The organism is Gramella sp. MT6 (genome assembly GCF_019357415.1).
Lineage (GTDB): Bacteria > Bacteroidota > Bacteroidia > Flavobacteriales > Flavobacteriaceae > Christiangramia.
In genome coordinates this window covers 1933358-2048700 of record NZ_CP048410.1, presented here as the reverse complement: position 1 = coordinate 2048700, position 115343 = coordinate 1933358, and the positions used below count along the sequence as shown (strand labels likewise).

General features: G+C 37.7%; 98 protein-coding genes and 1 other RNA gene (2 of these 99 running past the window's edge). 59 read left to right on the top strand and 40 right to left on the bottom strand.

The features are described 5' to 3' along the window. The 3 genes in view from G3I01_RS09170 to G3I01_RS09160 are tightly spaced (at most 8 nt apart) and all read right to left on the bottom strand, a layout consistent with a single transcriptional unit that may run on beyond the window. Positions 1-350: the 5' end (the start) of a MoxR family ATPase gene (locus G3I01_RS09170; protein ID WP_219547169.1), read on the bottom strand. The gene continues 601 nt to the left of window position 1, outside the view; 350 of the gene's 951 nt are visible here — the first part of the coding sequence; its start codon is at positions 348-350; its stop codon lies beyond the left edge, outside the window. A gap of 8 nt (positions 351-358) precedes the next feature. Then, positions 359-1807, bottom strand: a complete 1449-nt coding sequence (locus tag G3I01_RS09165; protein WP_219547167.1) for a peptidylprolyl isomerase — start codon at positions 1805-1807, stop codon at positions 359-361. Further along, a complete protein-coding gene (locus G3I01_RS09160; protein WP_257710559.1) occupies positions 1770-2630 on the bottom strand; it encodes a peptidyl-prolyl cis-trans isomerase in 861 nt (286 codons plus the stop codon). Before G3I01_RS09160 ends, G3I01_RS09165 begins: the two co-directional genes overlap by 38 nt. 196 nt (positions 2631-2826) lie before the next feature. Between G3I01_RS09160 and G3I01_RS09155 the strand changes: the two genes are divergently transcribed. Next, positions 2827-3279: an SRPBCC family protein gene (locus G3I01_RS09155; protein ID WP_219547163.1), complete on the top strand. Its 453-nt coding sequence runs from the start codon at positions 2827-2829 to the stop codon at positions 3277-3279. 69 nt (positions 3280-3348) lie between these two features. Then, positions 3349-3882, top strand: a complete 534-nt coding sequence (locus G3I01_RS09150; protein ID WP_219547161.1) for an OmpH family outer membrane protein — start codon at positions 3349-3351, stop codon at positions 3880-3882. A 70-nt stretch (positions 3883-3952) separates the two neighbouring features. On the opposite strand, the gene guaB is transcribed toward G3I01_RS09150, so the two are convergent. Continuing rightward, positions 3953-5425 carry an IMP dehydrogenase gene (gene guaB, locus G3I01_RS09145; protein ID WP_219547159.1) on the bottom strand — a complete coding sequence of 491 codons (1473 nt, stop codon included), beginning with the start codon at positions 5423-5425 and terminating at the stop codon, positions 3953-3955. 229 nt (positions 5426-5654) lie between these two features. Here guaB and G3I01_RS09140 point away from each other — a divergent pair, with 229 nt between their 5' ends. Next, positions 5655-5897 carry a hypothetical protein gene (locus G3I01_RS09140; RefSeq protein ID WP_219547157.1) on the top strand — a complete coding sequence of 81 codons (243 nt, stop codon included), beginning with the start codon at positions 5655-5657 and terminating at the stop codon, positions 5895-5897. 1 nt (position 5898) lies between these two features. Here the strand turns inward: G3I01_RS09140 and G3I01_RS09135 are convergent, their stop codons facing one another. The 8 genes from G3I01_RS09135 to G3I01_RS09100 all read right to left on the bottom strand — a co-directional run bounded on the left by G3I01_RS09135 (position 5899) and on the right by G3I01_RS09100 (position 18066). Further along, positions 5899-8364: a TonB-dependent receptor gene (locus G3I01_RS09135; protein WP_219552798.1), complete on the bottom strand. Its 2466-nt coding sequence runs from the start codon at positions 8362-8364 to the stop codon at positions 5899-5901. Next, positions 8345-9709, bottom strand: coding sequence for an HTTM domain-containing protein (locus G3I01_RS09130; protein ID WP_219547155.1), 1365 nt, complete (start codon positions 9707-9709; stop codon positions 8345-8347). Before G3I01_RS09130 ends, G3I01_RS09135 begins: the two co-directional genes overlap by 20 nt. 10 nt (positions 9710-9719) lie before the next feature. After that, positions 9720-10823 (bottom strand): imelysin family protein, encoded by a 1104-nt coding sequence (locus G3I01_RS09125; protein ID WP_219547153.1) that lies wholly within the window; start codon positions 10821-10823, stop codon positions 9720-9722. Positions 10824-10877: 54 nt separating this feature from the next. Then, positions 10878-12086 carry a DUF4856 domain-containing protein gene (locus G3I01_RS09120; protein WP_219547152.1) on the bottom strand — a complete coding sequence of 403 codons (1209 nt, stop codon included), beginning with the start codon at positions 12084-12086 and terminating at the stop codon, positions 10878-10880. A 316-nt stretch (positions 12087-12402) separates the two neighbouring features. Then, positions 12403-13266 carry a hydroxymethylglutaryl-CoA lyase gene (locus tag G3I01_RS09115; RefSeq protein ID WP_219547151.1) on the bottom strand — a complete coding sequence of 288 codons (864 nt, stop codon included), beginning with the start codon at positions 13264-13266 and terminating at the stop codon, positions 12403-12405. Positions 13267-13375: 109 nt separating this feature from the next. Next, positions 13376-13990: a LysE family translocator gene (locus G3I01_RS09110; protein ID WP_219547150.1), complete on the bottom strand. Its 615-nt coding sequence runs from the start codon at positions 13988-13990 to the stop codon at positions 13376-13378. Positions 13991-13993: 3 nt separating this feature from the next. Next, positions 13994-15016: a quinone-dependent dihydroorotate dehydrogenase gene (locus G3I01_RS09105; RefSeq protein ID WP_219547149.1), complete on the bottom strand. Its 1023-nt coding sequence runs from the start codon at positions 15014-15016 to the stop codon at positions 13994-13996. A 176-nt stretch (positions 15017-15192) separates the two neighbouring features. After that, the gene (locus tag G3I01_RS09100) at positions 15193-18066 is read right to left on the bottom strand and encodes a TonB-dependent receptor (protein ID WP_219547148.1); all 2874 of its coding nucleotides are present in this window, start codon (positions 18064-18066) and stop codon (positions 15193-15195) included. 288 nt (positions 18067-18354) lie between these two features. Here G3I01_RS09100 and pepT point away from each other — a divergent pair, with 288 nt between their 5' ends. Continuing rightward, the gene (pepT, locus tag G3I01_RS09095; protein WP_219547146.1) at positions 18355-19596 is read left to right on the top strand and encodes a peptidase T; all 1242 of its coding nucleotides are present in this window, start codon (positions 18355-18357) and stop codon (positions 19594-19596) included. 17 nt (positions 19597-19613) lie between these two features. Continuing rightward, positions 19614-20207, top strand: a complete 594-nt coding sequence (locus G3I01_RS09090) for a DUF1801 domain-containing protein (RefSeq protein WP_219547144.1) — start codon at positions 19614-19616, stop codon at positions 20205-20207. Between the two features lie 53 nt (positions 20208-20260). Here G3I01_RS09090 and yajC read toward each other — a convergent pair whose 3' ends face one another. From yajC to G3I01_RS09070, 4 genes are all read right to left on the bottom strand, one after another. Beyond that, a complete protein-coding gene (yajC, locus tag G3I01_RS09085; protein WP_108172524.1) occupies positions 20261-20554 on the bottom strand; it encodes a preprotein translocase subunit YajC in 294 nt (97 codons plus the stop codon). An 8-nt stretch (positions 20555-20562) separates the two neighbouring features. Then, on the bottom strand, positions 20563-21021 hold the full coding sequence (locus G3I01_RS09080) for a DUF1573 domain-containing protein (protein ID WP_219547142.1): 459 nt from the start codon (positions 21019-21021) through the stop codon (positions 20563-20565). Positions 21022-21074: 53 nt separating this feature from the next. After that, a complete protein-coding gene (gene nusB / locus G3I01_RS09075) occupies positions 21075-22019 on the bottom strand; it encodes a transcription antitermination factor NusB (protein WP_219547140.1) in 945 nt (314 codons plus the stop codon). 83 nt (positions 22020-22102) lie between these two features. Continuing rightward, a complete protein-coding gene (locus tag G3I01_RS09070; RefSeq protein ID WP_219547138.1) occupies positions 22103-23206 on the bottom strand; it encodes a Glu/Leu/Phe/Val dehydrogenase in 1104 nt (367 codons plus the stop codon). A 133-nt stretch (positions 23207-23339) separates the two neighbouring features. On the opposite strand from G3I01_RS09070, the gene G3I01_RS09065 reads away from it, so the two are divergent. The 5 genes from G3I01_RS09065 (at position 23340) to G3I01_RS09045 (ending at position 30818) form a co-directional block, all read left to right on the top strand. Then, positions 23340-25097 carry an ABC transporter ATP-binding protein gene (locus G3I01_RS09065; RefSeq protein ID WP_219547137.1) on the top strand — a complete coding sequence of 586 codons (1758 nt, stop codon included), beginning with the start codon at positions 23340-23342 and terminating at the stop codon, positions 25095-25097. 75 nt (positions 25098-25172) lie between these two features. After that, positions 25173-25559 (top strand): PUR family DNA/RNA-binding protein, encoded by a 387-nt coding sequence (locus G3I01_RS09060; protein ID WP_219547135.1) that lies wholly within the window; start codon positions 25173-25175, stop codon positions 25557-25559. Positions 25560-25638: 79 nt separating this feature from the next. Beyond that, positions 25639-28155 (top strand): M14 family zinc carboxypeptidase, encoded by a 2517-nt coding sequence (locus G3I01_RS09055; RefSeq protein ID WP_219547134.1) that lies wholly within the window; start codon positions 25639-25641, stop codon positions 28153-28155. A 148-nt stretch (positions 28156-28303) separates the two neighbouring features. Beyond that, positions 28304-30094: a potassium transporter TrkG gene (locus tag G3I01_RS09050; protein WP_219547133.1), complete on the top strand. Its 1791-nt coding sequence runs from the start codon at positions 28304-28306 to the stop codon at positions 30092-30094. Between the two features lie 10 nt (positions 30095-30104). Beyond that, positions 30105-30818, top strand: a complete 714-nt coding sequence (locus G3I01_RS09045; protein WP_219547132.1) for a TrkA family potassium uptake protein — start codon at positions 30105-30107, stop codon at positions 30816-30818. Here the strand turns inward: G3I01_RS09045 and G3I01_RS09040 are convergent. After that, positions 30815-31153, bottom strand: coding sequence for a tRNA-binding protein (locus G3I01_RS09040; protein WP_219547130.1), 339 nt, complete (start codon positions 31151-31153; stop codon positions 30815-30817). The two genes, G3I01_RS09045 and G3I01_RS09040, sit on opposite strands and share 4 nt — an antisense overlap. A gap of 65 nt (positions 31154-31218) precedes the next feature. On the opposite strand from G3I01_RS09040, the gene G3I01_RS09035 reads away from it, so the two are divergent. Together G3I01_RS09035 and G3I01_RS09030 are read left to right on the top strand one after the other, a co-directional pair. Continuing rightward, on the top strand, positions 31219-31776 hold the full coding sequence (locus G3I01_RS09035; protein ID WP_219547128.1) for a thioredoxin family protein: 558 nt from the start codon (positions 31219-31221) through the stop codon (positions 31774-31776). 100 nt (positions 31777-31876) lie between these two features. Beyond that, the gene (locus G3I01_RS09030; protein WP_219547126.1) at positions 31877-32521 is read left to right on the top strand and encodes a peroxiredoxin; all 645 of its coding nucleotides are present in this window, start codon (positions 31877-31879) and stop codon (positions 32519-32521) included. 24 nt (positions 32522-32545) lie between these two features. On the opposite strand, the gene G3I01_RS09025 is transcribed toward G3I01_RS09030, so the two are convergent. The 3 genes from G3I01_RS09025 to G3I01_RS09015 form a co-directional block, all read right to left on the bottom strand. After that, a complete protein-coding gene (locus G3I01_RS09025; protein WP_219547124.1) occupies positions 32546-33091 on the bottom strand; it encodes a YfiT family bacillithiol transferase in 546 nt (181 codons plus the stop codon). Between the two features lie 135 nt (positions 33092-33226). After that, positions 33227-34159, bottom strand: coding sequence for a peptidylprolyl isomerase (locus tag G3I01_RS09020; protein ID WP_219547122.1), 933 nt, complete (start codon positions 34157-34159; stop codon positions 33227-33229). A gap of 35 nt (positions 34160-34194) precedes the next feature. Then, entirely contained in the window at positions 34195-35826 is a 1632-nt protein-coding gene (locus tag G3I01_RS09015; protein WP_219547120.1) for an amidohydrolase, read from the bottom strand. Between the two features lie 148 nt (positions 35827-35974). Here G3I01_RS09015 and G3I01_RS09010 point away from each other — a divergent pair, with 148 nt between their 5' ends. Continuing rightward, positions 35975-37375 (top strand): amidohydrolase family protein, encoded by a 1401-nt coding sequence (locus tag G3I01_RS09010; RefSeq protein ID WP_219547118.1) that lies wholly within the window; start codon positions 35975-35977, stop codon positions 37373-37375. 149 nt (positions 37376-37524) lie between these two features. Here the strand turns inward: G3I01_RS09010 and G3I01_RS09005 are convergent, their stop codons facing one another. Together G3I01_RS09005 and G3I01_RS09000 are read right to left on the bottom strand one after the other, a co-directional pair. Then, a complete protein-coding gene (locus G3I01_RS09005) occupies positions 37525-39249 on the bottom strand; it encodes a TonB-dependent receptor (RefSeq protein WP_219547116.1) in 1725 nt (574 codons plus the stop codon). 26 nt (positions 39250-39275) lie between these two features. After that, positions 39276-42296, bottom strand: a complete 3021-nt coding sequence (locus tag G3I01_RS09000) for a tetratricopeptide repeat protein (RefSeq protein ID WP_219547114.1) — start codon at positions 42294-42296, stop codon at positions 39276-39278. A 247-nt stretch (positions 42297-42543) separates the two neighbouring features. On the opposite strand from G3I01_RS09000, the gene G3I01_RS08995 reads away from it, so the two are divergent. Next, positions 42544-43227, top strand: a complete 684-nt coding sequence (locus tag G3I01_RS08995; RefSeq protein ID WP_219547113.1) for an ATP-binding cassette domain-containing protein — start codon at positions 42544-42546, stop codon at positions 43225-43227. Between the two features lie 145 nt (positions 43228-43372). Beyond that, positions 43373-44119 carry a polyphosphate--glucose phosphotransferase gene (gene ppgK / locus G3I01_RS08990; RefSeq protein WP_219547112.1) on the top strand — a complete coding sequence of 249 codons (747 nt, stop codon included), beginning with the start codon at positions 43373-43375 and terminating at the stop codon, positions 44117-44119. Positions 44120-44125: 6 nt separating this feature from the next. Here the strand turns inward: ppgK and G3I01_RS08985 are convergent, their stop codons facing one another. Both G3I01_RS08985 and typA read right to left on the bottom strand, forming a co-directional pair. Beyond that, entirely contained in the window at positions 44126-44371 is a 246-nt protein-coding gene (locus G3I01_RS08985) for a uroporphyrinogen decarboxylase (protein WP_219547111.1), read from the bottom strand. Positions 44372-44437: 66 nt separating this feature from the next. Then, entirely contained in the window at positions 44438-46240 is a 1803-nt protein-coding gene (gene typA / locus G3I01_RS08980; protein WP_219547109.1) for a translational GTPase TypA, read from the bottom strand. A gap of 357 nt (positions 46241-46597) precedes the next feature. On the opposite strand from typA, the gene G3I01_RS08975 reads away from it, so the two are divergent. Further along, positions 46598-47146: a CHRD domain-containing protein gene (locus tag G3I01_RS08975; RefSeq protein WP_219547108.1), complete on the top strand. Its 549-nt coding sequence runs from the start codon at positions 46598-46600 to the stop codon at positions 47144-47146. Between the two features lie 50 nt (positions 47147-47196). Here G3I01_RS08975 and G3I01_RS08970 read toward each other — a convergent pair whose 3' ends face one another. Further along, positions 47197-47682: a DinB family protein gene (locus G3I01_RS08970; RefSeq protein WP_219547107.1), complete on the bottom strand. Its 486-nt coding sequence runs from the start codon at positions 47680-47682 to the stop codon at positions 47197-47199. 130 nt (positions 47683-47812) lie between these two features. Between G3I01_RS08970 and kdsA the strand changes: the two genes are divergently transcribed. The 5 genes from kdsA to G3I01_RS08945 all read left to right on the top strand — a co-directional run bounded on the left by kdsA (position 47813) and on the right by G3I01_RS08945 (position 54528). Continuing rightward, entirely contained in the window at positions 47813-48631 is an 819-nt protein-coding gene (gene kdsA / locus G3I01_RS08965; protein ID WP_219547106.1) for a 3-deoxy-8-phosphooctulonate synthase, read from the top strand. Positions 48632-48851: 220 nt separating this feature from the next. Next, entirely contained in the window at positions 48852-49991 is a 1140-nt protein-coding gene (locus tag G3I01_RS08960; RefSeq protein ID WP_257710558.1) for a hypothetical protein, read from the top strand. A gap of 20 nt (positions 49992-50011) precedes the next feature. Further along, positions 50012-51637 (top strand): BCCT family transporter, encoded by a 1626-nt coding sequence (locus tag G3I01_RS08955; RefSeq protein ID WP_219547105.1) that lies wholly within the window; start codon positions 50012-50014, stop codon positions 51635-51637. 2 nt (positions 51638-51639) lie between these two features. Continuing rightward, positions 51640-52494 (top strand): universal stress protein, encoded by an 855-nt coding sequence (locus tag G3I01_RS08950; protein WP_219547104.1) that lies wholly within the window; start codon positions 51640-51642, stop codon positions 52492-52494. A gap of 105 nt (positions 52495-52599) precedes the next feature. Further along, on the top strand, positions 52600-54528 hold the full coding sequence (locus G3I01_RS08945) for a TlpA disulfide reductase family protein (RefSeq protein ID WP_219547102.1): 1929 nt from the start codon (positions 52600-52602) through the stop codon (positions 54526-54528). A gap of 68 nt (positions 54529-54596) precedes the next feature. On the opposite strand, the gene G3I01_RS08940 is transcribed toward G3I01_RS08945, so the two are convergent. Next, the gene (locus tag G3I01_RS08940; RefSeq protein ID WP_219547100.1) at positions 54597-55427 is read right to left on the bottom strand and encodes an endonuclease/exonuclease/phosphatase family protein; all 831 of its coding nucleotides are present in this window, start codon (positions 55425-55427) and stop codon (positions 54597-54599) included. Between the two features lie 118 nt (positions 55428-55545). On the opposite strand from G3I01_RS08940, the gene G3I01_RS08935 reads away from it, so the two are divergent. The 7 genes from G3I01_RS08935 (at position 55546) to G3I01_RS08905 (ending at position 60066) form a co-directional block, all read left to right on the top strand. Further along, positions 55546-56187, top strand: coding sequence for a hypothetical protein (locus tag G3I01_RS08935; RefSeq protein WP_219547098.1), 642 nt, complete (start codon positions 55546-55548; stop codon positions 56185-56187). Beyond that, positions 56187-56504: a transcriptional regulator gene (locus G3I01_RS08930; protein WP_219547096.1), complete on the top strand. Its 318-nt coding sequence runs from the start codon at positions 56187-56189 to the stop codon at positions 56502-56504. Before G3I01_RS08935 ends, G3I01_RS08930 begins: the two co-directional genes overlap by 1 nt. Positions 56505-56578: 74 nt before the next feature. Continuing rightward, entirely contained in the window at positions 56579-56866 is a 288-nt protein-coding gene (locus tag G3I01_RS08925; protein WP_219547093.1) for a hypothetical protein, read from the top strand. A 29-nt stretch (positions 56867-56895) separates the two neighbouring features. Continuing rightward, positions 56896-57660: an oxygenase MpaB family protein gene (locus G3I01_RS08920; protein WP_219547090.1), complete on the top strand. Its 765-nt coding sequence runs from the start codon at positions 56896-56898 to the stop codon at positions 57658-57660. 43 nt (positions 57661-57703) lie between these two features. After that, entirely contained in the window at positions 57704-59083 is a 1380-nt protein-coding gene (creD, locus tag G3I01_RS08915; protein ID WP_219547088.1) for a cell envelope integrity protein CreD, read from the top strand. Positions 59084-59094: 11 nt separating this feature from the next. Continuing rightward, a complete protein-coding gene (locus G3I01_RS08910) occupies positions 59095-59610 on the top strand; it encodes a hypothetical protein (RefSeq protein WP_219547086.1) in 516 nt (171 codons plus the stop codon). A 66-nt stretch (positions 59611-59676) separates the two neighbouring features. After that, a complete protein-coding gene (locus tag G3I01_RS08905) occupies positions 59677-60066 on the top strand; it encodes a DUF2809 domain-containing protein (RefSeq protein WP_257710557.1) in 390 nt (129 codons plus the stop codon). On the opposite strand, the gene G3I01_RS08900 is transcribed toward G3I01_RS08905, so the two are convergent. Next, a complete protein-coding gene (locus G3I01_RS08900; RefSeq protein WP_219547082.1) occupies positions 60045-61253 on the bottom strand; it encodes an NAD(P)-dependent oxidoreductase in 1209 nt (402 codons plus the stop codon). The two genes, G3I01_RS08905 and G3I01_RS08900, sit on opposite strands and share 22 nt — an antisense overlap. 261 nt (positions 61254-61514) lie before the next feature. Between G3I01_RS08900 and ssrA the strand changes: the two genes are divergently transcribed. From ssrA to G3I01_RS08855, 9 genes are all read left to right on the top strand, one after another. After that, positions 61515-61914: a transfer-messenger RNA gene (gene ssrA, locus G3I01_RS08895) on the top strand. Positions 61915-62047: 133 nt separating this feature from the next. Next, entirely contained in the window at positions 62048-62929 is an 882-nt protein-coding gene (locus tag G3I01_RS08890) for a hypothetical protein (protein WP_219547080.1), read from the top strand. Between the two features lie 89 nt (positions 62930-63018). Further along, positions 63019-63306 (top strand): helix-turn-helix domain-containing protein, encoded by a 288-nt coding sequence (locus tag G3I01_RS08885; protein WP_219547078.1) that lies wholly within the window; start codon positions 63019-63021, stop codon positions 63304-63306. Between the two features lie 89 nt (positions 63307-63395). Beyond that, entirely contained in the window at positions 63396-64553 is a 1158-nt protein-coding gene (locus G3I01_RS08880; RefSeq protein WP_219547076.1) for a VapE domain-containing protein, read from the top strand. Positions 64554-64636: 83 nt separating this feature from the next. Beyond that, on the top strand, positions 64637-65536 hold the full coding sequence (locus G3I01_RS08875; RefSeq protein ID WP_219547074.1) for a toprim domain-containing protein: 900 nt from the start codon (positions 64637-64639) through the stop codon (positions 65534-65536). Between the two features lie 109 nt (positions 65537-65645). Then, a complete protein-coding gene (gene mobC / locus G3I01_RS08870; RefSeq protein WP_219547072.1) occupies positions 65646-65981 on the top strand; it encodes a plasmid mobilization relaxosome protein MobC in 336 nt (111 codons plus the stop codon). 2 nt (positions 65982-65983) lie between these two features. Further along, positions 65984-66583: a hypothetical protein gene (locus G3I01_RS08865; RefSeq protein WP_219547070.1), complete on the top strand. Its 600-nt coding sequence runs from the start codon at positions 65984-65986 to the stop codon at positions 66581-66583. Further along, positions 66580-67317: a relaxase/mobilization nuclease domain-containing protein gene (locus tag G3I01_RS08860; protein ID WP_219547068.1), complete on the top strand. Its 738-nt coding sequence runs from the start codon at positions 66580-66582 to the stop codon at positions 67315-67317. The genes G3I01_RS08865 and G3I01_RS08860 overlap by 4 nt, the downstream gene beginning before the upstream one ends. A 249-nt stretch (positions 67318-67566) precedes the next feature. Continuing rightward, the gene (locus tag G3I01_RS08855; protein ID WP_219547066.1) at positions 67567-68088 is read left to right on the top strand and encodes a hypothetical protein; all 522 of its coding nucleotides are present in this window, start codon (positions 67567-67569) and stop codon (positions 68086-68088) included. Positions 68089-68213: 125 nt separating this feature from the next. On the opposite strand, the gene G3I01_RS08850 is transcribed toward G3I01_RS08855, so the two are convergent. From G3I01_RS08850 to G3I01_RS08825, 6 genes are all read right to left on the bottom strand, one after another. Beyond that, entirely contained in the window at positions 68214-69107 is an 894-nt protein-coding gene (locus G3I01_RS08850) for a carbohydrate kinase (protein ID WP_219547064.1), read from the bottom strand. A 92-nt stretch (positions 69108-69199) separates the two neighbouring features. Beyond that, the gene (locus tag G3I01_RS08845) at positions 69200-70942 is read right to left on the bottom strand and encodes a RagB/SusD family nutrient uptake outer membrane protein (protein ID WP_219547062.1); all 1743 of its coding nucleotides are present in this window, start codon (positions 70940-70942) and stop codon (positions 69200-69202) included. A gap of 12 nt (positions 70943-70954) precedes the next feature. Further along, positions 70955-74107, bottom strand: coding sequence for a TonB-dependent receptor (locus G3I01_RS08840; protein ID WP_219547060.1), 3153 nt, complete (start codon positions 74105-74107; stop codon positions 70955-70957). A 10-nt stretch (positions 74108-74117) separates the two neighbouring features. Further along, positions 74118-75716, bottom strand: coding sequence for a glycoside hydrolase family 32 protein (locus tag G3I01_RS08835; RefSeq protein WP_219547058.1), 1599 nt, complete (start codon positions 75714-75716; stop codon positions 74118-74120). Positions 75717-75721: 5 nt separating this feature from the next. Continuing rightward, positions 75722-77065: a sugar porter family MFS transporter gene (locus tag G3I01_RS08830; protein WP_219547057.1), complete on the bottom strand. Its 1344-nt coding sequence runs from the start codon at positions 77063-77065 to the stop codon at positions 75722-75724. 243 nt (positions 77066-77308) lie between these two features. After that, complete coding sequence (locus G3I01_RS08825; RefSeq protein WP_219547054.1) at positions 77309-80032, bottom strand: substrate-binding domain-containing protein; 2724 nt, start codon at positions 80030-80032, stop codon at positions 77309-77311. 454 nt (positions 80033-80486) lie between these two features. Between G3I01_RS08825 and G3I01_RS08820 the strand changes: the two genes are divergently transcribed. From G3I01_RS08820 to G3I01_RS08765, 13 genes are all read left to right on the top strand, one after another. Then, complete coding sequence (locus G3I01_RS08820; protein WP_219547052.1) at positions 80487-80837, top strand: hypothetical protein; 351 nt, start codon at positions 80487-80489, stop codon at positions 80835-80837. A 106-nt stretch (positions 80838-80943) separates the two neighbouring features. Continuing rightward, positions 80944-81075, top strand: coding sequence for a hypothetical protein (locus G3I01_RS17115; protein WP_257710556.1), 132 nt, complete (start codon positions 80944-80946; stop codon positions 81073-81075). A gap of 365 nt (positions 81076-81440) precedes the next feature. Further along, on the top strand, positions 81441-82028 hold the full coding sequence (locus G3I01_RS08815) for a restriction endonuclease subunit S (protein ID WP_219547050.1): 588 nt from the start codon (positions 81441-81443) through the stop codon (positions 82026-82028). A 1-nt stretch (position 82029) separates the two neighbouring features. Next, positions 82030-83544 carry a type I restriction-modification system subunit M gene (locus G3I01_RS08810; protein ID WP_219547048.1) on the top strand — a complete coding sequence of 505 codons (1515 nt, stop codon included), beginning with the start codon at positions 82030-82032 and terminating at the stop codon, positions 83542-83544. Beyond that, complete coding sequence (locus G3I01_RS08805; protein ID WP_219547046.1) at positions 83541-84815, top strand: phospholipase D-like domain-containing protein; 1275 nt, start codon at positions 83541-83543, stop codon at positions 84813-84815. Before G3I01_RS08810 ends, G3I01_RS08805 begins: the two co-directional genes overlap by 4 nt. Further along, the gene (locus tag G3I01_RS08800) at positions 84815-86074 is read left to right on the top strand and encodes a restriction endonuclease subunit S (protein ID WP_219547045.1); all 1260 of its coding nucleotides are present in this window, start codon (positions 84815-84817) and stop codon (positions 86072-86074) included. The genes G3I01_RS08805 and G3I01_RS08800 overlap by 1 nt, the downstream gene beginning before the upstream one ends. Before the next feature lie 4 nt (positions 86075-86078). Continuing rightward, complete coding sequence (locus tag G3I01_RS08795; RefSeq protein WP_219547043.1) at positions 86079-86615, top strand: TIR domain-containing protein; 537 nt, start codon at positions 86079-86081, stop codon at positions 86613-86615. Between the two features lie 2 nt (positions 86616-86617). Continuing rightward, positions 86618-87166 (top strand): toll/interleukin-1 receptor domain-containing protein, encoded by a 549-nt coding sequence (locus G3I01_RS08790; RefSeq protein WP_219547041.1) that lies wholly within the window; start codon positions 86618-86620, stop codon positions 87164-87166. Between the two features lie 10 nt (positions 87167-87176). Then, complete coding sequence (locus G3I01_RS08785) at positions 87177-87962, top strand: TIR domain-containing protein (protein WP_219547039.1); 786 nt, start codon at positions 87177-87179, stop codon at positions 87960-87962. Further along, entirely contained in the window at positions 87959-89137 is a 1179-nt protein-coding gene (locus G3I01_RS08780) for a toll/interleukin-1 receptor domain-containing protein (protein WP_219547037.1), read from the top strand. The genes G3I01_RS08785 and G3I01_RS08780 overlap by 4 nt, the downstream gene beginning before the upstream one ends. After that, entirely contained in the window at positions 89134-90099 is a 966-nt protein-coding gene (locus G3I01_RS08775) for a hypothetical protein (protein ID WP_219547035.1), read from the top strand. Before G3I01_RS08780 ends, G3I01_RS08775 begins: the two co-directional genes overlap by 4 nt. 1 nt (position 90100) lies before the next feature. Beyond that, a complete protein-coding gene (locus G3I01_RS08770) occupies positions 90101-93217 on the top strand; it encodes an HsdR family type I site-specific deoxyribonuclease (protein WP_219547033.1) in 3117 nt (1038 codons plus the stop codon). Further along, entirely contained in the window at positions 93217-93918 is a 702-nt protein-coding gene (locus G3I01_RS08765; RefSeq protein ID WP_219547031.1) for a SprT family zinc-dependent metalloprotease, read from the top strand. The genes G3I01_RS08770 and G3I01_RS08765 overlap by 1 nt, the downstream gene beginning before the upstream one ends. An 8-nt stretch (positions 93919-93926) precedes the next feature. On the opposite strand, the gene G3I01_RS08760 is transcribed toward G3I01_RS08765, so the two are convergent. The 5 genes from G3I01_RS08760 to G3I01_RS08740 all read right to left on the bottom strand — a co-directional run bounded on the left by G3I01_RS08760 (position 93927) and on the right by G3I01_RS08740 (position 98425). Next, complete coding sequence (locus G3I01_RS08760) at positions 93927-94856, bottom strand: HipA domain-containing protein (RefSeq protein ID WP_219547029.1); 930 nt, start codon at positions 94854-94856, stop codon at positions 93927-93929. Beyond that, a complete protein-coding gene (locus tag G3I01_RS08755; RefSeq protein ID WP_219547027.1) occupies positions 94849-95181 on the bottom strand; it encodes a HipA N-terminal domain-containing protein in 333 nt (110 codons plus the stop codon). Before G3I01_RS08755 ends, G3I01_RS08760 begins: the two co-directional genes overlap by 8 nt. After that, on the bottom strand, positions 95168-95389 hold the full coding sequence (locus tag G3I01_RS08750; protein ID WP_219547025.1) for a helix-turn-helix domain-containing protein: 222 nt from the start codon (positions 95387-95389) through the stop codon (positions 95168-95170). Before G3I01_RS08750 ends, G3I01_RS08755 begins: the two co-directional genes overlap by 14 nt. Positions 95390-95530: 141 nt before the next feature. Continuing rightward, positions 95531-96766 (bottom strand): tyrosine-type recombinase/integrase, encoded by a 1236-nt coding sequence (locus G3I01_RS08745; protein WP_219547023.1) that lies wholly within the window; start codon positions 96764-96766, stop codon positions 95531-95533. A 456-nt stretch (positions 96767-97222) separates the two neighbouring features. Next, positions 97223-98425, bottom strand: coding sequence for a proline dehydrogenase family protein (locus G3I01_RS08740; protein ID WP_219547021.1), 1203 nt, complete (start codon positions 98423-98425; stop codon positions 97223-97225). A 748-nt stretch (positions 98426-99173) separates the two neighbouring features. On the opposite strand from G3I01_RS08740, the gene G3I01_RS08735 reads away from it, so the two are divergent. The 3 genes from G3I01_RS08735 (at position 99174) to G3I01_RS08725 (ending at position 103282) form a co-directional block, all read left to right on the top strand. Next, a complete protein-coding gene (locus G3I01_RS08735) occupies positions 99174-100916 on the top strand; it encodes an ATP-binding protein (protein ID WP_219547019.1) in 1743 nt (580 codons plus the stop codon). A gap of 9 nt (positions 100917-100925) precedes the next feature. Then, positions 100926-101591, top strand: coding sequence for a response regulator (locus G3I01_RS08730; protein WP_219547017.1), 666 nt, complete (start codon positions 100926-100928; stop codon positions 101589-101591). 539 nt (positions 101592-102130) lie between these two features. Next, positions 102131-103282: a hypothetical protein gene (locus G3I01_RS08725; protein ID WP_219547015.1), complete on the top strand. Its 1152-nt coding sequence runs from the start codon at positions 102131-102133 to the stop codon at positions 103280-103282. Positions 103283-103309: 27 nt separating this feature from the next. On the opposite strand, the gene G3I01_RS08720 is transcribed toward G3I01_RS08725, so the two are convergent. Further along, the gene (locus tag G3I01_RS08720; RefSeq protein WP_219547013.1) at positions 103310-104788 is read right to left on the bottom strand and encodes a helix-turn-helix transcriptional regulator; all 1479 of its coding nucleotides are present in this window, start codon (positions 104786-104788) and stop codon (positions 103310-103312) included. A gap of 118 nt (positions 104789-104906) precedes the next feature. Here G3I01_RS08720 and aceB point away from each other — a divergent pair, with 118 nt between their 5' ends. From aceB to G3I01_RS08705, 3 genes are all read left to right on the top strand, one after another. Next, on the top strand, positions 104907-106508 hold the full coding sequence (gene aceB, locus G3I01_RS08715) for a malate synthase A (RefSeq protein WP_219547012.1): 1602 nt from the start codon (positions 104907-104909) through the stop codon (positions 106506-106508). A gap of 82 nt (positions 106509-106590) precedes the next feature. Next, positions 106591-108216 carry an isocitrate lyase gene (locus G3I01_RS08710; protein WP_219547010.1) on the top strand — a complete coding sequence of 542 codons (1626 nt, stop codon included), beginning with the start codon at positions 106591-106593 and terminating at the stop codon, positions 108214-108216. 163 nt (positions 108217-108379) lie between these two features. Then, a complete protein-coding gene (locus G3I01_RS08705) occupies positions 108380-109564 on the top strand; it encodes an alanine--glyoxylate aminotransferase family protein (protein ID WP_219547008.1) in 1185 nt (394 codons plus the stop codon). A gap of 277 nt (positions 109565-109841) precedes the next feature. Here G3I01_RS08705 and G3I01_RS08700 read toward each other — a convergent pair whose 3' ends face one another. Next, positions 109842-111683: a PLP-dependent transferase gene (locus G3I01_RS08700; protein ID WP_219547006.1), complete on the bottom strand. Its 1842-nt coding sequence runs from the start codon at positions 111681-111683 to the stop codon at positions 109842-109844. A gap of 274 nt (positions 111684-111957) precedes the next feature. Here G3I01_RS08700 and G3I01_RS08695 point away from each other — a divergent pair, with 274 nt between their 5' ends. From G3I01_RS08695 to G3I01_RS08685, 3 genes are all read left to right on the top strand, one after another. Then, a complete protein-coding gene (locus tag G3I01_RS08695) occupies positions 111958-112731 on the top strand; it encodes a sulfite exporter TauE/SafE family protein (protein WP_219547004.1) in 774 nt (257 codons plus the stop codon). 211 nt (positions 112732-112942) lie between these two features. Continuing rightward, positions 112943-114832: a histidine kinase dimerization/phosphoacceptor domain -containing protein gene (locus G3I01_RS08690; RefSeq protein ID WP_219547002.1), complete on the top strand. Its 1890-nt coding sequence runs from the start codon at positions 112943-112945 to the stop codon at positions 114830-114832. Further along, positions 114832-115343 carry the 5' portion of a response regulator gene (locus G3I01_RS08685; RefSeq protein ID WP_219547000.1) on the top strand. The gene runs 232 nt beyond the window's last position, so only the first 512 of its 744 coding nucleotides appear in the window; its start codon is at positions 114832-114834; its stop codon lies off the right edge, out of view. The genes G3I01_RS08690 and G3I01_RS08685 overlap by 1 nt, the downstream gene beginning before the upstream one ends.

Genomic DNA, 115343 nt, shown 5'->3' with positions numbered 1-115343 from the left:
GGAGTTCTGTTGATCTCGTCTGCCAGAAGGATATTAGTGAAAATAGGGCCTTTAATAAATTTAAATTTCCTGTTCTCATCAAGAATTTCAGAACCAAGAATATCACTTGGCATAAGATCTGGCGTAAATTGAATTCTTTTAAAATTCAAGCCTAAGGCCTGCGCAATGGTATTAACCATTAAGGTTTTAGCCAGACCGGGAACGCCGATAAGTAGAGAATGACCACCGGAGAAAATTGAGAGTAGGATTTGATCTACAACCTCATCCTGACCTACGATAACTTTCGCGATCTCCCTTTTAAGATCGCGATGTTTATCTACCAATTTTTCTACCAGTGCTACATCACTCATATTATGCTTTAATTTTTAACCCAGTCACTGGTATAATCGCAATCGCGAAATTTACCATTAACTTTGATATAGGTATCATTTATCTTTTCCTTCTGCCATTTCTCAATGGCTTCCAACTGCTTGTCTCGAATGGCAAGCTCCTTAATTTTCTGATAGTCTGTAGCATAATCTGCTTCATGCTCAGCTATCTTCTTCGTAACCTTGATTATCTTAAATTGAGGTCTTCCTGTCCTGTCCTTTTGGGTTAGCACAAGAGAAATCTCACCTTCATCAAGATCTTCTACCTGTTTGAATAATTCAGGATCAATTTTAGTGAGCTCAAATCTTGTATCACCAGTTCTGGGGTTAATAAGCTTACCTCCTTCATTCTTGGTTTCCTCTTCATCTGAAGCCTCTCTAGCCGCAGCTTCAAATTCAATATCTCCGGCTACGATCTTACTTCTTAAAGTATCGATCTCTTCTTTAGCCTCCTCTACAGAAGAATTAGTAACATCGGGAATTAAAAGTATATGTCTCAATTCTACCGTTTGACCTCTAATTTTATCGACCTGAATAATATGATAACCAAATTCAGTTTCGAAAGGTTCACTAATCTCACCTTCCTGAAGACTAAAAGCGACATCCTTGAATTCCTTTACAAATGGATCTTTTCTAGTTAGCGTAACTCGACCTCCATCTGAAGCCGTTCCCGGATCCTGAGAATAAAGTACGGCTTTAGTAGAAAAACTAGCTCCGTTCTCTTCAATATCTGCTTTAAATTCATTTAACCTGTCAATGATCTTTTGCTTTTCAGATTCCGGAATTTCTGGTTCTATTACGATTTGCGCAAGTTCCACTTCTGTTCCAAACATAGGCTTCTCCTCCATCTTGTTGTAGTATTGTCTTACTTCTTCTGGAGTTATTTCAATTTCCTCAATGATCTTTTGCTGCATCCTTTGAGTCAGCTGGCTTTGTTTGGTAAGATCAAAGATCTCCTCTCTTAGTTCAGCCTCGCTTTCCTTGTTATAAAATTCCAGGATCTTCTCCATAGATCCAGCCTGTTGAACCAGTCCCTGAAGTCTTTGATCTACGATTCCATTGATCTGAGCATCTGGAATAATAATACTATCCTGGATCGCATGATGAGCATATAGCTTATTCTCCATAAGGGAACCTGCAAGATTACAGTCGGTCACTTCAGAAGTAGACATTCCCTGGCTCTGCATATCCTTATACATTAGATCGATATCACTTTCAAGAATGATATATTCCCCTATTACCGCAGCAATACCATCAACCTTTTTACGCTGACTGCCTTGCTGGGTCACGTCAGCCTTTATAACCTCTGCATCTGGCTGGATGGAAGTACTATCTGTTACGATCACTTCCTGGGCGTAACCAAAAGTAGAAAGCATAACACCGAAGCCTGCTAGAACAGGTTTAATTGAAAATTTCAAATTCATTATTCTTAATTGCATCTTTTGTAATATCTTTTTCTAATTCCTTAATTAACGATTGCTTTCGCTTGTTCAGCAAAATCTCTCGTATGGTTGCCGAGGCATATTCAATAGGCGCCTGCTCATTTCGGCTTAGAACGTCATTTACGTACACAAGATACACATTTAGTGAATCCTGTAATTCCATAAAATTAGATTTCTTAAGCAAGCTTGATCTATCATCCACAGAAAGTGGACCAATTTTATCATAGACAGTTTTTGACTTTACCCAAACAGAATCATTCATCGAATAATTCTTGAACTGTATGGCCATATTTAGAAGATCCTGTTGATCTTCTTCGTTGAACCTGGTGAATTTCTTTTTTATCTCATCGAGATTGTTACTATTCTTGGCGAGATTAATATACCTGAGCTTTATAAGGTCTTCATTAAGAATAAAATTCTGCTTATTCTCCTCATAATATTTTTCTATATCCTCGCGATTTAAAGCAGTATCCAGGGCTCTTGACACCACCGCATCTGTATAGGCATTGGTATAAAGCTCATTCCTGTAATTATTCACAAGTTCATCGAATTCATTTTGCTGGGATTGCGGCAAATTTAATTCTGCCCTGTCTATTAGCAATTGCTGGGTCGCCCAACGGGTAATATAATTAGATACGATCAAGGCACTATCCTCAGGCGATGTATTCTCATTTATCAAAGACTGTATATCGTCTTCAAACAAATAGGATTCATTTACTCGTACCACCACCTTACGATCATCGGTTTGCTGAAAATACTCGCAGCTGACCAGGATCAGGGAAGAAAGAACTAAAATAAATCTGCTAAAATTTTTCCTCAAAATCAATTTTTTTAGCACCTCTCAATTTAAATGCCAGAAGACAAATCAGGCAAGCCTAATATTTCTATCTGCGCAAAAATAAGAATTAGTTAAGGTTCTGCAAGCTAAAGCCATAACGAAAACAACAGATTTAAATTATAAATTTCTGGAATAATAAATTCTACATTATCTTTAAAAGACAATAAATCAGCCAATTATGAAATACCAACAGCAGATCACTATAAATAAGCCCAGAAAAGAAGTGGTTGCCAAGTATTCTGACCCCGATAATTTAAAACACTGGCAACGTGGTTTTATTTTTATGAAGCCCATAAACGGAAATCTTGGAGATGAAGGATCCCAGAACCTTTTGAAATATAATATGGGAAACCGTGAAATAGAAATGACCGAAACCATTATAAAGAATAACCTTCCTGATGAATATAGCGCTACCTATGAAGCCAAAGGAGTTTATAATTACCAGGTCAATAGATTTTCTCCCACTCTGGAAGCTGAAACATTATGGATCACCGATAATGAATTCAAATTTAGTGGATTCATGAAATTATTTGGATGGTTCATGCCTGGCGCCTTCAAAAAACAATCCCGAAAATACATGGAAGATTTTAAAGCTTTCGTGGAAGATGGAAAAAGCGTCAATGACAACTAACCGTTTTTTGAAATAAATTTCTAGACATATTCTAATCAGCCAGTTATATTTGCGAAAAAATAACACAAAATGAAACGAATAAGTTTAGGAATTCTATTGATGTTTATCGCATTCTCATCAAATGCGCAATCTAAGTTCGGTACCATAGATGTTGAATATATACTTTCTCAAATGCCCGAAGCTATTGAAGTAAACAAGGGTCTTGAAACCTATAACCAGGAACTTCAGTCTGAACTAAAGACCAGTATTCAGGAATACGAAACAATGGTTCAGGAATACCAGGAAACTGTTGCTAGCCTTACCGATACGGTAAAAAAAGAAAAGGAAGACAAGATCATTCAATTAGAAAATGACATTAAAGGTTTCCGTCAAAAAGCATCAGTAATGATGCAGATGAAAAGAAACGAATTAAATGGGCCTTTATACGACAGGATAGATGTTGCAATGAAAAAAGTGATCAAGGAAGAAGGTTATACCCAGATATTTCATGCGGGTGCAAACGGACTTGCTTTTTCAAGATCTGAAGATGATATTACTGAGAAAGTGATGAAAGAACTTGGTGTGGAACCAAAACCTGCACAGGAAGGCGCTTCCAGCAACTAGAAATAATTTAGAACTAAATAAAAAAGCCCTGAAATTTATCAGGGCTTTTTTTATTTATTTATGATCTTTTTTATCTGCTGTAATTTGGAGATTCTTTGGTAATGGTTACATCATGCGGATGACTTTCATGCACCCCAGCAGCGGTAATTCTCACGAACCTTCCATTCTCTTTAAGGGTTTCCACATCTTTTGCTCCGCAATAACCCATACCGGCTTTAAGACCACCAACAAACTGGTGAATACTTTCTTCAAGATCTCCTTTGTAAGGAACTCTTCCCACAATACCTTCTGGAACTAATTTTTTGATATCATCTTCAACATCCTGGAAGTAACGATCCTTGGAACCTTTTTCCATAGCTTCCACTGAACCCATTCCACGGTAAGATTTAAATTTACGGCCTTCATAAATGATGGTTTCTCCAGGAGATTCTTTTGTCCCTGCAAGTAATGAACCTAGCATCACACAGTCTGCTCCTGCAGCGATCGCCTTAGGAATATCACCGGTATATCGAATACCTCCATCAGCAATTACCGGAACTCCAGATCCTTTAATTGCCGCGGCTACCTCGAGGACAGCCGAGAATTGAGGAAAACCAACGCCAGCTACCACACGTGTTGTACAAATAGAACCTGGCCCTATTCCTACTTTTACCGCATCGGCTCCAGCTTCTACAAGATATTTTGCAGCTTCACCAGTCGCAATATTTCCAACAACTACTTCAAGATCTGGAAATTTTCTCTTTACTTCTTTCAGAACCAGTACCACTCCTTTAGTATGACCGTGCGCGGTATCAATTATAATCGCATCTACTCCTGCATTAACCAAGGCTTCTGCCCTATCTACAGCATCACCGGTTACTCCAACCGCGGCAGCTACTCTCAATCTCCCGAAAGTATCTTTATTTGCCATTGGTTTTTGGGTAAGTTTAGTGATATCGCGAAAAGTAATAAGTCCAACCAATTTCTGATCCTTATTGATAACCGGCAATTTCTCGATCTTATTTTCCTGAAGTATATCTTCTGCTTCATCCAGGGAAGTACCTTCTGAAACCGTTACCAGGTTTTTCGAGGTCATTACTTCAGAAATAGGACGATTTAGATTTTTTTCAAATCTAAGATCCCTGTTAGTTACAATACCCAGAAGTTTCCCTTCATCGTCTACGATTGGAATTCCTCCAATACTATGTTCCTTCATGGATTCTTTAGCATCACGAACCTTAGCCGTAATAGAAAGAGTTACGGGATCTATGATCATTCCGCTTTCAGCACGCTTCACTTTACGAACTTTTAAAGCCTGCTGCTCTATAGTCATATTCTTGTGAAGTACCCCAATACCGCCTTCCCTGGCCATAGCGATAGCCATGCGGGATTCGGTCACTGTATCCATCGCTGCGGAAACGATAGGCACGTTGATCGGGATATTACGTGTGAATTTGGATTGAATACTTACTTCTCTTGGGAGAACATCTGAATATGCAGGTACTAAAAGTACATCATCGTAGGTAAGTCCGTCGCCAAGTATTTTTGATTCGTGTGCGGTCATTGCAATTAAGGATTTAATTGCATGCAAATATAGGGTTAATAAGTGAGAAAATGAGACTCTTATGTGTTAAGAGAAGATAAACTTCCAGGTGGGCGTTTAAAAAGTATCTTAGGCCCTATTATCCTTGAAACCTGCAGGAAATAAAAACATAAGGAACTGAATACAAGTTATTTATATTGCTTCTTAAATAGTCTGGTCGTAAATTTAATAGTTATTTAAATATTAGACCATGAGCATACGATTAGGAAACAGCTGCATGAATTGCGAAAGGTTCAAGAACAATTTCTGCACAAAGCATGAAACCAATGTAGGCTACCAGCATACCTGCGATAGTTTCAAAATGAAAGCGGCCATCAAGAACGAACCTAATTGTCTTAACTGCAGTCGGTATCATTCACCAACCTGTGCAAATCCCAACAAGGCAGCTCCTGGAATGCTCTGTAACCACTGGGCTCCCCAGGCTTCAGCTTAGATTAAAGTCTTATCTGCAAGGTTGTATACCAGGTTATAGGTTGTGCCGGAATAATCCCGGGACCAGGATATCCTGTGGCCCTTCTGGTAAAATAGGAATTATTCAAAAGGTTATTGATCCCAGCTTCCAACTTGAATTTACCTAAACTGTAGGATGCTGAAAGATCTACGATACCATACGAAGGGACTTCACCCTCTATACCGCGGTTATTTTCTTCCTTATCTTGCGGAGCATTTGTAGCATCTGTATATTGACTTGATAGATAGGTATACTGAAGCCCGGCCAGGAAATTTCTATATCCAAAATTAAGCCCGGTCTTTAAATTTACTTCCGGAATAAATTCCACTTCATTCCCTTCTACATTGACCTGGTCTGACTGTATATATTCAGATTTGGTAAAGGCTGCATTCACAAAGGCATTCAACTGGTAATCCTCTGCCGCTTCAAAAAAGCTATTTCTTAAGTTCCACTCAGCGAAAGTTTCAAGACCATAAATAAAAGCATCTCCAATGTTACCTCTGAATCTTACCAATCTTCCGGTTTCTTCCAGCTCTCCCTGTGCATTTACTCGTTCTTCTGGTCTTAAGACTTCGCCGATCCTGTCATTATATTTCAAAGCAAAGACACTGGCATCGTAAGAAAGAATATTCTTTAGTCGGCCACGAACCCCCAGATCTGAAGTAAACCCTTCTTCATCACTGATATCTGGATCTACCTGGAAACTTGGGTTCACCACCCTGATATCATTAAAGGTTACCGACCTATAATTCTGAGAGAAATTGGCATAAAGCTCATTGGATGCATTCAAATTATAACTACTTCCCACTCCTAAAAGAATAAAACTTCTTTCGAACTTTCGGTCGTCCTGTATAGTTTCATTCAGCAAGGTATTTTCCGCATTATCTTTAATAATATTCTTATAAAAACCATCAGCTTCGGTATTGATATATTCAAACCTGAAACCTGGAGTTATCGAAAAGTTATTGGTGATGTTGAAAATGTTTTCACCGAAAAATGCAAGGTTTCTGTTAGGAAATTCAAATTCAGACTGTCTTTCATAATCTGGAAATTCAGCACTGGCAAATTCAAAATCAGGACCTGAAGCAGCACTTCCCGGTCCCTGTTGTTGCTGATTTGATGCCTGGTAATATTTGCTTCCCAGCAATAATACCGACTCCTCACCAAAAAGATCATATCTGGTCAATACCCTGGCCTCTGCTCCCCAGTTAGAAAAATCATCTACTAAAAGTTCTCTTGGTTCCTCAGGATCATCGGCCTGTGCAACTCTATTCTGCCTGAAACCCAGAGCTTTTCTGGTTGCATTCAAGCCAAATAAATTAAGACTGAAATCTGTTCTATCAGAAAACTGGTGTTTTAGCTTTACCGCAAAAAGATTCCAGTTAACATCGAACCAGTTTCTTGCACGATTACTATAATCTGGATCCTCATAAAACTGGAAATCTGTTAGGCCTCCCGGTTGCTGAGCCAGATAATCCAGAAAAGTATATTCAAAACTAATATTGGTCCTGTCATTAAATTTCCATCCTAAATGAGCAAAGGCATTCTTCGAATCATATTCTGAATTTGGCCTGAAACCCTCGCCTCCTTTATAGTTATAATAGGTGTAGTAACTGAATTTCCCTACAGTTCCACTTAGACTGTTGAAACTGGTAAAAAGATCATATGAACCAATGGTCTGCCTGGAAACAAGTTCAATTTTTTTATTCGGCACAGGCTCCTTAAATCTGAAATTGATTAGACCTCCAAACTGAGTACCGTATTGCAAAGAAGCCGCCCCACGCACTACCTGTATTTCCCTTAAAGCTTCTGGTGGTGGAGTATAGTAACTTTCAGGATAACCCAGAACATCTGCTGATATATCGTAACCATTCTGACGGGTATTGAAGTTCTGTGTTCGGTTTGGGTCAAGACCGCGTCCACCGATATTCAACTGCAAACCGGCATCACCATTATCATAGATATTTAGTCCAACTACCTGGCTATATATCTGCCTCGCATTGTTAGCTGCGAGGTTTCCAGATACTTTATCCATAAGAACTACCTCACTCTTCTTACCTGCATAAATAGCGGTCCCTTCTACTTTTCGTAATTTTCTAAGCGCAAAGATCTGTTCCCTTCTATTCGTGATCATCACTTCATTTAAACTTTCGGAAAGTGGAGAAAGCTGAAAATTAACTTCGGTATTTTGCTCTATAGTAACCTCACGCTCTTCGATCTGATATTCATAGCTAAAAACCGCAAAAACGTAAGTGCCTTGTTTTAAAGAAGAAACTTCATATTCCCCATTTTCATTAGCCAGGGTTAATTTCCCGGTGGTTTTATTCCATACTTCGGCATTTGGAACAGCCTCAACGGTTGCAGAAGATGTTATTTTACCTGTTAATGAATACTGTGCATTCGCGATCACGGTAAAAAAGAAGAGTATACTAAAGACCTTTAATTTCATCATTAAATGGTAAAATGAATGTTTTATGTTTAAAAGAGTCTGCGAAATTAAGCAAATTAACATCGGGACTTATATAGGGTACGCTTTTTCTCCCATTGAGACCTACATAACTTTCTACGTAAACCTCGATATTCTCATGCCCGTCCTTTCTAAAATGCTCTGCCAGGAAATGTGCGTATTCAAGTATAAAATCTGGTTGAAAAGACATTTGTTTTTCCTGAAATGGCGTTAGAAAATCTGAATTATTCACATAGAATCTCTTTCCGGTTTCGCCATCCACTACTTTAAATTCAGCATATCCCGCTTTCTCCATTAACATCACGCGCCAGGAAAACCTGAAGCCTTCTTCTGTCCAGAATAATTCGCCGGGATATAATAAATACCTCCATGGAAAAAGAATCTGAATAATGAAAAATACAGAGACTACAGTAGTCAATATTTTTCGCTCGATCGGTTTGTAGATCAAAGACAGCTCATTATCAAATTTCCCTTTTCTAATACTAAACCAGCTTGAGATCTTTTGAAGTATCTTATGGTGAACTTTAGGACTGAAGAAAATCAAAGCACTCACAATCATGATATAGGGAAACATCCCGATTGGGAATAAAACCCGGGTCATCACGTGAAAAATGATCACCATAATAAAAGCAAAAAACCGGGATCGCTTCCATAATAAAAGGAATGGAATAAACAGGTCATAAAACATTCCGCTCCAGCTAAAAGCGTATGCAACCCATTCCTGCTGCATAAGTTCTCCAAGAAAAGGAATATCATATTTTGAAGGCAGCCAGATCTTTAATGGCATCGCCCTGAATAACCAGTCTGAATTGATCTTAGCCAACCCTGCATAGAAATAGACAATTCCCAATAATAATTTGATGGAATCTATGCACCAGCGAGGGATTTTTTGAAATGACCGCTTTACATTCTGCCATGCATCTATAGAATAATAAACATTGGCAGGAAGAAAAATCATTAAAAAGCTAAGAATACTTATAAAGTAATAATGATTTAGATAAGTAGTCTTATCTATGAGTTCTATATAAGTAAAACTCAGGAAAAAAGTAATGATCGCTATCCGGTATTTATAACCGATCGCTACAAGAAATGCCGAGATCCCACAGATCACAAAAAGTAAATAGGTGAAATCGCCAAGCGGTTTCACCCATTCAAATCCGTAATAACTAAAATGAAATTTCGGAGTTATATATAATTTTTCGATCCATCCATTCAGCCAGAACCTGATAATACTGGCCAACATCATTATTCCAAAACCTATGCGAAAAACAGCCAGCGGAGCCGCTTCGGTATATGAGTTGAAATATTTAGTGATGGATGATCTCATCTACCACCAACTAATCTCCGTCTGAATCTACGTAGTTTATACTAATTGAAAGCGCCTGTACCATATCTAATTTTAGAAGAACCACCTGTTTTTGGAGTTCATCGTAAGCAGCAAGCATAACTGTATTATCGGTTTCAACCTGGCTTTTTAGACTCGCATTCAATTTTGTTGCCTGAGATTTAATGACGTCAAATTGACTATTAATATCACTGGCAAGATCTTCTCTTTCAAGGAATTCAAGATATTGTTTAAAGCTCTTTCCGGTTTGACCTCCACTAAAAGATTTACCATTAAAGAAATCTATGGTGCTTTGAAGCGCTTTCAAATAAAGATCTTTTGACAAGTTTTCTGAATAATATGCTTCGACATTGATAGGAGAAGGAGTTCCTGTGAATACACCTGAAGGATAACCTATTTTCCCCGAGCGTAAGAAAGCCTCGAAATACATGATGTATTTATTAGTCAACTTATCTACTGAACCTGTGCTTGAAGAACTGGTGTTACTTACAAAGGTATCTCTGTAATCTCCCTGCCATGATGAGTTCACCTCAGCAGTGAGTGAATTAATTCTTTTAGAAACATCTAAAAGATAGTTTCTATAGTTTTCAGATGAATATTTAGCAACGATCTCTGCATTGGTATCTCCAATTCCGTTCAGAAGATAATCCAGAGCCGGGAATCCCTGCTCTTTAAAACTTGACGGCAATTCCAGATTATATGACCCGCTTGCGATCTTATTTTCCACTTCAGAAGCTGCCAGAGGATAAGTATTCAGAAAACGACGGAAATTTACCTCTTCAGCTTTACCAAGGTCAAACATTGCAACCGTTTGGAAATCTATGTAAGAGCTCTCAAACTGATTTCTTAAAGCAACCAGATTTTCTTCAGTTGGATCTGCTGTAAAAGCTACCGTAAGATCTTCCAATTGCTGAGTAGAACTTTTAAAATTACTGAAAGCTGGTACGATAATATTATCTGCCCAGTTTTCAAGCATTGCTCCACGATCAAAAGAATTGGTTTCTCCTCCTCCGTCTGTACCTGGCCCGTCATCTTCAGTAGAACAAGCGGTGAAGACGAGGGATGCGATCAATAAAATTTTTGAAATCCTTATCATAGATATAAATATTAAGAGCCGGAGCAGATAAATATCTTACTCCGGCTAATTGTTTTATTCTGCTGCTTCTGCAACACTAAAGTCAAATGCCGCGGCAATTTCTTCAGAAATACTATCCAGTGTTTCAGGAGTTACATCCCAAAATCCGTTTCCTTCTAACAATTGCTCTGTAAACATGTCTACTTTTTCTTTAGACAGGTATGGCATGTTAGTGCCCGGCTTATTTGTAAATCTTAAACTGTAAATGAACCCGAAACCTTCAGATAGATCATGAAAAGCTCCACCAAAATCGTTGGCTGCAAGAGCATTTTTTCCTGCTTGCATATAATAAATTGCTCTTATCCCAATTATTTCAGATATATTCTCTCTAATGATCGCTACCTGTTCATCACGGGTTTGGTAATCACCAGCTACAATGGCCGCACGACCTGTTTTGAAGGCTTCAAAAGTTTCTTCGGCAATACCTGCAAAATCCTCATCTCCCTCAACTCTTCCCATATACTTGAAAAGCAGGTTATCTTCATTATCACCTAAAGCAGAATTTGGATCTTCTGAAGGAATGGAAGGATCTCCATACAAGTATCCGTATGCTTCGTCCCATTTATGCTCCATTGTGGTGTAAACTTTACCTTCTTCAACTATCTTCTGATCATTATTCGTGCGATTATCGCCTTCATCAAGAACAGCGCTAGACAAATAGTTATTTAACATTTGGTCTACCACAAGTCCACCAATTAGACTTTTGGCGAAAGCCTGATTCATTTCAAGACCTTTGGAATCCACATAACGAACCGCATCACCATCGGCGATCTGACCGGCTTGCCCAGCCTCGGCCAATTTATCCTTACTAGAAGCAACTTCGTTCATTTGAACAGTGATCCAGTTATCAAAATCTGCCTTTATTTCAGCGCTCTCCACATTATTTGTAGAGAAGTAAAGCTTAGAAGCTGCTACTTTAGATTTTACACTTTTTGAAGATTCGTTAAGACTTGCATTTGAGAATGGATCATTCTCGTTCGTGAACATATTTAATAATAATTCTTCTGAGGCATTATCAAAATCGGTGAAATTTGATAATAACTCTGAAGTCATTTGCAGTCTGGCTGTTTGACCATCGTAGCTCACGGTAGAACTATTATCTCTTTCGAATGTATAATTTGCGGGAATTTCAATTTCGTTTCCTCCGGGGGTAGGAGTATCATCTGAAGTACATGAAACTAAGGTTAGACCTCCTATCATCGCTGAAAATAACAGCTTTCTCATATTAGCTTATTTAGACTAGTTTAAAATAATTTCCGGCAGCAAATATAAAAACCCGCTTTTGTTGCAGCAAGTTTATTTAGATTAATTTTAAATAACTTTTTCCAATAGTAATATCAAAAGCCATAATTGTTTTTAATAGCGAGGTTCGATAACTGGATAAATCTGGAGAGAAATTCTGGGTAAAATAATACATCTTAAACCCTTGCATAACTGAAACTGAAGTATCTCAAACTTCAAACTTACTAAAGAGACAAAAAGAAAGAAAATCTATAGAACTGATCCTATTTCTGCTTAATTTACACCTTAAACAAGAAAGTTAATGATACGCCTGAAAGATTTTAGAAGCTTCATTATAGGCTGATTCAAAACTGGTCATTTTAATATTCGTATCTGCTTTGGCTGCATTAAAATAGGAAAGCATACGTTCTGAAGGCATATTCCCGGTAAGTTCATCTTTCGCCATAGGGCAACCGCCAAATCCCTGGATAGCTCCGTCAAATCTATGACAACCCGCCTTATACGCAGCATCTATTTTCTCATGCCATTTTGAAGGTGTAGTATGCAAGTGGGCTCCAAATTCAATATTTGGATATTTTGGAATAAGGTTGGAAAACAGGTAGTCTATAATTTCAGGCGTTGAAGTACCTACGGTGTCAGATAAAGAAAGGATCTTCACCCCCATCGCCGAAAGTTTTTCGGTCCACTCCCCTACGATCTCAACATTCCAGGGATCTCCGTATGGATTCCCGAAGCCCATACTTAAATAAGCCACTACTTGCTTATCGGTCTCATGGGCTATATCAAGGATCTCCTGAAGCACCTCAACAGATTCTGCTATGGTCTTATGGGTATTACGCATCTGGAAGTTTTCAGAAATTGAAAACGGATAGCCCAGATAACCTATTTCCTGAAACTTTGAAGCGTCCTCTGCTCCACGGGTATTTGCAACTATTGCAAGAAGTTTACTACTAGTCTTAGAAAGATCAAGCATTGAAAGCACCTCAGCCGTGTCTTTCATTTGAGGAATTGCTTTTGGCGATACAAAGCTTCCAAAATCGATGGTATCAAAACCGCATCTTAGCAAAGACTGAATGTACTGAGCCTTTTTCTCGGTAGGAATAAATTCCCTGATACCCTGCATAGCGTCCCTCGGACATTCGATTAGTTTTACTTTCGCCATATGGCCAAAGATAGCATTTTAGGGAAAATTGAAAAAGAATATAGTTTTATTGATAATATTAAATTTCAATACTGGTTTTTAGAATTCAGACTATAGATTCCTTAGCCGGTCAAAGAAGTATAAGGACCGCAATAACTATAAATATTACCACCTGCATCCATTTTAAAAACCTACCAGATCCCGGATGGGATTTAATATAAACAGATATCTTATTAGCAAGAATAGCAACCAGGCTGAATATTAGCAGTGCCTGCAACATGAAAACAAATCCCAGTATATAGAATTGAAGTATTGTATTCCCATCTGGTTCCCAAAGGAAACCGGGAAAAAAGGCCAGGAAAAAAATTCCCACTTTAGGGTTAAGTACATTCATAATAAATCCCCGCCTGAATAAGCCGATTAAATTTTTATCACGAATTACTTCCGAAGAAAAGGCGATATCGGGATCGCTCTTGTACACCTGCCAGGCCAGGTATAATAGGTATACCGCACCAAGAATCTTTATGAAAAGAAAGATATTATCAGATTGCTTGATAATGGCTGAAACCCCAAAAGCAACCAGGCTGGTATGTATCAATATTCCGCTAACCAGTCCTAAAGCGGTAACTATTCCTTCTCTGGCTCCATTAGCTATAGACCTTACCAAAACATAAATAATATCGGGCCCCGGTGAAAAGGTTAGAAGAATGGAAGCGGTTAAAAAAGGAATTAGCTGCTCTAACATAAATTAAAGCCCTTTTTCCAGTATTTTTTTATTGATTGCCTTGATTAGTGCCGGGCCTTCATATATAAAACCCGTATAAAGCTGCACCAGACTGGCACCGGCTTCAAGCTTTTCTATGGCATCTTCAGCAGTATGGATTCCGCCAACTCCAATTATCGGGAAAGCCTTCCCGCTTTTTTCTGAAAGGAATCTGATCACCTCGGTAGACCTTTTAGTAAGAGGTTTACCACTAAGACCTCCCATTTCATCCTTATTTTCAGATTTAAGACCTTCACGGGAAATAGTGGTATTGGTAGCGATCACCCCGGCGATATTTGTCTCCTTCACGATTTCGATAATATCCAATAATTGCTCATCGGTAAGATCTGGAGCAATCTTCAATAAGATCGGTTTCGGATTTACTTTCTGCTCATTTCTCTGCTGAAGCGTATTTAGAAGATCCTTTAAAGGTTCCTTATCCTGCAGTTCTCTAAGGTTTGGTGTATTTGGCGAACTTACATTCACCACAAAATAGTTTACATGATCAAATAAAGCCTCAAAGCTGTATAAATAATCATCCTTGGCCTTTTCATTCGGCGTGATCTTGTTCTTACCAATATTCCCTCCAATTAGAACATCTTTATTCTTCTTAAGACGCTCAACCATTTCTTCAACCCCGTGATTATTGAAGCCCATTCTATTTATAATAGCGAAATCTTCTTTTAATCTGAAAAGCCGCTGTTTTTCATTTCCAGGTTGTGGCTTTGGAGTAACCGTACCTACCTCGACAAAACCAAATCCAAGAGCTGAAAGTTCATTGAACAACTTAGCATCCTTATCAAAACCAGCGGCAAGGCCTACCGGATTCTTGAATTTTAAACCAAAAACCTCTCGTTCCAGTCTTTTATCTTCCATTCCAAATTTAGATCTCAGGAAAGATAACGCTCCAGGAATTTTACAGAATCTTCTTAAAAAGTTGAAGGTAAAATAGTGAACCTCTTCAGGATCAAATTTAAAAAGTGCAGGCCTAATTAGGGATTTATACATTGCTGTAGGTTTTCGCAAAAGTAATTGAATTTCCTGAAAATTGAAGCCCTGGCGCATTTCAATTCTTAAGTCAGCAAGAAATAAAGAGTCTGTCAAAAAAGCTATTTTCTTCAACCGAATTTGTTTCAGTGGAAGCATTTTAAGCTTTAATGACAGACTCTATTCTATAATTAATATTAATTCAGGTTAATGCTCACCCTGGCAAAAAGGAAACGCCCCGCAATTCCAAATTGCTGTGCTCTTCTCGACCAGTCGAATCTACCATCACTTCGGTTTCCGAATTCCGGTTCTGCTCTATCTGGATAAATATCGAAAATATTATTTGCACCTACAGTTAAGGTTAAGGCATCTGTCGCTTTATATCCAACAGATAGGTCGGTCACAATCTTGGAGCTGAATACCTGCTGATTAGCTAGGATTGTAGAAGCCTCGGTAACTTCCCCAAAATATACGTTTCTCAGGAAAACATTGAAGGCTCCCGCTGAAAGACTATTGGTAAGATTTACTTTAGTCCTCGGCACTGCTTCTTCCAGGTATACCCGGCTATCTTCAGGAAAATAAGTATCTACCAGTCCTGCTCTTTCAAGAACCTCGGAAGCATTAATATCTCCCACCTGCTGGGTCTTGGAAAGTGTAGCCGCAAGATCTGACTTCAAACTCACATTATCATTAAAAATAGCCTGTTGCGTCAACACAATATCCAATCCTTTAGACTCTGTATCTATCGCATTTGCAAAGAATGAAGCTGCAGTTGCATTAGCCTGGGCCAGAAGGTTATCTAATTCAGAACCTGTACCCGGGCCGCTGAACTGCCCGGTATAAACGATACGATCATCTATGGCTACGAAATATCCATCCACCGTAAGAGACAAGTTAGCATCAGGGATCTTAGCAGTAAAACCAAGACTTATACTTTGTGACGTTTCTTCTTTCAACTGCGGAATTCCCAATAGTTGTGCAGGCCTGCTATCATTAGAGAAAGTACCTACTTCCTGTGGATTCCCTTCATTATCAAAGATCGTGGAAGTTGAATTAAAATATAACTGGTGTAAGGAAGGTGCCCTGAAACCAGTGTTTACAGCTCCCCTTATATTGATATCATCGGTTAATTTGAACCTGGAAGAAAACTTGAAATTCAAAGTCGACCCAAAATCAGAATAATCTTCAAATCTCGTAGCAAAGGTTGCCAGAAATCTTTCACTAAAATCCAGTTCCATGTCAAAATAGCCAGCAATACTGCTTCGTTCTCTGGATAATTCATTTTTAGGACTGAATCCCGGGAAAACCTGAGATCCTCCAGGTCTGGCATTTCCGAAGAAATCTGTGGCCGGATCCTGATCTGCCCTGGTCACTACATCTCCGTTTTGAGTGTACTGTTCATAAGAAGCCCGCTCTCCTGCAAATATCTCGTAATTTTCAAACCTGTGCTCTGCTCCAAAAGCCACGTTTAGGCCAAGAAAAACTTCATCAAAAAACTTGCTCACATCCAAGTTGGTGGTATTCTGTAAAAATGAAAACCCACCGGCATCAAAGGATGTTGGACTTGCACGTTGCAAGGAAGCATTTGAAGTATTACTAATAAAGTACTGGAATTCATTCATCCCCCAGGTATTACTAAAATCTATTTCCCAATCACTTATTTGCCCTCTAACTCCAACAGCAATAGATTGATCTTTAATTTTAGAGTTTATTTCAGGTAAAAAACCGTTTATATAAATTGGAGTGTAAGTACGGCTTTGGTTTGGCAACCTATAGAATCCGGCTGAATTACCTCTTCGCGAGCTCATTCCCGCAAAGGAGTATAATTCCGTTCCCTCGTCATCTAAAGGAAGAGACATATTCGTAAAAAACCTACCTCCTCTTAGTGCAGACTGCCCTACACGCATATTGAAATCTGTCCGGTCAAGACCACGGGCATTTAATTCGTCTTCTGTAACATTCAAACCTAAGAGATCCTGTAACGCTTCCCTGTCTGGCGCGTTACTTATGTCGTTCTGAAATTCACTACTGAAGTAAGAAACATCCTGAGCGAAATCCTTGATCTGTTCATCTGATAAAAAAGCAATATCTGCCCCGTTATTGGCAGCGCGATATTCAATAGCATTATAGGCATTAAAGATCTCTCCTTCCCATTCTTTCATCCTGTTATAGTCTTCTCTATAATCAAAATCACCCGCAAAGCTCACGTAGCCCCCTCTTTCTCCAAGGGAAATACCATAACTGGCAGCAACGTTAATGGTTTCACCATCAACTCCGCCGGTTTGCTCATTGGCATTTTTAGAGAAATTTGCGCCCGTAGTGACATTAAAACTTAATTCGTTGGTTTGATCCAGTAATACAATATTGATCACCCCTGCAATGGCATCAGAACCGTATTGGGCTGCCGCACCATCACGTAGAACTTCTATCCGCTTAATAGCTGAAGCCGGGATCGCATTTAGATCTGTTCCCACACTACCTCTACCAAAGGTTCCATTCACATTCACCAAAGATGAATTATGCCTTCTTTTTCCATTTATCAAAACCAGAACCTGATCTGGTCCCAGGCCTCGCAAGGATGCCGGGTCAATATGGTCTGTCCCGTCAGAAATTGTCTGGGTATTTGAGGTAAAGGACGGTGCTACATAATTAAGCATCTGGTTAAGGTTTACCTGCGGTACGGCAACGGTCATTTCCTGCACATCCAGTACATCTATAGGCACCGTGGATTCAACAACGGTCCTGCTACGGCTTCTTGATCCTACCAGAACCACTTCTCCCAGGGCCATACCTGAAACCATGGTTACATTGATCTCCTGGCGATCTATGAGGACCTCCCGCGCATCATACCCCACAAAGGTAAAGACCAGGGTTTGTCCTAATTCAGCCTCCAGGGAATATTTTCCGTCAAAATCTGTACTGGTTCCTCTGTTGGTATCTTTAATTGCGACTGTAACCCCTCCAAGAGGTTCAGAATTTTCATCAAGGACAGTTCCCGTAATGGTTTGCATCTGCGCCTGCCCTATACAACAAAAGAAAAACGATAAAATTAACAAGTAATAATTTTTCATATTTAATCGGTTTGTTTTCTCTAATATACCCTTATTATTTTAGGAATACATAAACATTTGTTTAGTAATCAGTCACTTACACATAAATTAAGTGTTGAAATATGCTAGATTTAACCTATTTCTATTTTAAATTAACCTTGAAATTTGACTTACATTTTTGCAAAGTTTCACTAAAAATGTTATCAGTTTTTAAATAAGTTTAAGGAAAAGAAAAACCTGATAATTTATATTTGCTATACCTAATCGTTCAACAAAAAACAGGGCGGTTTTCTCAAAAAAATTTTAAGAATGATCAATAAGGAAAGGCTTACCAATAAGTTCATCAGTTACGTCAAGATCGATACCCAAAGCGATCCCAAAAGTGAATCAACACCTAGCACCGAGAAGCAATGGAATCTTGCCAACAAACTGGTAGACGAATTAAAGGAAATAGGTCTAGAGGAAGTGACTATAGACGAAAATGCATATGTCATGGCAACCTTACCCGCAAATGTACCACATGAGGTGCCTGTGATAGGTTTCGTTTCTCATTTTGACACTACCCCTGATTTTACTGGGACTAATGTAAACCCCCAGATCATCAAAAATTATGATGGGAAGGATATCGTTCTGAATAAAGAAAAGGACATAATCCTGTCACCAGATTATTTTGAAGACCTGAATGAATACAAAGGTCAGACTCTAATCACTACCGATGGAACTACATTATTGGGTGCAGACGATAAGGCCGGCATCACTGAAATTATGATGGCCATGGAATATTTGGTAGACAACCCGGAAATTCCACATGGGAAAATTCGTGTATGTTTTACTCCAGATGAAGAAATTGGCCGTGGTGCACATAAATTCGATGTAAAGAAATTCGGCGCAGAGTGGGCTTATACAATGGATGGTAGCCAGATCGGCGAACTGGAATATGAAAACTTCAATGCAGCACAGGCTGTTGTAAAAGTTTCAGGAAAAAGTGTTCACCCAGGTTATGCCAAAGACAAAATGGTGAATAGCATGTATATCGCCCAGGATTTCATTAATTCTTTACCAAGAATGGAAACTCCCGAGCACACCGAAGGAAGGCAAGGGTTTTTCCATTTAAGCAGCATACAGGGTGATGTGGAAGAAACCGTACTTGAATATATTATTCGTGATCACGATAAAACCCATTTTGAGGCGCGGAAACAAATGATGCAGGACCTGGTGAGCGACATCTGTTCTCAATATGAAAGGGATTGTATAAGTATCGAGATCAAAGATCAGTATTTTAATATGCGGGAAAAAGTAGAACCCGTAATGCATATAGTAGACCTGGCTAAAAAAGCTATGGAGGAGGTAGATGTAAAACCAATACTTAAGCCAATTAGAGGGGGAACCGATGGCGCCCAATTAAGTTTTATGGGATTGCCTTGTCCGAATATTTTTGCAGGTGGACATAACTTTCATGGTAAATATGAATATGTGCCTGTTGAAAGCATGCAGAAAGCCACTGAGGTTATTGTAAAATTAGCTGAACTTACCGCTAAAAAGTATGAGTAATTTTTAATCTTTAGATCATGCCGGTAAAAAGTGTTGAAGAATATATTTCATGTCACTCCTACTGGGAGGAAGAATTAAGACAGCTTCATGAAATGATACTGACTACAGAGCTGGAGTCCACTATTAAATGGGGAGCACCTGTTTATACATTGGAGGGTAAAAATGTAGTAGGCATTGGCGCATTTAAAAATCACTTAGGACTATGGTTCTTTAATGGTGCTTTATTAATGGAAAATATAGCCATGCTAATAAATGCACAGGAAGGAAAGACCAAGGCCTTAAGACAGATCAAGTTCGAGAAGGGAGATAAAATAAATACGTCGCGCCTTTTGCCCTATATTCAAGAGGCAATTCAAAATCAGAAAGAAGGCATAGAGATCAAACCAGTTAAAGTAAAAACACTGGTTATTCCTCCAGAATTATCTAAAGCGCTTACCATGGATAAAGATCTGGAAAGATGTTTCAATGATCTTACACCTGGAAAACAACGGGAATATGCAGGTCATATTTCTGAAGCAAAGAGAGAAGTCACCCGGCAAAGTCGATTGGAAAAGATCATCCCGATGATCAAGAGCGGCATTGGCTTAAATGATAAGTACAAAAACTGTTAAATAAAAAAAGCAGCTGTTTTCAGCTGCTTTTTTCTTTTCAATAAATTTCTTATTTACTTCTTTTCCTTTACAGGTTCATTGAGTTTCTGACTCATCTCCATTGAAATTGAAGAACGGTCGAAAGTAATTTTTCCTGCTCCGGTTTCAATTATCACCGAATTATTCTTTTCGCTAAAATCAACGATCTTACCGTGCATACCACTTTTGGTAACTATACGATCTCCTTTTTTGAGCTCGGCGGCAAAATTCTTTTCCTGTTTAGCTTTTTTCATTTGTGGGCGTATCATAAAAAAATACACTACCACAAACATTAAAATAATTGGTGCAAACTGTGTTAATTGATCCATATATGCTTTTAGCTAGCGTTTTCGTCAGCTTCTACAAAAGCTTTGATTTTAATTTGTTCTTTTCCTGATTCTGTATTTGCAGATACAGTAACTGTCTTAGTAACCTGGCCATTTCCAGATCCATTAAACTTCACTAACATCTCGCTTGATTCTCCTGGAGCGATAGTTTCATTTTTAGGATAAGTTGGAACGGTACAACCACAAGAACTAGATGCATTAGTGATTACTAATGGCGCATTTCCTGTATTTGTAAATTTAAATACATGCTCTACTGAAGTTCCTTTGGCGATATTACCGAAATCGAATTCAGATTCTTCAAAAGTGATCTCAGGATATTGAGTTTCCTGTGCGTCACGTTCAGCAGAAGCCTCTACGTTCTCAGCTTTTACCTTATCTGAAGCGTTATCTTTACATCCGGTGAACAGCATCGCCCCTACTGCTGCAAACATTAAAATTGTTTTTTTCATGGTGAAGTTATTTTGTTAAATTTCTAATTGATAAAAATAATAAAAATTCTGAACTACATTAGTCCTCTTCCGGTTTTATTTAGCTTATCCTCTGTTTGATATTCCTTGGATAATTTGTCCAGTACACCGTTGATAAAAATGCTACTTTTTGGAGTACTGTATTCCTTCGCAATTTCAAGATATTCATTGATAGTAACCTTTACCGGAATACTGGTAAATTTTAAAAATTCGCAGATAGCCATTTTGATAAGAACCATATCTACTTCAGCGATCCTATCCTTATCCCAGTTTGGTGTTTTACCAAGCATTTCTTCGGCCAGATCATCGTCATTCAAATAGGTTTTTCTAAAAAGTTTGATCGCGAACTCTTTATCTTCCTCATTTTTGAAAAGCTGAGTGATCTTCTTTTCTCTACCAGTAGATTCCTTTAGCTTCTGTAAAAATTTCAGGATGGCCGTATTTACCAGTGGAAGGTCATCCAGCCAGGTCAGCTTTTTATCTTCCAGGTAATCATAAAGCTTGTCGTTAGGAGCTATGATCTCTTTGAAAATATGGATAATGAACTTTTTATCTTCCTTGAAATCCCGGTCACGAGTTTCCATATACTCTTCGTAAGCTGCACTGTTCCTTACCTCGTTCCAGATAATAGCCACATATTCATCGTCCTGTTTCCAATGGTTGATCTTATGCTTTTCCAGGGCATTCTGGAGGCTTTCGTTCTCATTAAGGATCTGGAAGATCTGATTATCCACAAATTTGCGGTTGGGATCTTTCTCTTCGCTGGTAGCTAAATGTTTTTGTTGGGATTTTTCTAAATAGGATTCTGCATGTTCTCTTAATTCGGTGATCAGACTAATTTGAAGCAGAAACAGGTCATACATTTCCTGCATACTCTTGATCAGGAATTTTTCTTCGGTAGCAAGGTTATCATTCTGGCTTTGGCTAAAGGCATATAGCGACTGCATTACTTTAACCCTGATATGTCTTCTTGTCAACATAATTGTAAAAGAACTTTTAGAAAATTAGAAAGGGCGAAAGCATTCACTTTCGCCCTGCAAAAATATCAATAAATTAGAACTGACTAATTTAAATTTTGATTTTTTCTGTCCTCAATTCTTTGTCTTGCTATTTGCAAGGCAGCAAAATGAGTAGTTATATCATCCTTAGACGCTTTCTCAAGAATTCTAAGGGTTGTGTTATATATATTTTCAGTTTTACGCATGATCTCCTGCCTGTCGTAGTTCTCAAGTTCTGCATAAACATTAATGATCCCACCTGCATTTATTAAGAAATCTGGAGCGTATACGATGCCTTTTCTCTGAAGGATCTCTCCATGAGAAACCTCATCTGCCAACTGATTATTAGCAGCTCCTGCAATGATATCCACTTTTAGTCTGTGGATAGTATCATCATTAATAGTTGCACCTAAAGCACACGGCGCATAAATATCTACATCTGCTGAATAAATATCTCTGGCAGTGAAAATATGAGCACCATACTTCTTACTTACTTCTTCCAGACGTTCTTCGTTGATATCGCTAATAAAAACCTCAGCGCCATCACCTGTAAGATACTCAACAAGAGTTTCACCTACATGGCCAATTCCCTGTACCAGTACTTTTTTACCTTCAAGATCATCTGTCCCATACTTGAATTTTGCAGACGCCTTAATCCCCATAAATACTCCGTAAGCGGTAATAGGTGACGGGTTACCAGCTCCACCTTTAGATTCTGAGATCCCGGTCACATAAGGAGTTACCTCTCTTACGATGTCCATATCTGAAGTTTCCATTCCTACATCTTCTGCAGTGATATATTTACCACCAAGAGAATGAACAAATTCACCAAATCTTTTCATAAGCGCCGGAGTCTTGTCTTTCTTGGCATCTCCAATGATCACCGCTTTTCCTCCTCCAAGATTCAAACCGGTAATTGCACTTTTAAAAGTCATACCTCGGGAAAGACGAAGAACATCGTTCACCGCTTCCCATTCACTGGTATAATTCCACATTCTGGTACCTCCCAGGGCAGGTCCTAAAACAGTGTTATGAATACCAATAATTGCCTTTAAACCTGTATCTTTGTCGTTGCAAAAAACGATTTGTTCGTGTTCGTCAAACGACACTTGTCCGAATACCGGAGCAGACTTTTTTAGTTCATTTGCATTTAGAACGTCAACTTGCATAGTTTGTTGATTTTTAAATTTTTCAGATTTTGAATTTGATCAAAAATCCACCGCAAAAATAATAATATTTTAAAAAACAAGGATTTAAAACGTGTTAAATTACAGAATCCTCAATTAAGCCAAAATCCTCTGAATGAAAAACCTTCAGCATCTCAATAAATATTTTTATAAATACAAATGGAAATTATTAATTGGTCTGGTAATCACTATCGCTGCCAGGATCTTTGCCATATATTATATTCCTCTTATTGGTAAAAGTACCATCATCATTGAAAAATATATCAATGGTACCGTGACCGATATTTCTACGGTGAAAAACGAACTTGCATTTAATATTTTGCTTATTGTTGGAACGACTCTTATTTCAGCATTTTTCACCTTTCTAATGCGGCAAACCTTTATTGTAGTTTCCAGGCATATGGAATATGATCTCAAAAATGAAGTTTTCCAACATTATCAGGATCTTTCACTTAATTTCTATAAGAAGAACCGCACCGGGGACCTCATGAACAGGATCAGTGAAGATGTGTCAAAAGTGAGGCTTTACCTGGGTCCTGCGATTATGTATAGTGTAACTACATTTACCTCTACTATCGTGGTTTTGATATTCATGCTTAAAGCCGCTCCCGCGCTTACTCTATATACGGTCATTCCATTGCCTATTCTTTCTTTTGCCATATATAAATTGAGTGTAGCCATCCACCAGCGAAGTACGGTAGTACAGCAGTACCTTTCCCGACTGAATACTTTTACCCAGGAAAGTTTTAGCGGAATTGCCGTGATCAAATCCTATGGAATAGAGCCTCAGACCAATTCCAATTTCACTGAACTTTCAAACGGAAGCCGTGATAAGAATATCGACCTGGTAAAAGTTCAGGCCTTCTTTTTCCCATTGATGGTCTTGCTCATTGGTATTAGTAACATCATTGTTATTTACGTTGGTGGTAGAAAGATCATTTCCGGTGAGATCGAGAATATTGATGTCCTGGTGGAATTCATTTTATATGTAAATATGCTTACCTGGCCGGTGGCATCTATAGGTTGGGTTACTTCACTGGTACAACAGGCCGAAGCTTCCCAGGAAAGGATCAACGAATTTCTTAGTGAGAAGCCAGAGATCACCAATCCAAAATCTGAACCTGATACCGTTAATGGCACCATAGAGTTCAAGAATGTAAGTTTCACCTACGACGATACGAATATTACCGCTTTAAAAAATGTTTCATTCAAGGTAAGTAAAGGGGAAACGCTGGCGATCATAGGTAAAACAGGTTCGGGTAAATCCACGATCCTGGAATTGATAGGTAGATTATATGATATAGACCAGGGAGAGATCCTTATCGATGAGCGTAATATTGAATCTCTGAATCTGGAAAGCCTCAGGGAAAGCATTGGTTATGTGCCACAGGATGCATTCCTGTTCAGCGATAGCATCAGGAATAATATTAAATTCGGAAAGACCGATGCCACAGAAGAAGAGATCATAACTGCTGCTAAAAATGCTTCGGTCCATAAGAATATTATGGGCTTCAGCAAAGGATATGATACTGTTCTTGGCGAAAGAGGGATCACTCTTTCTGGCGGACAAAAGCAACGTGTATCTATCGCCAGGGCCATAATCCACGATCCTGAGATCCTACTCTTTGACGATTGCCTTTCAGCAGTAGATACAGAAACCGAGGAAGAGATCCTGAATAATCTATTCGAGATCACTAAAGACAAAACCACCATCATTGTAAGCCATAGAATTTCTTCAGCCAAGAATGCCGACAAAATTATTATCCTCGAGGACGGGCAAATAGTCCAGAAAGGTACACACCAACAGTTATTGGACAGCCCGGGATATTATAAAGAATTGTACGCAAAACAGCTAAATGAAAAAGAAATGTGAAAATATTTTGTTAGATGTTAAAATTTTTTAGATTTTTGGACTCGACAATAACAAACCATTAAAGAATCTATTTATATGAGCGACAAGGGAATGATGGAGAAAGAAGAAATATTCTCTAAAGTTTTAAGAGCGGGAAGAAGAACTTACTTTTTCGATGTGAGATCAACTCGTGCTGATGATTATTACCTTACAATCACCGAAAGTAAAAAGTTTACGAATGACGACGGTTCGTTCTACTACAAGAAACACAAGATCTACCTTTATAAAGAAGATTTTGATGGATTTAGAGAGATCCTCGAAGAGATGACCAACTTCATCATCAATGAAAAAGGTGAAGAAGTAATTAGTGAACGTCATCAAAAAGATTTCAAGAAAGAATATGATGATGATAACGACAATGAAAATGCTCAAAAATCATCTACTGCTGAGAAATTTACAGACGTAAGTTTCGACGACATATAAGAAACAATTACTATCAGCTATTTTAAACCGTCCCTTTCAGGACGGTTTTTTTTATCTTAGACTTTCCAAAATAATTGCAATGCGATACATTTTTAGCTTTCTATTACTCTTTTCATTTACATGTGCACAGGCTCAACAGGAAGACATCACTTTAGATTATTACCTGCCAGAGAATATAACCTTGAATCCCGATATTCCAACTCCACAGGAAGTAGTTGGTTTCGTTCCAGGTGAATGGCATGTAAGTCATGATCGCTTACTCATGTATATGCATAAACTGGCAGATGCTTCTCCACGTGTACAGATAGAGAACAGAGGATTTACTTATGAAGGCAGGCCATTGGTTTTGCTAACCATATCTTCAGAAGAGAACCTCGCAAATCTAGGGGAGATTAGAAAACAGCATATTTCTTTGGTAGAAAAGAATTCTGAAAATTTGAATATAGATGAAATGCCTGTAGTTCTCAACCAGGGTTTTTCTATTCACGGTAATGAAGCCAGCGGTTCTAATGCGGCATTGCTATATGCCTATTACCTTGCTGCTGCAGAAGGCGACAAAATTGAAGAAACGCTGAAGAACTCTATCATTCTGTTGGACCCGGCTTTTAATCCTGATGGCTTACAAAGATTCGCCTACTGGGCAAATACAAATAAAAGTAAAAATATAAATCCAGATCCTCAGGATAGGGAATATAATGAGGTTTGGCCCGGCGGGCGTACAAACCACTACTGGTTCGATATGAACCGCGACTGGTTACCAGTTCAATTACCAGAGTCACAGGCGAGAATAGAAACTTTTCATAACTGGTACCCAAACATCCTGACAGATCATCACGAGATGGGATCAAATTCCACTTTCTTTTTTCAACCCGGAATTCCTTCGAGAACACATCCACTTACTCCTCAACTGAATCAGGATCTTACCAAGGAGATCGGGACTTATCACGCCGAAGCTCTTGATGAGATAGGTTCCCTGTACTATACCGAGGAGAATTATGATGATTTCTACTACGGAAAGGGATCTACCTTTCCCGACATTAATGGTAGTGTGGGAATCTTATTTGAACAGGGAAGTTCTCGTGGGCACGCGCAGGAAACTGAAAACGGACTCCTCACTTTTCCATTTACCATCAGGAATCAGTTTACCGCAGCACTCTCCACTCTGGAAGCAGCGCAACAAATGAGAAAAGACCTTTTAAATTATCAACGGAAATTCTTTAAAGATTCGCGTAAGACAGCTTCCACTGGAGCTTACGCATTTGGTAGCTCTAAGGATCCGGTTAGCGCCTATAAACTGGCCGAGATCCTGAAAAGACATAAGATCGAAGTACATGAAGTAGAAAAAGATTTCACTCAGGATGGAGAAAACTTTAAGAAAGGTTCCGCCTATATCGTTCCTAAAGATCAAAGACAGCATAAACTTTTAAAGGCGATGTTCGAGAGAAGAACCGAATTCAGGGACAGTCTTTTTTATGATATTTCTGCATGGACTTTTCCTCTCGCTTTTAATCTGGATTTCCTGGAAGATTCATCCATGAAAAATGCCGGTGAAAAAATAGACGATCTTAAAATGCCAGTTCCAGAACCACCTACGGAAAGTGATTATGCCTATTTACTTAACTGGAACAATTATATGGCTCCTAATGCGCTGAACCAGATCCTTGAAAAAGGGCTTCGAGCTAAGGTAGCTATGGAAGATTTCAGAATAAACGGAACAACCTACGGGCATGGTACCATCATGATACCAGTTCAAAATCAAAAATTAGAGAACAGTGAACTTTTTGAATTCCTAAAACAGGTTTCCAGAGATAGCGGAGTTGAAATTTCAGCAATAGAAACCGGGATGACCCTCGGAATAAACCTGGGAAGTAACCAGTTCAGAGGTTTGAAACCTCAAAAGGTCGCGCTTATCGTTGGTGGCTCTATTACTCCGTATGATGCGGGGGAGATCTGGCATTTATTCGATCAGCGATATAATATGAAGATCACCAAACTGGATGTTAGTGACCTTTCGGGGACAGATCTAAGTAAATACACCGATATTATTTTGCCGTCTTCCTGGGGCAGCGGGATAGATAAAGAACATGCCTCTAAATTAAAAAAATGGACTAAAGATGGCGGCACCCTTATCGCATACAGGAATGCAGTAAACTGGATGAAGAAAAATAACTTTATAGAATTTGAAACCAAAAAGAATGAACTAACCGCAAAAGACATAAGTTTTGGAGATCGTGGAGATTTTAAAGGCGCCCAGGGTATTGGAGGGGCTATTTTTGAAGTGAAACTGGATAGAACCCATCCAATTGCCTTTGGCTATGATGACGATAAGATCGCAATGTTCAGGAATACCACGATTTTTATGGAAGCCGATGAACAAAGCTATAACAACCCAATTCAGTATACCGAAAACCCTCTTTTAAGTGGATATATAAGTAAACAAAACCTGGATTCTATTGCCAGCACTGTGCCATTTAAACATAAAAGCCTTGGTAAAGGAGAAGTCATGTTATTTACAGACAATACAAATTTCAGGGCTTTTTGGTATGGGACCAATAAATTATTGATGAATGCCATATTCTTTGGAGAAGAAATGTAGTACCCATAGTTTAGGGAAATTTTAGGAGTCTTGTACGTAAATTGAATAACTTTGTAGAAGACTAAAAGCTTAAATAAAAGTCCGGAAGTCTTTTCCGGACTTTTTAAGTTTTAAATTCATCCTTCTGTATGCTAAAAACTACTTTTCAGTGAAATTTTCAGGATTTAGAAGCTGGCTGAAAAATGAGAGGTTTTTAACTTACCTCAATCGGTTTTCATTCCTTTTAAGCCTAATTACCATTTTGGTCGCCTTGTACGACCTTGGTTTTCGGCATATGCAGAGAGAAGAAGAACAGCTAAACCATTTCTATTTTGGAGCTTTGATAATTGGGGTGGTTGCAATTTTGCTTCGGTATTTTTTATTCAGGGTTCATTTCAGATTAAAAGTCAGGATCTTCGATACGGTATTAGGCGCTCTATTTGGATTTCTTATTATCATAAAAATTGATGGAGTCCTGGAGAGTTTTCCATTCCTGGAATTCATGAATAAGATGGTATATCTCTATCTCGCTGCGCTTATATATTTCATCAGGGAATTCTCTACCGTAGAATTCAACTTTAAAAATCAATACCTTAATCCGGCACAATTATTCATTACCAGTTTCCTACTTATCATACTGGCGGGAACGGCCTTATTAATGCTGCCCAAAGCAACCCATGAAGGGATTAGCCTTTTGGATGCGCTCTTCACCTCTACCAGCGCCGTATGTGTAACAGGATTGATCGTAGTTGACACCGGTTCTTATTTTACCCTGTTCGGGCAGACGATCATCTTATTATTAATGCAGATAGGAGGATTGGGAATTATGACCTTCGCCAGCTATTTCAGTTATTTTTTCAGGGGGCAAACATCATATCAAAACCAATTGATGCTGAAAGATGCTACCAATTCTGAAAAAATAGGTGAAGTATTTAGCGTTCTTAAAAAGATCCTATTCATCACCTTTATCGTGGAATTTCTGGGGGCTTTTTTCATTTACTTCAGTCTTGATAAATCTGAAATTTCCCAAATTGGCGACCGTCTTTTCTTTTCAATATTTCATGCGGTAAGCGGATTCTGCAATGCTGGGTTTTCAACACTACAGAACAGTCTTTATGAACCCGAGTTCAGGTTCAATTATACTTTACACATCATAATAGCCCTGCTTTTTATTCTGGGAGGAATTGGTTTCCCTATAGTGCTCAATATTTATAAATATATTAAATACGCTATCACCAACCTGTTCCTGAAGATTAGAAATAACAGGCCTTTACCTTATTCACCCTGGGTGATCAATCTAAATACAAGAATAGTGATCTTCACCACTTTTGTTTTGCTTAGCGTGGGTACGGTTGGGTTTTATGCTTTTGAGTATAATAATACCCTGTCTGAACATGGTTGGTTTGGAAAGATCGTCACGGCTTTCTTTAGCGCAGCCACTCCAAGGACGGCAGGATTTAATTCTATAGATATAAGCGCGTTGAATTTTAGTACGTTAATGATGATGTTTCTTCTTATGTGGATCGGGGCTTCTCCAGCATCTACAGGAGGTGGTATCAAAACAAGTACGATTGCGGTTGCGACGCTTAACTTTTTTAGCCTGGCCCGTGGAAAAGACCGGATAGAAGTCTACAGAAGGGAGATCTCACATGCATCTATAAGAAGGGCTTTTGCCATAATATCACTCTCTTTGATGGTTATAGGAATTTCAATATTCCTGATTGCCACCTTCGATCAAGATAAATCATTATTAAACATTGCTTTCGAATCCTTTTCGGCTTATAGTACGGTGGGTCTATCAACTGGAATTACGGCAGATCTTTCCTCGTATTCTAAAGTGGTGATTATTTTTACGATGTTCATTGGCCGGGTAAGCATGCTTACTTTATTGATCGCCATGTTGAGGCGGGTAAAGCATTTAAACTATCGTTATCCAACAGACGAAATTTTAATCAACTAAACAAAGTATTATGAAGTATATAGTTGTGGGACTGGGAGCTTTTGGAGCTTCAATTGCAGAAAAACTGGCCGAGATGGGGAATGAAGTTATTGGCGTGGACATTAGCATGAGTAAGGTCGAAGCGATTAAAGAAAAGATCACTCACGCGATAAGCCTGGACGCAACAGATATTGAAGCGGTTAAGAATCTTCCCCTGGATGATACAGATATCGTCATCATAGGTATCGGAGAAGATAAAGGTGCCAATATCATGGCAGCTGCCCTTATGAAACAAATGAAAGTAAAAAGGCTAATTAGCCGTGCCGTAGATCCACTTCAAAGAACCGTACTGCAAACTATGGGAGTAGATGAAGTTATTCATCCAGAACAGGAAACTGCCGACCGCTGGGCTCAAAAACTGAACCTGGAAGGAGTTGTAGACAGCTTTGAGATCGATAGCGATTTCAGTATTGTCGAAACCAAGATCCCTGAGGAATACCATGAGAAAACCATTAAAGAATTAAATATCAAAGACCAGTTTGATATCATAATTCTCACCACTATGAATGTTTCGCCATCCAAGAATGAACTGGGGGCTAAAACAGAAAAAGCTTCTGTGAATGGAGTAGCAAGTGCCAATACGGTACTTTATAAAGATGATATTATGGTATTATACGGTCACAATAAGAACATCAAAAGACTACTGGAGGAGCATAAAAAATTTAAAGAAGGAGATCTTGGTTAAGCGATCACAGATCCATTAGGCATTTTTTGATCTGGAGAAAGCAAGACAACATCTTTATTATCGCCAGGAACTCCAAGCACCAGGCATTCACTTTTAAATCCGGCTATTCTTTTCACCGGAAAATTTACCACGGCAATGATCTGTCTACCTGGCAATTCCTCCCTGGTATATCTCCTGGTAATTTGAGCAGAAGACCTTTTCTGCCCTAAATCTTCTCCAAAATCTATGGTAAGTTTATAAGCTGGATTTCTGGCTTCCGGAAAATCTTCAGCAGAAATAATAGTTCCCACTCTCATTTCTACCTTTTCAAAATCATTCCAATCGATCTCTTTCATCTTTCTATTTTAAGGGCTTCAAATTAGCTAATATTCAGCATTAATAATTAATTTTAAAGAAAAAGATGTCACTTACCCCTTCAAATATGATCGCCCTGGGAACTAAAGCTCCCGATTTTAAGTTGATGGACACCATCACGGATCACCTTATCACCCTGGACGAAATAAAGGGAGAGAAAGGCACGGTCATAATGTTCATTTGTAACCACTGCCCTTTTGTGAAGCATGTGAATGAAGAGATCGTGCATATCGCTAATGAGTACAGGCAGCTTGGCTTCGGTTTCGCCGGAATCATGAGCAACGATGTTTCAAAATATCCACAAGACAGTCCAGAAATGATGAAAGAGCATGCTGCCAAACATCAGTATTCCTTTCCTTATCTTTTTGACGGAACCCAGGAGATCGCCAAAGCTTATGATGCCGCCTGCACCCCAGATTTCTACCTTTTTGATGATGAACTCAAACTTATATACCACGGCCAGTTAGATGAAAGCCGGCCGGGAAATGGAATTCACCCGAACGGGAGAGATCTTAGAGAAGCTATGGACGCAGTACTGAATAACCGGAAGGTTGCTGAGAACCAAAAACCCAGTATTGGGTGTAATATAAAATGGAAGGATTAATTTAACTGAATCTTGCATTTTTGGGCTATTATTTTCTTTAAATTTATAAACCTATAGATTTAATAGGTTTTAATTATTAATTAAACAAAATATATTGATTATGAGTGATTTGAAATTAGGAGACAAAGCCCCAAACTTTGACGCTGAAACCTCAGAAGGAAAAATCAATTTCTACGATTACCTTGGGAATAGCTGGGGGATACTTTTTTCGCATCCGGCAGATTACACTCCTGTTTGTACAACAGAACTAGGTACAGTTGCCAATTATAAATCTGAATTCGAAAAACGCGATGTAAAGGTTATGGCACTTAGTGTCGATGGCCTGGAATCACATAAAGGCTGGATCAAGGATATTAATGAAACTCAAAATACCACGGTTAATTTCCCTATCATCGCCGATGAAGACAGAAAGGTTTCTGATCTATACGGAATGATCCATCCAAAAGCCGATGATACTCTTACCGTAAGATCTGTATTTGTCATCGCGCCAGATAAGACCATTAAAATGACCTTAACCTATCCAGCAAGTACCGGTAGGAATTTTGATGAGTTATTAAGAGTAATAGATTCTCTTCAGCTAACCGCTTACAACAAAGTAGCTACACCGGCTAACTGGAAACATGGTGAAGATGTAGTGATTAGCCCATCTGTTAGTAATGAAGAAGCAGATAAAATGTTCCCGAAAGGATACAAGGAGATAAAACCATATTTACGAATGACTCCTGAACCGGAACTAAAAAAATAATTAGATCTATTATAAAGGCTGGTATTATAACCAGCCTTTTCTTTTCAATAAATTATGCATATGCGCATAATGATGCCTGCCATGCCAGGAATAATGCCCAAGGCTTTCTTTTAAGGTATACCTCTGGCCGGTTTCCGAATGCACAAAAGTTTTATCAAAATCATCTGTACTCATGTTCTCTAAGAGGATCACCCATTTCCCATGGAGTGCACTTATAAAATCAAGGGATATCTCTACGGGAGCAAGCCTGGAATCATAAAGCTCTGCAAAAGCCTTTTCATCATAAGCTTTTATTGTAGGCTCATCTTCTGTTAGCGCCCATTTAAAGCGGAGAAAAGCACTCATATGACTATCGGCGATATGATGTATTAATTGCTTCAAGGTCCAGCCTTCAGGGCGATAAGGAGTATCCAGCTGCTTCTTGGTAATCTTATTTACATCCTCTTTCAACTTCTGAGGCAATTCACTAATATCATCGATCCATTCATTGATCTCGACCGAAGTTATTTCTTCCGGAATCTCATCCTTCCCGATTGGATATTTTAATGCTTCTAAATCATCTGTAGTCATTTCTAAAAATAAAAAAACTCGCTGAGATTCCAGCGCGTTTTATCAATATATTATAGGTTTAAAGCCGTAAAAATAAATCTCGTTTGAGTATTAATGCTGTAATTGTTTCAACATTTCAAAACCCAGGTATAGAGACTATTTTGCATCCATTAATTCTACATCGAAAATTAGGATCGCGTTTGGTGGGATCACTCCGCCTGCGCCTCTTTCACCATACGCCAGATGAGATGGAATTACCATTCTCGCTTTATCACCTACATGAAGTAATTGGATACCTTCATCCCAGCCCGGGATAACATGACCTACTCCAACCGGGAATTCCAGAGGTTTGTTTCTCTTGTAAGAAGAATCGAAAACAGTACCATCTGCCAACTGACCTTTGTAATGAACTGAAACATTCTTTCCTTTTTCAGCTTTCTTACCGTCACCTTTCTGGATAAGTTTATAACGAAGTCCGCTTTTGGTTTTTTCAAAGCCTGCTGCCAGTTTATCAACTTCAGCTTCTGCTTTTTGTTTTGCTTCAGCTTCTTTTTTTACTTTTTCAGCATTAAAATCTGCAAAGGCCTGTACAGCGTCAAAATTTTCAGCATCACTTCCTTCGCGAATGATCTCTACTTTTTCCAGTTTGTCCCCTTGCTGGATCTTGTCTACAATCTCCTGGCCTTCCACTACATTTCCAAAAACAGTATGTTTCCCGTCTAACCATGGAGTTTCCACATGAGTAATAAAGAACTGGCTACCATTGGTTCCAGGACCGGCATTAGCCATAGAAAGTTTTCCAGGGGCATCATGCTTTAATTCCGGGTGGATCTCATCGTCGAATTGGTATCCCGGGCCACCGGCTCCGGTTCCCTGTGGATCACCTCCCTGAATCATAAAATCGGGAATCACGCGGTGAAATTTCAATCCGTCGTAATAAGGTTCTCCTTTTTCTTTAGGGTCATTCTCTATTTTACCTTCTGCCAGGCCTACAAAGTTTCCTACAGTTCCCGGTGTTTTTTCGTATTCCAGTTCTACCAGGATCTCTCCTTTGGTAGTATGAAATTTAGCATATAATCCGTCGTTCATTTTTTTAATTTTTGATGAGTGCAAAGATACCCAGTTTAATTTTTATAGACCTGCTCACCATTCACAAAAGTTGAGGTGACCTTTGTATCTGGGACGCTGTCTATTTCAACCTTCATAATATCTCTGTCCAGAATAATAAAATCTGCGAATTTACCAGGCTCTATACTTCCTTTTTCTTTTTCTTCAAAATTTGCAAAGGCAGCCCAGATGGTCATACCTTTTAATGTTTCTTCCCGGCTTAACGCCTGATCTTTCATAAAACCTTCTTCAGGATAATTCTCTGTATCCTGGCGATCTACTGCCGCGTAAAAAGTTAAAAAAGGATTCACCTCTTCCACCGGAAAATCTGTACCAAGAGCAACTATGCCAGCCTGGTCAAGAAGCTTTTTAAAAGCATAGGCCCCTTTTATCCTATCAGATCCCAGCCTGTCTTCAGCCCAGTACATATCACTGGTAGCATGAGTTGGCTGTATAGAAGGGATAATATTCTTACTGAAATATTTAAAATCTGCCGAATCTATCACCTGCGAGTGCTCCACTCTCCACCTGCGGTCTTCAGCATCCCCAATAAGGGAATCGTAGGTTTTCAACACCAGGTAATTGGCAGAATCGCCAATGGCATGAGTATTCATCTGAAATTCGGACTTCGCGATACGTTCGGCAGTAGCTTTGAATTCTGAAACCGGTGAAAGTAAAGCTCCAAAATGATCTGGTCTATCTGAATATTCTTTTTTCAAAGCTGCTCCCCTGGAACCTAAGGCCCCGTCACCATAGAATTTAACCGATCTTACGTTCAACCTGTCTGTTTTATAAGGTCCCTTCTCCAAGAAAAAATCAAGATTTTCCTTAGTGTTACTTACCATCGCATAGATCCTGATCTTTAACTCATCAGATTCATTAAGGCTGTCCATCAATTCGATGACCTGCTTATCGATTCCAGCATCAACCACCGTAGTAAGGCCATAACCAAAACAGATCTCCTGGGCGTCTTTCAAGGCCTTAATTTGAGTTTCCATATCAAGATCATCGGTGATCTTTTCTATTTTCAGCATTGGGTTATCCACCAAAATTCCGGTAAGTTCACCGTTCTTCTGCTCTATATCACCCCCTTCAAATTCTGTTTCGGTAGTAATATTTGCTTTATTCAAAGCGGCCTGGTTTACGAGCATGGCGTGTCCATCTATTCTGGTAATAGCTACCGGCGTATCGGGAAAAAGATCATCAAGGGTGTCCTTCGCCGGAAATTCCTTGATCTCCCAGTCATTCTGATCCCATCCTCTACCCACGATGAAATCTACCCCATTCTTTTGTTGAAACTCAACAATTCTCACCACTACCTCATCAAAACTCTTGGTCCCGGTAAGGTCTACCCGCTGTTGTTGCATTCCTAAACCATAAAAATGGGCATGCCCATCGATAAAGCCTGGATAAACTGCTTTTTCTTCAGCATTTATACTTTCTGAATATTCGTATTTATCTCTTAGCGCTTCAGAAGTACCTGTTTCCAGGAATTTTCCATCTTTCACTACAAAAGCTTCTACTTCGCTAAAATTGTCATCTACCGTATAGACTTTCGCATTATAGATAAGCAGATCTGCTTTTTCTTTATTTGAGCCACAGCTCACCATTAAAATGGCTAATAATAGTAATCCGGATAATTTTTTCATTTAAAAGAATTTTGCCTAAAAATAAAGAAAGGAATTAAGAAAGCTATTCTATATAAGGAGTTTTGAATATTTCAGCGTTCAAAATAGATGTTCGATTTGAATTAAAATTGATACTTTTAAAATCATAAATCTCCAAATTCAGAAATCTATGAATCGAATTTTCCTGCTTGCTCTTTCCTTTTTGATATGCCTGATTTCCTGTAATTCAGAACCAGAAGAGGTGGATCTTCTTATTACAAATGCTACGGTTCTGGATATAGAGCAAAACAAAAAATGGCCAAACAGGTTTGTAGCAATTCGAAATGATACCATTATTGCGGTAAAAACCATGCGGAACAGTGACGATTTCAATGCTACTGAAGTCTATGATGCCAGGGGTAATTTCGTGATGCCTGGGCTGTGGGATAATCATGTACACTTTAGAGGTGGCGATACCCTGATTTCTGAAAACAAGGATCTGTTACCGCTTTTTCTGAAATACGGCATTACTACCGTACGAGATGCAGGCGGAGATATCAGTGAATCTGTGTTCAAGTGGAAAGAACAGATAGAAAACGGAGAGCTGGAAGGTCCGCGAATATTTTCTTCCGGCCCCAAACTGGATGGCGAAAATCCGGCTTGGCCTGGGTCAATTTCTGTAAGTACTGAAGATGATGTTCAGATGGCTCTGGATTCTCTTGAAAAGATGAATGCCGACTACGTTAAAATTTACGATGGTAGTATCACCAAAGAGATGTATCACGAGATCATTAAAGAGGCGGAAAAAAGAAAGATGAAAGTAACCGGGCACATGCCCATGGCTGCAGATGTGACCGAAGCCGTAAAATTTGGTCTGGATGGAAATGAACATCTTTATTATGTAATGAAAGCCACATCGGGAAAGAAGGATAGTATAGAAAAGGTGAAATCCGGTTATTCTATGATCATTCCTCTTGCCCAAACCTATAATGATTCTGTGGCTGAATTAGTTTTTGATGAACTTGCAGAAGCAGAATTCTATGTCACTCCAACCCTATACATTGGCGAAGTATTGCAAGAGCTGGCAGACGCAGATCATAGTAGAGATGAATTGCTTGATTTTATTGGCCCGGGAATTCAGGAAACGTACCAGGGCAGGATCATGTCTGCTAAACGGGCAAAAGAATCAGGTTCCAGTATGCGCGATTATACCGAGGATGTTTTTCATAAAATGATCAGACCCATGTATGATTCAGGAATAAGGATACTGGCGGGATCAGATTGCGGCCCCTATAACTCCTTTGTTTATCCCGGAAAATCCTTACATCAGGAACTTAAAGCATTAGTTGATGCCGGGCTAAATTCACAGGAAGCACTACTTACCTCTATCAAGAACGGCCCAAGATTCTTTGACCTGCAACATTTATATGTAAAAGTGGATAAAGGAAGAGTTGGAGATCTTATTATACTTTCTGAAAATCCTATGGAAAGTATTGAAAATCTTGAATCTATCAATGCAGTGGTTACAAAGAATAAGGTTTTAAAGGTTTCAGAGCTGAAACCATCTATAACTAATTCAGCTAAAAATTAACAGGATAATTCTTCAGAAATATCCGTCAACGCCTGCTTAGCGAAAATAGGATTAAGAGGTATTACTTTTAGAACGATTTCCTTCAGCTGTATAAAGACAAAAAAAACCGGGCTAAAATTAGCCCGGTTTTTTTATTCAGTTTATCTCTATTAATCCCAGTCGAATTTATATGTGGCACCGGCAAGTACCTGGATTCCCTGCACATCGTAATCCAGCCACTTCTGGTAATTGTTATCCAGAAGGTTACTTCCTTTTACAAAAGCAGATAATCTATCATTAAAACGATATCCTAAATGTGCATTCGCATCGAAATAGCTATCCAGGGTCACGACAGGATCATCAAAAACTAAGCTGATAGACCTGTTTTCATCTTTACGTTCTCCAACATAAAATAGGTTCGCTCCGGTATACCATTTTTCAGTGATCTGATAATCGGCATTCAGGCTGGCCTTCATAGTTGGAAGGTTCCAGGCTTCTGCCTGTTCATCGGTACTATAATCGAAGAACTCCCCGTCTATACCCAATCTGAAATTTCGGTTTACATCAACATTCAATTCCGCATAGAATGAAAGCGTATTTACATCATCATAAACTACGTCAAAACTATTTCCATAAGTATAAGGCTCGCCTTCTAAAGTAGCCGCCTCATAATTTCTCTTGAACAGCGCTTTATTGAATTGCGATTGATAGCTTGCCCTGGCATTATAAGACACGGCATTACTCAGTTTACCTTTACCTCCAAGATATCCTTTATACTCACTATCTGTAGGCTTGATCATTAAAGTTGGAGAAACATATGGGTTCTGCTGATAGAAGTTATAATAGGTATTTTGCTGCAGATCTCCATCTACACCCGCATAGGCGGTAAAATAATCACCGGCAAGCCTGTAACTGGCAGACACCTGCGGATAGATATAAAAACTACCATCGCTCTCCTCCACGTCCATTCCGTATACGAAATTCACTCCAAGATTTATACTAAGATCATCTCTTAAAATTATCAAACTTGGTGCAGCACTAAAATTCATAAATGTATAATCGTAGCCATTATTCTCATCGTAGCCTCTGTCAAAAACGCCATTTACGATATCAGCCTTAATTTTGGTTGATATCAATTCCTCTCCGATCTCAACTTCGAACAGACCTTCGGCATTAAAATGATTTTCAGCAGTGCTATAAGCATCACCGGAATGGCGAAAACGTGCTTTTGCACTATCAAAGAAGGAATCATATAATTCTACTTCGCTCCCCAGGTATACAGAATAATAATTTTGAGCCGGGTCTAATCTGGCAAGTTCAGCATCGCTAACCGCAACAGTTTCAGGCAGACCATACCAGTTAAATAACTGGTGCTCTGCTCCTACCTCGGCCAACCAGGAAAGATCACGATTTCTCATATTATAATTCAGGTTAAGCTCAGTATCATAGAACTTATCATCCAGCCGCACCTCTTCTATCCCTCCCTGGGAAGAATTATGGGTAAGAAAAATGCCGAAATTACTGCTTCTGTCTATTTCCAGATTGGAATAGAATTCTGCAAGGACATTTGAATAATTACCAAATCCAAGTGTAGCATAATTGTCATACACCTTTGGCGGCCTTTCTCTTTCTACAGTAGTGGCTCTACCTTTCGCCGGAGTAAATGTAGAAGCTACCGGAACCGAAAATATTGAATATTGCACCGGCTTCTTCTGAAGGCTTACCGAATCATTTCTGCTGGGTGTCTCCCTGATCTTATTTGCATCTCTTACCGAAGGCGTATATGGTTTAACAACGGTTACTTTTTCGCTTCCAATAGGATCCTGGGCATATAGGACCCCACTAAATATGAACAGACTAAAAAACAGACTTTTCTTGATTGCTTTAATTTGCATATAGCAGTGAATCTATTAGATTAAGTTTAGTTATTTGTTTCTACGGAAGAATTGGTCTTTGCTTCCTGGGCTTTGATCCTGGATAATTCGGCCTCGGCTTCTTTTACCACTTCTGGATACTTCTGAAAGTTCTTGGTCACATTCTCCAGAATATAGGTCGCCTGGTAAGCGTCATCAAGGGCATAGAAATTCTTGGCCATCAATACAAGTCCTTTAGCTCCCCATAATTTATATCCTGCAAAATCCTTGGCCAGGATCTGTACGGCAGCATTTGAGGCTTCGTAGTTTCCATCTTTATGCTTGAAATAAGCATCATAATAGAGGGCCTCTGCGCCAAGTTCTCCTGTCGCGGTTTTCTGAACTTCTTTATAAGCAGACCTCGCTTTACTATCGTTACCAGATTTGATCGCCGCTCTGGCTACCATGATCCTGGCATCATTTCTTGCTGCAGTTTCAGCTGTAGAATTATTCAATACCTTCTCAGCGTAAGCGTTCGCTTTATTAAAGTTACCGGTCTCATAATATGATTTCATCAGGTTTTGCTGAGCGAATACTACATTCTGCTCGTTATCTGCCTGTACTTCCAGTTTTTCTAATAATGGAAGGGCCTGGGCATAGTCTTTTTTCTCCAGATAGATCTCAGATAATCTCGCCAAAGCCTGCTCGCTAAATTCATTCTTAGGTTTAGAAGTCACATAACTAAAATGTGGAATAGACCTTTCTACATTTCCATTTCTGTAATACAGTTGCGCCAGGTAGAAATTGGCATTTATTGAATGAATTCCATTAGGAAAATTCTGAATATATTTCTCCAGATTGGCGATCGCCTTATCGGTATTATTATTCAGGTATTGATTTTCTGCAGCTTCATAAGTGGTGTTATCAAGATCTGCATCGCTTACTTCCACGAAATCTATATTTCTAACCCAGCTGGCATATTCATCGGTACGCCCAAGATCTACATATACATTTCTTGCTGTGGAAACTGCCTGCTTGGCTTCCGGAGTATTTGGATATTCGGCCACCACTTTTCTTAATCGCTCTAATGCTTTATTACCGTCATTATTATTGTAATAAATAAGTCCCTGTCTCAACATTGCTTTCGGTACAAGGGCACTTTCAGGAACTTCACGGATCAATCGGTTATAAGATTCGATCCCCTGGCTAACATTATTTGCCGCCACATAAGTATTTCCTAATTCATACATCGCGTCATCACGGTAAGGTGAACGAGGATATTTTCTCGTAAAGCTGCTTAGCTCTTCGATCTTGGTATCGTTTCTATTTACAAAACCGTAACTGATAGCTTTTTGGAAGGCCGCATAATCTGCATTACTCACTCCGTTATCTATCGCTTTTTGATAGGCTTCCATAGCCGGCCAGTACTGGCTGGTCACATAATAAGTATCACCAAGTCGCAGGTAAGCGTCATTTTTCTTAGCTCCTTCGGCATCCGGGCTGGAGGTATAAGATTTAAAATAATTTACCGCCTGTGAATAATCATTCTTTTTGAAGTAAGCATAACCAATATTGTAATCGAGGTCATCATATTCCTCGGTATTCTTAGCTGCACTCATTCCTTTGAACTCGCGGTATCCAAGGATGGCATCTTCCATTCTATTGATACTGTATTCGCTTTCAGCTTTCCAGAAAGTCGCTTTCGCGGTAATATCCTGGTCACGAGGTTCTTTTAAGGCTTTATCAAAATTCTGTATAGCGGCTTCATAATCACCTTCTTCAAAAAGTTCCAGGCCATAATAATAAGCTACTTTTTGATACGCCTGCTTATCGCTGAAATTCCTGTTGTTTTCCAGTAATCTCATCGCCTCTTCATAATTCTTTGAAGTGATGAAGGAATCGATCAAAAGACTTTCCATCGATTCCCTGTTCTCAGATTCCGGGTATTTGTTCAAATAATTGATCAAAACCTGTGAAGGGCTTTCATAAGAGTTACCAATTTCGTAACTCAATTTGGCGTAATTGTAAAGAGCATCTTCCTGGATCTTAGCGTCGAACTCCATTTCGCTGGCATTCTTAAAGGCGTTCAAAGCTTGTTGTTTCTGTCCAGATTCGAGGTAAGATTGAGCCAGGTGATAATAGGCATTCTGGGCTATAGCATTTTTACCATCTACGATCTTATTGAATTCATTGATCGCAGCTTCATAATTCCCCTGCTTGTAATAAGCATAACCTAACTGGTAATAATCGGTATTATTCCATTTTCCACGCATTCCGTTGTAACCTTTCAGGTAAGGAATGGCTTCTTCATATTTTCCAAGATTAAAGTAACTCTCTCCGATGATCTTATTCAACTGAGGAATCTCTTGGCGATTTGCTTTTGGAAGTTGCTCCAAACCTTGCTCTATGGCTTTTTCAAAATTCCCAAGTTTAAAGTTCATGTCTGCCTGGAAATAAGAAAGGTCTTCAGTATAACGGTCATTACCCTTTACTTCTTCGAAATACTCATTGGCTTCTTCATAATCATCGCCTTCATAAGCGATATATCCTAAATAGTATTTCGCCTGTGCGCCATATTCTTTTGAATCTCTAACCCTGTTCAGGTAAGTTTGAGCTTCTTCAAATTGATTAGCTCTGAAATAAGCATAACCATTATTGAAGTAAAAACGCTCACGATCTTTCCTGCTCATGGCATTTTCGTCTACACGATCATACCATCTTCTGGAAAGCGCATATTTTCCAGTCTGGAAATAATAGTCGGCAACATCAAGGTATGCCGAATTGGTTTTGGTACTAGTAGGATATCTAGTTACGAAATTCTCCATCAACCTGTCTGCGCCGGGTTGATTCATTCTAACCGCCGCGTTAGCAATATAATAAGCCGCGTCCCCTTTGATCTTTTCATCATCGGTTTCATCCATCACCTCATCAAAAAGGTTCTGGGCAGCTAAATATTGTTCATTATTATATAATTCCAGAGCGCGGTTAAAGTCAACCAGCTCGTGGGTATATGCGGCAGATTGCTGACAAACAGCAGAAAATGAGAGAGATATAAAAACGACTAGCAGGTAAGCTCTTCTTAGTGTCATTTAATATGTTTTAGATTGGAATTCAAAGATAATTTAAAGCTTGCTTCTATAACGGTGATTAAGTTCTATAATTATGTTAATGAAAAAAAAAGTATGTAAGCGCCTTTTGAAAAATGTATATTTGAAAGCCCATAATAGGTTATTCTTTAATATAATTTGATCTGCCTACACGCAATAAAATAAGATCCAGGCCGATTAATTTTTGAAGGAGAATTAAATCAGTTTAATAAACCAAACCAATAATTTCATGTCTCAAACTGTTCTGGAATTAAAAAACGCAGCAATCTACCAACGCGAAAGCCTTATTTTATCTGAAGTGGACGTAAAAGTGAACAAAGGTGACTTTGTTTATCTTATTGGAAAGACCGGAACAGGGAAAAGTAGCTTCATGAAAACCCTTTATGGAGATCTTCCTTTAACTGAAGGAGAAGGTCATATTGTAGATTTTAATCTAAGGACTTTAAAGGAAAAAGACATTCCCTACCTGCGCCGAAAATTAGGGGTCGTATTTCAGGATTTTAAATTACTTACTGACAGAAATATTAAGGACAACCTGCTTTTTGTTTTGAAAGCAACCGGATGGAAGGATAAAAAAGCGATGGACCATAAGATCGACGAGGTTCTCGATAAAGTAGGCATGAAAACCAAGGGTTTCAAATATCCCTATCAGCTGTCAGGAGGAGAACAACAACGTGTGGCGATCGCCCGCGCCCTGTTGAACGATCCAGAATTGATCCTGGCCGATGAACCTACCGGAAACCTGGATCCACAGACTTCTGTAGAGGTAATGGAGGTACTGCAGGAGATCAGTAAAAACGGAAATACCATATTAATGGCTACCCATGACTATGCTCTTCTTTTAAAATATCCTTCTAAAACCCTGAAATGTGATGGACAGCGGGTGTTTGAGGTGGTTCAGAAATCAGTTTAATCATTGATTCTGATCCTAATAAAAGAGATGCTGAAATAAATTCAGCATGACGGGAAATTTGAATCACAGCTTATTCTTAATCCTTTCTAAATTCCTTCTTCGAGAATTTCAATTTTGATAACTTGTAGCGACTACAATATATAAAATGGAAATACTCGGAATAGATATTGGAGGATCTGGTATTAAAGGTGCACTCGTAGACCTTTACAAAGGAGAATTGATAACTCCTAAACATAGAATTCCCACTCCAAAATCGCGAACCCCAAAAGCGATCTCCAAAAAAGTAAAAGAAATGGTAGCCCATTTTAATTATGAAGGAATTGTAGGTTGTGGTTTCCCCACTATTATAAAAAAAGGTATCTGCAAAGACGAGGGCAACCTTAGTGAAAAATGGGTAGGTTTAAATGTGGAGGCTGAATTTGAGAAAGCTACCGGACTTAATTTTACAGTGATCAACGATGCCGATGCAGCTGGGCTTGCTGAAGTAAATTACGGAGCCGGGAAAAACGAGGACGGGTTTGTCTTAATGATCACGGTTGGAACCGGATTAGGGAGTGGCGCCTATCTTGACGGTGAACTCATCCCTAATTTCGAACTTGGTCAAACTCCTTATCTGGATTATGAAAAGATCGAAGATTGGGCCGCATCATCTGTAAAAAAGAAAGAAAATTTGAGCTATAAGGAATGGGCCAGCCGTTTTAATATTTTTCTCAATTATACTCATCTCATTCTTAATCCTGACCTCATAATTGTGGGTGGTGGAATTTCTAAACACTGGAAACAATATGAGGACTTCCTGAAAGTAAATACCGATTTAGTTCCAGCAGAACTAAGAAACAGGTCTGGCATCCTGGGTGCAGCCTATGCCGCAAAAAACAAATACAGCTCCTAAATTTCTTTAAGCTTCCTGAACCTGCTTCTTATTGATGAAAAGGTAATAAAAGTTCACGCACACAATAGCGACATTGGTAATGATCACCGGCCATGAATCCAGCAAAATTCCATAAGCAACAAAGAAAAGGCATCCTATACTGTTCACATATCTTAGAGTTACAATATTTCTCATAAGAAAAGAAAGCAGCACGAAGAAAGAAGCCAGGTAGCCTATCCATTCTGTGATGGTGATTCCAAAAATTTCAGTCATGGTATTAGTTTTATTTCATAAAAAAGCCCGCCTTACGGCAGGCTTTTCAATATTATATAATTTAAACTAGATCGCTTTAGATCTTTTTCTTTCATTTTCAGTTAAAAGAACCTTTCTCAGTCTCAGGAAATGTGGAGTTACCTCAACATATTCATCTTTCTGGATATATTCTAAAGCTTCTTCTAAAGAGAACTTGATCGCAGGAACGATCTTCGCTTTATCATCTGCTCCTGAAGAACGTACGTTAGAAAGCTTCTTGGTTTTAGTGATATTCACCACCATATCATCCTGACGTGAATTCTCACCAATCACCTGACCTTCATAAATATCCTCTCCCGGATCTACAAAGAATTTCCCTCTGTCCTGAAGTTTATCGATAGAATAAGGAATCGCTTTTCCTTTTTCCATAGATACTAAAGAACCGTTTTGTCTTTCTGGAATTCCACCTTTTAAAGGCTGATATTCTTTGTATCTGTGAGCCATAATCGCTTCACCTGCAGTTGCAGTTAGCAATTGGTTTCTTAGACCAATGATACCTCTCGATGGAATAAGGAACTGAATGTTCATTCTTTCTCCTTTAGCTTCCATACTCAACATCTCACCTTTTCTCATGGTCACCATTTCCACGGCTTTACCAGAAACATCTTCAGGAAGATCAATAGTAAGCTCTTCTATAGGCTCACATTTAACTCCGTCGATCTCCTTAATGATAACCTGTGGCTGACCGATCTGAAGTTCGTAACCTTCACGTCTCATCGTTTCGATAAGTACAGATAAGTGAAGAACCCCTCTACCAAAGACCATAAATTTATCGGCACTATCAGTTTCCTCTACACGAAGTGCAAGGTTCTTTTCAAGTTCCTTATACAGTCTTTCCTTGATATGTCTTGAAGTAACGAATTTTCCGTCTTTTCCGAAGAAAGGAGAATCGTTAATAGTGAAAAGCATACTCATAGTAGGCTCATCGATGGCGATAGTTTTTAATCCTTCAGGGTTTTCAAAATCGGCAACGGTATCCCCAATTTCAAAACCTTCAAGACCAACGATCGCACAAATATCACCTGCCTGTACCTCTTCGATCTTTCTACGGCCTAGACCTTCGAAAGTATGTAATTCTTTAATTCTTGTTTTCTTAATGCTGCCATCACGCTTCACCAAAGAAACCTGCTGATTCTCTTTCAAAGTTCCTCTTTGAAGACGACCAATTGCGATACGTCCTGTAAAAGAAGAGAAATCCAGAGAAGTGATCAACATTTGAGGAGATCCTTCAAGATCTACCTTAGGAGCCGGAATATGCTCGATCACCATATCTAGTAATGGTTCGATATTTTCTGTCTCGTTTCTAAAGTCATCACTCATCCAGTTGTTCTTTGCAGAACCATATACTGTAGGGAAATCTAACTGCCATTCTTCAGCACCAAGTTCGAACATAAGGTCAAATACCTTTTCGTGAACTTCTTCTGGTGTACAGTTTTCCTTATCTACCTTATTTACAACCACGCAAGGTTTCAAGCCAAGATCGATCGCTTTTTGAAGTACAAAACGCGTCTGTGGCATTGGACCTTCAAAAGCATCTACCAATAGTAATACACCATCGGCCATGTTCAAAACACGTTCTACCTCTCCACCAAAATCGGCGTGACCAGGAGTATCAATAATATTGATCTTGGTATCCTTATAGGTTACCGATACGTTCTTGGAAGTAATGGTAATTCCACGCTCTCTCTCAAGGTCATTGTTATCCAGGATAAGTTCACCCGTAGATTCGTTATCACGGAACAATTCACAGTGATGCATTATTTTGTCTACCAGGGTTGTTTTACCGTGGTCAACGTGTGCGATAATCGCGATATTTCTAATAGCTGTCATGAAGCCTTATTTTTAAGGCTGCAAATGTACAGCTATTTTTCTCTAAACCATCGCATAATGAAAAGATTTTAATTTGCTGTAAATCAGAATATTTAGTCCTATATCTGAAATATATTTTTGCTGAATGCTTTTTGAAAATTCATGAAAATAGCTATGGATTAAAAAATCTCCCAAAAACGTTAAACTTTCAGAGTAGTTTTTTATGTAAACATCCCGTAGAGGATTGCAGAACAGGAAACTCTGCTCACACTAAGTTTTTAAGGCTGTTAAATATACTGCCTTTGCCTGTTAAACCCTTTCTAAAAAGTTTTTGAAGAAATCACATTCTGCCTAGTTTCGAGCAAAACAAAAATTATTATGAAAATTATTAAAGGATTATTTTTAGCAGTATTATTTCTAGGATTCGCAAGCTGTGACGATGACGATGACAATGACGACATGAATGAAATGATGTCTTACACCGCCCAACTTGGAGGACTTAATGATTCAGGCGTAAGTGGAACGGCAACAGTTACTAAAAATGGAAATCAGCTTACAGTAACTGTATTAGCACAGGGACTGGAACCAAACCAGGCTCACCCGCAACATATCCACGGTTTGAGTAATGGTGAAGAAGCAACCTGCCCTCCTGCCTCTGCAGATGCAGATGAAGATGGAATAATCACTATCCCAGAAGGAGCTCCTTTCTATGGAGAAGTATTATTGCCACTTGAAGGTTTCCCAATGGCAGATGAGAATGGAAATATTTCTTATGAAGAAACTTTTACCTTAGGTGAAAATGATGTACTTACTGAAGCTGAGCTTGCAGATCTTGATGATCGTGTGATCGTACTTCATGGTCTTAATAATGACGGTGAGTATGTTGCTACAATTCCAGTCGCTTGTGGGCAATTGGATGAAATGTAGGAGAAACCACAATTAAAATTTAAAACCGTCAGTTGGCGGTTTTTTTTGTTTTAAGATTCATCTGCCGACGGACCATAGGTTGCCGGTACCGAAATATCCAGGAGCCTGAAATAAACGCCCAGTTGTGCACGGTGATGAGGAAACTGATTCATCACCATAGATTGTAAAACATTGAATTTCGGCATTTCAAATAAGGTCTCGCCCTCTTTGGTCATCTTCCAGGTTCTGCGGAATTCTTCATCAGATTTTCTCAGAGAAGTTTCAGCTGCAATGGTATTTTGCTTTAACTCCTTAATGATCTCCTCTACCGAGCCATGATCTGGAGACTTATATCCTTTTACATCCAGGGCTTCAGCCTCCATAGTTCCGGTGATCCAGGCAGGAATTTCGGCAAGGTGGTTTGCGATCTGCTGTATGGTCATAGATTTTTCATGAGGTTTCCATCCCATCTTGTCCTCTGGTATACGATTCAAGAACTTTTCGGTTAAGGCTACTTCCTGCTGTAATTGGGGAATTAGAAATTCATGGATCTTCATAATTGAAATACTTGAAGTTAAACAATAACCTAATTTACTGAAAAATACATTTCGCTCACTTTAATTTCAAAAGTTCCATTAATTGCAATGCGGCATTAATTCAGTTATCTTTGACACAAATTTTGAAATAATGAAACTTGATAAAATACCTAATATAAAACATACCGATAGCAATATTTTCTTCCTACTCTCGGGTCCTTGCGCTATTGAAGGAGAGGATATGGCCTTGAGAATCGCAGAAAAAGTAGTTGCTATTACAGATAAACTGGAGATCCCATACGTTTTTAAAGGTTCTTTCAAAAAAGCAAACCGCAGTAGAATTGATAGTTTCACAGGTATTGGTGATGAAAAAGCACTTAAAATATTACGTAAGGTTTCCGAAACCTTCAATATCCCTACTGTTACCGATATTCACGAGATCAACGATGCGAAATTAGCAGCAGAATATGTTGATGTGCTCCAAATACCCGCATTTCTGGTTAGACAAACAGATCTGGTTGTGGCTGCTGCCGAAACCGGGAAAGTAGTGAACCTGAAAAAAGGCCAGTTTATGAGTCCAGATTCTATGAAACATGCCGTTACCAAGGTTATCGATTGTAATAATGAACAGGTGATGGTCACAGATCGAGGAACTATGTTTGGTTACCAGGACCTAATAGTGGATTTCAGAGGAATTCCAACCATGCGAAAATTTGCCCCCACCGTACTGGATGTTACACATTCTCTTCAGCAACCAAATCAAAGCAGTGGAGTTACCGGTGGAAGACCAGATATGATCGAAACTATTGCCCGTGCCGGGGTGGTAAATAATGTGGATGGATTGTTCATCGAAACCCATTTTGATCCTGCAAATGCCAAGAGCGATGGAGCAAATATGCTGGATCTGGCACATCTGGAAAGACTTCTAACAAACCTTGTAGCTATTAGAAAAACTATAAATTCCTTTTAGCATTAAATTCTTTAAAGAGTAACAAAACCACCTCAAAAAGGTGGTTTTTCTTTTTTTAGGGATTAAATGAAAATTAGAATTTGAAGTGCATTCTTATCTCAATTACCATTAACATAAATTAATATTTCATAGCCGAAGGTCTTAAATTAAGTTAATAGACTAAAAATCAATTATATTGGAAGGTTTTTATGTTAATTTTGAAAATCTACGACCCTACCAAATGACAAAAAAACTAAGCATTTTAGCGACGATATACTCCTTATTTATTTTCTCTGAAAATTATGAAGTTCATGCTCAGGATAAACTTCAGGTGGATGTAGGCGGCGCACTAAGATTCAATTACAATTTATCTTCCTGGAAAGAAGGCCAAAAAGAACGCGGAGGTGATTTTGGTTACGACATGTTCCGGATCAATTTTAACAGCTCCTATAAGGGAATATATCTAGATGCCGAATATCGGCTATACTCCGAAGCATTTGGAGGAGGATTCCTGAAACAGGGTTGGGTTGGTTATCATTTTAATGAGAAGGATGAGATACAGGTAGGACTAAACCAGGTCCCTTTTGGGCTGCAACAATATAATTCTCATAACTGGTTCTTTAACCTAACTTATTACTTTGGCTTAGAAGATGATCATGACATGGGGGTAAAATTTCTTCATGTAGACGACACTTTCGAATATGACCTTGCTTTCTATAAAAATTCTGAAGAACTCCAGTTTGGTGGTGATACCGAATCTTCTCCAAACAGGTATTCCTACGATGTGGTTGGCAGAAATAAAGAAGTGAATCAGTTCAACGGTAAATTGATCTATAAGTTTGGAGACAGCATAAAGAATCGTATTGGTTTTTCGGTACAATATGGCGGTCTATACAATCTAGACACCAAAAAAACCGGTTCTCATAACGGACTTGCCCTGCATTATGAAATGGATTACAGGAACTGGAATGTGAAATTACAGGGTATGATCATTAACCATGACCCTGAAAATTTACCGGAAGAGTCTAACGAGATCCTGAAGATGGGAGCATATGGAGTTCCGTACGAAGTTGCTTCAGATTTTAGTGTATATACTGCGGCTGTTTCCAAAAGTATTCCCGTAAAACTCGGTCCTATTAGTAACCTCGAGTTTTATAATGACTTCGGTTTTATGGATAAAAAAGTTGAGCGATTTGAGGATTCTTTTATGAATGTGACCGGAGTTCTGGTAAGTGCTGGAAATGTATATACCTATATAGATTATGCTGCCGGCTATAACCATTCCTGGCTTGGCGGAAATTTCGTGGATGATTTTTCCACAGGAAATCCTGAGGCAAAGTGGGAAGCAAGATTCAACATTAATATCGGATATTATTTTTAAACCCTACAGAAACTAGATTTATGGCAGAGAAAGTTACCAGAAGTGATGAAAAGAAATCCATATTCGGACTGGAAGTTAACGGTCCGGTATTTTTTACGTCCTCTATTTTCATCATTATAAGCATCGCATTAACCTTAATTTACAAAGAACAGGCAGAAACCTTCTTTGGAGAACTGCAAAACACGGTGGCAGAGGGTGCCGATTGGTTTTTCATCCTCGCCATAAATATCTTTTTTGTGTTCCTTCTCTACCTGGCTTTGGGCCGTTTTGGAAAACTTCGTATTGGAGGACAGAATGCCAAACCAGAATTCAAGACCTTATCCTGGTTCGCCATGCTTTTTAGTGCTGGTATGGGGATTGGTCTTTTATTCTTTAGTGTAGGTGAGCCGGTAATGCATTTTAATTCTCCTCCTATGGCTGAAGCCGGTACTACCGCAGCAGCAAAAGAGGCCATGAATTTCACCTTTTTGCACTGGGGTTTTCATGCCTGGGCAGTATATGCTTTAGTGGGACTTTCTCTTAGTTACTTTACATATACCCGGGGACTTCCTCTTACCATAAGATCTATCTTTTATCCATTCCTGGGGGACCGTATCTACGGAAGAATTGGAGATATCATAGATATTTTTGCCGTTTTGGCAACCTTATTCGGACTAGCTACATCACTGGGATTCGGGGTTCAGCAGATCGCTTCGGGACTAAACCATGTCTTTGGCCTGCCCGATGGCACCACCACACAGATCCTTATTATTGCTGCGATCACTGCGATTGCTACAACTTCAGTGGTCCTGGGTGTAGACAAAGGAGTAAAGGTTCTGAGTGAATGGAATATGAGAATCGCAGTAGTACTTCTTATCCTTGCACTGATATTAGGACCAACTATATTTATATTCAGATCTTTTGTGGAAAATACCGGAAGTTATCTTTTCAATTTTCTGGAGATCGCCACCTGGAGTGAAACCTTTACCAATGGCGACTGGCAAAACGACTGGACCGTATTTTACTGGGGTTGGTGGATAGGCTGGTCTCCGTTTGTAGGAATGTTCATCGCCAGGATCTCTAAGGGAAGGACGATAAGAGAATTCATTCTGGGAGTACTGCTGGTACCTTCACTGGTAACCTTCTTCTGGATGTCTGCTTTTGGTAGTGTCGCCATCAACGAGATCATGTCTGGAAACGATACTCTAAGCCAGGCAGTGAATGATGATATCGCTACGGCATTGTTCGTATTCTTCCAGGATTATCCATTATCGATGGTTATTAATGTGGTTGCCGTTTTATTAATTGCAGGGTTCTTTATAACATCTTCAGATTCAGGCTCCCTGGTGATAGACAGCCTTACTTCCGGAGGGAAAATAGATGCTCCTGTGGGGCAACGAATTTTCTGGGCGGTTACTGAAGGTACTGTTGCTGCTGTATTATTAGTTGGTGGCGGCTTACAGGCTCTGCAAACAGCGACTATAGTTACCGGTTTACCTTTCGCGATAATTTTAATGGTCATGTGTTATTCCCTCTATAAAGGTTTAAATGAAGACCTGAAAAAACTGAAAGAGAAAAAAGATGAAAAACAACTCGAGAATTACGAGGAGATCGTTTCAGAAATAGTGAACAAAAGAAATTTACAGGAATCAGATAAAAAACAGTAATTATGAAAAATATAGATAAGATCCTTGTCGCGCTTGACCTTACTTCAACCGATACAGACCTCATACGGTATGCTTCATTCTTATGTGATACCCTGAAACCGGACAAGATTTATTTCGTACATAATATTAAAAAATATGAGATTTCAGATCTGTTCCAGGAACAACTGAAAAAGCTCGATCTTGAAACATTGATCAGCGAAGAACTGGACGAGAAGGTTGCTGCTCACTTTAAAGCCTCCACTCCAACAAAAGTTCTTATTTCTGAAGACCCTTATACCGAGTCCTTAATAAATTATATATCCCATAAGTACGAGATAGACCTTGTCATGGTTGGTAATAAATCCAAAAGTGAGGGAACCGGGATAGTATCTGATAAACTGATGAGATTACTCAAGTGTGATATTGTCTCTGTTCCTGAGTCGGCCCGAAGTAGCATGAAGAACATCTGGGGAGGAACAGATTTCTCCAAGCAATCGGTAAAGGTTTTCCAAACAGCATCTGTACTGGCCAATCATACCGGGGCGAAGATCACGGCGGTGAATATTTATAATGTTCCTGTACAATTCACCCCATATCTGGATAAGGAGGAAATGGTACCTAAAATAGAGAAACATACCAGAGAGAAATTTGAGAAATTCGCTAAGAAATATAAAATTACAGATTGCGAAATCAAGATAATTAGAGGACGAGATGCGAGTGTTGCTGAAAAACTTACCGTAGAAGCTCAAAAAGGAGACGCAGATCTTTTGGTGGTCGCAGACAAAGGTGGTAATGTATTTTCATCACTTCTCGTAGGAAGTGTAACCGATGAGTTATTCGACCTTAGTCTTAAAATTCCACTATGGGTAGCGAAGTAATTTTACAATCCTAAACGTTAGTCATCGAATAAGTCTTCAAATTTTATAATAACGGGAATAAATTATTTAGTTTTAGGCATCTATCAACCTATACCTAAATTTAATATGAAAAATTCACCCCAATTACTGGCTATGGTCATACTTGTTTCATTGTCTTCCTGTGAGGAGGATAAGACGAAAGATACAGGTATGGAAATGGGAAATCTTTACCTATCCAAATCCAAACCTCAACCGGGAGAAGATCTTTTGATCAGATACGTTAATCAGGGATCTGAAGCGCCCGAAGCAACCGTTAATTATCTCGTTGGAAAAAAGTATTATCCAACCGATATTCAGCTGAAAGATTCTGCAAACGCACTATATGGAAAAATCAGTATTCCAGATACGGTGCATGCAATGGCCTTAAATTTCAAATCTGGCGACAAATACGACAGTAATGATAAAAATGGCTATGTATTTTCATTATATGATGAAAATGGTGAAGAACTAAAAAGATCTCAAGCTACCAAAGGCGTTTATTTTATGCGTTCCGCGAATAGTTTTGATATAAAGCTTGAAAACGATTCAATTGCCGCGATCATGGAAAATGCTATTAATGAAGATCCGGAGATAGAAGAAAGTTTTGATGTAGACTATTCCAATGCTCTTTTAGCCGCAGACCAAAAGAAGGCTGATGAATATATTCAGAAAAGAATCGATTATTATAATTCCAAGGATTCCCTGAATTATGAAGATTATGAAGCACTCTCCGAATTATATTCCTTAAAGAAAAATAAGGCCAAGAATGACTCTATCACAGAACTGGTGACAGAGAAATTTCCCAAGAGTGAAATTGCCCGTCGTGATTGGTTGATCAAGGTTTTTGAGGCCAAATCTTCTGATGAGAAAGTAAAAGTTTTAGAAGATTTTGAAAAAGTATACGGGTCTAAAACAGTTTACGAAAAAGACGTAATGCTACGCCTGATCGCTTCAAAATTTGCTGAAGAAGAAAACTGGCAAGCTTTTGAAAAATATGCTTCTCAAATTAGTGAGCCAAGGGAAAAAGCAAGGCTTTATAACTCTACGGCCTGGAAGCTGGCTGAAGATGGTAAAAACCTGGATACCGCAGCAGAGATCTCTAAAGAATCTATCGATATCATTTCTTCGGCTACCGGAGACTATTCAGCAAAACCGGATTTTTATTCCAATAAACAGTATGACCGGGCAATGGAATGGAGTAATTCTATGTATTCAGACACCTATGCTTTGATCCAGTTCAAACAAGGAGATCTTGAAGGTGCCATAGAAACCCAGGAAGAAGCACTTTCAGAAGAATCTGGAGCCGATATGACCACAAGATATGTTCAGTATCTTATAGAAGCTGAAAAATATGAGAAGGCTCAGGAAAAAGCAGAAGAATTTATTGCTGATAACCGGGCAAATGCTGAAATGACCGATTATTTAAAAACAGCTTATTCCGAAAATGATAATTCAGAAGAATTTGAAACTTACCTGGCAAGGCTTGAAGAAAAGGCGACAACCAAAGCCAGGGAAGATCTAAAGAAAAACATGCTGAGCGAAAACGCAGAGGATTTTGAACTTTCCGATCTTGAGGGAAATACGGTAAAATTAAGTGATCTCAGAGGTAAAACCGTTATTCTTGATTTCTGGGCTACCTGGTGCGGACCATGCAAACAATCATTTCCGGGTATGCAAAAAGCGGTGGAAGAATATTCAGATAATGAAAATGTAGAATTTCTATTCGTAAATACTTGGGAAAATGGCGATAGCAGAAAAAAGGATGTTTCAGAATTTATTGAGGAAAACAATTATTCTTTCCATGTACTTATGGATGAACCTGTTGCTGAAGGAAGCCGTGAATTCACGACTACTTCTAACTTCGGTATCAATGGAATTCCTACAAAGATCATTGTTGGGCCTGAAGGTAAAGTGAATTTTAAGAAGGTTGGCTATAGCGGGAATAATGAAAAAATGCTGAAAGAGATCGGTTTGATGATTGAACTGACTCAGGAAAGTCAATCTCCACAAGCTTAGATTATAGAGATTAAATAAAAAAGCCCTGGCAAATTGCCGGGGCTTTTTTTATTTAAACATTGATGAAATTATTCCATTAGTTCTGCCTTTATAAGAACAGGTAAATGATCTGATGGATACTTTAAATCTTTTGAATCGCTTATTACGGCGTAATTTTCTACTTCAACTTTATCATTGATAAAAATATAATCGATTCGTCGAGTCACCGGTTCAGAAAAATTGTAGCCATTAAAGGTTCCTATTGGGCCGAAATCAAACTCAGCCTCATTTTTAGAATCATCCAGATAATTCAGAATAATCCCGATTCCTTCGGTTTCCGGTTCCAGGTTGAAGTCTCCCATCAGGAAAACAGGAAGATCTTCTTTGTTCATTGTTTTAATTTTCTGAACTATAAGCTGAGAACTTTCCAGCCTCGCCTTATCCCCTACGTGATCAAAATGAGTATTAAATATCCAGAACTTCTTTCCGGAAGTTTTTTCCTTAAATAAAGCATAGGTACAGATCCTGTTAAACGCCGCATCCCAGCCTTTACTTATTTCTCCTGGCGTTTCCGACAGCCAGAAAGTATCTGATTCCAGTACCTCAAATTTCTCTTGCTTATATAAAATAGCACTGAATTCACCTTTATCTTCTCCTTCTCTACCTACTCCAAGTACCTCATAACTTTTTAGGTTATTGGTAAAATGATCTAATTGAGATTTGATGGCTTCCTGCACTCCCAGAATATCCGGCTCATAGAACCGGACCTGCCCGGTAATCCAATCCTTTCGTTTAGACCAACTGTTCTCTCCATCGTTTTCATTTGCATATTTGATGTTATAGGTCATTACTTCGACTTCCTGAGCTGACATCCCGGAGTGAAAAATAAAAAGACAGAGTAAAATTGATAGAATTCTCATAATTGAATTTTAGAATATTTGAAATTCCTGATAAAGATAGAGTCAAATCAAAATTTTAAAAATTTATAGATAGAAATTAATATTTTTTATTTTACTTTGTTTTTCAAAGTACTTTAAAATGGAAAACGAAAAGTTTCTTAAGGACCTCAGCGAGATCAAAAATATGATGAATCGCTCCTCCCGTTTTATTTCTTTAAGCGGGCTTTCAGGAGTTTTTGCCGGGTGTTACGCTATTCTTGGTGCCGTAATGGCGAAAATGGTTCTAAACAGCAATACTTCATATTACAATGAATCCTATGAATCTGTCTCAAGCGGAATTGCAAATACAGACGTCACCTTACAATTAGTTACTATAGCCGTGGCAGTACTTGTCCTAGCCATTGGCACTGCTATTTTCCTGACTACCCGGAAAGCTAGAAAAAATGAACAGAAGATCTGGGATAGTACCAGCAAAAGACTGGTGGTGAATTTTTTTGCGCCCTTAATTGCAGGTGGTCTTTTTTGCCTGGTTCTGCTACAATATAATCTGATTGGCCTGATTGCACCCTGTATGCTTATTTTCTACGGATTAGCCTTAATTCATGCCAGTAAGTATACCTTTGCAGACCTTAAGGGTCTTGGATATGCCAATTTGATATTGGGCCTTGTGGCTACCCAATTCATTGGTTACGGATTGTATTTCTGGGCAATCGGGTTTGGACTCTTTCATATTATTTATGGCATCTGGATGCATAATAAGTATGATAGAAAAAGTGCTTAATGAAGAACATAATAAGTAATATAAATAAAGCTTTTGATCATAGGATCCGTCTTGGGATTATGAGTGTGTTAATGGTGAATGATCATGCCGACTTTAAAACCCTGAAAGAACTTTTAGGGGCGACAGATGGTAATATCGCCAGTCACACCAAAGCTTTAGAAAAACAGAAATATATAAAAGTGGAAAAATCGTTCATAGACAGGAAACCAAATACCAGGTATATCGCCACCGGCACAGGCCGGAAAGCATTCCAGGAACATCTGGATGCCCTTGAGAAATTGCTACATAACAGCAACGACCTCGGCAATAAAGACTAAAAGAAACCAAACTATATTTTTTTATCTATTCACTTTGAATTTCAAAGTACTTAATTTAACTAAAACCATATATTATGAAAAGTACACGCTTAATTATCATTTTAGCAATCGCTGCCACCATCCTTTCGATCCCATTTTTAGCCATGCTGCTTGGAGCTGAAGGTGTAGACTGGGACATCCGAGATTTTGTCATCATAGGAATACTCCTTTTTAGTACTGGCCTGGCCATAGAATTCGCCTTAAGCAAATTACGTACTATGAAAAGAAGAATAATCGCCTGCACTTTAATTCTGTTGGGGCTATTCCTCATCTGGGCCGAACTGGCTGTGGGCATCTTTGGTACTCCATTTGCCGGTAGTTAGATGTCCGATTTCAAAACAAAAAATAGAACATGGATTATTTTGTAAAAAAAGATTCGATAGTTAGGGAAATATGGGGCAAAAGCGATACGATCCTTTTCATTTTCGCTGGTGCCTCTGCAGAATTTGCCTTGAATAAAGCTGTAGACTGGCTTTATTATACGGGACGACTTCCTAAAGATCCTTTGGGTAGATTATTTTCTACCGTTGGCTATGCCAGGAAAATAGTCTTTTCTGAAAAGCAATCTGCTCTTTCTGCCATTGATGGTATGAACAAGATCCACGCTTCGGTAGAGTCAAAACGTGGTAGCAATATTCCCGATTGGGCATACCGCGATGTACTTTTTATGCTTATAGATTATTCTATCAGATCTTATGAGATCCTGGAAAGAAAACTAAACATTTCTGAAAAGGCAGAGGTTTTTGATGTCTTTTTCAGAGTTGGGAAAGCCATGCACCTTAAAGACCTTCCGCAAAATTATACAGTATATGAAAGAATGAGGAAGAATCACCTGGAACAACACCTGGAATATGGAGCTTACACAAAAGACCTTTACAAGCAATATTCGAAACATCTTGGTTGGGCCAGGTATAGATTGCTTTTAGAAACACAGATCCTAATTACCCCTAAAAAAGTAAGGCGGCTATTAATGTTACGAAGTATTTCGCTTCTAAGCCCATTGATCCTGGGCTATAAAATTAGCCGAAGCATAAACCTCGACTGGTTGCTTAAAGAGCTTATCCTTCCACAAGAATATAAAAAAGAAATAAGGGCGATGGATCATTTTCACGCTTAAATACATCTACCTCCATCACTAATCATCATTCAAAAATCAAAAAATGGACAACCAATCATCAAACCCAAATACAAACCGAATAGTTCACTGGTTAAAGAACTCCATCACCGCCAGAATGTTTATCATAGGGATTCTCAGCCTCATTTTACTAATTCCACTTTTCATGGTTCAGGATCTAATAAGGGAAAGGGCTGAAAGGCAAGAAAATGTCGTGACAGAGATCAATGTTAAATGGGGTGATGCCGTCATTTTGTATGGCCCTGTATTAAGAGTCCCGTACCGCAGTTTTCGCGAGAAACAAATAACTAATTCTCAAAAAGAGGTCATCACCGAGAGTATAGAGGAAATTGAATATTTCTACTTTTTTCCGGATAAGTTGAAAATCGAATCAAATATAAATCCTGAGATCAAAAAGCGTGGCATTTATAAAACTTCTGTCTATAAGAGCAAGACGAGTATTAGCGGAAGCTTTTCAGCGCCAGATTTTAGTAATGAAGACATTTCAAAAGAAAATATTCTCTGGGACAAAGCCCGCATCATTTTTAATACTTCCAATCTAAAAGGGGTTAATGAGCAAATTAATATTGAAATCGGCAATTCTGAATATACCTTTAATACCAGGTACCAGCAAAAAAATACGTTGCCATCAGCGCATCAAAACCTGTATCTTATGGAAAGTGAAGTTCTAAACCCAATAGACCTTCCTATAGACAAGGCGATTAGCTTTAATATGCGGGTATCTGTAAACGGAAGTTCTGAGATCTCGTTTGTACCGATTGGAAAAACCACCGAGGCAGAGATAAAATCAGACTGGAAAACCAATAGTTTTACTGGTAGTTTTCTGCCATTTAACGAGAATAAATTAACCGAAGAGGGATTTGATGCTAAATGGAAAATCCTGGATATCAACAGGCCTTTTCCCCAAAGTTTCCGGGATAATCTACCTGAACTTTCAGAATATGCTTTTGGCGTAAATTTCATGATCCCGGTAGATGAATATCAAAAAAGCGAAAGAGCCACAAAATATGGATTCCTCGTGATTGGCCTCACCTTTCTCGTGTTTTTCCTGATCCAAACGCTGAGCAGAATCCCTATCCATCCCTTTCAGTATCTAATGATCGGGCTAGGACTTGTAATGTTCTATACTTTACTGATCTCGATTTCTGAACATAGTAGCTTCTTAAAAGCCTATTTAATTGCCGGAATTTCGGTCATTCTTTTGATCAGCTTATATTCAAAAAGCATTTTAAATGGATGGAAATTCCCGGTCTTTATTGGGGTTTCGCTGCTGGCACTCTATTCTTTCATTTATGTGATCATTCAGCTCGAGAGCTATGCCCTGTTGGTGGGAAGTATTAGTCTTTTCCTTATCCTGGGCGGGGTCATGTATGTTTCAAGAAAGATAGACTGGAACAATTATTAGGAAGCGCCTCAATGAAAGATCATTTTCTAAACAGTTTTAGTACATTTTATGCCGGCTGGCCTTTAATGATATTGGTCGCCGGCTGTATTTTGTTAACCTTCTATTTGATACTTAGAAAGAAATGGAAAAATCTACCTGAAATTTCGTTTACAATAATTGCCGGTATTTTACTATTTCCAGTGATTTATAATTGGTTGGTAGTTATTATTTTCAGTTTGCTTTTTCATGAATATCACCCAAAACGTAATTTCAACCAGCAAAGCTGGAATGAAGAAATTGAGAATCGTCATGAAATGAGAACAGACCTGCTTGAAAATGATATTTTAATTGGAAAGAGCAAAGCCGAAATTTACGAAATACTGGGTTCACCAAATTCCAGCCAGGAAAGTGACCAGGATACTATAAATACCTGGCGATTTTATCTAGGAAATGAAGGACACGGGATGGGTTGGAAATTTTATACTTTGGTAATAAAATTTGAAGAGAACAATGCAAGTAAAATTGAAATTGAAGAATTTTTAGACTGAAAACAGGCGGGTTATTTTCTCAAAACTTAAAAAATATCCCGTCAACTTTATGGAGTAAGGATGATTATGAAAAGGAATAAAAAAATTTACTATTGGTTCGGGTTTACCATCCTCATGATCATCGAGATCTTTATAGCAAGCTATATAGAGGATGATTTCATCAGGCCTTATTTGGGAGACTTCCTGGTGGTGATCCTTATCTATTGTTTCCTGATGGGCCTAAGCAGAATATCTGTCTTCAAAGGTTTGATCACAGTCCTTTTATTTTCTTTCGCTGTCGAGTTTTTCCAGCTTATCAACATTGTAAAAGTCCTGCAGTACCAGCCACCTAAAATAGTGATGATCATTCTTGGTAGCAGTTTTTCGGTTTGGGATCTGCTGGCTTACAGCCTTGGAGTTTTCACTTGTCTCTTATTGGAATACACCAGAAATATTTACGCGGTACCGTCAACGTAATCTTGCAAATAAGAATATAAGGGAGTCAGCTTTCCATTTTCCGTCATTCTTGCTCTTCCCAGAATGCCATCTTTGTCATTATTGTAAAAAGCCGGGATCACATTCTTTAGGAACATTTCTCCAAATCCTTCACTGGCATCTTTGGGCAATTCACAGGGTAAATTATCTACTGCCATAATGGTGATCGCTTTTTGATCGCGGAAATCGGTTTCGCCACCGGTATCAGGATCATAGCCATAAAAAGGTTCAGCAATGGTAGAAGGTCGAATGGTGCTGGCAACAGGACCTGCTATATCACAGGAAATGTCTGCCACATATTTTATTCGGAAATCTTTATGCTGAATATCTTCTTTAGAATAGAACACGGGAGCGCCCTGCCCATAAAAATGACCGGCAATAAATACATCACTGGTCTTCGCAAATTTCATGAAATCTGAATCATAATTCTCGGGGACCATATAGAATTCCTTTCGGCTTCCCTGGGCGCCATCCTTACGTTTTGCATAATCCAGCACATCTATATGACAATATACGGGTTCATTAAATTCATTTACCAAATAGGTTTCCGGCTCCACCTGTTTTATGTTCAGATGCTCAAGGATCTCTTTGGCTCCGTGCGCCACCTTACCGCTTCCTGTTAAAACGAATTTATAAGCAGGCAAATCGATCTTATCGAGTTCTGCCAGCATTGATTTAAGATCTGGCAAGGTCTCGGCTTTAGGAAGTTCAAAACTGTTTTCCTTGATTCCTATCGCCCTGATCCCATTATAAGCGCCCACCAGCCCTGCATAGCGTCCAAACCCGATTAAACGCGCCTTGTTCTTGTTGGTGATCACCTCGTGATCGTAAAGTTCGATGTTTCGTTTGAGGACCTCGCGAAGCAAATCACGATTATATGGCTGCTTTTTGATGGTATGTGAAAAGAAAAAGTACTTTTTGTCAGGTATCAAATTCGGGATCGGCACTTCTTTTACCCCCAGAAGTACGTCACAATTGCTAATATCTTCGGAAACATCAAAACCTGCCTTTCGATATTCATCATCGCTAAATATCCTGATATCAGAACTTTCCACTTTAAAAGAAGCTTCCGGAAATTGGGAAACTACTTTTTTTAGCATTTGTGGTGAAAAAACCACTCTTCTATCTGGCGGAGTTTTTCGTTCTTTGATCAGGGCGAATTTTATCATTCTGGTATGGGTTTTGCTTAATATTGTAGTGTCTCAAAGATATAAATTTAAATGAGTATCTTTGCTGGCCCGATTGTAAACTACAGTCGGATTTCTTTGAAAATTTTGCGTTAGGGATAGCAGCGAAAATCCTTTTTTGAAGTGCTGAGCTTGTCGAAGTACAATAAAAAAGATTGCAGCGAATAGCCCGACCCGCTAAGGCGGGTAACGCCCGCGTGATTATTACAATTATTGCGGCAAAGAAGATGTTCATTATTTTATGGGGTCGACTTGGTTTTGACAGCGAGTCTAATTGAGTTGTAAGCACGTAGAGCGCTGGGATATAGCTCTTAAATCTCATATTTCACACTTTTTTAAACGGCGAGAATAACTACGCCTTGGCTGCGTAACCGAATCACAGTAGGTTATACTTAGTCCCTGCAAGGCAGGGAGCCAAGATGTCTCGTGGAAGCCTTGATTTACGGCGTCCACACCAGAGGCACCGATAAAGTAAATATAGGGAGCTCAGGGCCTTGATGAGTTTCCGAAACTTAAGCGAGGATACGTGTAAAGTTGGTGGTTTTCGGCCGGCTTTGCATCGACAATCAAGTGAAAACTAAACGTGTAGAAAGCATCTGAATTGCTTGTTTGGACGAGGGTTCGAACCCCTCCGACTCCACTTTAAAGCCCCGTAAGCCTAGTGTTTACGAGGCTTTTTATTTTGCGTTGACAAAATAGTTGACAAACTGGTTTATCTATCATGTAACTTGCTTAATTCAAATTTACTAGATTTATACTAATTAAACCTAATTAGTATGCCTCCAATTCTCAGTTTATATATTCTCTTATTTTTCGCTACATTATCTCACTTAGCTATGGTAGTTTATAATAGCATAAAATTCTATATGCCTAGTAAGTCACTCAGAAACACCGAATACAATTACACAAAATTTGATCCAGCCAATAATAGACTGCGTTTAGGACTATCTCTAACTTTTTTTCTGGGTCCAATTATTATAACACTGGTATTACGGTCATTCCAATTTGAAGATGAATTATCTATAATTGCTATTCTAGCTATACTGATAATGATAACAATTTATTTCACATATTTCAATCACTACAAAATATGGTCTGAAAAATTTAGAACAGTTCCGAATCCAAAAATCATTTCAGAGCAATCTTATTCGGAACATCAACGAGATTTAAAAATAGAACTCGATAAGATTAAAGAAAATGAAAAAGAAGTTCAGAAAAAATATAATATTACAACTACATCTGTAAATAGCTTAAGTTTCGAACTTGACCAGGTTAAAACAAAAGTTTCGACAAATGCAGAAAAGAGTTTAGCAAAGCAAAATAAGCCCTTATCAGAATACTTCAAGACAAAAGAACAGTTTCGAAAATTTGAAACTTTGCTTTATTCAAATGATTTTTGGAATAGTAAAGAACACATTACTGCTACCAAACTCTGTATTTTAACCTGTAAGCTTATCGATTTAAAAGTTCTTTATATTTATCGTAAACAGAAATATTTCCTACCTGCGTTGGCTAGGCACTTTGAAGTTGAAGAATTTGATGAATCAACTTTTTCTAGAATTCAAAAGGAGTTTAAAGAGTATAAAAATGGTGAGCTTATTGATGAAGCTCATAGAGAGTTTTATGAAAAGCTTTCATACCTAGATAGTCTTAAATAGGTTTATAAAATAGACTCAATTACTCAATATTGAGCGAATCATCCTCTAAGGAGCAATAATATTGTCGTATTAACTCAAAATAATACACAATGAAAGCAATACACAATCCTTATGAGGTTTTGATCGAGCAAATGTCTGAGCTAAAGAAAATAGCTCTGGACATTCGAGATCTTCCCAAAGTAGATTACACTACTAAATACTACACACGTAAAGAGGTTGCAGAAATATGCCGCTGTTCTGTTCAAACCGTAGATAATTATATAGACTATGGTTTTATAAAAGCAGAAAAATTTGGAATTAAAGGTGTTCTCATAAATCACTATGAAATCTTTAACAAAGACAATTCCTTAAAAAAATTTAAAAACAAAAAAGGATAGAGTGTCCGCTCTATCCTTCAATTAATATTTCTCAAAACAGTATTAACTACCGTATATGCGAATATAAGGTAATAACCCCTGTCTTTCAAATGGATAAACCAAAACTTTATCACCTTCATAGTTCCAATAGAACAACGATCTATGATAAAATAAACAATCATATTAATTCCAGGTATGATTTAGTTTACAATGAAATTTCACAAAAATTCTATATCAGATTAAAAGATAAGCATGGATGGAATAAACTCGTATTCGAATCCATTAAAGTAGAATTAAATAAATCGGAAATTAAAATGAGTGATTCTACCCTTGAAACTTTCTTAAGTTCCTATCTGGTAAAGAAAATTGATCCCTTTAAAGAATATTTTTCTGAATTACCTATATGGGATGGTAAAGACCATATAAAAGATCTTTGTTCGTATATAAGCACAGACGACGATGACCTATTTTATTACCATTTTAAAAAGTGGTTTGTTAGAGCCGTTAAATGTGCCCTGGAAGAAGATTATTATAATAAAAATTGCTTGGTTCTTGCTCAAGAGGCCGAAAACAGCGGTAAAACTACTTTCTGCAGGTTTATATGTCCACCTCAATTAAAGCATTATTACGTAGAGAATATCGGGTACGATAAGGATGGGCAAATCCAACTGACAAAAAACATTCTGACAATTCTTGATGAAATAGACAAAATTGATCCTAGATCAATGAATGCCTATAAATCATTCCTATCAAAAACCCATATAAATCTCAGACTTCCTTACGCCAAGACAAACAGTAATCGGTCAAGAAGCTGTTCATTTATAGGGACTACCAATCTTCTAAACTTTTTAAAGGATAGCGATGGTAGTGTAAGGTGGATCTGTTTTGAAATCATTGGATATATAAACTTTGACTACTCGAAGAATATAGACATTAATAAAGTTTGGGCTCAAGCCTATCATTTAGCTTACACTGAAAAGACCTTTAATCCAGACTTAACCAGGGAAGATGTAATACTAAATAAACAACGAAATGAAAGACATCGTAATGTTTCAGTCGAGGAAGAGCTTATAAATGAACATTTCGAAGCTTCCATAGACCGAAGCGCCTGTATGACAGCTACTCAAGTGACTAGAATACTTAAAAACTATTTTCCGCAGGCCAATATAATATCAACCGGACGAGAACTCAAAAAAATGGGTTACAAGCGGATTAACGATCCTAAAACCGGAGCCAAGAGCTATATGATACAGTTCAGGAATAGATAAAACTTTATCCAAATCATCTTACCCATCCTACCTCTTTCCAAAAGGTAGGATAGGTAGGTTGATTTCCCCAAAAAAATGAAAAAATGAATTTTGAACAAGCTAAAAAAATTGATATCGTTTATTACCTCTCTAATAGAGGCTATAAGCATGATCACATAAAAGGAGATAAAACCTGGTACCTATCCCCACTTACTAATGAAAGAACAGCATCTTTCAATGTTAATACCTCCAAAAACGTTTGGTATTGCTTTTCAATTGGAGATGGCGGGACCATTATAGATCTGGTTATGCAATTGAATAATTGTGATAAATATGAAGCACTTAATCATCTAACAAATCATAATTTTTCTTTTCACCAGCCTACGAAGGTTCGAAAAAGTCAATTAAAAGAATGCGAGATTGATCGAAATACTCACCTACATCATCCAGTTCTCTTAAACTATTTGAGAAAACGAAGTATCAATTTATCGGTTGCAAAGAATTACTGTAGAGAACTACACTATCGATATAAACTTATAGCTGATGATCCTGATATTAATACACCATCAGCTTCCAATGGTCATTATGAAAAATTATTTTTCACGATTGGTTTTGAGAATGATTTGGGAGGCTTTGAACATAGAAATTCAATATTCAAAGGTTGTATTTATAACAAAGCTATCACCAGCATTGAAAATAACTCAAATACACTTTCCCTTTTTGAAGGCTTTATGGATTTTATGTCCTACCTCACTCTAAAAAAAAGAATACCTCAAGAAGATTTTGTGATTCTGAACAGCACAAACCTAGTTGAAGAAACTCTTCCTATTCTTCAGGATTATGATAAAATCAAGGTCTTCTTCGATAATGATGAATCTGGAAAAAAAGCACTCAAATGCATTCAGGAAAACCGTCAAAAAAAGGTAATCGACTGCAGTATTCATTATTCGAAGCATAATGATTTAAACGAATATTTAATTGCTGCAAGCAATGAGAGCCGTTAGGCTCTGCCAGGCGTGCTAAAGGTGCACTGATAGTGCACACTTTAGCGAACCTGGCTATTCGCAGCCAAAGCCGCTCATAGAAAAAAATAAGAACTAAAACTTATTAAGTATGAAATCAAAAACTTATAAAAGAGTAGTCTTCAATTTAAGCTTAGAACATCGAGAATTACTCAAAAATCAATGTCAATTTCTTCAAGTATCAGTCGCCTTTTTTGTCAGGAATTGCGTACTGGAAAAGTTAGGGCAACCAATTATTGAAGTCAAGAGGAAAGATTTAGATATTAAAAATTACACCACTCAGCTCCTCAAAATTGGAAATAATTTAAACCAGGTTGCCCACAATTTAAACACCGATTCTAAATTTCTCATTGCAGATCAAAAATCAGTATTGAAAGATATTGATGATTTAAAGAATCACATTTTAGAGATCAATTCAAAACTATAGCTATGGTAGATGAAAATAAACAAATAGAGAATTTAATGCAGAATGTATCGGATAGGCTCGATCATTTACTAGGGGAAATTGGAAAATTAAAATCAACAGAGGAAAAAGATTTGCCTACAAAAGAAGATCAAAAAAATCAAATAGATTCTTTATTCGCTCGCGAGCAAAAAATCCTTCACGGTGAATTAAATCGCACCAGAAAAAAATTAGAAGAATTAATTCAGGAAAATAAAAAGGAAATCCATCATAAAACTGAAAATGTAATTTTTGGAAAAGACACACCCTTCTCTTCAAAACTACTTCTTAGTTTTATCGTTCTCTTTTTTATTAGTTTTCCAGCCTTCAAATATATTCCCGAATATTTAAATCAGAAGAGTGAACTAAAGGCAGAACGAGATACTTATAAAATGTTCTATGATTATGCCGTTCTAAATTCCTTTGAGAAGGATGAGAAAGCTCCTAATGATTTCATCCACCTTAAAGAGAAAATTCAATCGCGTGACACAACCATTATAAATTACGTTAGGCGACTCACTCCAAAATTCAAGAAACACCTTGAAAAAGAGAGATTAAGAATTGCACTTCAAAATTTAGAGAAATGATCGTAAAGTTAGAATCGATATCCTATGGTAAAAATGCACTGGCTTATTGCGAAAGAGGTGGTGAAGTACTTTATACCAATAAGTGTTTAGGCAACTCAAGTCAACTTTATGAACAGATGAAGTTTCAGGCTAGATTTAATGACCGATGCATCAAACGATTCTTCCATATTAAAATAAGACAAGCTCCTGAGGATAAAGGGAAATTAACTAAACAGGATTGGATTGATATCTGTAAGGATTATGCTAAAACGATCGGTTTTGAGGCTAATCTTTACGCCGTTTATATACATCAATCTAAAACTGGAATGGAGCATTCTCATATAGTGGCCTCTAGGATCGGAGAAAACAACTTAGCTGTTCGCGATGACCATACCCACTATAAGAATATGGACGTCTCTAGAGAGATCGAAGCCAGGTATAACTTGAGAAAAGTCAATCGGAGACTCGAGAAATTTAAAGCCCAAGAAAAATTCATTTCTACTGACGCAAAAGTTCAGGACTTGAAAGAAGAAATTTTTGCTGCTATTAAGATGTCCGATTCCATGGAGGATTTAATCTTCCACCTTGAAAACCGTGAGATAAAGACAAAAATTGGTCGAGGAATCTCTTTTACCAAAAATGGAATTAGAAAGAAAGGTTCCCATATTGATAGAAAATTTTCTTTAAAAGGTATTGAGAAAATACTTCGATATAAAGAGCAGGAAAAGAGGTTTAATAAAGGTATTTCCTGGTAACATCATTAAATAATTAATCATTCCTGTTCACTTTAGTGAAAATCGATCTTATTCAAGTTTCTGACTCAACAATAGTCAGTAATCTCTTAGGACTTCCTTTCCTTTTTTCTTTGGCAAAACTAGCCAGATCATTTCAACAAGCGGCATAAATCACGAGGCTTTTTATACGCTTTTAATGAAATGAACTGGCTTTTCTGTTATGCACGAAAAAAGAAATTTTGAAAGTCTAATAATCAAAAACTGAATATTATGAAAGATCAGGAAAGAAGAACAGAGAATTTAACCCATCGGTCAATAATGAATCTAATAATGGAAGATTTGAATAAGATTGATAAGAAATATTTAGAATTGAACTATGGATTTAGCAAAGCAGAATGTACAAGCGCCTTATCTGATTCGATAGTTAATACTTGTGAAAATTTAGGCCTACGAATAGTTAGAGAAGAAAAATTTAAATTACCAGAATCTATCAGGATTAGCAGGAAACAAAATTGTTGTAATGTAGATTTTTATATCATAAATCCAAATGGTAAAGATATCATCATTGAACTTGATTCAGCATTAAAAAAATGGAGTTATCAAAAACTGGAATATTTCAGCGAAGATTATAATGCTGTCTGGATCGTTTGGAAAAGAGGTAGAGGAAATCTTAATTACTCTAACTTCTTTGAAAAGTCCAGAAATAAAGAATCTGATTTTGGAAATGAGAATGTCTCATTTTTCAAACACATCATTGATCTTTCGAATAAACCTAAATCCTGGAAAGAGTAATCTAATACAATTTTGCAATAATCCATTAATGTTATAAAATATTAATACAGCAATACAATTTTATTGTTATATAGTATTACCATAATAATAGAAAACTATAATATTATATTTTTAAGATAAACTAATTAATAAGGACTAATAAATGATTTAAGTGTTTCTGCCATTATTTCTGGATTGGCTCCTTCTTCTCCCGCGACCAATGCACCCATCGCACAGGCCTGATCAAGTGACTGTTGTGGTTCTTCTCCTTGCAATAGTTTAGCAATCAGCGTTGCAAGAAATGAATCCCCTGCCCCAACGGTGTCTTTTACCTTTACCTTGTAACCCGAGTTATAATAGAGTTTTTTATCTCGTAGTAGCACGGCACCGTGCCTACCCTTGGTCACGCAAATTGATATTGCTTTAGATTTATCCGCAATAAAAAGCAAGTTTTGTTCCAGGGAATTATATTTGGACCCTAATAAACCTGCAATCTCAAAAAGCTCTTCGTCATTGAACTTTATGAACTCTGCATGTTCCATCAATGCCATCAATAATTCCTTTGAATAATATGGAGGTCGCAGGTTAAAATCTAGCACCCGAAACTTAGCTTTCCGAATAAGTTCGAACAAAGTACCTCGGCTTATCCTATCACGGCAAACCAAACTTCCAAATATAAAGACATCGGCATTCAAGACAGATTCAACCATTCCAGCCTTGAGCTCGATCTTATCCCATGCTGAAGGATACATAATTTTATAAGTCGCAGAACCGTTGGCTGAAAGGCTAACATTTACAATCCCGGTACCGTATTGTTCATCTTTTAAAATATTCCCAGTTTCTATATTTCTTGATTTAAGATAGCTAAGCAATTCATATCCTTTTACATCAACACAAATCCTACTAATCATCTCTGTGTTTATTCCCATACTGCTTAGTCTGCTGGCTACGTTTAATGGCGCGCCACCAATTCTTTCTTTATCAGGAAAAACATCATAAAGGATTTCCCCAAAACATACTGCTTTGATATTTTTTTTCATCGTCTCTAAATTAACCGCGAGTTAGTATTTTCTTAAATAGAAACACGAGGCTAACCCCGTGTTTCTTTGACTATCCAAACAATTAATTATAATTAATATCCAGGATTCTGAACATAAAGCCCGCCTGTAAAATCTATTTCTCTTTGTGGGATTGGATAATATTCATCTCTCCCAGCTGTAAACACTGCGTTAGCTAAAAAGTCTCTTTTAGTCTTTTCTTCATCTAGATAAGCGTTCAGAGTTTCTTCAGCTTCACCCCATCTAACCAGGTCAAAGAATCTTGGTCCTTCCATTCCGAATTCAAGCCTTCGCTCAAACTTTAATGCTTTCCAGGCAAATTCTTTACTTGGAAAGGAAGTATATAGCCCTACATTGTAAATATCTGAAGCCCCAGCAGCAACCGGTTTTTCTGTACTAGCCGCAGCTCGTTCTCTAACTTCATTTATTAGAGGAAGTGCTTCATCATATCTATCTAACTGAATAAGCGCTTCCGCTTTAAATAATAGTACATCTGCATATCTAATAAATATTACATTTCTCGAAGTCCCAACGAAAGGACCTTCCTTTACATAGCAGGAACAATCTGGCGCTTGTTGCTCTTTCATATTTCCGAAGAAACCATAAACTCCCGGATCTCTCGCCCAACTAAATTTATAGATCATATCGCCCTGCTCATTTACAGTATTGCGATATTTAAAAGGTCTTCCCGGAACTCCTACGGTGTGATCTAATCTAGGATCTACGGTTAAGCCCGAAGAAACCGCTACTGTACCATCTTCCTGAACATTATTTAAAATGTCTGAATCATTGAAAGAATCTAATAAAGGCAAACCATTTGTATCTGTTCTAAACGCATTTACCATATTCTGACTAGCAAGGTGGAAACCACAACATCCGTATAGTCCAGTTCCATGAGGAGAATTTAAGCCTGTAACGAAGCTGACCCTTCCAACTCTTGTCCCATCATTAATAGAAAATTGTGCAGCCCATAATGATTCAGGTCCATTTTCATACTCAACAAGGAAATTATTCGCGTAATCTGGTTCAAGACTACCGGTAACCTCATTGGCATAATCAATAACTTCCTGAAGCATAGAGGTATTAATACTCACTACCTGGTGGTTTTCGTCCTGTTGATAAGCTTGATAAAGTCTTGTTTTGGCAAGGTATGCCGCTGCGGCATTTTTATCAGCTCGACCAACTTCATCCTGTGCCTCAGGCAAATTATTATAAGCAAAAAGGAAATCGTTAGCGATCATATTCCATAATTCCTGATTTGGAAGATCATTTCCGGTATTAGCGATCTCGTCCTGTGTCAGATCTTCTGTGATATAAGGAATCTTTTTGAATATTCTTTTCAGCATAAAGTGGCAATGAGCGCGCAAAAATCTCAATTCTGCCTGCCGGGTAGTCTTCAGATCATACTCTGCATCAGGTATATCATTTATTACTCTTAACGCAAAATTTATCCTGGAGATAGCTTTGTAGTAGTTTGTCCATGTTCTTGGAGCCATCAATTCTCCTTGATCTGGCACCGTTAGATAATATTGTTCATATCTATCGACTTCGCCAACATCACTTCGACCTCCTCCGCCTTTATAGGAATCATCAGAGCGAACGCTCCCATACACCCACATATGGGTTAAGGGGCCTATCATATCGTCATTCGCAATTCCTGCATAAGCAGCAATCACAAGAGATTCAGCATTTTCAGCTGTTGCTACATTTTCGTTGGAAAGAACTCCTTCCGGTTCATATTCTAAAAAATCTTCGGAACAGGATATTAAAAGGCTGGAAAGCAATAATCCTGTTATGATATATTTTATATTTTTCATGATTGTCATATTTTAAAAATTCACGTTTAGACCAAGAGAAACCACAGTTGGTACCGGGATTCTATTCACATCGGTTCTTTCAGGATCTGATCCTATATAATCATTAGGTGTAAACCAAAACAGGTTTTCTCCCTGAAGATAGATTCTGAAACTTTCCAGGACACCAACTTTTTCAATTAGAGCGTCGGAAAGAGAATATCCTAACTGGGCATTTCTAATCTTGAAATATGAATTGTTTCGAAACAAATAATCGGAAGTTCTTAAATCATTAAAAGCGAGTGATAAAGATGGAATATCAGTATCGGTATTATTTGGCGTCCATGCGTCAAGCACACCCAATCCGGCATTTTCCCTACCCTGAACAAAATTGTTCCAGAATATGTAAGGATCCTGACCAATTCTTCCAGTCACCCCGGAACCGAACACCGAGAAATCCCAGTTCTTATATCCTAGATCTATTCTTATACCATATTCCAAATCAGGTAAGGTTGTTCCTATAAAATCACGGTCATCTGTATCTATAACATTATCTCCATTAAGGTCTTTAAATTTAATACCTCCGGGACGAGCACCCACCTGTTCCGGAGAGCTATCTATATCTTCCTGACTTTGGAAGAGGCCATCTGATTTATATCCAAATATCGAAAATTGAGAATGTCCGAGTATTGAATTTTGTGCCGTTCCCGGGAATCCTGCCCGTACCTCTTCTGGAAGAAATGTGATTTCATCCATAAAAGAAGATAAATTAGTTGAAACTGAGAAAGTAAGTCCATTTTCTAAGGTATTCGTGTACGCAAGGGCAAACTCCCATCCTTTGGTTTCCGTTGTAGCACCGTTTAAAACCCGCTGCTGACCCTCCCCGAGTACGGAAGGAATTGGAGGCGTGGTTAGAATGTCTACGGTTTCCCTGGTAAAATAATCAAAAGAACCGCTCAATTTATTATCAAAAAGTCCAAAGTCTACTCCAAAGTTCCATTCTTTGGTAGTTTCCCATTTAAGATCTGGATTCTCCGCTTGAACAGATACAAACCCGGAAGGTAAGTTTCCTGTATTATTACCATTAATGTCATATGCGGTACCTACGTTATAATACTGCTCAAAGAAACCACCTGTATATTGTGAAAGAGTTGGTCCATATCTGGCTTCATACAGGCCGAATCTGGCAAGATCACCTATTGATTGGTTCCCCACTTCACCATAACCTGCTCTTAACTTCAGATTGGTAATGGTTTCACTTTCATTTAAAAAATCTTCATTACTTAACCTCCAACCTGCAGTCACCGCCGGAAATACTCCATATCGATTATTTTTTCCAAACCTGGAAGATCCATCTCTACGTACAGTAACAGAAGCTAAATATCTATTATCAAAAGAATAATTTACTTTACCGAACTGAGAAAGCAATCGGTTACCCGAAGAACTTCCGTTTGAAGTCCTGGCACCTGTCCCCGCATCTAATACAAAATAAGATTCTTCTTCTACGGCAAATCCTTCAGCTCTTGCAAGAACACTATCAAAATCATTTTTAACGGACTCCACACCAAGAAGTACCCCAATATTATGAGCTCCTAATTCCAGTTTATAATTCAGCGTATTTGTAAATACTACACTCGTGTATTTATTAGTGTCAAAAGTCAGGCTGTTATTACTTCTGGTAATAAAGCCGTTATTTACCCTTGGCTCTATATCTTTTCTCTTGAAATCACTAAAATCTATACCTAAACTAGATCTAAAAGTTAGATTTTCCAGCAGGTCGGCTTCCATATAAATATTTCCAAAGAAATTATTTTTTTCAGCGTTATCCCACCGATTCAAATATTGAATCAATACGGGGTTGTTTCTATCTGAATATCCAGCTCCAATGGGTCCCGCAAAATTTCCATTAATGTCATATACCGGGATGGTTGGAGCAAGAGATATAGCCAACCCAGGAGTAGGTGCACTACCAACATCAGGAGAAGCAAGCGTTTCATCTGAAGTTGAGAGTTGTGTATTTACACCAAAACGCACCTTATCTTCAAACAGGTTAGTATTTGCATTGATCTTAGCCGTATAACGCTCATAATTGGTATATTTAAGAATACCTGTATTTTTAAGATGCCCAAGATTTATAAGGAATGAAGATTTTTCAGAATTAGCAGAAACAGTTAACTCATTATTATAAACATATCCTGTTTCATAAGTTGCTTCCTGCCAGTCTGTATCTCCTGCCGGAACCGTTTCATCTCCACCAACAAATGGTTGAACAGTAACACTATTTAACACGGGATTATCGAAGTCATTATTCCAGTCAAAATTGTAAATTTCTCCATAACCAGATGCAGGATCAGCACCGTCATTTACAGAAGCCCTCCATATGGCTTGACCTCGCTGAACAGCATTCAGCATATCATAACGTTGTTGTTTTTCAGATTGTACTGAAAAATTTGAATTAAAACTTACACTTACTTTTTCTGCACGCCCACTCTTATTCTTGGTGGTAACCACGATCACACCATTACCGGCTCTTGCTCCGTAAAGGGAAGAGGCAGATGCATCTTTCAGTACCTGTATAGATTCAATGGCATCCGGATTCAGGGAGGAAAATACTTCCTGTCTCTGAGTTGGTACTCCATCAATGACATAAAGTGGATCATTGTTCCCTAAAGTAGTTATACCTCTAATGAGTACCCGGCTACTTGCTCCTGTAGGATCTCCAGATTTTTCTACGAAAAGACCAGGAACCCGTCCTTGTAATGCCTGCATAGCATTACCTGAACTTCTACTTTGTCCTTCTATAGGGGCCGTTTCAACAACGGTTATGGCTCCGGTTACATCTACCTTTCTTTCCCTGGAGTATCCTGTTAATACAACTTCATCCAGCATAGCTGAATCTGCCTCCAGAGCAATGTCAATAACACTTCGGCCGTCTACAGGCACTTCTATTTCTTTATAGCCCACAAATGTGAATACTAAAGTAGCATCTGGTGCTACCCCGTCAAGACTATAATTTCCGTCAAAATCTGTTGAGGTTCCCACAGAGCTTCCCTTTACGAAAACTGAGGTTCCCGGAAGTGGCATTCCTTCTGCGGCTGTGGTTACGGTTCCCGTCACTTGTATCTCCTGAGCTGTAATAAAGCTCAAAGGCACAAGGAGCAACAGGAATAAGCTTAATTTTAGTTTCATGTTAGTTTATTTATTTGAATTTTAATTGATATGCTTCTATATGATCCAGAGTGAATTCACCAGCCTCTGCGCTTACAGAGAGTTTCTCCCAGGGATATTTGGGAAAGAATATTTCTGTGATCACAGTTTTTCCTTCGTCAAAAAATAATTCTATGGAGGTTTTATCAAGAATGATAATTCCGCTTAGGTCCTCAGCTCCCGAAATACGTGGAGCTGTAGATATCGTATTCGCAAATTCTTCAGAAAAACCGGCTTGACCTGCTTTAGATCTGTCCAGGTAGAATTCCTTTTTGCCATGATCATATCCAAACATGAGTTCATCTCCCTGCGAATTGGACAGCCTGAATTTATAATTGGTTTGCTTAAGGTCTGAGATTTTAAATCTAATCTCTGCACTGGTCAGGTCTATCTTAGATGAATCTATAATTTTTGTATCACCTTCGATCTTTACATTAGCATCCTTATAACTGATACTCCTGTAATTCTGAAGTTCTTTTGCGGGAACAGAGGTGATAATGTAGCTATCTTCAATCTTCTCAAGTTTTAATTCCCGGGCAATGGTCATGGCACTTCTCCAGGTCTCTGTTGGTACTTTCTCTGCATACTGCCAGTTAGACATCCAGCCCATAAAAAGCTTCCTTCCATTCTCTTCCGGAATATTTGCCCAGGTAACCCCGGCATAATTATCCTTTCCAAAGTCTATCCAGTAATGATGGTCTTCCCCCAGATCCTGCATTTCCTTAACCGGGGTGAATTCCTTGCCATCAAAATCACCAACGAAATACTGGGTTCCGGATCCACCATTATATCCCCCCGGATTCAGGCTTTGAATAAGAACCCATTTTACTTCGTCGCTGTTTTCAACATACATTGGAAAGAAATCGGGACACTCCCACACTCCGCCGTGCGCGCCTAAACCTTCACCAAATTCTGAAGCCAGTTTCCATTCCTTAAGGTTTTGAGAAGTATAGAAAAGGCTTTTATCATCTGCCGCGAGTACCATCACCCATTGCTGGTGAATACCATCCCAGGTCACCTTGGGATCACGAAAATCCTTTATTCCGGGATTCTCGATCACAGGATTCCCCTCATATTTGGTCCAAGTCTTACCTTCATCCAGGCTATAAGCAATGGCCTGGGACTGATAATCTGTTTCTCCCGCTTCTTGTCCTTTTGGATCGTGATAGGTGAACATGGCCACAATAGGCACCTTACCATCCTTTCCAAAACCGGATGTATTGTTGTTATCTACAACTGCGCTTCCAGAAAAAATATAACCTTTCTCATCAGGGTAAATCGCAATTGGTTGTTCCTTCCAGGTGATCATATCGGTACTTATGGCATGGCCCCAATGCATTGGCCCCCATACATTATCGTCTGGATAATGCTGAAAGTAAAGATGGAAATATCCATTATAGAAGAACATCCCGTTAGGATCGTTCATCCAGTTCTTTTCAGGCGTAAAATGGAAGTTAGGACGAAAATCCTCATCCTTCTGGACCTCCATCGCCACAGCTTCCTTGCCTTCTTCATCTTTCCTGTCCATACAGGAGGTTGCTGAGGCAAGCGTCAAAGCCGAAATAAGCATTAAGTTGATTATTCTTTTCATATTGATCAGTTATTTGTAATTGGTACTTGTTGATTATTTATTAAAAGTTCCTCACTCAATTCCTCAAGGGATTTGCCTTTTGTTTCGGGCATCATGAAGATCACGAAGAAGAGCTGTAAAAGCATCATAAAGGCAAAAAAGGCAAAAACATAACCTGGCCCGATACTGGAAAAGAGGAATGGGATCAGAGATGGTATTATAGCCGCCAGCACCCAGTGGGTGGAGGATCCAAAGGCCTGCCCCGAAGCCCTAAGACGATTCGGAAAAATTTCAGATATAAAGACCCAGATCACCGCTCCCTGACCTATGGCATGAGCCGCAATAAAAAAGAAAAGGAAGATTGGGACCCAAAGGCCTCCCCAATTTAGGAAGAACGCGGCCGCTACCAGTGACAGGGAAATAATATATCCTACAGATCCAATAAGCATCAGTTGCCTGCGCCCTAAACGGTCTATAAGAAATACGCCTAAAAGGGTAAATAAAAGATTTACCACCCCTATTCCTATACTGCTTAACAGTGCTGTACTCTCACCCAGGCCAGCCGATTCGAAGATTCTAGGTGCATAATAAAGAAAGGCATTGATCCCCGATAGCTGATTAAAGAATGCGACCAGGAAAGCCAGAATAAGAGGGAAGCGATATTTTTTCATAAAGATATTCTCCCCGGTCTTTTCGGTCTCGGACTGATGCTTTATTTCGGCAAGTTTTTCCCTGACATTTATATCAGGGTTTATAATTTGAAGAACTTTTTGAGCGTCCTGCACCCTTCCTCTGGATATTAACCATCTGGGGCTTCTTGGTATAAAGACAACAAAAAGGACATATATTAAGGCCGGAACTGCTTCTACTCCTACCATCCATCGCCATGGCTGAGCTCCGGTATTCCTTAGAAGGTAATTGGACAAAAATGCGACCAGTATACCTAACACGATATTGAACTGATAAAGGGATACCAGTTTACCTCTTTTATCTGCAGGAGCTATCTCTGAAACATAAGCGGGAGCCGCAATGGTCGAGGCCCCGACCCCAAGACCACCCAGGAATCTAAAAAAAGCAAATGATATAGGATCATTGACCATTGCCGAGCCTAAAGCTGAAACCAGGTAAAGGATCCCTATAATTATTAGAGTATTTTTTCGCCCTATTTTATTAGTAGGAATTCCACCAAATATTGCACCTACTACAGTACCCCATAGAGCCATTGCCATTACTACAGTACCATGAAAGGTATCGGATGTTCCCCAGAGTTCCTGAAGTTGTTTATCGGCTCCAGAAATAACTACAGTATCAAATCCAAACAGGAATCCGGCTAAAGCAGCACTAATTGACCAGGCGAGAATTTTATTCATCTTTCAATTTATTGATATGGAAACCAATGTATGTTTAAAATTCCCTGCTCTATTTTAAGAATTCCTCAAATCATTATAATAATGTTAATTAATAGTGAAATTTATATGAACCACCATGTTTTACAGGCCTTCACATTGGTTTCACCCAATTAGCGAAAACGATGTAGTTTTAAAATTGATACTAGAATTCAAATTATGTATCAATTTTTAAGCTTGGGGTAAAATCCTCTGCCTAATTATTTGTTAAGATTTAAAATGCTTTGGAGAGACTCCATACTTATTCTTAAAAGAAGTGGAGAAATAACCGGGTGAAGAATAGCCAACCTCATAGGCGATCTCTGAAATATTCATGCTCGAATCCTGCAACAGATTTCTGGCTTTCCCAAGGCGCTGGGCATTTATATACTCATTTACACTTATTCCCAGAAGAGCCTTTACCTTACGATATAACTGGACCCTGGAAATCCCCAGGTTAGCCGCCAGTTCTTCTACTGAGAATTCAGGGTTTCTAAGGTTAGCCTCGATATAGGAATTAAGTTCCTTTAAGAAGGATTGTTCAGAAGAATCGAAGTCCTCCTCACTAACCTGGTCTATTTTATTGGTATAGTAATAACGCAGCTTTTCACGATTATATAAAGCAGATTTAATGGACTCCATTAAAATATCAAAGCTGAATGGCTTGGTTATATAGTAATCTGCGCCAGATCTAAGGGCTTTTATTTCAGATTCCGGGTCGCTTAATGCTGTAAGTATGATTGTTGGAATATGAGAAGTCCTGAGGTCATTTTTCAATATCCTGCATATCTCAAATCCCGTCTTATCTGGCAGGTTAAGATCACAGATAATAACATCGGGAATAATTTCCAATGCCTTGTCCACTCCGTCGCTACCGTCAGAAAGAAAAATGCGGTACTCTTTTCCCAGCCTGGACTTAAGAAGACCTGAAAGGTCGATATTATCTTCAATTATCAGGATACTTTCCGCATGTTCATCACCCTGGTCTTCCTCATTTAATTCAACAGAAGTTATTGGTTCAGGCAAATTATATTCCGATCTGGCACCGGTCTCGATCTCCATTTCAGACAACTGATATTCAGAAAGATGTGCTTTACCCTTTAAAAGACAAATTTTAAACTCGGCACCCTGATGTGAAGAAACTGAGATCTTTCCCTTATGAAGCTCCACAAATTGTTTGGTGATATAAAGACCGAGACCAGAACTGGGTTTGCTATTATTGCTGGCCTGGCTATAAGGGTTAAAGATCTTTGTTAGCTCTTCCTTTGGAATCCCTATTCCGGAATCTTTAAAATAGATACAAACTTCATTTTCAAATTCCTTCACCTCAATACTAATGCTTCCGTTTTTAGGAGTGAATTTAAAGGCGTTGGAAAGAATATTAAAAAACACCTTATCTATCATATCACTGTCAACATAGATTTCTGTATCCTTCCCATTTGCCGTAAAGCTAAGGTTAATGGACCTTTTCAGGGCCTCTGCCCTGAAATCTTCTGTTATGCTACTAAGAAAGGGGATTATCTTAGTCCTGACCGGTTTTAAGTTGAAGGTTCCGCTTTCCAGCTTCCTGAAATCCAGTAACTCATTAATCAAACGAAGCAAACGTTTTGAATTATTAATGATAAGGTTTGTTTCATTGGTAATACCTCTTAGATCCTTTTCCGGTTTATCTGAAATAGACTCGATAGAGCTTGTTATAAGCGTAAGAGGCGTCTTGAATTCATGGGACAAAGCAGTAAAAAAATTAATTTTACTCTCATTGGAAAGTTTTAATTTTTCTGCAAAATCCTCTATCTGGTTACGCTGAATAATTATTTTTTTATGATTGATCTCAAGTTCCCGTTTGCTCTTTTTGATCTTTATCACCAGATAAATACTCCAGCTGGTCAGGGCCAGTAGCAGGAGTGACAAAACGATCATAATTTTGATAAGATTACTCTGGGAATTATAGGTCTTAATCTGGCTCTCGATAAAAGCCTGCTGCTTTTCTATATCATTTTGCTGCTGGTTCATTTTATTGAACTGATTCTGCATGATACCTACATTCACCGAATCTATCACAACGGTTCTTAGAATATTATATTTATCAATGTTCTCTCCATTAATAAGATCGCTGGCCAGTTTAATAGCTTCTGAGCCTCCCGTTGGATATAGAAGTGTGACATCCAGTAAACCATCCTTTACCATTTGGATCCCTCCATTTGGTCCAAATAACCCATCCACTCCAATGATACTAATCTCTTTTTCCAGGGATTTTGACCTGGCAACCTCCCAGGCACCCATTGCCATACGGTCGTTATGGGCAAAAATATAATCGGGTGCAGGTACCGAATCCAGAAGCGACGATAAAGGTTCTTTTATTGAAGCCTTTTCCCAATCCCCTCTTAAAGTATGGGTTATTTGCAAAACGGGAACCGAATCCAGCGTATTTTTAAAACCAGTACTTCTTTCAAAAGCAGGAGAAGAACCTTCCTGACCAGTTATTTCAATTATTCTGGCCTCCCCCTTGGAATGTGAAATAATATATTTCGCCGCATTTCTTCCAATTTCAATATTATTAGCACCCACATAGGCCGTAAAATTCCGACCTTCAATTTTCCGGTCTATAATGATTACAGGGATACCTGCATTCATAGCCTTCTCGATCACGGGTGTAATGGGTATGGACTGAATTGGAGAAACAATAAGCACATCAACTTTTTCTTCAATAAATCCCTCGATCTGAGTGATTTGCTTGGCTATGTGATTCTCAGCATCCTTAATTTCAAGATTAAGATCCGGATGCATGGAAGCTTCTACTCTCATCTCCTTGTTCATTTCCCTACGCCAGTTATCGGTAGTCATAGCCTGGGAGAAACCAATTTTGTATTTTTCCTTATTATTTTCTTGACTGCATGAAAGGAATAACAAGAAAAAAATATTAAAAAGTAAAAACTTAATTAGAGACTTCATTGATTAGTATTTAACTAGCTTCTAAAATAGAATTTAAAGGTTGTTTAACAACAAAAAGCTACACCTAAATTGTAAAATTGTGTTAATGTGTTTGAATTGGACGGGCAATCCAAAGCCTGACTTTTTGATGATCCAATGATAGTTGTATAAAAAAAACCTTAGATGTAATTAATCATTTCACTGGGTTAAAAATAAAACAGATATTAATAAAGAAAGAGCGCTTTGAGAAGACTTATTCAATCTATGCTTTTGCTTAGAAACGATCAAGAGAACCTTTGAGCGAAGCGAAAATAATCCAATTTAGATATCCCTAAAGTCAGAAATATTCTAATACAATATTGTTATAATCCATTAATGCTTCAATATAATAAGGCAGCAATACTATTTTATCATTTAATAGTATTACCATAATAATAGAAAACTATAATATTATATTTTACAGAATAACTTAAACATGAAACAAAAAGAAATATTTGTCGATCCCAGCCTAAGTTTTGAAACTAAAAAAATGGCAGAAACGTATTTTGCAATTAAAACCGTTAGTACCATTGAAGGTTTTATTTATTCAGAAGAGGAATTTCTGAATATGTATAAAAACACCTATTCGTTTAATGAGTTCAGAAATGCAAAAATCTATGCAGTTTATGAAGTGAATGATTGTAAAACTTGCCAAAACTCATTTCAAATAATTGTCCGTAATAGACAAGAACTCTACAAATTCCTTCAGTCAGGTGATCTGCTTTGTAATTCCTGTAATATCTATCAATCAAATATTGCAAATACCCTGGGACTCAATTTTAGTTAATAAATCTAAGTAAATGTTGAGAAGTTAAGCATCTCTTTTATAGAGCCTTTGGAAAAATCCACTAATTTTAGACAATACATATCTTAATTTTCTAAACAATAAAATTATGGGAATAAAGCCAGGTCCAAAAAGGACTGCTAAATCAACCGGGAAACCAGACAGACGCCAACGTGATAATAAGAAAGTTCCAGGCAATACACCATCTTTAAAACCTCATAAACATAAAAAGGGTGATTAACCAACAGCATAGTGGGAACGGTTGTAGTATCCAGGTAATCTGAAAAGTTTAATTGAATAAAGGCAATTGTTGCTAAGTTTGTAAATATCCATATCGAACTCTTAATTCGGCATCAATTAAGTAAATTAATGCCGTAATTACCAATAGTTAATTACTAGTAATAAATTAAAAGTCAGCTTCGTCTACCTAGAAACAAATTATTCAAAGCCCTGGATTTTCCTATAACTAAAATTTATTTAGTCAAGCTAATCTTCAAATACATCTTACGCCCTACTTTTATGCATCGTGAATTTTATGCAATATTTTAATTGCAAATGTAAAATTATATTATATATTTGCATCGTAATCATTATGCAAATTTATTTATGCAACACAAGGTAGTTAATTTAAAATCTATTTTAAAGTATCAAGGACTCTCCTCAGGTTATTCTTTCAGAGGCAAGATCAAGAATACGATTGGTGGAAATGTTCGAGTTATACAGTTAAAAGACTTTGAGGGAAACTATACTTTTCTCGGAAATGAATGTTATTTAGTCGACGGCAATAAAATAAAAAGCAAGTACTACCTGGAAACTGATGACATTCTATTTACCGCTAAAGGAACCAATAATTTCGCCCTGGTATTCAAGGAAATAGATAATATTCCAACTATTGCATCTTCAGCACTGTTTGTTCTTAAAACAAACAAAAACATAGCTTATCCACAATATATTGCGTGGTATATAAATCAAACAAAAGTTCAAAATTATTTCAAAACTAATGAAGCAGGATCTTATAATACCAGTATTAATAAAACTACTTTAGAAGAAACACCAATAGCACTCCCTCCGTTAGAACTACAAATTAAAATAGCCAACATTGCTAATCTGAATAATAAGGAATTAGCATTAAGCAATAAGATTATAGACCTAAAAAACAAATTAATTACCACTCAACTTTTAAGTAAATTATAAAATGTCAAATAAATTAAGGCCTACACAGGATCAGATAAACACTGCATTATGGAATGCGTGTGATACATTTAGAGGAGCATTTGATTCGTCAGAATACAAGAATTACATCTTAGTATTTATGTTTATCAAGTATCTAAGTGATGTTTGGAAAGATCATTACAATGAACTTAAAGAACGTTATGGAGATGATGAAGAACTTATTAAGAGAAAGCTGAAGCGTGAACGTTTTGTTCTGCCAGATAATTGCTCTTTTGATTATATCTATGAACATAGAAATGATACGGATATCGGAGAGAAAATTGATAAAATTTTTGCAAAAATAGAAGAAAGTAATATCGAGAAATTAGATGGTGTTTTTAGAAACATCAGTTTTAATTCTGATAAATTAGGACAAACCAAGGATCGGAATCGAAGACTTAAAAATCTAATTAATGATTTTGCAAAACCAGAATTAGACTTCCGTCCATCGCTTTGGGAAGGGAAGCAAGACATCCTTGGAGAAGCTTATATGTACCTCCTTGAAAAATTTGCGTCTGGAGCAGGTAAAAAAGGAGGTGAATTTTTTACACCAAAAGAAGTTTCTGGTTTATTAGCAAAACTAGTTGCACCAAAGGAAGGTGATAGAATTTTTGATCCTACAGCGGGTTCCGGCTCTCTATTGATAAAAGTGGCAGAGGAAACCAAGGATGCTCAAGGTAATCCAACAGATAATTTCGCGATCTATGGGCAAGAAAGTAATGGTGATACATGGGCATTGAGCAAAATGAATTGCTTTTTGCATAAAATGGATTCAGCTCAGATCGAATGGTGTGATACCATTAATAATCCTAAATTAATTGAGGGGGATGTATTAATGAAGTTTGATATTGTAGTTGCCAATCCTCCTTTTAGTCTTGACAAATGGGGGCATGAGAATGCAGAAGCAGATCGCTATAAGCGTTTCCTTCGTGGTGTTCCTCCTAAATCTAAGGGAGATTACGCATTTATTCTTCATATGATAGAGACTACGGCTCCTAATGGTAAAGTAGGTGTAATTGTACCACACGGTGTACTATTCCGCGGAAGCGCAGAACGAAAAATTAGAAAAAAGCTCATAGAGGAGAACTTGTTAGACGCAGTAATCGGCTTACCTACTAACCTTTTTTATGGTACAGGAATTCCTGCAGCAATACTCATTTTCAATAAAGCGAAAACTACAAAGGAAATACTTTTTATAGATGCCAGTAAAGATTTTGAAGATGGAAAGAAACAAAATGTATTGCGCACACAAGACATCAATAAGATTGTAGATACTTATAAAAGGTTTACAACTATTGAAAAATACAGTTCAGTTGTTACCCTATCAGAAGTGTCTGAAAATGACTATAATCTAAACATACCTCGGTATGTTGACACATTTGAAGAAGAAGAACCTATAGACGTAGCTGCCGTGCAAAAAAACATCGTTCAATTAGAATTAGAGTTGGAGCAAGTAAGAGCTGAAATGAACAAACATTTAAAGGAACTTGGATTTTGAAAACGGTATTACGATTAGAAACAGAATTTAAAAGTTTCATCCGTAAAGCAGATGAGATATGTATTGCAGTAGCTATGTTAACAGACTATGGACTGCAGTTATTTGATCATAGAGATGAAGACTGTACTTTAGAATTTTTAGTTGGTTATGATTTACCTACCCAACCTTCAGCGCTCCAAAAATTAATAAGTGAACGCATAGAAACAAAAATTTACGATGTAAAAAACCAATTCTTTCATCCTAAGCTATATCTATTCAGAATAGATGATAATTGGACAGCTTTCCTAGGTTCTGGGAATTGTACTAAAGGTGGTCTTCTTAATAACATTGAACTCAATTTCAAAATTGAAGACCCTGATGCTGTACAGGAATTGTTAGACTGGTATGTTACCTATTATAATTTAGGTTCAAACCTAGACCAGGAGTGGTTGAATGAATACAGCTTGTTCTATGCTGAAAGAAGCGATAGAGAAAAAGAATTACGATCCATTACAAGGCAGTTTAAGAAATCGACCGGTGTAACTAAAGGGAAGGTAGCCTTATCTGATTATGATTTTGCAGGTCAATTTTTCACTTTTGAACATTACAATGCCTTTAAGGCTCCAAAACCAATTTTGGATAAACCTGGCCCAATTGCAGAGAGATTGAAAGTACGTAATAAGATGGAAGAATTGCATAATCGTATATATCCAGTAATGAAAGGAAAAGGCTGGGAATTATATCCGCATCATCAAACCCAACATTTAACCTCTTCCTTTAGACATAATGAGCGCGCATCAAGTTCATTGGATGCTATATGGTTACACTATGGGCGAGATGAACCTGAAATAGAAAAATATAAAGAAGCTTATGGAGATAACATGACTTCATTGTTTCATATGCGGGCGGAAGTTCTTATTAGAAAAGATGTTATATGGGTAGAGTTAAGAGTTGGAAAAAACAATGGAAGTTACCCAGATAGAAATTTCATAAGAGAACAATTGAAAACCAATAGGTTATTTGCAGAAAAATATTATGCTCTTATTAAAGATCTAGACAATGATTTCACAATCACCGTTGCAGATGATGAAGTTCCGGTAAGGGAATTTAAAGATTTAGATGAACTTAAGGAATTTACACTGAAAGACAACCCTAAATTCTTTTATTTCAGAATAGGCCGCGAATACAAACCTGACGATAAAGCTATTTCGGATAATAATATAGAATCTACCGTCATCAACGATTTTGCCCAGCTATATCCTATTTACCAACTATTTAAGCATCAATTTTAATGATAGAATCGGAAACAGACTATAATATCGTTAACGCAAAAGAAGGTTATAAGAATACCAAGTTAGGTTGGATTCCTGAGAATTGGAGTATCAAATCCTTAGATGAACTTGGGGAATTTTCAAAAGGCAAAGGTATCGCGAAAAAAGATATTTTAGAAGAGGGAATTGAGGGATTACCTAGCGTTAGATATGCCGAAATTTATACACATTATCATAACTACACTACCTCATTCAAATCAAGAATTAATAAAGATTCTGCGCAGAATAGTAACCCCATAGAAAAAGGTGATATCTTATTTGCTGGCTCTGGAGAAACACTAAAAGAAATCGGGAAATCCATAGCATATTTAGGAGACCAGACAGCATATGCTGGAGGTGATATAATTATTTTTAAACAAAAAAATCAAGATTCTCAATATTTAGGATACTTATTAAATACGGATGTCATTAGAAGTCAATTATTCAAAATTGGTCAAGGCCATTCTGTTGTTCATATATATTCAAGTGGTTTAAAAAAATTATTCATTCCACTCCCGCCCCTGCCAGAACAGCAAAAGATAGCATCAATAATCAACACCTGGGATGAAGCCATCAAGGAACAAGGAAAACTGATTGCCCAAAAACAGGAACTCAAAAAAGGATTAATGCAACAGTTACTTACTGGTAAGAAACGGTTTGAAGGATTTGATCAAGAATGGAAAATTTCGAAGTTGGGTGATATTGGTAATGTCAAAATGTGCAAAAGAATATTTAATTCTGAAACAAATCCTGTAGGGGGAGTTCCATTTTACAAAATCGGAACTTTTGGCAAAGAGCCAGACGCTTACATAGAAGAGGAACTATTTGAAGAGTATAAAAAAAGATTTTCATATCCTAAAATTGGTGAAATATTAATTTCTGCTTCTGGCACCATAGGCCGAACAGTAGTCTATAATGGAGAGGAAGCATATTATCAAGATTCAAATATAATTTGGATTGATAATAATGAAAACTTGGTTACTAATAAATTTCTTTTCTATGTTTTGAATTTTGTCCGTTTCGAAACGGAAGGTGGGACTTTAAAGCGTTTATATAGTTATATATTAAAAGAGACAGAATTCTTACTTCCTTCGCTAGTTGAGCAAGAAAAAATTGTAGGAATTCTTGAAGCAGTTCATCAAGAAATTGAAAAACTTGATTTGAAATTAAAGAATCTAAAAAAACAAAAACAAGGTATAATACAGCAATTTTTGACTGGAAAGAAGCGGCTGAAATTATAAAGATATGGCACTTAAATCAAGAAACTTTTTTGTGAGTTATCATCACAACAATGATCAAGGCTATATAAAGAAACTACGTCAACTCAAGCAAGGAATGAAAGTGGCAGATTATTCTTTAAAAAAGGATATTTCGGAGTATACGGATGAGCAAATCTACAAGGTAATAAGAGATAAAATGCGTTCTTGTTCTGTAACCATAGTGCTCATTGGTGAACGAACAGGCCATAGAAAATGGATCGATTGGGAATTATGGGCATCCCTAAGAGGTTATAAAAATAGTAGAGATCCTAAACGATCTTTTAAGCCAAAAGGGTTGTTAGCTATTTACTTGCCAACCTTAAGCCATTCTGTTCCAGAAAGATTACAAGCTAATATTGATTCTGGTTATGCAGTCTCCATGAAGTGGAAGAACATAGAGCGCGATTTACAAAGTAAAATCAACTATGCTATATGGAAAAGAAATAATGCAAGTCACCAGATCAAAAATAATTCAGAACGCTTTGAAAGGAATGCTTTTAACTTTTTTGGAATTAAAATTTAAACATGGCAGGTATTAATAGATCTCATGCACTTAATAGGAGTCAAGCAAAAGCCAACCAATCCTTAGGTAAGGAATGTGTTTTCATAAGTCATCATAAGAGTGATCTTGAGGATTGTATAAAAATAGCAGATTACTTAATGAAAGCCAATATTGATGTGTATTTAGATGAATATGACTACGATTTAAAAGAGCAAGTACAAATTCAAAATGCAAAAGGTGTAGTCCAATGCATTAGTAAAGGCATTAATAATAGCAGTCATATGTTATGCGTACTTTCTAGAAACACCATACAAAGTAAATGGGTGCCATGGGAAATTGGGTATGGATATGATAAAACTGATTTAGGCGCTATTACTTTAAAAGGTATAGCTGAAGCTTCGTTGCCGGATTACTTAAAAACCGTTAGAATAATAAGAGGTACACAATCCTTAAACCAATATATATCTGATGTTGTTGGCTATAGTAAAGAATATTTAAAAATGTATAACAGAATCAATGAACACAATGTAATCTCACATCAATTGGATAATGTTCTTGATTGGAAATTGTAATAATTAAATTATGAGTAAGGAATATCTAATATCCAAATTATCATTCAGGCCTGATGAACAATTGATAGATTCAGTTACTGTTGGTTTATTACAAGGTAACTCTGTAGTAAATTTTGAATCTAAAGACAGAAATTGGTTGGTACAGGAATTTAATAAGGGTAATACCATTCGCGGTATTTTTAAAAAGATTGATGGAAAATGGTATCCCAAGAATTTGTTTAGAGCCGAGGATGGCTATTTTAAATGGGGATACACCCTACCGAAAAACATTGCTAAACGGAATGTATTTATCAGCTATTATCATAAGGATGATCAGTTAAAACGACAAGAATTTGACAATCTTTTTGGTGATCTTATTATTAACCAATCAGTAATGATGCATGAGATTGATGGAGAAAATAGCGATGGGTACATTAACAGATTGATTAATGAGGGTTATTTGAAGGATACCACAGTCCTTACCGTTTTACTTGGACCTAACACAAAATGCAGAAAACACGTAGATTGGGAAATAGCTGGTGCCTTAAACGTTAAAGTCGGTAACAGATATGCAGGTTTGTTAGGAATCAGACTTCCTTCTCATCCTGATTATGGATCAGGAACATATTACGACCCCGAAAATTATCCTGTTCGATTCGCGGCAAATCTTAATTCTGGTTATGCGGTCGTCGCAGATTGGACGGAAGATAGGAAAGCAATGCAAGATTTAATTGAATTGGCATTTACGAAAAGAAGTGAATCTGAAAAAATAAAAAACGCTGGGATATTAAAACTAGCAGAAAACGCTTGCAAATGAAAAAGTTCAAAAGCCCATTATCTATATATGTTTTATGGCATCCAGAATTCAAAGAAGGCAAGGAATATGCAAAAAGTATTTATAATACATATAGTGGAGAAAACGGTAGTGTAACTCACGCTAAATATGAAATTCCAGTGCATTATAGGACTCAGCCATTGGGTAGTGCTACATTTGCCAAAATCCCATTCTCAGAGTCAGATAAAAATGCAATTATAATTTTAGTGGACGATAACATGTTTAACGATCCCAACTGGACAGATACCATTGACAGTCTATTAAAAGCAAAGCAAAAAAATACCAGAATATTTCCTATTCCTTTTAGTTCTTATGCATTTGATTTTAATCCAACATACCTGAGTAAATTTCAATTTATAAAAACAGACCAAAATTATTTGCTACCGGATAAGGATTTTGAAAATAATGATAAAGTTATAAAATACCGATTACTCGAAAGTATTGCTAAATTTCTGTTTAATGTAGAAGATAATTACGATACGAACGAACATAGCGATCCACCAATAAAACTTTTTATTTCCCATGCTAAACAAGATGGTAAGGAATTAGCTTTAAAATTTAGGAACCATATTTATAGTAATACGAAACTAAAAGCATTTTTCGACGCTAATGATATTGCAGATGGCCATCAATTCGAAAACGAAATAAAAAGGCATATAGATCATTCTGCATTTGTAATATTTAATACAGACGAGTATGCGAATAGAGAATGGTGTAGAAAAGAAGTCATAATTGCGAAGAGGTATAGATGTCCAATAATTGGTGTTATGGATATTAAAAAGGGAGAGAGAAGAAGTTTCCCATATAGTGGAAATTTCCCAACCATAATTTGGGATGATAATTTTGAAGAAATTATAAATCTGGTATTGTCTCAAGTTATTAGCGATAAGTATAATGAACTTTATTTAAAGTCTATATTGAAAATGTATGATTTGGAGAAACACTATAGTTGCATAGTACTTCCTAAAGCTCCGGAACTGTTTAATTATATAGATGTAGAAAATTTTAAAGCCAAAGAAAAGGATATAAAATCTTTAATTGTTTTATATCCAGATCCTCCAATAGGTATTGAGGAACTTAGTTTGCTCAATGATATAGATAAGAATATTAAATTTATTACTCCTCTGTTATTACCAACATATATTCAAGAGATATGAAGAAAAAAGGGAAAGCCAAAGTAACTACTAAAGATCTAGATAAATTTGTTGCTAGTGATATTAAAGAAACCCCCAAAGAAAAAGAGATACACCTTTTTGATGGTAAAAAAATTGCTATTTCAATAAGTGATAGTCCTGAAATTGAAAATTTAGGTTTTTCGCTATCGCATCAGAGTAATCTGATAACGGAATTGACAAGGTTTTTAGTAATTCATGGGAGCACTCTGGTTTATGGTGGTGATTTAAGAAATAATGGATACACGAGATTGTTTTCAAACCTTGTTCATCAATATAGACCGAGCAAAGAGGTGAGTAAATTATTCTTTAAAAATTATTTTAGTTTTCCAATCCATCTAAAACTTACCAAGTCTGATCTTTTAGAATTTAAGAAGAATGGCGTTTTACCCGTAACGGTGGATCCGCCAAAAAACTTAGCTATAGATAAATCAAAATTTTATCCGCCTGTTGGAAATGAAAATCTTTATATATGGGCAGAAAGCTTAAGTCAGATGAGAGAAGAAATGCAAAGAGATACAGACGCTAGAATTTTTACTGGCGGTAGTATATCTAATTTCAAAGGTAAAATTCCAGGAGTTTTAGAAGAGTCAATCCTTGCCTTAAAAAAAGACATTCCTGTTTATTTTATGGGAATATTTGGAGGTGTCACATCCAGAATAATAGAAGGCTTAAAAGGTAATAAACCTGAAGAACTAACTATTGATTGGCAATCATCTCAAAACGAAATTTACAAGGAGTTTGTAGGTTACTATAATACCAAAAAGGATGAAGATAAAATTGATTACGAACAGATTACAAACTTTTTATCTAATTATACATTAGATCGTCTCTCTAAAAATAATGGATTGACTATTCAAGAAAATGAAAGGTTATTTAGTACAATTCACACTTCAGAAATAATCTTTTTGATCATGAAAGGACTTCGTAAAACATTATCAAAATAGGATGGTAAATTACACAGAATACAGTGACTCTCAAAAACCTGCTCTATCCCTACTTCAAAAAATGGGGTGGAAATATTTGTTACCCGAAGAGGTTTTTGACGCCCGAGGGAAAATAAATACCAATGTCCTTTTAGATTCTATTCTAGCTCAACAATTATCTAAGATAAATTCATTTGAGTATAAAGGTGATTCGTATAAATTTTCAACAGGCAGTATTCAGGGAGCCATCAATGCATTAAAAAATGTCCCCAATGAAGGTTTGGTTCAAACCAATGAGCGTGTATATGATTTGATAACCCTGGGCAAAAGTTTTAACGAAACAGTACAAGGGGACCGTAAGGCTTATACCGTAAATTATATTGACTGGAAGCATCCGGAGAATAATATATTTCACGTAGCAGAGGAATTTGAAGTAGAAGGTGTACAAGGAAAACGTCGCCCGGATATTGTTCTTTTTGTTAATGGTATCCCATTCGTTGTCATTGAAAACAAACGTCGTGATAAAAATGAGTCACTAGAAGAAGCAATCTCTCAGAACATTCGCAATCAAAGAGAAAAAGAAGGTATTCCCAAACTTTTCTATTATGCCCAGTTGTTGTTAGCGGTACATCCCAATGAGGTCAAATATGCAGCCACAGGAACACCGGCAAAGTTTTGGTCAGTCTGGAAAGAAGAAGTAGAAAAAGAAATCACCAAACTTTTAAAAAAGAAGACAAATACAACATCAGCCGAGGACCGTTTGGTTACGGAACAAGATAAAGGGCTATACTCCTTATGTAGTCCAATGCGTTTGCTGGATTTAAGCTATAAATACATTGTATTTGATGGCCCAGATAAAAAAATATGTCGCTATCAACAGTATTTTGCCGTACAAGAAACAATACAACGCGTCAAGACTAAAAACAAAGATGGTAACCGCCAGGGAGGTGTAATATGGCACACCACAGGTAGTGGAAAATCACTAACAATGGTAATGTTATCGAAAGCGTTGGCACTGGATACGTCTATAGATTCACCCAGAGTAATCATAGTTACCGATAGAATAAGTCTGGATAAACAAATTTTCAAAACCTTTGTCAATTGTGGCAAGCACGTTAAAAAAGCAAAAAGTGGCAATGATCTTGTCGAACTATTGCAAGATAAAGGCAATGAAATCATAACCACTATTATAGACAAATTTGAAATTGCTACTAAAAGAGCATCATTTAAAGATGAGTCCAAAAACATCTTTGTTCTTGTAGATGAGAGCCATCGTAGCCAATACGGTTCAGCGCACGCTAATATGAAACGTATTGTACCTAATGCATCCTACATCGGTTTCACCGGAACACCTTTAATGAAATCTCAAAAAAGCACTTCTAAAAAATTTGGCGGCTTTATTCACAAGTATACTATAGATCAAGCCGTAAAGGATGGTGCAGTATTACCTCTATTATATGAAGGGAGATCAGCAAAACTAAGTATCAACAAAAAGAAAATTGACAGAGGCTTTGAGCGTTTAGCAGCACCTTTAAATGAAGAAGCTCGAAAAGACTTAAAAAAGAAGTTTGCCACCATTGCTAGGATTTATGAGTCTGATCATGTTATTGAGGAAATTGCATATGATATTTCAGAACACTTTCGAGCAAATTGGAAAGATACGGGCTTTAAGGCACAGTTAGCAGTCCCTAAAATTGATACCGCTATCAAATATCAAAAGTATTTTGAATCTCAAACAGATCCCGATTTAAAGATAAATACGAGAGTGGTTTTCACACCACCAGATAGCAGACAGAATAATGATGACGTTTGGTCTGAAACTACTAGTGAATCTAGAAAGTACTGGGAGCAAATTTTAAAACGATTTAATGATCAGGACGCCTATGAAAATGACACTATAACTCGTTTTAAGGAAAATAGTAATGAGGTCGAACTAATTATTGTAGTTAGTAAGTTGCTTACAGGGTTCGATGCTCCTAGAAATACAGTTTTATACTTAGCGAAACCATTAGTAGCCCACAACCTATTACAAGCCATAGCACGTGTCAACAGATTGTTTGAAGGAAAAGAATATGGCCATATTATAGATTATGTGGGTGTTTTAGGAAAGTTAGACGAAGCATTAACCGAGTATAGTGCATTAGAAGATTTTGATGAAGAGGATTTAAAAAACACAGTAGTAGATATTAAGGATGAAATAAGAAAAGTGCCCATTCGCCACGCAGAGGTTTGGGATATTTTTAGAGAAGTAAATAATAAAAATGACATAGAGGCTTTAGAAAGACATATTTCCGAAAAAGACTTACGAGATCAATTCTACGAACGTGTTTCTGCATTTGCCAGAATCTTACAGACATCATTAGCTTCAGATGACTTCTATATCGAATTTAATACTGAACAAATTGGGTTTTACAAAAGTGAATTAAAAAAGTTTCAAAGCTTACGATTATCGGTTCAGTTCAGATATGCTGAAAAGGTTTCCTATAAAGAATATGAACCAAGAGTTCGAAAATTACTAGATAGCTATATAGATGCAGATGAAGTACAAGTCCTTACTAGGGATGTAAACATATTTGATAAAAATATGGTTGAGGAGGCGCTTACTGAATATGGTAAAACGCCTGCTTCAAAAGCAGACTTTATGGCGAATCAAATGAAAAAAGTGATCACTGAGAATATGGAAAAAGACGAGGCCTTTTACAAAAAATTCTCACAACTAATTGAAGAAACCATTAGAAGCTTTTATGACGATAGGATTACAGAGAAGGAATATCTCGAGATGATGCAAAAAACCAGGAATGATTTAGTTAATGGGTATCAAGCTGGCATACCGTCCATCCTTCAAAACAATCCACGAGCGCGTGCATTTTTTGGTGCTTTAAATGAAGTACTAAATAAAAAACTAGATAAAGAACTTAGTAAGAACAAGGTCGCAGAAGCAGGTATCGAAATTGAAGAAATTGTGAATAACCTGATCATAACGGACTGGAAAAAAAATGTTGATATCCAAAATAAAATAGAAAACCAAATTGAGGATTATCTAATCAGCAAAAGGGGCCAACTTGGTATTGAAATAAGTTTTGATGAAATAGATACAATTCTTATCAAGTGTTTAAGAGTGGCTAAAAATAATTTCTAATGCAAAGGATACAGTATGGCACAAAAGATATATTCTTTGAAGTAAAATGGTCTAGTCGTAAGACCTTAGCAATAGAAGTTCATCCAGATGGTTCTGTACATATTATAGCACCTCACAATACTTTGATACCAGAAATTGAGCGTAAAGTAGAAAAGCGAGCACATTGGATCGTAAAACAACAAAAATACTTTGAACAATTTTTACCTCGAACTCCTGAAAGACAGTATTTATCAGGCGAGACACATCACTATTTAGGGAAGTCTTATATTTTAAAAGTAAGCGATGGGTCAATTAATCAAGTGAAACTTAAAGCTGGAAAACTCTGTGTGGTGTGTAAAGGCGAAATTAAACAAGATTTAGTCAAAAAATTGTTAGCGCAATGGTATTACCAACATGCTGAGAAAAAGTTTAATCTCATCGCTAAGGATGCATATTCAAAGTTCAAAGAATATGACTTTAAAATGCCAAAAATTGAAATTAGAAGAATGTCAAAGCGTTGGGGAAGTTCCAATACAATAGACAAAATAACCATTAACCCGGAAATAATTAAAGCTTCATCAAAATGTATCGAATACGTTTTGATACACGAAATGACACATTTTGTCGTAACCAATCATAATAAAAAATTCTACGAAACTTTGACCGGTGTAATGCCAAATTGGAAAAAATGGAAAGATAAGTTGGAGGACAAATTATCTTAGTGTTTTATCTACTTTAGAATATTATATCTCTGTTCCAAAATATCGACATATGCATTCTGCATATCTTCAGTTAAGAAAGATGATTCTATTAAAATTATTGCATCGGTTTTTAATCCATGAAAACGTTTAAAAACTCCCTCAATTTGCTTTTTAGATAAGTCTAAACCAAGTCCGAATTCGAATAATAACTTTCGTGTTATCTTTTTCTTTTTACCAGCAATGGTTAAAGCCAATTCTTCTGTGTCTTCTGGGTTTACTATGGATACATTCAATAAATCGTAAGCAGGAGCTAACGCCCAGCCATAGGATGCTTGCACCATAGAAAAATTCTTTAAATGCATATCATTATTGCCAGTGAGATAACTAAAAAGCGTTAGCTCATAAAAGCGTAGAAGGTCCAAAAGTGTATTGTCCGCATATTCCTGGATTGCTTTGCCAATACGCTCCATTGAACCTCTGTACTTATCGAATGCTTCCAATACCTGAAACATATCTATCATATGAATTTTGGTACCATCTGCAGCCCTGTCGATTCGTTTTGTGATATAGGATAATTCACCGGAAGAAAGTCTTATAAGAGAATGTGGTACCACCTCTATATTAAAAAGTTCCGCCATTTTCATCGTCAAATCCTCATTTGCCGGCATTTCAGGATAATCTTCTGAAGGTGGTTTAAAAATATAGTTTCCGCCTAAGGCGCCAACCACGGTGAGCCGTTGATCTTTTTGACTATTTTTCATAACTGACATGGAGAGCTTAGGTTGTACTCCCGGAACGGAAACGCTCCGCTCAACCACCTGCTTTGCCAATTCAGACATTTCATCCAGGGAGTATTCTATTTTTGGAGGTTTTTCGGTTCCAAAAAAAGCAAGGCTACATTCAGTATGATAGTCCTGTCCATTCTCAACTTCCTTATAACAATATAAACATCTACTCATCCTGAAGTTCTATTGGTTGAACACTTACAGCACCTATACAGTTTTGACAACAAGCTAATAACAATCCCATCCGGTCGTTAGGATTTATCTTCCAGTTTTTGGAAGCAATATCTAACAACCAGCCTTCCGGGATTAAGCCTTCAAAAAAGGCAAATAAACGTTTATCCTTATACTCTTCCTTTCTTACTGGCATAGTAAAGGTTATAAACTGACCAGGATGCTCCTTCGCATAATCTTCATCATATTGAAAAGTAAAAGTTCCATCGTCAGTTTCGGTCAATAATCCACAGAACAGATTATTATATAAAATTTTAGCTTGTCTCATTTCTTTCGATATCTTTAAAACTTACGGGCACAAGCTTATGACCGAACATTTTTAGAACCTGATTTACTTTCTCAAGATTCAGGTTCATTTTATTCTGTTCGATTTTTCGGATTACGGTTAATGCTACCCCTGCCCTTTCAGCAAACTCTTCCTGGGTAAGATTTACTTCTTTCCTTCGTGATTTTACAAATTCTGCAAGCTCTTCCATTATATGTTTTAACGTATAATTTTCAGTAAACTTACGAAATTATATGCAATAACATACAATTTAATAAAAATCAGTGTTTTTATATGCTTTTACATATAACACAGAAGTATTCCAAATTTTTATATGCTTTAACATATACTGCTATAACCCTGCAAAAACTTTATTCACTGTTTTTACAGTATTGGAAGCACTAATCTGATGGTACATATTGAATGTCTTTATATCTCGATGTCCAGTTATGCTCATGATAATTTTATCTGCTACCCCAGCATTCCGAAGTATCGTTACAAAAGTTCTACGTGCCGTATGTGTTGAAATCCGGTCACAAAATGGTTTTACAAATCTATTTTGGTCTACTCCCTTGTTACGCGAAAACTCAACTTCATGGGTATAGCCCATATCTCTCAGAATTACCTTAATCACCCTATTTTGTTCCTGATTTGTACTTAACGGCAATTCATAATCATATTTCTGTAAGATCTCCAATGCGATTTTATATATTGGGATTTCTCTAGCCGGCTTCGAATGATCTTTACTCTCTTTAAGAAACAGACAATCATCTGCAGTTATTATACGCTTATTAACCAGTTCAAGTTCGCCATAACGCAATCCGGTAAGACATTGAAACACGAATACATCTTTAGATTTCTCTTGAGATATGGTTGAACAATTATATGCATGAAGTTTTTTAACATGGTCCATCGTCAAAGCTTCCTGCCTGGTTAATACTCTCTGTGGTTTCTTGAAATCCTTGAAGGCTTCATTAAAAGCATAGCCATTCTTCACAGACCAGAACATAAAGGTTTTAAACAAACCTACATTACGACTAAAAGTATTTGTGTAGTGATCTTTATATTCATAGCAGAAGTCGGTAAACTCAATAAAGAACTTCTTATTAATCTTGGCAAAAGTTAACTTATAGTTCTTAACCTCTTGGAATTCTTCCAAAAGATTTTTAATGTTCTTGTATCTCTTTTTAGTAGATTTTGACCATTCCTTTAATTTTATCTTCTCCTCGGTAAATCTGTGATAGACCTCAAAGAATGAGCTTACTTTAGCTACCCTTTCAAAAACATGATCGAAATGCTCCTTTAGAATCAAACTATCAAATGTTTGCTCTCCTAATTCAGATCGAGATTTTATCTTCTGAAATTCGGTGGCAAATTCATTTAACCTCTTGGTAATTTGCTTTTGATTTGGTGAAACAAATTTTCCTCTTTTATTAGGACATTTATTTTTTGAATTCCAATGCTCAGGTAAAATTGTCTTTTTAGTGGAGTAGACAAATTTCTTTTTTTCGTCATTAAAATAACAGGAAAATAAAATTAAAGTCTCCGAATTGGAATTGGGTTTACGTAGGTAAAAAGAATAATTCATAGGGCGAAAAAAAAATTAGTTAAAATGATGCGTTGACAAAATGGTTGACAATTTCCTTATATCTAGTTAGTACTAAAACTTATAACAAGACATAAAAAACAGCCGTAAACCACTGTATTATAACAACATAATAAATAATTCTCATTGACCAACAATTTAAGCCAGAGTAGCCTCCGACTCCACAATTAAGCGCAGCCGGGCTGCGGATTAAATCTAGAAAATCCTGCCGAAATTATTCGAGCAGGATTTTTTGTTTTTAAGGCGCCTGGACTGTAAGGACAGCCGGATGCATTTACAGAATGGGTGTTAAAGGTTGAGGCGCAGCCAGGCACTTAGACTCCACTTTTTTAAGTATCGAACTCAATAAAAAATCCCACTCTCTGTAAGCGGGATTTTTGTTTTTTAGATACCTGGACTTAAAAGTTCTGTCAACTTTATTTACCGAATAATAGAAAATTAAGCTGGAACCTGTTCTTTATTCTGAACCTCTCCGTTACGCCTATCTATCTCTCCATTTAACAGAACCAATTCACGGTTGGTCTGACCTTCAACAGAAGAATTTTCTTCAGCTCTACGCAACAAATACGGCACCACATCTGTAACAGGACCAAAAGGAACTAGCTTGGCAGTATTATATCCTTTTCCCGCCAGATTATAACTAATCTGATCACTCATACCATATAACTGACTAAACCAAACTCTGGGATCATCTTTCGCTATATTCTGATCTTCCATAATTTGTAAAGCCAGATAGTTACTCATTTCGTTATGAGTTCCAATAAATACTGATATATCATCAAGATGATCCAGGCAATAAGCCAACACACTATTGAAACTGACATCTGTAGCTTCTTTATTTCTACATATTGGTGACTTTTTGCCACGTTTCTTAGCCCTTTTGTTCTCCTTTTCCATGTATGCCCCGCGAACGATCTTTGCGCCAATTTTAAAGTTATCCTTCTGAGCAGTTTGGTGTAATTCTTTCAGGTAATCAAGTCTGTCCCATCGGTAGCACTGGAATGTATTAAATATGAGGGCTTGGTCCTGGTTATACTTCCGCATCATTTCTTCCATCAAATCATCAGCGGCACCTTGCATCCAGCTCTCTTCAGCATCGGCGTATAACCTCACATTGAATTTTTTTGCTTCTACGCATAAACCTTCCACTCTTTCCTTGACCCGATCCCATTCTGCAGTTTCTTTTTCGGAAAGACTTATATGGCTGCTTACTTTGTGCCATATTTCAAAACGACCCAGGGCTGTAGGTTTAAAGATTGCGAATGGTACTTCAGACTCTTCGCTGGCAAAAGCTATAAGTTCTTTTTTGACCTTAAATGCTGAATCGAATTCTTCTTCTTCCTCTTTGCCTTCAACAGAATAATCAAGGATACTTGACATATTCACGTCGTCCATCTCTCTAATAATGGGTTTGCAATCGTCTATACTGGTTCCCCCGCAAAACTGATCGAAAATGGTATTTTTTATAAGCGGCTGAACAGGCAATTTAGCCTTAAGAGCAAATTTTGTCAGGGCTATTCCCGGTTTGATCAGGAAAGGTTTGCCCATAACGCTAAAAAGTAAAATTGCCCGTTTAAGTTCTAGATCAGATTTTAATCTGAATGCTGTAGCCGTATTGTTGAATATTTTTTTGTTAATCATCCTGCTAAACTACCTAACACATCTACAGGATAAAACCGGCTTAGAGAAACATTAACTGTAAAAATGATTATTACAGCTATTGAGTTAAAAAAGATCTTATATGAGATATTAAGAAATATTAAAAAATATGAATAATTAATATTCTATTAAGAAAATGAGAGGTTTTCGATGTGAATTTGGTCAATGAAGAATTAAAAATTAGTCTTCGAATCTTGATTAAAAAAGCTTTAATTTCTCTAGATTCTCCGGAAGATTTTAACTGACCTTTGAACAGTAGCTCCATAACGGAATTTTCATCTATCTAATCTGAGTCTGATTAATATTTGACTTGTAGTTACAGCCAATTATCGCTTTCTGAATAGTTCATTTGAATTCTAATACCTGTAAATCTCAATGAAATGATAATTCTGCGACTTATTGAAGCTTTTCAGACAATTATATATTACGGGTTGAATTCGCAGCTAAAAAAAGATTAGACTTTAGAGCGTCAGGAGGTGTCATAAAAAGGTGCAATATCCATTAGTTAAATGCAATGATCCCAAATTTAATGTGAGTTCATTTGTAGCTTTTTGGTTAAATTCGCCCCATGATTAAAGCGAGGCACTTACTTTTCTTTGTAGTTTTTATAATTGTTAGTTGCTCAAAAAGAAGTTCCCAAGATCAAGAGATAAGGCAAGATTACTCGTATCAAATTTTCAATAAAGCCAAACAAGAAACTGATATAAATAAGAAGTTAGATCTTCTAGCATTGGCAGCCAAAAAAATCCAATCAGAAAAAGATACCCTCTTATTTGAGATTATAGATTATCAGATCTATTATCATAACATACAAAAAGCTCATGATAGTTCTTTGTACTATGCTAATTTAATGATCAATAATGCTCAAAAGCTTAAAGACACTGCAAGTTTGGCTAAGGCTTATTATCGTAAAGGAAGAATCTTTCTTTATTTAGATAAGCATGAGCAGGTGCTTAGAAATATGTATAAATCACAAAGCCTTTTTAAAAAACTTGGTGACTCCTCTAATATTGGTAGAAGGCTAGTTGAACTTGCAAATGCCCAGGACCGTCTTGGAGATTTCACTGGTAGTCATAGCAATGCTACAGAAGCTCTAAAGTTTTTACCCCATACTGATTCTACTTTTAAGGCTACTGCTCATTCTATTATTGCCATTACGAGTTCTAAATTGACGGATTATAATGCTTCGATAAAAGAAAATAGCGAAGCCCTAAAATATATAACTACTAGGAGAGATAGCCTTATCATTATTAATAATATTGCCATCAATTATAAAAGAATTGGTGATTATAAAAAGTCTAATGAGCTTCTATCTCCAGCAATCAAAAGGACCGAGAAATCATCCAAAATTCACCATCTTTTAGCTGATAATTTTTATTATAATCAATTTTTGGATTCCGGAAAAAATGTAGCTAGAGACCTGGAGAAAATTGCAAAGATGCGAGAGGATCTTGATGATATTGAAGGTCTAATCAACAGTTACTATCACCTAAGCTCTATATACCAAGAAACCAATCCCGGTATATCTAAAAAATTTGCTGAAAAATACTTGGCTACTGCTAGAAAGTTTGGTAATCCCACAGCTGAATTAGAGGCATTAAAATTACTGATAATTTTAGAAGAAGGGGAAAGAAGAAGCAAATATGCCTCTGCATATTTCAAGATTAATGATAGTATTAACCTTGCCCGCACTAAAATTAAAAATGTATTTGCTAAAATAAAATATGACGAAGAACAGAAATTAAAGGAAATAGATCAACTTCAGGCAGAGTCTGTAAAACAACAATTAGAATCTGAAAAATTAAAAAACCAGACCATCATTTTATCCCTGGGTGGAATGCTGATCTTGGTTAGCGGCGGATTCGGATTTTACTATTTAAGGCAGAGGCATAAAAGAGAAAAGATCCTGGAAGCCCATCGTACGGAGACACGTATCTCTAAAAAGATCCACGATGAGCTGGCCAATGACGTTTATAATGTAATGAGCGGAATACAGGATATTGCACCAAATGATACTATGGATAAACTGGAAAATATTTATAAACGTACCCGTAATATTTCCAGGGAGAACAGCAGTATTCCCATGGGAGTTAATTATTTGCCTCATTTAGTATCTACGCTTAGCTCTTCCATTTCAGAAAATACGAGACTTATTCTCAGGGGTGAAGAAACTATTAACTGGAATGACATTAGTCCCGAGAAAAAGATCATTCTTTATAGAGTTCTGCAGGAGATGATGATCAATATGAATAAACACAGCCAGGCCAGTTTGGTGGCCATTATATTTTCTGAAGAAAAGAATTTATTGAAAATTCAATATTCCGATAACGGGATTGGAGTTTCAAATGAAAACCTGAGATCGGGTAATGGGATCCAAAATATGGAAAACCGTATTTTTTCAATAAAAGGAAAACTTAATTTTGAAACTGAACAGGATAAGGGCTTGAAAATTTTAGTCCAAATTCCAATATAGTTTAACGGCATGTTTAAAAAAGTATTAGTGGCAGAAGATATGGATAGTATCAACCATGCCGTAGCATCTGTTTTGAAAGAGCTTGACATTCCTGAAGTTGCCCATGCGCAATATTGTGATAAAGCATGGCTCCTTGCAAAAAAAGCATCACAGGAAAATGAACCTTTCGATTTACTCATCTGTGATCTTTCCTTTAAACAGGATCATCGCAAAGAAAAATTAAAATCTGGAAAGGAGCTTATAGCCGCATTGAAGTCTGAAGATCCCGGGCTTAAAGTAATAGTCAATTCTATAGAAGATCATCCGCAAACAGTTAAAGATATATGGGCTTCGGGAAATATCGATGGGTATGTATGCAAAGATCGAAAAGGATTAAAGGAGTTAAAGGAGGCTATTCTGAATTTAAGCAAAGGTGAAAACTATAATTCCCCGGTTATTGAAAAAATCCTGAAACAAAATAATGTATTGACCTTAAATGATTTTGAGATCAATATTGTTAAGTATCTGGCCAGCGGTTTAACCCAGGATCAGATAGAACAAGAACTGAAAAGTCAAAACATCAAACCAAATAGTAAAAGTGCTATTGAAAAAAAGCTGAAGGATTTGCGAGAAGAGTTTAACGCGAATACAAATCCTCATTTGATTTCTATTATGAAGGACCTTCAATTGATATAAAAATTTCATATTGAACTATTATAGATATCAGACTTCAATGTTAAAATTTGTTGAAGAGGGATACGATAAACTTTTAAAAACGGTCCTTCCCTCCGACTCCACAATCATTAACAAATGCCTTGCTATTTAGAACAGAGAAATCCTGCTCGAATAAATTTCGGCAGGATTTCTCTGTTTTAATTCGCTCAGACCATAAGGATGGACATAAGGAAAGATAAAATCAACTACTCTCCCTCCACTTAGCCCTTCCTATTTAATTTTTCGACTTAATTCCTATTTATTTTATATCTTTTATAAGCTGAAAATCAGCACACTATGAACTTTCATTTTAAAATGATCGGAATAGAATTGTAAAAAAGGAACGATATCCTATTGCATCGCACTGGGAGACTGAATCAGGATATTGAAGGAAAGTGGCGGATAAATAGATGAAGAGGAAGAAATTCAATTCCAATTGGAAATGACTTTGGAATTAACAAACTAAGGCGCATATTCATTTCTGCCTTACTGAAAGATATCAATCATTAAATGGCGACACCATGGTACATAGCAGTTCTAATTTCTCTCATAGAATGCGCTTCATTTTCTCGATATTTCTAATCCTGGTATTCGGTATTCAGGGCTGCACCGCACAGAAAAAAAAGAAGTCGGTTGGTCCGGGCGGAGGAGAAATTGAAATCTCACAACAGGAGTTGAGCTCAACAATGAACGACTTCTTTTACAGGTTTGAGCGGAGCATAATCGAGTCGGCCGACAATATCATAAAAGCTTCTCAAGATCCCGCCGTGGATAGGGAAGCCCTGGTCTGGAAAATGAATTCCATTCCCGTTGCCAATACCGCTATTTATAACTCTGATCCCTTCCTGGGATACATTGATATTGCAGTTTTTACATACCAAATGAAACTGTATTTTGAAAAAGGCGCTGGAAAGGACCTATTTGGTGAGCAGCAGGATATTGCCATAAGTACTGTGAATTCGCTTTGGGAAGATCTGCTGGATATTGGCCGTAACCTGGTGCCCGATAATGATATTTCTGAAGGAGCCAGGATCGTTACCGATTTTGCCGAAAAACATCCCCTTACCAGCTCGTATTTTGTGAGGCAATCTACGATCCCTGTGATGACAAAAATTCAAAATGCCGAGAAAGTTACGTTTAAAAGACTGGCAGAAGACATGTCACAAGGCCTGGATAAGATGCGCGCTCAACTCGGTTCATATATGGAAGTTTTACCAAAACAGGTGCGCTGGGAATCTGAATTCCTGATCGATAACGCGTTGACAAATGCTGAATTAAACAGTCGCTTTGACTCTATCTCGAACTTATTGGAAAGAACGGTATTGGTATTGGAATCGAGCCCAGATTTGATCGATAACCAACGGGAGGCAGCCTTTAAGGACATAAGTGGTGAGCGAATAGCAGTGCTGCAGGCTCTAAGCATGGAACGTGAAATTATCCTGGAGGAGATCAAAAAAGAAAGAGCGATCGTTCTGGCAGAAATATCTGAACAAATAAGCACTCAACGGGAAGCTAGTTTTAAGGATCTGAATGCTTTGACTAACCAAAGTATTGACGCAACGTTTGACCGGACTGAGGATATCATAGATAAACTCTTCTGGAGGACGGTGATCCTGATCTCAATATTATTTGTATTGATATTTATTGGATTGATCCTCTATAAAAAGATTTGATACTGGCTTTCAGTTTAGCCAAAAATTCTAAACCTGAAACTTGTCCGTTAACTCATCCACAATAGACTCGATCTTTCTATTCTTTTCTCGTTTTTTCAGGACGATGGCCGGAGCCTGGCGCACCTCACAATCTTGAATAGCACAACGTTCACAAGTCACCCCAACATCTTTCCGGATGATATTTTCATCTTCAAGAAATTTCACCTTTCGTTCCAGTTGTTTATTCAAAAGCAACCCGATACTTATGCTTCTATATTGGTTCTCCCGGAAAGGATCCTGGGTAGCCGATGAAAAGATAAGGTACCGGTTCTCATGACTGGGATAATTGGAGATCTGAATACCAAATTCATGGGAATTACCAGATTTGGCTATGTCTTCAAGAACTTTCAGGGACATCCAGCGCCTGCAGTAATGCTCATTGGTTTCATTCGCCCTCGGGGAATGATGGTGAGTTAAATGCAGTTCTTTATTCAAATAATATTTACCGCTATTTGCCCGGTGCGTAATTCTTAAAAAGAACAGGTTCTTTATATTGAAAGCTTTTGGAAGTATGTTGGTTAAACGTTGATAGAAGGTCTCCGGCGAAGCATTGAATCCGTTAAGCATTTTCATGAACAACTCCGCATCGAAAATTTCCTTTTCAAAAAGTTGTTCCAGTTTTAAGGTCAGTTCTTCCTTCGGGATAACCAGTGCTCCGGCAAAATAGGAAGCATAAAAATTATTCAAAACCTGGTCGAACCTTTCAAATTTGATCCAGGGAAAAGAATGTAGCCTATCTGAAATTCCCAGAAAATTATAGGCGATCTCCTTGGCATAAATGAAGGTCCTCTGGGCTTCATCAATTCCATCAGCCAGTAATAAAGTATTGGTCTTAGGAATAAAAACAGATCTGAGGCTTTCCAGGTCCTCATATTTAGCCAGTTCACTTTCATTGATTTTATAGCCATATTCCTCGATCAAAATCTCCTCTAGTTCTTTTGAGGTAGGTGATTTGCTGAGATCAACCTGGTAAGCTTTAGCAAACTTGAGCACCTGCTGTTCCAGGTCATCAAAGTAATTATTGTTCGCTTCCTGGAATGATCGTACTGAAGCCAGGAAAAAACTTTCCCTGCTAAAGTTATAATGCTTAGCAATTTCAATTATGGTACTAATAAAGGCATTCACCTTCGCCGGGGCATTAGAGACTATATCTATAAGGTTACTTTCCTTGATGCCAAAAAGGTCTAGCGGAATTTCCTTTAAGATTTTTGACTGAAGCAACTCCCCTATCGGAGCTAGATTTTTATCCAGCTTTAAGGACACCATTTGATCATATGGCACCTCTAATTTATCTGAAAGCAAGGCAATTTTATCCGGTTTGGGATATTTTTTTCCATTTTCTATTTCATTCAAATATGACTTTGATAAGCCCGAAAGTTTGGATAATCCAAACAGGGATAAATTCTTCTCGGTCCTTATCTGCTTTAGCTTCAAGCCAAAGATCAGTTTGATATAATCTTCCTCCATATTTCAAATATAGACAATTCTGCGAAATACCTTAAAATGCGAATTTACTCTTTTAGCGAACGTTCGCTTGTTTTATTAAATTCTTTGTTTTAATATTGTCCTATAAAACATTAAAACTATGGAAACCACATCATTAAAAATTTCCGACCTAAACTTTGGAAAAGAAGTAACCAATTACTACCCTGAGATTTTAACCAACGAAGCTCTCGATTTTATCGTCGAACTTCATGAGAAATTTAATGCTCAGCGTTTATCGCTTCTGGAAAAAAGAAAGGAACAGCAGAAACATTTTGATAAAGGTAATTTGCCAGAGTTTCCATCTGAAACAAAAGCCATACGCGAGGGTGACTGGAAAGCCGGAGAGATCCCGAAAGACCTTCAGGACAGGCGGGTAGAAATTACCGGACCTGTTGACAGAAAGATGATCATCAACGCTTTGAATTCAGGAGCCAGAACCTTTATGGCCGATCTTGAAGACAGCACCGCTCCTACCTGGAAAAATGTAATGGAAGGTCAGCGCAACCTGATCGATGCCAATAAAAAGACCATTTCTCTTACAGATGCCAAACGTGGGAAATCTTATCAGCTAAACGATGAAACCGCGGTTCTTCTGGTTCGCCCCAGGGGTCTGCATCTAAATGAAAAACATCTCCTGGTTGATGACCAGCAGGTGTCCGCCAGCCTGCTCGATTTTGGGTTGTACGTTTTCCATAATACTAAGACCATGCTGGAAAATGACACCGCTCCGTATTTTTATCTTCCAAAACTCGAACACTACCTGGAAGCACGCTGGTGGAATGAGGTATTCAATTTTGCTCAGGAATACCTAGAGGTCCCAAAAGGAACTTTTAAAGCTACCGTCCTCGTAGAAACAATCACCGCGAGTTTTCAGTTAGACGAGATCATTTATGAACTTAAAGATCATATCGTAGGTTTAAATTGCGGTCGCTGGGATTATATTTTCTCCTATATCAAGAAATTCAGGAACCATAAAGATTTTGTGGTGCCTAACCGTGATCAGGTTACCATGACCTCTCCGTTTATGGATGCTTATTCCAAACTGGTGATCCAGCGTTGTCATAAACGCGGAATCCTGGCTATTGGAGGAATGGCTGCGCAAATTCCGATCAAAAATAATGATCGCGCGAATGCCGCCGCTATCGAAAAGGTTCGAAAAGATAAAGAGCGTGAAGTGAAAAATGGCCATGACGGTACCTGGGTAGCGCATCCAGCGCTCGTGGAAGTTGCCATGACCGAATTCAATAAGCATATGCCTGAGGCAAATCAGCTGAACGTAATGCGTGAGGATGTTCAGATAACTGAAAAAGATCTGGTTGAAATTCCGCAGGGAACTGTTACCGAAACCGGCATTAGAAAGAACATTAATGTTGGTATCCTTTATATGGAAGCCTGGCTCCGCGGATATGGTGCGGTGGCACTTTACAATTTAATGGAAGATGCCGCTACGGCTGAGATCTCCAGGACCCAGTTATGGCAATGGTTAAAAAATGAAGTGGTCCTGGAAGACGGGAGAAAATTCAATATGGAGCTTTACATCGATATTTTCGACGATGAAGTGGAAAAGATACTTACCGAATACGGAGAGTCAAATATTAAAAAGAACACCAGGTTTGAATTAGCCTTCAAACTCTTCGATAAACTGGCCATTTCAGAAAGATTCGAAGAATTCTTAACGCTTCCGGCGTATAAATACCTATAAAAAATGTCTCGCAACTACTGCCATAGATTGCGAGACCTAATTATCAAAATTTCAGAAAAATTCAATAATCAAACGCAAAATTATGAAAAATTTATCGCAAACTCAGTATCAATCTGCCCTGGAAAAGGTTCAAAACCTGAAACAGAAATACGGGGAAAGCTGGAATTCCATTAACCCGGAAAATGCCGCCAGAATGATCACCCAGAATCGCTTTAGAACCGGTTTGGATATTGCGAAATACACCGCCGCCATCATGAGAAAGGATATGGCCGAATACGACCAGGATCATTCTCAATACACCCAATCGCTTGGTAGCTGGCATGGCTTTGTGGCGCAACAAAATATGATCGCCATAAAGAAACATCACAAAACAACGAATAAGAAATATTTATACCTGTCTGGCTGGATGGTTGCCGCTTTGCGTTCAGAATTCGGACCATTGCCAGATCAATCAATGCATGAAAAAACAGCGGTTCCTTCTCTAATCAAAGAGATCTATGATTTCCTTCGCCAGGCAGATGCCGTGGAACTGAACGACCTTTTTAAAAGACTGGAAAAAGGAGAAGATGTGCAGGAGGAGATCGATAATTTCGAAACTCATATAGTACCTATAATTGCCGATATCGATGCCGGTTTTGGAAACGAGGAGGCCACTTACCTTCTGGCCAAGCAAATGATCGAAGCCGGAGCCTGCGCCATACAGATCGAGAACCAGGTTTCAGATGCGAAGCAATGTGGGCACCAGGACGGGAAAGTTACCGTACCACATGAGGATTTTATTACCAAACTGAATGCGGTAAGATATGCATTCCTGGAATTGGGAGTTGAAGATGGGGTTATCGTAGCCCGGACAGATTCTGAAGGTGCCGGTTTGACCCAGAAGTTACCGGTAAGTCAGCAAGAAGGTGACCTGGCTTCAAAATACCTGGCCTTTGTAGAAGCTGAAACTATAGCTATTGAAGATGCCCGTGAAGACGATGTGCTTTTAAAAAGAGATGGTAAACTGGTGCGCCCGGTTCGACTGCCTAACGGACTCTATAAATTCAAAGATGGTTCTAATATAGACCGCGTGGTTTTAGACTGTATCACCAGTCTGCAAAATGGAGCAGACCTGTTATGGATAGAAACTCCCACGCCTAATGTTAAACAGATCGCGCATATGGTGAACCGCGTAAAAGAAGTGGTTCCAAACGCTAAACTGGTCTATAACAACTCTCCTTCTTTTAACTGGACGCTCAACTTCCGCAACCAGGCTTACGAAGAAATGCTTGTCGAAGGTGAGAATATGACGGCTTATGACCGAAATAACCTGATGGATGCTGAATATGATGGATCTGAACTTTGTCATCGTGCAGATGAAAAGATCAAGACCTTTCAGAAAGATGCCGCGAAGGAAGCAGGGGTTTTCCACCACCTTATTACCCTTCCTACTTACCATACCACGGCATTACACATGAACGATCTTACCAGAGGTTATTTTTCTGAAGACGGAATGCTAGCCTATGTGGAAGGTGTGCAAAGACAGGAGATCCGTAAAGGAGTTTCCTGTGTGAAACACCAGCGTATGGCAGGATCAGACCTGGGAGATGATCATAAGACCTTCTTTGCAGGTGAAAAAGCGCTTAAAGCCGGTGGAGAGAAAAACACCAGCAACCAGTTTGCTGAAAAGAAAAAAACCGCGAAACGTGAACTGGTGATGGATAAATAAATCCCATGGAAAGCTCAAGGCGTTCAATTTCACGCCTTGGGCTTTTCTGCTTTCGTTTGTTAACCAAGAAACTCAATCTTATGAAAGTTAACCTGAAAGTGAGACCCTGAAATAAATTCAGGGTGACGAATGATTTAAAGTAGAAAACAGAATAACTAGAATTATGAAAGGCAGAAAATTATTAATGATCCCCGGCCCCATAGAATTTGAACCGGCAGTACTTCATGCCATGGCCAAAGCTACAACCAGTCATGTGGCTCCAGAATTTATTGAAAGCTTCGGAAAAAGTATCGAGCTGATGAGAGAAGTCTGGAAGTCTCCGAAAGGACAACCTTTCATCGTTGCCGGAACCGGAACTTTAGCCATGGATATGTCAGCCGCTAACCTGGTTGAAAAAGATGACCGGGTTTTGATCATCTCGACCGGATATTTTGGCAAACGCTATAAGGACATCATGGATAGATATGGTGCGAAAACCACCATTTTAGAAGCGCTTGTCGGTGAGGTGGTAAATCTTGATGCAATCGAAAATGAATTAAAATACAACGCATACAAGGCTTTAACGCTGACTCATGTAGACACCTCAACCGGAGTTCGAGTAGATCCGGAACCCATTGCGAAACTGGCTCAAAAATATAATTGCCTGAGTATTTTAGACGGCGTCTGTTCTGTCGCCGGAGAAGAGATTAACCAGGATGATTGGGGAATCGATGTGGTATTAACCGGATCTCAAAAAGCTATAGGGGTTCCTCCCGGCCTGGCCCTATTGGTCGCTTCCGAAAAAGCCATGCAAGTCTGGAATAATAGAAAGACACCCGTAGGCAGTTATTTTGGCGACTGGAATAACTGGTTACCTATTATGAAAGCTTATGAAGAACGAAGACCTTCTTACTTTGGCACACCTCCCGTAAATTTAATCGTGGCTCTGGAAACGAGTCTGAGAATAATTCAAAAGGAAGGCATGGAAACTAGGGTGAAAAGACATCGCGAACTGGCGAGAGCTTTCAGGGCCGGGTTGGCTGCGCTACAATTCGATTTTTTACCAGAATCTAATGAAATTTCAGCGAATACACTTACGGCAGCTTATTATCCAGAAGGAATTGATGGGTCTGCTTTGCTCGCAAAGTTAACTAAAGACGGGGTGATCCTTGCCGGAGGTTTATTGCCGGAATTAAAGACATCCTATTTTAGAATTGGCCATTTGGGATCGGTCTCTTCGAACGACCTAATTGCCGTGCTCAGTTCCTTAGAACGTGCGTTAATTGAACTTGGCCATCCAATCAAAGCCGGTGAAGGATTACAGGCTTTTCAGAATGAACTTCTGACGAAAAATCTGGCTATAGTATAGCTAGTAATTCAGCTATAATGTCCACTTCAATTATGAAGCGGATTAAACTAAAAAAATCCTGCTGGACGTATCCTGCAGGATTTTTTTTGTTGCAACGCGCATGTCTTTATTCTTGTAAATTTGATTTAACAGTTTCGCGAAAACTTATTAAATCATGCTTATATTTCTAACTTTCAACAAAATAAAGATAATATTTTTGTTTAATTTATTTTGTAATTAATTAAACAATTATAAAATATTTAACATCAAAATTTTAAGTTCGATTACTGAGCCATTATTAAATCTCCTTCACAAAATCTGCAAAGACTTTCTTGTGCAATTCGAGATCCAGGTTTGGAGAAACTGAAACCCGGGCTATGTAATCCTTGTCATCTTCCTTAGTGGTTCCTTGGGTGGAAGTTGCGGGTATCGTCCAGTAACAGCCTCTTAGCTGCCCGTAACTCACACAATACTTACTTTCATTAGGAATTTCACCAATCATCATATTGATGAGTTTATTATTCAGTACTCTTTTGTAAGTCTCCCTTTCTTCCTCTGTTTCCCCTTTTGTTGGGAGGTCTAAAGAAAATACGGAAGGTGTAAATCCTTCTTCCGCCAGATCTTCTGAAACAAAATTTATCTTTGCTTCAGGCAATGTTTCTTCTATAAAGCTTACGAATTCACGCGTATTCTTATAAGCATCTTTGATCCTCTGATTCATCGATGGTAGTTGTTCTGCCAGTATTTCTACTTGTAGACCAGTAGCTTCGTTATCACATAACCTCAAATGCTTATCTAATTTATCCATTAGTTCTTCAGCTTTTGTGTTAGCTACACAATAACCGGCAGTACATCTACCTCCACTTGGAAATTTGGATCCGCTTACATAGGATATCGTTTTTACTTCAGAAAGTATTCCGTCCTTTCCGCAGAACTGAACGTTAGGACAGAATGTTTGATCTAAAATAAAAACCGGCTCCACTGCCTTTTCCCCGTTCGCATTATTTCTCTCCTTAGTTAGAACCTGCCTTAATTTCTCAAGATCGGGAACTTCAACCCTTGGATTCGTAGGTATCTCTGCAATGATATATGGTATTGCACCGGCTTTTGCTACCTGGTCTAAAACCTGGTCTGTACTTTGCACCATATCATTATCACCATCAACCGGGAGGTCAACGATTTCAACATTATCAAGACAGGCAGCTACTCTCCTAGCCTGGTCGTTCGTTCCTCCATAACAGTTTGGAGGCACAATGATATTTATGGTTTTTCCAGGGTGCTTTTCGATGGCATCATCAATAAGCCCCATCATAATAGCATATTGAACAGAAAGTCCGCAGGAACCAAGAAGAACTTTAGAATTGGTTGCAGTGATCTTATGAACCGAGTCTACAACCTTAGCCTTATCTCCTTGATAATTGTTTGCTTTTACAGATCCCGATTTCCCTAATAATTGTAGTAATGCTGTATGGCAATCTGCCGGGGTCATGGCAATGCTTTCTCTTCTTCTTACATGCTGGATTTCGGCAATATATTTCTCGTTTTCAGAACCATTCACCATGATTACACTTCCCAGTTCAGCCTGCAGGCTCACATAGAAATCGATCTTTGGATCTAGAGGTAGCTGTTTCAGATCATCCTGATTTGAAATGAAAACAGTACTCCCGTCAAATTCCGGGATATCTTCAATTTTGTTTACCTGCTTTATTTCAAAAGAATATCCATAAACCTGCTTCAGAGATTCGAAATCAAAAAATCCCGGTAGCTCGCCTTTATAAAAGATCTGGGTATTTTTATCATCAAAAAGATTCTTTCTTAGAATTGCCAAAACCGGCATCATTCGGGAGGAAAAACTTATTACATTATCTGCTTTAAGACCATTCATTTTTGCTATACCCCATTCCAGAACTGTCGATAAAGGATGTCCCAGCCTGATGTAATCGAAAGCTGTAGGCAGTTCGCTCAAGGCTGCTTTTTCAGCATTATTGCTTTGATATAATTCTTCAAATCTCTCCAGAAATTCAGTTTTTGCGAGGGATTCATTATAAATATCTAAGCGGTGGGTTGTAAGCTTAACCCAGTCTATCGGCATATTTTCAAGTACATCTTCTAAATACACACTTACATTTTGCTCTTTCATATTCTTCAATTAAAGATCGGCCGGGAATATAATTCAATTAGGAGATTTTAAAAAGGCCTAAAGCCTGTTTTATTTACCTAATTTTAAACTGGAATTCCGTGCCAGAGTTTTTCTAATTATGCTTAGTTCCAAGTGATAGACTATCTTGTTTTTAGGAAGGCAAAAGTTAGATTGAGGTGTTATATAATTTCCTAATTTAGAAGCTATCCTAATTTCAATTAAAAGGATATTTAGAGGGTTTTGAAAAAGTTGGTCTTTCATCAATAAATAATCAATGGAAATTATAATCATTTCGATTGCGGCTTTCCTGGTTGCCATTCTAACCTTTTTTTCAGGTTTTGGACTAGGCACTATACTCACACCTCTCTTTATGCTATTCTTTCCTGTTGAATTAGCTATTGCGCTAACAGGTGTGGTGCATTTTTTCAACAATATTTATAAGGTAAGCCTGGTAGGCAGGAATGCAGACAAAGATGTCTTGATAAGATTTGGTATTCCCGCAGTGATTGCCGCTATTATTGGTTCCTGGATCCTGGTCAACATTCCCTCCACTGAACCTTTGTTTTCTTATACTGCCTTTGGATCCCATTTTGAAGTTTATCCTACTAAATTCCTGATATCAATTCTACTCATCATTTTCGCAAGTTTTGATCTAATTCCGTACCTCAACAATTTAAAGTTCGGAAAAAGCAAATTACCTATAGGTGGAGCATTGAGCGGTTTCTTTGGTGGACTATCAGGAAATCAGGGCGCCTTGAGAAGCGCCTTTCTTATTAAGGCTGGGCTTTCCAAAGAAGCCTTTATTGGAACTGCCGTAGTGGTTTCAACTTTTGTAGATTTCACGAGGTTAAGCGTATACGCCACACGATTTATAAAGTCTGAACTTACCGACAATTTAGGCTTGCTATTTTGTGCAACCCTATCTGGCATTGCCGGATCTTATTTTGGAAACAGGCTTTTGAAAAAAGTGACCCTAAGATTCATCCAGGTAATTGTAGCTATATTATTAATTATTGTTTCACTTGCTTTGGGTGCCGGCCTTATTTAAAACTGAACAAAATAAGTCTGACTGCCTTTATTATCAGGAAATAATTTCCTGAAATGCCAGGAATTCAAAAATTTCTTGCGGGTATTAGAGCAGATATCCGAAATAAACTGCTATTCAAATACTTATACTTAAGTGAGAGATATAATTATAAGTAATTTCAGTATATTTAAAATTGAATCCAGAGATTTTCACAACCCGTTCTTTCAAAAGTATGCTTAAAATAATTTCCACATTTTTACTGGTTTGTTTTTTTTCAATTTTCGGTTTTTCACAATCTGGAGATTTAAGCGAGCAAAATCTCAATGAACAACCTATAGATTCGGTCCTATCCTGGATGAACGCAAATTCTACTGCCGGAGAAAATTTAGAGGAATTTCACGCCATAGGCCTTGAAACTTTAAGGCGAGGTTTAAGGACAGAGAATGATACTTTAATTGCCAAAATTCATGAATCATTAGCCAACTGGCACGCCTATAATGGCCTTTTCTCTCCAGACTCTGTAGTTTATCATGCTGAAAAAGCTTTAGAATATCATATAAAGAGCGACGATCCCAAAAAGATCGCCGATACTTACCGCTCACTGGCTATAGATTATCTGAACACTGGTCAATTAGATAAGGCACAGGAGGTTTTGTTCAAATCCATTGAATTGTATGAAGAATTAAATGACGATGCCGGCCTGGGAAGCGCCTATCGCACCCTGGGCGTAAAATACCGGGTGATGGAAGATTATGAAAAATCTATATACTATACCAATCAAGCGATTCCATTATTAGAGAAATCCGAAAATTACAGCGGATTGGCTATCGCACAATTCAATTTAATCATAGGCTACGGGGAACTGGGAGAATATGAAAAAGCATATAAAGCTACCGAGGACTGTCTTGAAATTGTTAGAACAAAAGCGCCAGACCAAATTTTCATCCCGGTTAGAGCATATTCGTACCGTGGAGAAGTCTATGTGAAAGCCGAAGATTATGACAATGCCTTAAAAGATTATATGGCTGCATGGGATTTGTGTAAAAAGCATGTTGGCGAAGAGCGCTGTACAACCTACAGGACAGAAATTGGACAGATCTATCTTTTACAGCAAAACTATGAACAGGCTTTAGATCATCTTTTAGCCGGCGTGAATGCTTATGAAGACAAGGATCAAAGTGGAATTATCCAACCCTATTTAGATCTGGCAGAGGTGTATACCAATCTGGGAGATTTTGAAAATGCTCTTTTATATAAAGATAAGGCCTACGCTAACTCTAAAAAAATGCTTGAAGGCAAGATCGAAAACATTGAATCTGAGATGGCCATCAAATATGAAACAGAAAAGAAGGATGAAGCTTTAGCATCTCAGGCAGCTTTGATAGATCAGAAAAGTAAGACCCAAACACTTTTTATTGTTATCGCCTCATTGTTGTTCGTCTTTTTATTATCCCTTCTTTATTTCTTTAATAAGAGTAAAAAAGCCACCAGAATTATCAGAGCTAAAAATGCCGAAAATGAATTATTGCTGAAAGAGATCCACCATCGTGTCAAGAACAACCTGGAAATGGTTAAAAGCCTCATCGCCCTGCAATCTGCCCAGATAGAAGATTCTGCTACAAAAGACGCGATGATCGCCAGCCAGAACCGGGTGCAATCCATGGGGATCATTCATCAAAAATTGTATCAGGGAACGAACCTGGGAAGTATAGAAATGAAAGACTATTTCCTTAATCTAAGTGAAGGTATTCTGGACACTTTTAATGCCGAAGACCGGGTGAAAATAGAATGTGCCATGGACAACCTGGACCTGGACGTAGACACTGCAGTCCCTATTGGTCTTATTGTAAACGAATTGCTCACCAATGCCTTAAAATATGCCTTCCCAAAACAACAGCAGGGAATCATAAATATAAGCCTGGAAATGGAAACTGATCAAAACTTAAAACTTCTGGTTAGAGATAATGGAGTTGGGAAAACAAATGGTCTAGCGCCAAAAGGTACTGGTTTTGGTTCACAACTAGTACAACTGTTAACCCAGCAACTCAATGGAAAAATGATAGAGCGAAATGATGAAGGGACTCACATTGAATTTGACTTTTTAATCAGAAAAAGCGCCTAATGAGTGATAAAACTAAAATACTAATTGTAGAAGATGAAATGATCATCGCTGCTAATATTTCACTTCAGTTAAATGAATTAGGTTACGAGGTTACCGGAATAATTCCACGAGGGGAAGAGGCTTTAATGCATATACAATCTGAAACCCCGGATATTTTATTGCTCGATATCAATCTTAAAGGTGAACTGGATGGAATAGAAACTGCGCTGGCAATGCAAAAAACCCACGATATTCCTATTATCTACTTAACTGCAAATGCCGATGACGCTCATTTCAATCGGGCAAAAGAAACGCATCCGTATGGTTTTATTGCTAAACCCTTTAAAAAACTAGATCTTCAAAGGGCTATAGAATTAACAATCTCTCAAGTAGGTCTTAAGGATGAAAATAATGAAAAATCAACGTCTCAAAATACCGATGCAACCATATTGAACGACTGTATTTTTGTAAGACATTTAAACTCAATGGTAAAAGTAGATATTACAGACATACTTTATATTGAAGCTGAACG

Bases quoted from the DNA above. Each gene is read 5' to 3' on its own strand.
- G3I01_RS09165 (WP_219547167.1), bottom strand. From the start codon at position 1,807: ATGCAATTAAGAATAATGAATTTGAAATTTTCAATTAAACCTGTTCTA.
- G3I01_RS09155 (WP_219547163.1), top strand. From the start codon at position 2,827: ATGAAATACCAACAGCAGATCACTATAAATAAGCCCAGAAAAGAAGTG.
- G3I01_RS09150 (WP_219547161.1), top strand. From the start codon at position 3,349: ATGAAACGAATAAGTTTAGGAATTCTATTGATGTTTATCGCATTCTCA.
- guaB (WP_219547159.1), bottom strand. From the start codon at position 5,425: ATGACCGCACACGAATCAAAAATACTTGGCGACGGACTTACCTACGAT.
- G3I01_RS09140 (WP_219547157.1), top strand. From the start codon at position 5,655: ATGAGCATACGATTAGGAAACAGCTGCATGAATTGCGAAAGGTTCAAG.
- G3I01_RS09135 (WP_219552798.1), bottom strand. From the start codon at position 8,364: ATGAAATTAAAGGTCTTTAGTATACTCTTCTTTTTTACCGTGATCGCG.
- G3I01_RS09130 (WP_219547155.1), bottom strand. From the start codon at position 9,709: ATGAGATCATCCATCACTAAATATTTCAACTCATATACCGAAGCGGCT.
- G3I01_RS09125 (WP_219547153.1), bottom strand. From the start codon at position 10,823: ATGATAAGGATTTCAAAAATTTTATTGATCGCATCCCTCGTCTTCACC.
- G3I01_RS09120 (WP_219547152.1), bottom strand. From the start codon at position 12,086: ATGAGAAAGCTGTTATTTTCAGCGATGATAGGAGGTCTAACCTTAGTT.
- G3I01_RS09115 (WP_219547151.1), bottom strand. From the start codon at position 13,266: ATGGCGAAAGTAAAACTAATCGAATGTCCGAGGGACGCTATGCAGGGT.
- G3I01_RS09110 (WP_219547150.1), bottom strand. From the start codon at position 13,990: ATGTTAGAGCAGCTAATTCCTTTTTTAACCGCTTCCATTCTTCTAACC.
- G3I01_RS09105 (WP_219547149.1), bottom strand. From the start codon at position 15,016: ATGTATAAATCCCTAATTAGGCCTGCACTTTTTAAATTTGATCCTGAA.
- G3I01_RS09100 (WP_219547148.1), bottom strand. From the start codon at position 18,066: ATGAAAAATTATTACTTGTTAATTTTATCGTTTTTCTTTTGTTGTATA.
- pepT (WP_219547146.1), top strand. From the start codon at position 18,355: ATGATCAATAAGGAAAGGCTTACCAATAAGTTCATCAGTTACGTCAAG.
- G3I01_RS09090 (WP_219547144.1), top strand. From the start codon at position 19,614: ATGCCGGTAAAAAGTGTTGAAGAATATATTTCATGTCACTCCTACTGG.
- yajC (WP_108172524.1), bottom strand. From the start codon at position 20,554: ATGGATCAATTAACACAGTTTGCACCAATTATTTTAATGTTTGTGGTA.
- G3I01_RS09080 (WP_219547142.1), bottom strand. From the start codon at position 21,021: ATGAAAAAAACAATTTTAATGTTTGCAGCAGTAGGGGCGATGCTGTTC.
- nusB (WP_219547140.1), bottom strand. From the start codon at position 22,019: ATGTTGACAAGAAGACATATCAGGGTTAAAGTAATGCAGTCGCTATAT.
- G3I01_RS09070 (WP_219547138.1), bottom strand. From the start codon at position 23,206: ATGCAAGTTGACGTTCTAAATGCAAATGAACTAAAAAAGTCTGCTCCG.
- G3I01_RS09065 (WP_219547137.1), top strand. From the start codon at position 23,340: ATGAAAAACCTTCAGCATCTCAATAAATATTTTTATAAATACAAATGG.
- G3I01_RS09060 (WP_219547135.1), top strand. From the start codon at position 25,173: ATGAGCGACAAGGGAATGATGGAGAAAGAAGAAATATTCTCTAAAGTT.
- G3I01_RS09055 (WP_219547134.1), top strand. From the start codon at position 25,639: ATGCGATACATTTTTAGCTTTCTATTACTCTTTTCATTTACATGTGCA.
- G3I01_RS09045 (WP_219547132.1), top strand. From the start codon at position 30,105: ATGAAGTATATAGTTGTGGGACTGGGAGCTTTTGGAGCTTCAATTGCA.
- G3I01_RS09040 (WP_219547130.1), bottom strand. From the start codon at position 31,153: ATGAAAGAGATCGATTGGAATGATTTTGAAAAGGTAGAAATGAGAGTG.
- G3I01_RS09035 (WP_219547128.1), top strand. From the start codon at position 31,219: ATGTCACTTACCCCTTCAAATATGATCGCCCTGGGAACTAAAGCTCCC.
- G3I01_RS09030 (WP_219547126.1), top strand. From the start codon at position 31,877: ATGAGTGATTTGAAATTAGGAGACAAAGCCCCAAACTTTGACGCTGAA.
- G3I01_RS09025 (WP_219547124.1), bottom strand. From the start codon at position 33,091: ATGACTACAGATGATTTAGAAGCATTAAAATATCCAATCGGGAAGGAT.
- G3I01_RS09020 (WP_219547122.1), bottom strand. From the start codon at position 34,159: ATGAACGACGGATTATATGCTAAATTTCATACTACCAAAGGAGAGATC.
- G3I01_RS09015 (WP_219547120.1), bottom strand. From the start codon at position 35,826: ATGAAAAAATTATCCGGATTACTATTATTAGCCATTTTAATGGTGAGC.
- G3I01_RS09010 (WP_219547118.1), top strand. From the start codon at position 35,975: ATGAATCGAATTTTCCTGCTTGCTCTTTCCTTTTTGATATGCCTGATT.
- G3I01_RS09005 (WP_219547116.1), bottom strand. From the start codon at position 39,249: ATGCAAATTAAAGCAATCAAGAAAAGTCTGTTTTTTAGTCTGTTCATA.
- G3I01_RS09000 (WP_219547114.1), bottom strand. From the start codon at position 42,296: ATGACACTAAGAAGAGCTTACCTGCTAGTCGTTTTTATATCTCTCTCA.
- G3I01_RS08995 (WP_219547113.1), top strand. From the start codon at position 42,544: ATGTCTCAAACTGTTCTGGAATTAAAAAACGCAGCAATCTACCAACGC.
- ppgK (WP_219547112.1), top strand. From the start codon at position 43,373: ATGGAAATACTCGGAATAGATATTGGAGGATCTGGTATTAAAGGTGCA.
- G3I01_RS08985 (WP_219547111.1), bottom strand. From the start codon at position 44,371: ATGACTGAAATTTTTGGAATCACCATCACAGAATGGATAGGCTACCTG.
- typA (WP_219547109.1), bottom strand. From the start codon at position 46,240: ATGACAGCTATTAGAAATATCGCGATTATCGCACACGTTGACCACGGT.
- G3I01_RS08975 (WP_219547108.1), top strand. From the start codon at position 46,598: ATGAAAATTATTAAAGGATTATTTTTAGCAGTATTATTTCTAGGATTC.
- G3I01_RS08970 (WP_219547107.1), bottom strand. From the start codon at position 47,682: ATGAAGATCCATGAATTTCTAATTCCCCAATTACAGCAGGAAGTAGCC.
- kdsA (WP_219547106.1), top strand. From the start codon at position 47,813: ATGAAACTTGATAAAATACCTAATATAAAACATACCGATAGCAATATT.
- G3I01_RS08960 (WP_257710558.1), top strand. From the start codon at position 48,852: ATGACAAAAAAACTAAGCATTTTAGCGACGATATACTCCTTATTTATT.
- G3I01_RS08955 (WP_219547105.1), top strand. From the start codon at position 50,012: ATGGCAGAGAAAGTTACCAGAAGTGATGAAAAGAAATCCATATTCGGA.
- G3I01_RS08950 (WP_219547104.1), top strand. From the start codon at position 51,640: ATGAAAAATATAGATAAGATCCTTGTCGCGCTTGACCTTACTTCAACC.
- G3I01_RS08945 (WP_219547102.1), top strand. From the start codon at position 52,600: ATGAAAAATTCACCCCAATTACTGGCTATGGTCATACTTGTTTCATTG.
- G3I01_RS08940 (WP_219547100.1), bottom strand. From the start codon at position 55,427: ATGAGAATTCTATCAATTTTACTCTGTCTTTTTATTTTTCACTCCGGG.
- G3I01_RS08935 (WP_219547098.1), top strand. From the start codon at position 55,546: ATGGAAAACGAAAAGTTTCTTAAGGACCTCAGCGAGATCAAAAATATG.
- G3I01_RS08930 (WP_219547096.1), top strand. From the start codon at position 56,187: ATGAAGAACATAATAAGTAATATAAATAAAGCTTTTGATCATAGGATC.
- G3I01_RS08925 (WP_219547093.1), top strand. From the start codon at position 56,579: ATGAAAAGTACACGCTTAATTATCATTTTAGCAATCGCTGCCACCATC.
- G3I01_RS08920 (WP_219547090.1), top strand. From the start codon at position 56,896: ATGGATTATTTTGTAAAAAAAGATTCGATAGTTAGGGAAATATGGGGC.
- creD (WP_219547088.1), top strand. From the start codon at position 57,704: ATGGACAACCAATCATCAAACCCAAATACAAACCGAATAGTTCACTGG.
- G3I01_RS08910 (WP_219547086.1), top strand. From the start codon at position 59,095: ATGAAAGATCATTTTCTAAACAGTTTTAGTACATTTTATGCCGGCTGG.
- G3I01_RS08905 (WP_257710557.1), top strand. From the start codon at position 59,677: ATGAAAAGGAATAAAAAAATTTACTATTGGTTCGGGTTTACCATCCTC.
- G3I01_RS08900 (WP_219547082.1), bottom strand. From the start codon at position 61,253: ATGATAAAATTCGCCCTGATCAAAGAACGAAAAACTCCGCCAGATAGA.
- G3I01_RS08890 (WP_219547080.1), top strand. From the start codon at position 62,048: ATGCCTCCAATTCTCAGTTTATATATTCTCTTATTTTTCGCTACATTA.
- G3I01_RS08885 (WP_219547078.1), top strand. From the start codon at position 63,019: ATGAAAGCAATACACAATCCTTATGAGGTTTTGATCGAGCAAATGTCT.
- G3I01_RS08880 (WP_219547076.1), top strand. From the start codon at position 63,396: ATGGATAAACCAAAACTTTATCACCTTCATAGTTCCAATAGAACAACG.
- G3I01_RS08875 (WP_219547074.1), top strand. From the start codon at position 64,637: ATGAATTTTGAACAAGCTAAAAAAATTGATATCGTTTATTACCTCTCT.
- mobC (WP_219547072.1), top strand. From the start codon at position 65,646: ATGAAATCAAAAACTTATAAAAGAGTAGTCTTCAATTTAAGCTTAGAA.
- G3I01_RS08865 (WP_219547070.1), top strand. From the start codon at position 65,984: ATGGTAGATGAAAATAAACAAATAGAGAATTTAATGCAGAATGTATCG.
- G3I01_RS08860 (WP_219547068.1), top strand. From the start codon at position 66,580: ATGATCGTAAAGTTAGAATCGATATCCTATGGTAAAAATGCACTGGCT.
- G3I01_RS08855 (WP_219547066.1), top strand. From the start codon at position 67,567: ATGAAAGATCAGGAAAGAAGAACAGAGAATTTAACCCATCGGTCAATA.
- G3I01_RS08850 (WP_219547064.1), bottom strand. From the start codon at position 69,107: ATGAAAAAAAATATCAAAGCAGTATGTTTTGGGGAAATCCTTTATGAT.
- G3I01_RS08845 (WP_219547062.1), bottom strand. From the start codon at position 70,942: ATGAAAAATATAAAATATATCATAACAGGATTATTGCTTTCCAGCCTT.
- G3I01_RS08840 (WP_219547060.1), bottom strand. From the start codon at position 74,107: ATGAAACTAAAATTAAGCTTATTCCTGTTGCTCCTTGTGCCTTTGAGC.
- G3I01_RS08835 (WP_219547058.1), bottom strand. From the start codon at position 75,716: ATGAAAAGAATAATCAACTTAATGCTTATTTCGGCTTTGACGCTTGCC.
- G3I01_RS08830 (WP_219547057.1), bottom strand. From the start codon at position 77,065: ATGAATAAAATTCTCGCCTGGTCAATTAGTGCTGCTTTAGCCGGATTC.
- G3I01_RS08825 (WP_219547054.1), bottom strand. From the start codon at position 80,032: ATGAAGTCTCTAATTAAGTTTTTACTTTTTAATATTTTTTTCTTGTTA.
- G3I01_RS08820 (WP_219547052.1), top strand. From the start codon at position 80,487: ATGAAACAAAAAGAAATATTTGTCGATCCCAGCCTAAGTTTTGAAACT.
- G3I01_RS17115 (WP_257710556.1), top strand. From the start codon at position 80,944: ATGGGAATAAAGCCAGGTCCAAAAAGGACTGCTAAATCAACCGGGAAA.
- G3I01_RS08815 (WP_219547050.1), top strand. From the start codon at position 81,441: ATGCAACACAAGGTAGTTAATTTAAAATCTATTTTAAAGTATCAAGGA.
- G3I01_RS08810 (WP_219547048.1), top strand. From the start codon at position 82,030: ATGTCAAATAAATTAAGGCCTACACAGGATCAGATAAACACTGCATTA.
- G3I01_RS08800 (WP_219547045.1), top strand. From the start codon at position 84,815: ATGATAGAATCGGAAACAGACTATAATATCGTTAACGCAAAAGAAGGT.
- G3I01_RS08795 (WP_219547043.1), top strand. From the start codon at position 86,079: ATGGCACTTAAATCAAGAAACTTTTTTGTGAGTTATCATCACAACAAT.
- G3I01_RS08790 (WP_219547041.1), top strand. From the start codon at position 86,618: ATGGCAGGTATTAATAGATCTCATGCACTTAATAGGAGTCAAGCAAAA.
- G3I01_RS08785 (WP_219547039.1), top strand. From the start codon at position 87,177: ATGAGTAAGGAATATCTAATATCCAAATTATCATTCAGGCCTGATGAA.
- G3I01_RS08780 (WP_219547037.1), top strand. From the start codon at position 87,959: ATGAAAAAGTTCAAAAGCCCATTATCTATATATGTTTTATGGCATCCA.
- G3I01_RS08775 (WP_219547035.1), top strand. From the start codon at position 89,134: ATGAAGAAAAAAGGGAAAGCCAAAGTAACTACTAAAGATCTAGATAAA.
- G3I01_RS08770 (WP_219547033.1), top strand. From the start codon at position 90,101: ATGGTAAATTACACAGAATACAGTGACTCTCAAAAACCTGCTCTATCC.
- G3I01_RS08765 (WP_219547031.1), top strand. From the start codon at position 93,217: ATGCAAAGGATACAGTATGGCACAAAAGATATATTCTTTGAAGTAAAA.
- G3I01_RS08760 (WP_219547029.1), bottom strand. From the start codon at position 94,856: ATGAGTAGATGTTTATATTGTTATAAGGAAGTTGAGAATGGACAGGAC.
- G3I01_RS08755 (WP_219547027.1), bottom strand. From the start codon at position 95,181: ATGAGACAAGCTAAAATTTTATATAATAATCTGTTCTGTGGATTATTG.
- G3I01_RS08750 (WP_219547025.1), bottom strand. From the start codon at position 95,389: ATGGAAGAGCTTGCAGAATTTGTAAAATCACGAAGGAAAGAAGTAAAT.
- G3I01_RS08745 (WP_219547023.1), bottom strand. From the start codon at position 96,766: ATGAATTATTCTTTTTACCTACGTAAACCCAATTCCAATTCGGAGACT.
- G3I01_RS08740 (WP_219547021.1), bottom strand. From the start codon at position 98,425: ATGATTAACAAAAAAATATTCAACAATACGGCTACAGCATTCAGATTA.
- G3I01_RS08730 (WP_219547017.1), top strand. From the start codon at position 100,926: ATGTTTAAAAAAGTATTAGTGGCAGAAGATATGGATAGTATCAACCAT.
- G3I01_RS08725 (WP_219547015.1), top strand. From the start codon at position 102,131: ATGGTACATAGCAGTTCTAATTTCTCTCATAGAATGCGCTTCATTTTC.
- G3I01_RS08720 (WP_219547013.1), bottom strand. From the start codon at position 104,788: ATGGAGGAAGATTATATCAAACTGATCTTTGGCTTGAAGCTAAAGCAG.
- aceB (WP_219547012.1), top strand. From the start codon at position 104,907: ATGGAAACCACATCATTAAAAATTTCCGACCTAAACTTTGGAAAAGAA.
- G3I01_RS08710 (WP_219547010.1), top strand. From the start codon at position 106,591: ATGAAAAATTTATCGCAAACTCAGTATCAATCTGCCCTGGAAAAGGTT.
- G3I01_RS08705 (WP_219547008.1), top strand. From the start codon at position 108,380: ATGAAAGGCAGAAAATTATTAATGATCCCCGGCCCCATAGAATTTGAA.
- G3I01_RS08700 (WP_219547006.1), bottom strand. From the start codon at position 111,683: ATGAAAGAGCAAAATGTAAGTGTGTATTTAGAAGATGTACTTGAAAAT.
- G3I01_RS08695 (WP_219547004.1), top strand. From the start codon at position 111,958: ATGGAAATTATAATCATTTCGATTGCGGCTTTCCTGGTTGCCATTCTA.
- G3I01_RS08690 (WP_219547002.1), top strand. From the start codon at position 112,943: ATGCTTAAAATAATTTCCACATTTTTACTGGTTTGTTTTTTTTCAATT.